This is a genomic window from Enterovirga rhinocerotis, from assembly GCF_004363955.1.
GTDB classification, from domain to species: Bacteria; Pseudomonadota; Alphaproteobacteria; order Rhizobiales; family Beijerinckiaceae; genus Enterovirga; species Enterovirga rhinocerotis.
On the sequence record NZ_SNZR01000013.1, the window covers coordinates 450,527 to 564,557 of the forward strand.

Consider the following 114,031-nt stretch of genomic DNA (forward strand, 5'->3'; position numbering starts at 1 on the left):
GGCCACGCCGCCGAGCGGGGTGAAGTCGCGATGGGCGATCCAGTCCGGCCGCGTCGGCTTGGTGATCGCGTTCGAGAGCGCGGAGAGCGTCAGGTAAACGATCTTGCGCGGATAGGGCGTGATGTTGCCCGAGGAGCCGTGCACCAGGTTGCCGTGGAACATCAGGAGGCCGCCCGCCTTGCCGGTCGGCGCGACGATGCCGCCCTCGTCGACGAGCCGCGCCACCGTGTCGTTGTCGAGCGTCCAGAGCGGATAGGCGGTGGTCTTGGTGTCGTGGCCGGATTCGATGGCGCCGTTGTTCTGCGACCGCGGCACCAGCATCAGCGGCCCGTTGATCGGCAGCACGTCGTCGAGGAAGATCGAGATGTTCATCGCGCGCGGCTCGGGCATGCCGTCGTCGTTATGCCAGGTCACGAAATCCTGGTGCCATTGCCAGACATCGCCCGAGAAGGCTGATTTCGCGTTCACCTTGAACTGGTGGACGTAGCATTGTTCGCCGAAGACCTGCTCGACCGGCTCGACGAGGCGCGGATGCGCGGCGACGATGCGGAAGACGTCGTTGTAGGTGTGGCAGGCGAAGGCGGTGCGCGGCACGCCCGACTTCTCGAGCCAGATTTCCTGCCGGGGCTTGGCGAAGATGTCGAGCGCCGCCTGGCGCATCACCTCGACCTCCTCGGGCGAGAAGGCTTCGGGAATGAAGATGTAGCCTTCCTTCTCGAACTGCTCCATCTGTTCGGCACTGAGTTTCATCGTTTCTCTCCCTGTTTTGGCGGCGATTGTTGGTGATGCCGCCTTCTGCTCAATCGGTCGCAGCCTCCCCCTTGAGGCGGAGCGCGGTCTCTTCGCCCGCGATCTCGGCATGACGGCGCGAGGCTCGGCTCGCCGCCTCGGCGTCGCCGGCAAGGACGAGGCGGGCGATCTCGGCATGTTCCTCCCAGGCCCGCCTGCGATACGAGCCGCCTTCCAGCACGGTCAGCATCGAGCGCCGCAGATGCGGCCATTGCGGATCGAGGATCTCGATCACGACCGGGTTGCTGGACATGGCGTAGAGGCGCTGGTGAAAATCGACATCGGCCTGGACGAGGACCGGAAGCGGGATGTCGGGGTCGAAGGCGCTGCCCTTCGCGACGATGGCGGCGAGGTCGGCCCGCTCGCTCGCGGTGCTGTCCCCGGCGGCGACGCGCTCCGCAGCGTCGCGCGCGGACAGCTCGTCGAGCGCGGAGCGGACGCGGTAGAGATGCCGGATCCGGTCGGGATCCATCGGGGCCACCTCGAGCCCCTGGCGCCCGGATTCCCGGACCAGCCCCTGGTGCTTCAGCAGCTGCAATGCGTGGCTGATGGGCTGGCGGGACACCCCCAGCGATTCGGCGAGTTCGCCCTGGCGGATCCGACGACCGGGGGGGAGGGTGCGATCCGCGATCGCCGTCATCAGCCTCCGATAGACCTGATCGACGAGGATGGGGGCGGAGGGGAGCGGTTGCATCGGCGTGCCGAATTCGGAATTCCGAATTCGTATTCGAATATTTCCGCCGGAGCAAGGCCGCCCTGTTTCTGCTGGGCTCGGTGGTTCAAGACGCCGCGCCTCGGGATCGACGCCGCGGCCAGCCGCTGTCTGAACGGACCCCGTGACCGGCGTCACCGCGATGAATGACGAAGGTGGAACTCGGCGCGCTCCCGACATTCCGTCCGAGGAGCAACCGGATGCCCCGTCAGAACCCGCTCTGCCGGGCTCGCCAGAGGCGCCAGATCGCCTTCCAGGCCGGCCTTTCGGGCGTGACGGCGAGCGGATCGGCGGCCGCGTCCAGTTCGGCGAGGTCGGCGGGCACGAGAGCGAGCGGAAGGAAGGCGGCGCGAAGCGGCTTCGGCAGGGGCTTCAGCAGCGCGCGGGCCTGCCGGTCCTGGTCGCGCGCCACGGCCCGGAGCACCGCGAGGCTCTGGACGACACCGGGGCCGCCCCTTCCGCGGACGATGTCGTCGCGGGTCACGCCATAGCGGTCGAGCACGTCCTTGGGCAGGACGAGACGACCGTCCCGGGCATGCCAGGGGAGGGCCCGCAGCAGCCCCGTCAGGCCGTAGGCGAGGCCGGCATGGCCCGCGGCATCGGCGAAGCCGGGATCCGTCCCGCCCGCGAGGACGAGGCCCGCAAGACGCATGAGGGCCGAGGAGGTCTCGCCGAGATAGCCCTCGAGATCCGGCAGGCTCGGCATCGGATCGTCGTAGAGGTCGAAGACGCGGGCGTCGATCATGTCGAGGAAGGCCTGACGCGGAAGCGAGAAGGCCTCGATCGTGCGGCGGATCGCGAGTGCGACAGGATGCGCGTCCACGTCACCGCGCGCCTCGCCCGCGATGGCGTCCCGCCACCATTGCAGGCGGATCTCGCCCGGCATCGGCGCCGAGACGGCCTCGCGCACCCGCGCGATCTCCACCGAGAAGGCGTAGAGCGCGGCGAGGCCCCCGCGAGCGGAGGCCGGCGCCAGCAGGACGCTCCAGTAGCGGTCGCGATCGTGCTCGCGCAGAAGCGAGAGGCAGTGGGACGTCGCGGCGTCGAGATCGTGGTCCAAGGCCGGAGCCCCTGCGCTGTGCCGTCACATCGTCGATACGACGGCGCGCTCCAAGTCAGTGTGGACGCATGCAGCGACCGGACGAGCGGCTCGGCCCGTCGCCAGCATGCTCTAGTCGACCGCGATCAGAGCGGCCCCGACGCGTCGGTCCTCGGCGAGAAGGACGTTGTAGGTGCGGGCGGCGGCGCCTGTCTGCATCGTGTCGACCGAAATCCCGGCTTCCCGGAAGGGACGCCGGAACGCGTCCGGCAGCCGGACGATGTCGAGCCCCGTCCCGATCAGAAGAAACTCGATCGGCGGCATCTCCCGCAGGACCGGGGCGAGGTCGCCGCGTCCGATGGCCCGGCCATCCGTGACCGGCCAGGCCCGGATGCCGGAGGGCAGGATCAGGATCGAGCCCCGATGCGACATGCCCGCGAAACGGAAGCCGCCCCGGCCATAGGCGTCGATGCCGTGCCGGCCGGGGACGAAGCCGGCCAGCGTCTCGGGCGCGTCCCCGGCCATGCCGGCGCTATTCCGCCGGCTGCGGCACGCCTCGGCCCTCCTGCGCCTGACGGCGCTGAGCGACCCTGACCCCGATATAGATGAGCGTCGGCGTCGAGATGAAGATGGCCGAATAGGTGCAGATGAAGACGCCGGCCAGCATGACCTGAGCGAAGCCTTCGATCGCGCGTCCGCCGAACCAGACGAGTGCGACCAGCGACAGGATCGTCGTCATCGAGGTGATGGCCGTGCGCGACATCGTGGTGTTGATCGAGAGGTTCAGCAGCTCGATGGTCGGCATGGTCTTGTATCGCCGCAGGAGCTCGCGCGTGCGGTCGAAGACCACGACCGTCTCGTTCAGCGAATAGCCGACGATGGTCAGGATCGCGGCGATCGAGGTCATGTTGAACTCGTGCCGCGTGATCACGAAGAAGCCGATCGTCAGGACGATGTCGTGCAGCGTGCCGATGATGGCGGCGATGGCGAGTTCGCGCTCGAAACGGAACCAGAGGTAGACCAGAACCGCGAGGACGGCGAGGATGACCCCGATCGTGCCCGACTGGACGAGTTCGCCCGAGACGCGCGGCCCGACGGTCTCGACGCGCTCGAACGAATAGCCCGCGCCGAATTCCGCCCGCGCCTTTTCGACGACGACGCCCTGCGCCGCCTCGCCGCCCGGCTGGATCGGAAAGCGCAGCGACACGCCGCCGTCATTGCCGAATTCCTGCACCTCGACTTCGCCGTAGCCGAAGGAATTGGCCTTGTCGCGCACGGTCGCCACCGGCACGCGCTGCTCGGCGCTCTGCGGCTGCATCTCGATGAGCGTGCCGCCCTTGAAATCGACCCCGTAATTCAGGCCGAAGATCAGGAAGATGGCGATGACCGCGACCGAGATCGCGGCCGAGAACGGCAGCGAGATGTGTCGCAGCCGCATGAAGTCGAAATGACTTTCATCAGGCCAGAGGCGCAGGGGGTAGAGACGGGGGAGGCGCAACGTCCGATCCTCAGAACGGGATGACCTTGGGACGGGTCCAGGCGTACCAGAGCGCGATCATCATTCGCGTCATGGTGACGGCGGTGATGACCGTCGTCATGATGCCCAGGATGAAGACCACGGCAAAGCCGCGGACGGGACCCGATCCCATGAAGAACAGGATCAGGGCGGCGATCGCCATGGTCGAGTTCGAATCGATGATGGTGGCGAAGGCGCGGTCGAAACCGGCCTGGATGGCGGACACGACGGAGCGTCCTGCGCGCGCCTCCTCGCGGATGCGCTCGTAGATCAGCACGTTCGAATCGACCGCGGTGCCGATCGTCAGCACGATGCCGGCGATGCCAGGCAGCGTCATGGTCGCCTCGAGAAGCGACATGAGCCCGATGATCAGCCCGACATGGACGATGAGGGCGATGTTGGCGATGAAGCCGAACACGCCGTAGGTCGCGAACATGTAGAGGACGACGAAGATCGCCGCGTAGATCGTCGCCTTCACGCCCGCGTCGATCGAATCCTTGCCGAGGCCCGGGCCGACCGTGCGCTGCTCGACGATCACGAGCTTGGCCGGCAGGGCGCCGGAGCGGAGCTGGATGGAGAGGTTGTTCACCTCCTCCACCGTGAAGCGGCCGGAGATCTGGCCGGAGCCGCCGGTGATCGGCTGCAGGATGCGCGGGGCCGAGATCACGACGTTGTCGAGCACGATGGCGAGGGGGCGGCCGACATTCTGCGTCGTCGCCTCGGCGAAGGCCTGCGCGCCCTTGAGGGTGAAGCGGAAATTGACGATCGGCTCGTTCGTGCGCTGGTCGAAGCCCGGCTGGGCGTCGGTCAGTTCGCTGCCGCTCACGATCACCCGCCGCTCCACGGGCACCCGCTGGCCGCCGGCCTCCTTGGAGGGCATGAGTTCGGTGTCGGTCGAGCCGGCATCGCCCAGCAGGCGGAATTCGAGCTTGGCCGGGTTGAGGTTCTTGGCGACGTCCGACGCGTCCTGGAGGCCCGGGATCTGGACGAGGACCCGGTCGAGGCCCTGACGCTGGATCGAGGGCTCGAGCGTGCCGGTCGGGTCGATTCGCTTGCGGACGACCTCGATCGACTGGTCGACGGCGCGCCGGATGCGGTCGGTGATGCCGGCTTCGGAGAAGTTGAGCTGGATCAGGCCATCGGCGCCCTCGACGATGTCCAGCGTCCGCGCGCCGGTCGGGCCGAGGATCGCGTTGTTGATCGGCTGGGCGAGTTCCCGGAGCTTCGGCATGACCCGAGCCCGCGCCGCTGCGTCGGAGATCCGGACCTGAACGCCGCGCGGGCTGAGCTGGATGCCGCCCTCGGGCTGGACGTTCCCCTCGCGCAGGGTCCGACGCACGTCGTCGCGCAACTGCGTGCCCTGGCCGCGGACGAGATCAGTCCTGTCGACCTCGAGGAGGATATGCGAGCCGCCCTGCAGGTCGAGACCGAGGATCATGGCCCGCTGCGGGACGAGCCAGGATGGAACCCAGCTCGGCACGGCTTTCAGATACGCTTCCCGCTCCTGCTTCGTGAGCATGCTCGGCACGGCCAGGATCAATCCCAGCAGCACGAAGCCCAGCGTCAGGGCGATCTTGGTTCTCGAGAAGCGCAGCATGGTCTTTTATCCGGCAGCCGTCAGCTCTTGACCGGCTCGCCCTTGGTGCGGACTTCCGAGATCATCGTGCGGATGAGCTTGACCCGCACGCCCTCCGCGATCTCGACCTCGATCTCCGGATCGTCCGTCACCTTCGTAACCCGGCCGACGATGCCTCCGGAAGAGACCACGGTGTCGCCCCGGCGCACGGCCTTGATCATATTCTGATGCTCGCGCGCGCGCCGCTGCTGCGGGCGGATGATCAGGAACCACATGATGACGAAGATGAGGACGAACGGGACGAACTGGATGAGCGTCTCGGTCGCCGGCACACCTGCGGCCTGAGCGTAGGCGGGGGTAATCAACGGAAGCTCCATGACGTGGCGCGCGCCCGGGCCGGGCACGGCGGCTCGCGGCCGAACGGGGTGCTTATAGTGACGGTGCGCCCGGTTTCAAAGGAGGGTCGGCGGCTTTCCCGTCACGGGCGTGTCATGCGGGCGACGGCCGCCTCGCGTCGAGGCGGCCGCGAACGCGTTCGTTCAGACGAATTGCGACAGGCCGGGGATCGAGCCGACGATCGGCCCCATCACGTCCTCGCCGGCCGTCTCGCGGCCATAGGCGAAGAGTTCGCGCCCGAGCGTCTTGATCTGGTCCATCGACAGCCCTTCGGACATCAGCTTCTGGCCCAGCGCCATGATGCCGCCGCCCGCGCCGAAGGCGCCCATGAGAGAGCCGAGCATCCCGCCCGCCGCGCCGTCGCCGGCCGAGGCGATCGCCTCCTGCGCGCCGGGAATCGCGGCCAGAAGCTGGTCGATCTGCTCCTTCGGGCCTTCCTTGGCCAGGAATCCGAGGATGAGGCCGGTCGCCTTCTGCGCGAGCTCCGGCTCGAGGCCGGTCGCGGCCGTGATCTTTGCGAGAAGCTCTTCCATGTCGTCATCCTTTCGGTGGGCTGCCGGGCGGCCGTCCGATATGGCGGGCCTCACCTCGATTGCGTATGACAAGGGCGACGAGGCTGCAAATCGCGAGGGATTCGGTCATGGCGCAGGATGGCGGGCGCCCGCGTGGAATGCCGCGGATCACGCTGAATCCGGGCGAGGGGCCGTGGGGCAAGGCACCCGAATCCCCGCCCGAGGCTGCTCCGGCTCCGACCCTTCGGCACGCCGCGGCGCCTGCCGATGGGCGGCTCGTCATGGGCAAGAGCAAGGGCAAGGGCGGCACGGTCGATGACGGCGCGCTGCAATACCTGACGCTCAAGCTCGCCAACCGCCACGGCCTCGTCACGGGCGCCACGGGAACGGGCAAGACCGTCTCGCTTCAGGTCCTCGCGGAAGGCCTCTCGCGGGCCGGCGTCTCGGTCTTCGCGGCCGATATCAAGGGCGACCTGTCGGGCATCGCGGCCCCGGGCGAATCGAAGCCGCCTTTCGTCAAGCGGGCGGCCGAGATCGGCGTCGACTACGCGCCCGACGCCTTTCCGGTCGTGTTCTGGGACGTGTTCGGCGAGCAGGGCCATCCGATCCGGGCCACGGTCACGGAGATGGGCCCGCTCCTGCTCGCGCGCCTGCTCGAGCTGAACGACACCCAGGAGGGCGTGCTCAACATCGCCTTCCGGATGGCGGACGACCACAATCTGCCGATCCTCGACCTGAAGGACCTGCGCGCGCTCCTGCAATTCGTCACGGAACATGCCGCCGAGGTGCAGACCAAGTACGGCAACCTCTCGAAGGCCTCGATCGGCGCGATCCAACGCTCGCTGCTGACGCTGGAGAATCAGGGCGCCGACAAGTTCCTCGGCGAGCCGGCCCTCGAACTCTCCGACTTCCTGCGCACGGATCGGGACGGCCGCGGCATCGTCAACATCCTCGCGGCCGACAAGCTGATGGCCTCGCCGCGGCTCTATGCCTCGTTCCTCGTCTGGATGCTCTCGGAGCTGTTCGAGACGCTGCCGGAGGTGGGCGACCCGGAGAAGCCGAAGCTCGTCTTCTTCTTCGACGAGGCGCATCTCCTCTTCAACGACGCGCCGAAGGCGCTGCTCGACGCCGTCCAGCAGGTCGTGCGGTTGATCCGCTCGAAGGGTGTCGGCGTCTATTTCGTGACCCAGAACCCGCTCGACGTGCCGGACCAGGTGCTCGGTCAGCTCGGCAACAAGGTCCAGCACGCGCTGCGCGCCTTCACGCCGCGCGACCAGAAGGCGGTGCGGGCGGCCGCCGAGACCTTCCGCCAGAATCCGGATTTCGACACCTCGAAGGTGATCCTGGAACTCGGGGTCGGCGAGGCCCTGGTCTCGATGCTGGAGGGGAACGGCACGCCGTCCATCGTCCAGAGGACGCTGATGGCGCCGCCGATGGCACGCGTCGGGCCGCTCACTGCAGAGGAGCGCAAGCGCGTGATCGCCGCGAGCCCGCTCGCCGGAAAATACGACAAGCCGATCGACCGCGAGAGCGCCTACGAGATGCTGGCGGCGCGCAAGGACCTGCCCGCCGACACCGCCCAGGGAACGCAGGATTCGGGCGGTCTCGGCGGACTTCTGGGGCAGATCGGCACGGTCCTTGGCGGAGGCTCCGGCGGGGCGACGCCCGGCAAGGGCCGGCAGAGGATGACCGTGACCGAGCAGGTCATCCGGTCGGCGGCGCAATCCTTCGCGCGCTCGGCCTCGACCCAGATCGCGCGGGAGGCCGGCCGCATCCTGCGCAACGTCCTCGGCGGCGTCTCGGGCAAGTCGTGAGGCCGGCTGCGCCCGACGGAACGACACCTGCCCTTCCCCGTTCTCGCTTCGGTTCGGACATCATCATGCGCATCGCCTCCACCTCGGCTCTGCTTCTCGCGGCCCTGATCCTCCCCGCCTCGGTCGCTCCCGCCTCGGCCGATGCCGGCGTCCGCCCGGTCTGGGAGGATTTCCAGCCGGCGGTCTCGACACAATACCGCGCGCCGGATGGCGGGCGGCGCTACCCGCCGCCGAACAACCGCCTGCTCATCATGAACCGAGACCGGCAGGCCCTTCCGACGAGCATGCCCGACCTCGATCGGACGGTTCCGCGCCGGACGACGCGCGATCCCTTGCTGCCGCCGCTGACGCGGCCGGGCGCGCCGCTGCCGCCCGCCGGCAGCACGCTGCCGCCGCCCGCTCCGACCATTCGGTAGACCGGCCGGCATGCTTCCTCAGCCGGCGCAACGGCGTTAGATGGCTGCAGACTGGAAGGGCCCGGCATGATCGACAAGGTTCTCGGCGATATCGACGCCGATCTCGACAATTCCCTCTCGCGGCTGTTCGATTGGCTGCGCATCCCCTCGATCTCGACCGATCCGGCCCATGCCGGCGATTGCCGGCGGGCCGCGGAATGGATCCGCGGCGATCTCGAGGCGATGGGCTTCGAAGCGTCGGTCCGCGAGACCTCGTTCCATCCCGTGGTGCTCGGCCATCTGCCGAAGCCCGGCGCGCCGCACGTCCTCTTCTACGGCCATTACGACGTCCAGCCGGTCGATCCGCTGGACCAGTGGGACGCGCCTCCCTTCGAGCCGAGCCTCGACGAGGTCGAGCCCGGCCGCAAGGTGATCCGCGCCCGCGGCGCCTGCGACGACAAGGGCCAGGTTATGACCTTCCTCGAAGCCTGCCGTGCCTGGAAGGCGACGGAAGGCGGCATCCCGGTCGGGATCACGGTCCTGATCGAGGGCGCGGAGGAGAACGGCTCGAAGGGCCTTCCCGAATGGCTCGCGGCGAACAAGGACGCGCTGAAGGCCGATTACGCCCTCGTCTGCGACACCGGCATGTGGGACCGCGAGACGCCGCTGGTCACGACCTCGCTGCGCGGCCTCGTCTATCGCGAGATCAAGGTTCGCTGCGCCGATCGCGACCTCCATTCCGGCTCGTTCGGAGGCGGTGCGCGCAACCCGATCCACGTCGTCGCCAAGATCATCGCCGACCTGCATGACGAGACCGGCCGCGTCACGATCCCCGGCTTCTACGAGGGCGTCCGCGAGACCCCGGCCGACATTCTGGAGCAATGGCGCTCCCTCGATCTGTCGCCCGAAAAATTCCTGGGGCAGGTCGGCCTGAACCAGCCGGCCGGCGAGAGCGACCGCATGCTGATCGAGCAGATCCAGTCGCGCCCGACCTGCGACGCGAACGGCATCGTCGGCGGCTATACCGGAATCGGCTCGAAGACGGTGATCGCCGGCGAAGCCTCGGCCAAGATCTCCTTCCGCCTCGTCGGCGACCAGGACCCGCAGAAGATCTCTGACGCCTTCGACGCCTTCGTCGCGGCGCGCATCCCGGCCGATTGCTCGGTCGAGATCACGCGCTACGGGACGTCCCGTGCCATCCAGCTCCCCTTCGACATGCCGGCCCTCGCCACGGCCAAGGCGGCTCTCACGGAGGAATGGGGACGCGAGGCGGTCATGATCGGAGCGGGTGGTTCGATCCCGATCGTCGGCGACTTCAAGTCGACCCTCGGCCTCGACACGGTGCTGATCGGCTTCGGCCTCGACGACGACCGCGTGCACTCGCCGAACGAGAAATACGACCTGTCGAGCTTCCTCAAGGGCACCCGGAGCTGGGCCCGGATCCTCGGCGCGCTCGGCGGCAAGACGGCCTGACGATGCGACGGGCGCTCGCGACGACGCTTCTCCTGGCGGCTGCCCTCGCCGCCGGGAGCGCCTCGGCGAAGGAGCGCCTGCGCCCGGTGCAGCACGAGGCCATGTCCGAATGCCCCGAATACGGGCGCGGCTTCGTGAAGGTGCCCGGCACCTCGACCTGCATCAAGATCAGCGGCCGGGTCCGCATGGACCAGACGATCGCCTCGGGACGCGCACGGCGCGCCTATCAGAGCCTCGGCCCCGCCGGCAGCGTCGCCGCCGATGTCAGGGCGCAGACGGGAGCGGGGCCGATCCGCGGCTATGTCCGCATGCGGGCTGGCGGCGGGCCGTACGGGCGATAGCCATCACGCCGTCCGGGCAGGCGCCCGGTCGAAGGCCGGGGCGAGGCCGAATGCGGCCGCGTGCACGTCCGGCGAATAGTATCGGGTCTGCGCGCCGATGGCCGCGAGGCGCGCGCGCAGCACCTCGGGCGGCGGGCGGAGCCGGGCCTCCGTGGACGTCGCGGCGATGAGCGCCAGCATGCCTCCGGCATAGGTCGGGACGGGAGCGAGATAGGGTCGTGCGGCGCCGAAGGCGCGCTCGAGCCGCGCGCGCAGGATCTCGAGTTCGACGCCTTGGAAGAAGGCCGTGCCGCTCTGCACGGCGACGATGCCGTCCGGCTTCAGCAGGGCCTTGCAGCGGGCATAGAAGCGCTCGTCGAACAGCCGCTCGCCCGGCCCGACGGGATCGGTCGAATCGACGACGATCACGTCGAAGGCTGCCCGCGCCTCGTCGACGTATTCGCTCGCATCGCCGAGCACCACCGTCACCCGAGCGTCGTCGAACGACCCCCCGGAGACCTCCGGCAGGAATTCGCGGCAGAGATCGATCACCTCGCCGTCCAATTCCGCGAGGACGACCTCCGAGACCGGATGCTTCAGGATTTCCTTCAGCACGCCGCCATCCCCGCCGCCCACGACGAGGACGCGTTCGGCCGCCCCATGCGCGACGAGCGGCAGGTGGGCGATCATCTCGTGATAGATTTGGTTGTCGAGTTCCGTGGTCTGGATGACGCCGTCGAGAGCCAGCACCTTGCCGAAGACCCGGTTGCGGAAGACGAGAACCTCCTGAAACCGTGTCCGGGAGCGGTGGAGCACCTCGTCGACGGTGAGAGCTTGTCCGAAATGCCCGGCGAGCTGCTCCTGGAACACCTTCACGGCACGACCCCGCGCCTGTGCTCGGCCACGGTCATCATGCCGGGCGTGAAGGCCCCTTTCAGTACCTCGATGGCCCGGTGGGGCTCCGCCTCGCCGCACATGAAGACGTCCACGGCCGCATAGGCGCGTTCCGGCCATGTATGGATCGAGATATGGCTTTCGGCGAGCACGGCGACCCCCGTGATCCCGCCATTCGGGGTGAAGCGGTGCAGGTCCATGTTGAGCAGGGTCGCGCCGGCCGCCTCCGCCGCGTCGCGCAGGGCCTCCTCGACCGCGCCGATGTCGTCGAGCTGGCTCGCCTGCCAAAGGTCCACGATCAGATGGGTTCCGGCGAACCGCATGCCGTCGCGTTCCACGAAATGGTCGAGGTCGGCATCGGAGACGGCGATCTTGGCCGGCGGGATCGCGGGACGCGTCTTTGTCGAGGCGGGCAGGCGGGCTTCGTCCAGCCGGCTGGGGCGTGAGTTTTTGACAGCGCGCAGACCGGCCTGGGACGCATTGATCATTCAGTCCTCCACGTGGATGGCGAGAAGTTCGGTCAGGCCGCGCTCGGGCCGGGATCGTCGTCCTCGTCGTCCGACGAGGGGCGCTGGGGTGTCCGCAGCAGCCTCCGCAATCCCTCGTCGGGACGCTCGATCTCGGTGTCGCCCTCGCGCGAACTCACGACCCTGAGGTGCGGGCGGGAGGCGGGGCGGATGCCATCCTCGTCTGCCGGGTCATCGCTGGTCATGGACATGGTCTCCCTCGTGCTGCGGAGCCGAGCGAAGGCGATCACGCAGGGGCGTTGGTCGATGGGGATGGAATGCGCCGAGCCGGGGGCAGACCGCCCGTCGGGGCGGATCAGGGTCCGGCGATGGTCCTGCGCCCCGAGCTCGGGCTACGGCGGCGCGCGCTGAGCCCGGGGCTACTGGCCGGCGACCAGTCGTCCTGCGCGTTGCAGGGCGCGGAGGAATGTCCCGAGACCCGTCATCCGCCGAGGCTCGGCCAAACCACCCCGAATGTCAAACCGCGGACCGACGGGCGGTGACCGGGCCGACGGAAGGAAAACAGTCGCACGCCGTGCGGTGGACGGCACCTTCGGCGGCCTGCTAGAGCGGGTCAGCCTTGGCCGGACGTGCTCGCGCGACGGGCCGCCGCCAGGCCAGCGACGAGGGGCGATGCCGCCGCAGGCGGGTCGATTTTCGTCGGAATCGATAAAGTACGTTGGAGAAACGCCCGATGCGACGCCTCGCCCGCCTGAGCGCATTTGCGCTCGTCTTGGCCCTTGCGGCTCCGGCCTCGGCCGATGAGACGATCAGGATCGGTGTCCTGACCGATATGGCCGGCCCGAATGGCGACCTTGCCGGGCAGGGCTCCGTCCTCGCCGCCCAGCTCGCCGCCGAGGATGCGGCCAAGCTCCTGCCCGGCCGGAAGATCGAGATCCTCCAGGGCGACCACCAGAACAAGGCCGATATCGGAGCGGGGATCGCGGCGCGCTGGTTCGATGAACAGGGCGTGGATGCCGTCGCCGACATGCCGTTCTCGTCGGTCGCGCTCGCCGTTCAGGAAGTCGCCCGGCGCCGCAACAAGATCACGCTGTTCTCGGGACCGGGCTCGTCCGATCTCACCGGCAAGGCCTGCTCGCTGACCGGCTTCCACTTCACCTTCGACACGAAGGCGCTCGGCGCGGGCACGGCTGCGGCCATCACCAAGGCCGGCGGCGACAGCTGGTTCTTCATCACGTCCGACTATGCCTTCGGCCACGCGCTCGAGCGCGATTCCAGCGCCGTCGTGGTCGAGAACGGCGGCAAGGTCGTCGGCGCCGTCCGCCATCCGCCCTTCGCCCCGGACCTCTCGTCGTTCCTCCTCCAGGCCCAGGCCTCGAAGGCCAAGGTGATCGGCGCGGCCAATGCGGCGACCGACATCATCAACACCATCCGGCAGGCGCAGGAATTCGGCATCGTCCAGGGCGGCCAGAAGATCGCGGGCCTGCTCGTCTTCATCTCCGAGATCCACGCGCTCGGCCTCAAGACCGCCAAGGGCCTGCAGCTGACGGAGAGCTTCTACTGGGACATGGACGACAAGACGCGCGAATGGTCGGCGCGGTTCGCGGCCCGTCACGGCGGCAAGAAGCCGACCATGGTCCATGCCGGCGTCTATAGCGGCGTCTTTCACTTCCTGAAGGGCGTCGCAGCCGCGGGCACGAAGGACGGGCTCAAGGTGGGCGAGGCGATGCGCGCCACCCCGGTCAACGACTTCATGAGCCGGGACGTCAAGATCCTCGCCAATGGCTGGGTCCAGCGCGACTTCCACCTCTTCGAGGTCAAGGGTCCTGAGGATTCGAAGGGTCCGTGGGATTACTACAAGCTCGTCACGACGATCCCGGGCAAGGAAATCCGGCCGGAATCGGCAGTCTCGGCCTGCCCGCTGGTCGCCCAGAAATAGGCGCCTGCCGAACCCGGCGCCTCCGGCGCGCCGGGTTCGCTCTCAATCGAGGCCGAACGCGTCGGGGACGTGGCGCGGCCAGGAATCCGGGGCGACGAAGACGGCGTCGGCCCGGAAGGTGGAACGAGCCGCCCAGGGGTTGCGCGCCATCCAGGCGCGGGCCGCGCGGCGGATCCGTCGGCGCTTGCCCTCGTCCAACGAGGTCAGGGCGAGGTCCATCTCCCCGCGCGCCTTCACCTCCACGAAGACGATGGTGCCACCGCGGCGCATGACGAGGTCGATCTCGCCCCCGGCTTCGGCATAGCGGCGGGCGAGCGGGCGATAGCCCTTCGCCATCAGCCAGAGGAGCGCGATCCGCTCCGCGCTCAGCCCGCGCAGGAAGGTGAAGCGACGTCGGCCGGAGGCCGTCCTCACGGCGTCTCGTCGCCCCCGCGCGCCAGGGACAGGGCCCGCGCGTAGATGTCCCGGCGCGGCAATCCGGTCTCACCCGCGACGAGCGCGGCCGCGTCCTTGACCGTGTGGCGCGCGAGCGCGGCCTTCAGCTTGTCGTCGAGCCCGATCTCGGCCTCGGCCTGGCGCTCCTCCTCCGTCGCGGGGGCGATCAGGAGCACGATCTCGCCTTTCGGCGCGCCCTCCTGCGCATAGCGCGCCGCGAGCTCGTCGAGCCGTCCGCGACGGACGGTCTCGTGGAGCTTCGTCAGTTCGCGCGCGACCGCCGCCGGCCTCGGGCCCAGCACCGCGGCCGCGTCGGCGAGCGATTCGGCGATCCGGTGGGGCGCCTCGTATAGGACGAGCGTGCCGGGGATCGACGCCAACGCCTCGAGCCGGCTGCGCCGCGGGCCGGATTTCGCCGGAAGGAAGCCTTCGAAGAAGAAGCGATCGGTCGGCAGGCCGGCGACGACGAGGGCGGCGAGCGCCGCCGAGGCGCCGGGGATGGGGATGACCGGCAGCCCTTCGGCGATGGCGGCCTCGACGAGGCGGTAGCCGGGATCGGAGACGAGCGGGGTGCCGGCATCCGAGACGAGCGCCAGCGACTGCCCCTCGCGCAGGCGGGCGATCATCCGGTCCCGCACCGCCTCGCCGGTATGCTCGTGATAGGCGACGAGGGGTGTCGTGATGCCGTAATGGGCCAGCAGCGTCTTCGTGACCCGCGTATCCTCGGCGAGGACGGCGTTCGCCGCGGCCAAGGTCTTGAGGGCGCGCAAGGTGACGTCGCCGAGATTGCCGATGGGCGTCGCGACGAGATAGAGGCCCGGCGCGATGGGCTGCGCCTCGGCGGCGAGGCCGAAGGCCGTGAAGGTGGCGGCCCGGCCGCCCTCGACCGAGGCTGCAGCGGAGGAACGGCGGGTGCGATTGTCGATCCGGTGCATCGTCGTTCTTTCGCACGAACTCTTTGTTCTGAAAAGCGATCGACGGGAGCGTCCGGCCCAGGTTAGGGCGCCTGTCGCCGCGGCGCTACGGCCTGCCGGCTTCGAGACGCCTCGCCGCGGCCGGACCGTCGGGGCCGAATCGGCGGATGTCCTTCACGGCTCCAGGCCGCGTTCCGCCCGTTCCGCGGCCTGGAACACCTTCCGCGCCGCGGCATAGTCCTCGGCGAGTTGGCGCGTGGCGGAGCCGGCCGGCCCGATCGCCTGCCAGATGCCGTGCAAAGCCTCGATCGCCTCGACGCGGCCCGACACGCCCGGCGCCTGCGAGGCCTCGAGGATCAGGTTGATCACACGCCGCTTGGCGGCCGCATGTCGCTCGAAATTCCCGTCCCGTTCCGCGAGGGCCGCCGCCCGATCGGCGAGCCGGCGTTCGCGCTCGCGCTCGGCGGCCTCGCGCCGGGCCTGCGAGGCCTCGATCCGCGCCTGCCGCTCCTCCTGCCGCGCGGCATGGAGCGCCTCCCGCTGCGCCGCGATCTCGGCACGCGCACGTTCCCGATCGGCTTGGACGACCGCCGTGAGCGCCGCCTCGACGCGCGTCTTGAGCCGGGGATAGGCCCCGCCCGATCCGAGGGCTCCGAACGCGATCCGAAGCGCGCGCGCCGCGTCGACGGCACCGGCCCGAGGCGTCGTCGCCAGGGCTTCCATCTCCGCGACGATCCTCTCGCGCTCCGGATCGGCGGCTGCGCCGCGCGGCGCGGGCTCAGCCGGAGCGGGCGCAGGATCGGCCGCGTCGACATCTGCCGTCGTCGCAGGATGGCTCGGCCGGAACGGAGCGTCGAGGGTCTCGGCAGGCTCGCGCGGCGGGTGCCATGATGTCGCCGGTCCGAACGATGAGCGTTCCATCTCCTCGGCCGTCCCGAACGTGTCGGCCGGCCTGGCGGGCTGGCCCGACACGCGCCAGCCGTCTGAATCGTCAGTCATCCGTCGTCGCTCTTTACCGCTCGCCGATCCCAGAACCCGAGGCCCTTCCGGGCCATGTCGCGCAAGATGCGGGCGCGTTCAAGGCGCGATGGCGCGCTCGGAGCTCGAATGCGGCTTCGATTTTCCGATGGACAGATCGCGCCGCGGGGCGAAATGTTCTCTCTCCGGCTTGCCGCCGGAGGTCCGGCCAGGGTCGATGCTCTTCAACTCCCTCGCCTTTCTCCTTCTCGCCCTGCCGGCTGCGGTCGCGCTCACGGCGATCGTGGAGAGGATCGCCCCGCGCTGGCGGGTCGCCTGGCTCGTGGCCCTGTCCTTCGCCTTCTACGCCACGTTCGACCTCCGCTTCGTGCCGCTCCTTGCGGCGTCGGTCGTTCTCAACTGGCTCGTCGCCCGCGCCTTCATCCGCAGCGGCCGGGCGGCCCTCGTCTCGCTCGCGATCGCCGCGAATCTGGCGCTGCTCGGCCTCTACAAATACCTCGATTTCGCGGTCGGCATCCTGGACGCCCTTCCCGGCGTCGCGCTCGAAGCGCCCGGATGGGCCTTTCCGCTCGGCATCTCGTTCTTCACCTTCCAGCACATCAGCTATCTCGCCGATCTGCGGGCGGGAAAGGCCGAGCCCGTCCCGCTTCTGCGCTACGCCCTCTATGTCGCGTTCTTCCCGCGCATCGTCGCGGGGCCGCTGGTGCGCGCGCACGAGCTGTTCCCGCAGCTCGACGCCGTGCCCGGCGGGGACCGGGCCGAGCGCCTCGCGCGAGGGCTGCTGCTCCTGATCGCCGGCCTCGCCAAGAAGGTGCTGATCGGCGATGCCCTCGCCGGGCTCGTCGACCCGGTCCATGCCGGGATCGCCGCGGGCCGCGTGCCGACCGTGATCGAGGCCTGGCAGGCGGCCTTGGGCTATGCCTTCCAGCTCTATTTCGACTTCGCCGGCTATACCGACATGGCGCTCGGCATCGCGCTGATGCTCGGCATCGTCCTGCCGGAGAACTTCTGCGCCCCCTACCGCGCAACCTCGATCCAGGATTTCTGGCGGCGCTGGCACATCACGCTGTCGCTCTTCCTGCGCGACTATCTCTACATCCCCTTCGGCGGGAACCGTCACGGCCTGCCGCTCCAGGTTCTCGCGCTCTTCGCGACGATGGCGCTCGGCGGGCTCTGGCACGGTGCGGGCTGGACCTTCGTCGCCTGGGGCGCCGCGCATGGGATCGCGCTCGGCCTGCATCTCCTCTGGCGCAAGGCCGGATTCGCCATGCCCTCGGCTCTCGGCTGGCTGCTGACCTTCGGCTTCGTCGTCCTCGCCTGGGTGCCGTTCCGGGCGGAGAGCTTCGAGGCCGCCTTCGTGCTTCTGCGCAGCCTGGTCGGCTTCGCTCCCCTCGGCCGGTTCGCCGACTGGTCGATGATCCTCGTCGCGGCCGCGCTCGCCGTCATCGGGCCGACGGCCTACGATCTCACCCGGCGCCTGCCGCCCCGCATCTGGGTCGCGGTGGGGGCTGCCCTCCTGTTCGCGGCCGTGCTGGTCGAGGTGGGCAGCGACGCCAATCGGGACTTCATCTATGCCCGGTTCTGATCTCGACGCCCCTGCCTCAAGCGGCTCGCCCTGGCGCGTCGCCCTGCTCGCGGGGCTCGCCGTCCTGCTCGCCTGTCTCGGGCTCGTCGCGGGGCGGGTTCTGTGGTTCGATCCCTATTGGGTCTGGCGGCAGACGCCGCCCTGGCTCGCCGAGACGGGCGGCGCGAACCGGCTGATCGACCGGCAGACGCGCCGCGCGAAGACGTTGCAGGCCCTCTCGCGCGATTACGAGATCGCGCTCGTCGGCAGTTCCACCACCTATCACGGGCTCGACCCGGCGGATGCCGATCCGCCGTTCCGGGGCCGCATCTACAATGCCGGCATCTCGGGGATCCTCGCGGGCGAATTGCCGGCCATCGCTGCGATCGTCGCCTCGCGCCCTCGCGCCCGCCGGGTGATGATCGGCCTCGATTACTACATGGTCTCGCGCACCGACCGCGCGGTGCGGCTCGACCCGGCGCTGGAGACGGTGCTCGGGCGTCTCGGGGCGCGTCTCGGCAGCGTGATCGGCCGGCCCTTCATCGAGGATGCCTGGCCGAGCGAGGTCGCGGCGAAGACCGATCCCGGCTCCTGGACCTATGACGGCTTCCGCGTGACGCCGCCTCTCTCGCCCGATGAGACGCGGCTCAACGCGGCGATCCGGCGGCGCACGACCGTCGGCCTCGTCCCCGCGACCTATGCGGGGCTGGAGCGGGCCCTCGACATCCTCGCGGGGCGCGAGGTCGTCCTCTATCTCGCGCCCGTGAACCCGGCGCAGAGCCGCCTGCTCGACGAACTCGGACTGCTCGGCGATCTCGAGCGCTGGCGAGCCGACATGCGACGGCTCGCCGAAAGCCGGCGCCTTCCCTTCCACGACCTCACCGCGCTCGGGCGCGATGCGCCGTTCGATCCCGACAAGGGCTCGACGGCGGCCTGGCTCGACAACCTCCATTACACGCCCGTGATCGGCCGGCGGGTCCTGGCGGCGCTCGGGCTGCGGGCGGCGCCATGAGCGACGGCGCGGCGCATATCCTCTGCCCCACGGCACCGACCCGCGCGAGCGCCCTGAAGCGCCTCGCCGCGGCGCGCATTCCCGAGGCGGCCGATATCGTTCTTCTCGGGGATTCGCTCGCCGCCGCCTGGCCGTCCGACCTCGTCGCAGCGGCGCGGCCGGGCCGGCGGATCCTCAATCTCGGCCTGCCGGGAGACCGGATCCAGAACACGCTCTGGCGGATCGGACGACCCGACCTCGCCCATCTGCGACCGCGCGAAGTCGTAATCGTCCTCGGGACGAACAACCTGTCCGACGGCGACAGCCCGGCTGCGATCGCGGCCGGCCTCGCGGATCTGGTCCGGGGCCTCGATGCGCTGTGGGAGCGCCCCGCGCTCGTTCTGTCGACCATCCCGCCGCGCGGTTCCGGGCCGGCGGCCTGCGAGGCGGAGCGCCAGGAGGCGAACAGCCTCATCGCCCGGATGGAAACCGGCCGCCTGCGCCTCCTGCGGTCTGAGCCCGCCCTGGCGGCGGCCGGCGACGGCGCCTTCGCACCGGATCGCCTGCATCTCGAGCGCGGCGGCTACGAGGCCCTCACCGCCGCCCTCGCCGGTCTCGCCGATTGACGAGGACGCGCGCGGGGGTCCCGACGCGCGTCCTGCCGAGGCGTTACGAGATCGCGCCGGTGTGCTTCTCGAGAAGCGCCCAGGCTTCGGGGCCGAACTTCTCCTTCCATTCCTTGTAGAAGCCGGCGCTCTGCAGCTTGGCCCGGAACGGCTTGGTGTCGACCTCCGAGATCTCCATGCCGCGCTCCTTGAGCTTGCTCAGCAGGGAGGTGTTCAGCTTGTACATGTCCTCGCGCTGACGCATCGCGGCCTGGTTGACGTGCTTTTCGATCACCTGCTTCACGTCGGACGGGAGCTTGTTCCAGAAGCGCTGCGAGGTCAGGAACCAGAACCCGTCCCACATGTGGTTGGTGACGGAGAGATACTTCTGCACCTCGTAGATCTTGCCGAGATCGATGATCGCGAGGGGGTTCTCCTGCCCGTCCGCGATGCGGGTCTGCAGGGAGGAATAGACCTCGGCCCAGTTGATCGAGAGCGGAGCGGAATCGAAGGCCTTGAACATCGAGGTCCAGAGCGGCGAGACCGGCACGCGGATCTTGAAGCCCTTCAGGTCGTCGGCCGTCTTGATCGGCTTCGTCGAGGAGGTGATCTGCCGGAAGCCGTTGTCGAAGATCTTCTCGAAGGCATAGAGGCCCGATTTCTGGATCTCGCCCCGCACGAAGGCGCCGAGATCGCCGTCCATGGCCGGCCAGACCTTGTCGTAGCTCGACCAGGCGAAGCCGATGCCGTTGATCGAGGCCTTCGGCACGAGGACCGACAGGATCAGCGGCGAGAGCGTGAAGAACTCGAGCGCTCCCGAGCGGAGCTGGGCCAGCATGTCGGTGTCGCCGCCGAGCTGGCTGTTCGGGAAGATCTTGATCTCGACCTTGCCGTTCGTCTCCTTCGCGATCGCCTCGGCCGCCTCGGTCGGCCGGACGGTCAGCGGATGGTTCATCGGCGAGTTGTTCGCGTACTTGAACGAGAATTCGGCGCCATGCGCCTTGGTGATGCGAAGGATCGCCGGCGCAGCAACGAGCGCCGCCGCGCCATGGAGCGCAAAGCGCCGTGAAATCAGGGTCATGGGTTCGTTTCCTCCGGGCCGGTCGGCGAAGTCTGCTCAGGCCCCTGAAACGGGGCTCTCGTCGAGCATGAGTTCGAATGTCATGCAAACAGGATTTTCGCCCCGGAGCAAGCGTCCGCGCGTGGCGAGTCCCGAGAATCCGGAGAAGCCGACATCGATGCTCGCGACCGGCCGGCCCGCCTCGTCCGGCGCGATGCGGCCCTCGGTGATGAGCACTTCGGAGGCCATGTCGTCGCGCCCGGTTCCGTCCGCGAAACGGGCGCCGATCAGGCTGCCGACGCCGCCCCGGACCGTCGCGGCCCGGAAGCCCCGTTCGGCGCAAACCCGTTCGAGCGCGAGGCAGAGATCCTCGTTGGGCTTCACCCGGACGGCGGCCATGCGGCGCTGCCCATCCGCGCTCCGACCTCTAGCCTCGACGGGATGGAACAGCGTGTAGCCGGTCTCCGCATCCGGCTCGGAGAGGATCGCCGCTTCGGGCAGCGCCCAGGCCATCGCCTCGACATCCGCCGCGAGCACCGAGTCGGTCGGCACGACGTGGCCGCCGCGGGGCTCGCCGTCGGCCTCCTCCCAGAGGGCGTGGCAATGGCTGAAGGGCGCGTCGTCGCGGCTGCCGAAGGTCACGGTGGCGATCTCGATCCGGCCGCCGCCTTCGGGCCGGACGGGCGGGCTGTACTGGAAGCGCTGGGCCGCGCCCTCGACCACCGTCGGAATGAAATAGACCAGCGGGTCGAGCAGCGCGTGCCGGAAGGAGAGGGCGGCACTGGCGATCCCGCGTTCCGCCATGGCGCGCGCGATGGCATCGTGCAGCGTCTGCCCCGCCGCGAGCGTGACGGGGAATTCGAGGCCGCGCCCGGCCACGACCTCGACCCGAGGCTCGAGTGCGGGACCGGGATGCGTCAGGCGGCGATGCGTGGAATCCAACGAGGTCCTCCCATATTTTGAGGACCTCCGATCACAGTCGCCGCACGCTGTCGAGTGAACAATCCGGAACCAGCATGCTCCAGCAGCGCGCTACCGCCCCGGATGGAACGGCACCCGGACGAGATCGGACGTGTCGCGCCGCTCGATGGCGATCGTCCGGACGGGCTTGCGCGAGGGCTCCTCCGCCGTCGCGGTGCAGCCCCGATCGAGATAGGGCCAGGCCTGGGCGCGGCAGTCTCCGGCGGCATCGGCAACCGCCGTGCCGGCTTTGGGCTCGGAATGCGGCGCCGTCGTGGCCAGCGGCTCGGCGCGGACCTGCGCGATGCGGCCGGCGCCGAGCGACTCGGCCTTGGAGGCCTCGATCGCGATCACGAACATCGCCGCGAGCACTGCGCTGAGGCCGGCGAGTTTCAGGATGTTCATCATCGTCGCCATTCCCCGAGGGGCGGTCGGCCCCTTTGATGGCGGCGCTTTTACGGCGGGTGCTTTTCAGCCCTGCGCCGTCGGGCGGGGATTTGGTTTCGAGCGGGCCGATTCATGTTTCGCGCTTCGAGTCCGGCGCGAAACACGATGCGTGCCGAGCGGTGGCGTCAGCGCTCGCGCCCGTCGGGCGAGAAGAGGTAGCCCGCCCCTCGGATCGTCTGGATGATCGTCGGCTGGCCAGGATTGGGCTCGATCTTGCGCCGGATGCGCGTGATGCGCACGTCGATGGCGCGGTCGAAGGCCTCGTCGTCCCGCGCGGAGGCGAGGTCGAGCAGGCGCTCGCGCGTCAGGACGCGCTGGGGGTGATCGGCGAAGGCCTTGAGCAGGTTGTATTCGGATGCCGTCAGCGGATGCACGACATCGTTCTCGTCGCGCAGCAGATGCGCGTCGAGGTCGAGCCATTTGGTGCCGAACCTGACCTTGCGGTTCGGCGGATGGGCGGCCGCCGCCTCGGTCGCCGTGCTCCGCCGCAGCACGGACCGGATGCGCGCGACGAGCTCGCGCAACTCGCAGGGTTTGGCGAGATAGTCGTCGGCGCCGAGTTCGAGACCGACCACGCGGTCGATCGGGCTCGCCGTGCCGGTGAGCATGATCACCGGAGTGCCGCTTTTCGCCTTGAGGTCGCGGACGATCGACAGCCCGTCCTCCTCCGGCATGTTGAGGTCGAGGACGACCAGATCGGGCGGGGTCGAGCCGATGGCTTCGCGCAGGCTCCTGCCGCCGTCGCAGAGCGTGACGGCGAAACCGTGCATCTTCAGATAGTCGCCCACCATCTCGCGGGCCGGCGCCTCGTCGTCGACGACGAAGATGCGGGGAAGCGTACTCACGACAGCGTCTTCCTCAAGGACAGACCGAACGTCGCCCCGGGATCGGGGGCGTTGTTCCTGGCCCAGATCGTTCCATTATGCAGTTCGACGATGCGTTTGGCGATCGACAGTCCGAGACCGCTCGAGCTTTCGCCGCCGGTCGGCTTGGCCGAGAGCCGCTGGAAGCGGCCGAAGAGCCGGCCCTCGTCCTCCGGCGACAGGCCCGGACCGTTGTCGCGGACCAGCAGCACCGCCCCGCCGGCCTCCGCCTCCTCCACGCTCACCGCGACGCGCCCCTGGTTCGGCGAGTACTTGATGGCATTCGAGACGAGATTGTCGATCGCCTCCCACAGGCGATCCTGATCGCCGCAGACGAGGAGGGCCTCGGGTCCCTCGACCGTCAGCACCTGCTGCTTGCGGTCGGCGAGGGGGCGGTTCGCCTCGACGACCTCTCCGACGAGCGTGACCAGATTGATGGCGTCCTGCCGGATGGTGATGTCGAGCGCGTCGCTCATGGCATCGCTGATCAGGACGTCGACCATGTCGGTCAGCCGCCGCGCGGCGCCGCGGATCTGGTCGACCTGCTTGCTCATCGACGGCACGGGCGGGGGGGCGACGGCCAGGAGGTCGGAGAGCATCTCCGACCGACCCATGATCACCCCGAGGGGGTTCTTCAGGTCATGGGCGATCGTGCCGAGGATCTCCGTCTTGAACCGGTTGGCGCGGCGGAGCTCGGAGGATTGCGCGGCGAGGCGCCGGTTGGCGCTCTTCAGTTCGGCCGTCCGCTTGGCGACGCGCTCCTCGAGCCGCAGATTGGCGTCCTCGAGCTGCTGGTAGAGGATGACGTTGTCGAAGGCGATGGCGAGGCGCGAGCAGAACACCTCGACCAGCGCGCGGCTGGTATCCGACAGGTTCTTCGCGGTCTCGAGGAGCACCACGATCTCGCGCCCGCTTCCGGTCCGCAGATAGAGCACGGAGCGCTCGCTTCTGAACTCGTGCTGCTGCCGGTCGAGGGCCTGGCGCACGACGGCCATGACCTCGTTCCCCATCGCCACGGCCGAGCCCTGGCACACGGCCTCCCGGTAGCAGCCCGAGCCGGCGAGGATCGAGAGCGGATCGCCGGGGCGGCCATCGTCCCGCAGCACGAGGATGCCGGAGCATTCGGCCTCGATCAGGGAGGCGATCTGGGTCAGCACGCCCTCCGCCAGGCGCTGCATGGAATGCAGGTCGAACAGGGTCGAGGCGGCGTCGATGATGATCTCGAGCCCGCGCCGCGTCTGAACGAGGCGCTGGAGCTGCTGGTAGCTGCGCAGGGCCGCCGTGAGGCTGGTGAAGAGCTTGTCGGCGGTGAGCTCCGTCTTCGCCTTGTAGTCGTTGATGTCGTAATCGACGATGACGCGGCGCTCGGGGGCCTGGCCCGGCTGGCCCGTCCGCAGGATGATCCGGACGGTCTCGTATTTCAGCTCGTTGCGGATGAAATCGACGAGGTCGAGCCCGGCGCTGTCGCTCTCCATGACGACGTCGAGCAGGATGACGGCGATGTCGGGATGCGCGCGCAGCAGATCCCGCCCCTCCGCCGCCGAATGCGCCGACAGCAATTCGAGCCCATGTCCGGCGAGAGCGAAGTCGTAGAGCGCGAACTGGGTGCCGTCGTGCACCGCCGGATCGTCGTCGATGACCGCAACCTTCCAGCGAGGAAGCGATTCCGCAGGCGGGCCGTCATCGTCATCGATCAGCTCGACGAGGTCGTCGTTATCCTGCATGCGCGTCGTCGAGCCTCGTGGGCGGCGTCCGCGCCGCGGATGATCCTCGTCCATCCTCGTCGGGCGCCTGCAGAGGCAACTCGACGAGGAAACTCGTGCCAGCGCCCTCTGCCGAGGAGAGCACGATCCGGCCTCCGAGCCGCTGGGTCACGAGATTATACACGATATGGAGCCCCAGTCCCGTCCCGCCCGAACCGCGCCGCGTCGTGAAGAAGGGATCGAAGGCCTGCCTCTGCACCTCCTCGCTCATGCCGCGGCCGTCGTCGCGGAACACGAGCCGGACCTGATCCGCCCCGCTCAGACGCCCGACGATCGTGATCGAGCCGCCCCGGTGGCCCTCCGGGAAGGCGTGGTGCATCGCGTTCACGAGGAGGTTCGTGACGATCTGCCCGAGCGGCCCCGGGAAGCTGTCCATCACGATCCCGTCGGGGATGTCGACGACGAGCCTGACCTGGGCGCTTCGAAGGACGGGCCTGAGGCTCGCGAGGATCTGGTCGGTCGCGAGCTTGAGGTCGAAGGAGCGCCGCTCGGCTTGGCTGCGGTCCACGGCGACCTGCTTGAAGGATTGGATGAGCTCGGCCGCACGCTGGAGGTTCGAGACGAGCTGCGACGCCGCGAGCTTGGTGCCGAGGATGAACTCCTCGAGCCGCGACTTCCGCAAGGCGCCGGAGGCGACCTCGGACGAGAAGGCCTCGCTGCGCGCCTGGAGGCTGGAGGCCACCGTGAGGCTGATGCCGACGGGATTGTTGACCTCGTGCGCGACGCCCGCGACGAGACCGCCGAGCGCGGCGAGCTTCTCGGCCTCGATGAGCGTCGTCTGCATCGCCCTGATCTCGGCGAGGGAGGCTTCGGCCTTCTCCTTCGCCGCCAGGAGGTCGTCCTCCGCCTGACGCTTGGCGATGGCATTGCCGCGGAACACGTCGACGACCCGCGCCATCTCGCCGATCTCGTCGGTGGCGTCGAGCCCCTTGATGCGGCGGTCGTACTGCCCCGAGGTGATGGCCCTCATGTCGCTCGACAGATCGCCGAGGGGCTCGCTGATGCTGCGCGCGATGGCCATCCCCATGAGGCCGACGAGGACGACGAAGGCGACCGCGAGGACGGCGAGTTTCAGGGCGACATCCTGGAGCGTCTGGTCGAAGCGGTTCTGGGCCGAGCGTTCGAGACCGGCGATGCTCTTCTTCATCGCGTCGATGGCCGAGGACATCGCCTCGGCGCTTCCGTCCACCGCCTCCCGGAGGAGACGGCTCTGCGTCTGGAAGCCCGTGCCGAGGTCCTGGATGCCCCGGTCGAAGATATCCGCCTTCTCGGCCAGCGTCGCCATCGCCTGGCTGCGTGCCGTCTGGGGAAGTCCGGGGAAGAGGTCGGGCGCCGTCCGGCGGATCATCTCCGCCTTGCCGCGCGCCTCCCGGGCCGCCTCGGGCGAGCCGGTGAGGTAGAAGGCATTCGCCGCCAGGACCATGGCGTTGTAGGCCTCGCGCGACTGATCGAGCGGGGCGACCGCCATCGAGCCGAGATCGGGCAGGCCCTCGGCGAGGGAGGCATAGAGATCGGCCATGTCCCGGGCCGTCCCCACGATCTTGTTGGAATAGGACAGGGAGATGCCGGTGCGCACCTGCCGGAGCTCGTCGAACCCGGCGATGAGGCGCTCGGTGATCGCCGTGAGGTTCTGCGCCGGCGCGGAGATCAGGGGATCGAGCCGGGCCTGCACGCGCAAGCGGCTCGTGACGAGGTCGCGGAGATCGACGATCTTTTCGAGGATCGCGGGCTCGCTCTGGGCGAAGTAGCGATGGATGAGGCTCTGCAGCCGCTCGGCATCGCCGTCGAGATTGGTCAGGAAGCGCTCGGATTCCCGGACGCGCTGGACGTCCGCCCAGGCCTTGGCCAGGACCTGGGCCCCGTTCCAGATCAGCATGAGCAGGACGACGGCAAGCGCCGAGTTGATGACCGCGATGGCGATGATGCGCCAGCGGATCGAGGTGCGCCGCACGGCGGCGCGCAAAGGGGCCGAATGGCTTGCCGGAGGCAGCGCGGGTTCCGATATGCCGGTCGCCACGGTCAGGCTTCCGTCACCGTGCGGGCCGTCGCGACGACGCTCGCGCCGCGCTCCCGCTCCTGTCGCGCTTGACCCGGAACGTCCAAGATCTCAACCCGCTGCAGTTTGGCGATCCCGGCGTCGCGCCGATCCGGCAGCGATCCTCGCCATGGCGCCTTTTGAACGATCGTCATTTCCGGCCGATGTCGCGCATGTGTGCGGCCGCGATGGTCGAGCGCCGCATCCCGATCGCCGCCGTCAGACGGACAGAAGGTCGCGCAGGGCGAGCGCGATCACCTTGGTCGCCTTGGCGAGATGGTCGACGGGGATGCGTTCGTCGGCCCGATGGGCATTGGCCTCGAGCAGGGTGCGCGGGCCGCAGCCATACATGATCGTCGGGATTCCGGCCTCGCTGTAATGGCGCGCATCGGCGTAGAGCGGCACGCCGTTCGTCGCCACCGCCGCGCCCATCACCGCGCTCGCGCGCGCCGCGACGATGGAGGCCAGTCGGTCCGATCCCTCCACCGGGCCGAAGGGTCGGGCGAGGAGGATGCGCGTGACTTCGACGGAGATGCCCTCGTGCGAGGCCGCGACCTCGGCGGCGATCGCCCGCAGATCCGCTTCCGCGACGGCGGCATCTTCGTCCGGCACGATGCGCCGGTCGAGGCGCAGTGCGACCTTGTCGGGCACGACATTGGTGTTGATGCCGCCTGAAACGAGCCCGACGACGCAGCTCGGGCCCTTGATCCCGGCGACGCTCGAGCGCCGTCCAGCGAGGTCGTCGGCATGGGCGTAGAGGCGCGTCAGCAGGGCATTGGCCGCCCGGAGCGCGTCGTGTCCCGTCTCGGGCCGCGCGGCATGGGCGGATTTGCCCCGGACCTCCATGCCGAGGTGGAGGCAGCCGTTATGGGCCGTCACGACCTCGTAGGAGAACCCGGCGCAGATCGCGTAATCGGGCTTCGTCAGCCCCTGGGAGAGAAGCAAGGCCGGGCCGATCTCGCCGCCCGCCTCCTCGTCCGCGGTCACGTGAAGCTCGATCGTGCCCTGAAGCGGCAGGCCGCTCGCGGCGAGGGCCTTGAGGGCGAAGGCATAGGTCGCGATGTCCGATTTCGAGACCGCGACGCCGCGGCCGATCATCCAGCCGTCGACGATCTCCGCCCCATAGGGATCGCGGCTCCACCCCTCGCCCGGGGGGACGACGTCGCCATGGGCGTTCAGGGCCACCACCGGCCCGTCGCCGAAGCGGTGACGGACGATCAGATTGGTCGCCGAAACCATCCCGTGAGCCCGGCAGGTCTCGCCGGCGACCGGATGGCGCTCGACCGTGAGACCGAGCCCCTCGAGCGCCCGCGCGGCTGCTTCGCCGAACGGCGCGCAATCGCCCGGAGGATTGTCGGACGGAACCCTCACGAGGTCCGCCAGGAAGGCGAGAGCGGCCTCCGCCTCCCGGTCGATGGCGGCGAGGAGGCGGGATTCGTCGGTGGTCACGGCAGAACTGGTCTCGACAGAGGTCATGGGGCGCCGGATTCCGTCAGGCTTGGCTGCGTCCGAAGCCCATCATGGCCCGAGGGCGCCGGCTCCGGAACTGTCCTCGCTGCATGGCGATGAAGAGGAGGCATGTCGTCACGAGCGAGACCGGCCACCACAGCGCTCCGCCGCCGATCCCGGCCGCTCCCAGCGCGAAGGCGGTCGCGACCGCCGCGGCGAGGCCGGGGAGGAGGGGGCCGAAATGGCGCGATGCGATGCTCAATCCGGCCGCGACCGCGACGGCGAGCGCCGCCACCCCGACGATCCCGAGCTCGTACCAGAGCGCAAGAACCGGGCTGCCCAGCACGTCCGGCAGGTCCGGCCTCGCGCGCAGCGAGCCGAAACCGTGACCGGTCAGGAGCCGGGCCGGCTCGCCGAGCAGCGCCTCCCGCCACCGCGCCATGGCGCCGGACCAGGCCTGATCCGAGACGGCATCGAGATGCGCGACCGCCAGAAGGGCCGGGGCGACGAGGAGCAGGACGCCCAGCAGGAGACCCAGCGCCGCCGCGCCACGTCGAAACAGCTGTGCCGACAGATAGGCCACCGCGCCGAACGCGAATGCCATGACGGCCACGGCAGTCGGGCCAAAGGCCGCGATCACCGCCACCGAAAGGCCCAGCGCCACCGCCTCGACATCGCGCCCGCGCGAGCGCAACCAGGCGATGGCCGGCCAGGCGAGCAGAACCAGGACCGCGAGCGCCCGCTCGATCTGGCGTGCGCCCTCGGTGCCCTCGTCGCCCCAGAGCCCGAGCAGCAATCCGGCAGAGGCGAGGGCGAGAGCGCCGACGCCGATCGGTGCGGGATAGAGGTTGGCGGATCGCATCCGTTCCGGAAGCGCGGCGAAGCCGACGAGGCCGAGTGCGAGGATCACCGTGATGCTGGCCGCCGCGCGCCAGGCGGAGGCCGGCGTCCAGGCGAGGGAGAGGGCCGTCCAGACGGCGGCGACGCCCGCCGCGACGACGGCCGTCGATCCGGTGAGCCGTAGGAGAGTCTGGCGGAGCCGGTTCGGCGGCATGTCGAGGGCGGCCGCGATGGCGATGAGCACGACGCCGATCGCGAAAGCGACGACGGCCCCCGTCCTCGCCATCGCGGCGGCCGGCGGCAGCGCGACGAGCAGAACGAGGATGCCGACCCGGCGCAGCACGGAGGCCGTGTCGCGGGTCGGATCGAGCAGGGACCGTGAAGTTTGCGCCATTCCCTCGCGAGCCGGGAGAGGATCGATGATCGACGCCGCCGACCGTATCGGGCTCTCCCGGCCCTTGCTGTAGGATCGCGGCAACAGTGCCGCGGCGCAGCCGGCTCAGGCCTCGGGAGTCTGTTCGCGCAGATAGGTCACGATCGCCGAGTAATCCTCGGCGCCGTGGCCCTCCTCGCGGAAGCGGGTGTAGAGGGCGGCGGCCTTCGCGCCGAGCGGCGTCGCGGCTCCCGCGCTCTTCGCCGCCTCCTGCGACAGAAGCAGGTCCTTCAGCATGAGTTCGGTCGCGAAGCCCGGCTTGTAGCCGTGATTGGCGGCGCTGGTCGGGACCGGGCCCGGCACGGGGCAATGCGTCACCAGGGACCAGCAGGAGCCGGACGAGGTCGAGGCGACGTCGAAGAGGGCCTGATGGGACAGGCCGAGCTTCTCGCCGAGGACGAAGGCCTCGGAGATGCCGATCATCGAGATGCCGAGGATCATGTTGTTGCAGATCTTGGCGGCCTGGCCGGCGCCCGCACCGCCGCAATGGACGACGCGGCGGCCCATCTTCGCGAGGATCGGCTCGCCGGCCGCGAAGGCCTCCTCGGTGCCGCCGACCATGAGCGTCAGGGTCGCGCCCTTGGCGCCGACCGTGCCGCCTGAGACGGGAGCGTCGAGCGATTTCAGGCCGCGTGCGGCCGCGATCTCGTGGACGGCGCGCGCGCTCTCGACGTCGATGGTCGAGCAGTCGACGATGAGCGCTCCCGCCTTGGCGGCCGGCACGATCTCGGCCCAGACCGCGCGCACATGCTTGCCGGCCGGCAGCATGGTGACGATCGCCTCCGCCCCCTCGACGGCGTCGAGAGCGCTCGCGGCGATCTCGATCCCGTCCGCCTTCGCCTGTTCGAGCGATGCCGGGACCAGATCGAAGCCGCGCACGCGATGGCCGGCCTTGACGAGATTGGCGGCCATCGGCCCGCCCATGTTGCCGAGCCCGATGAAGGCGATGGTTGTCATGCGTTTCTCTCCCTGAAGACCGCTGCGCTGTTGTCTTCAGCCTCTCTCCGATCGTGCGCCGGGGCGCAAGACGGCAGGAGGCATCAGGCCGAGCGTCGCACAGGAACCCCGAGAAGGCGCTTCCAGAGCGTGCCGCCGGTGCGGTTGCCGATCACGAAATAGGCGATGATCAGCACGAAGAGCACGGTGGCGGGGAGGCCGTTGAGCTGAAAGCCCGTCGCCGTCGTCCCACCGCTGACCAGTGCGACGGCATGGCCGAGGACGAAGAAGGCGGTCGTGAAGTCGAGAATGGCGGCCGTCACGATGCGCCACGTCGCGACGGGGGCTGGGGCGGGGGCCGGCACGGGCGAGGCGGATTGATCCTGCATGACTGAGGCTCCAAGGCGCGCCCAGGCGCCGGCGCGGGCATTTGGCGGTTGCGACGCTAGGCAGGCCCGGTTTCCGACGGATGTCGTTGCCGGCGTGGTCGCCTCCCCGCATTCTGGGGCGATTCGCCGTGAGGTCCACGCCGCCGGGGCTCCGGACGCTCGCTCGCCCTGTCGCAGCCAAAGCGATCGATCCGCTTCGGCTCCCGTTAGCCATCCGATGCGTTGCGGGCGTGGGCGTGCGGGATCGCGAGAGACGCAAGCCCATATCGGGTGAGGATCGAGGGAGGAGCATCGCCATGACATGCGCTCAGACCAGCGCTCAGACATGCGCTCAGCGCCACGGCCGCCCCGTCGCGGCCGGGCGATCGACCCTGCGATGGTCGGCGGCCGCCTGTTTGGCATTCGCCTGGCTGGCGTCCCCCGCCTCCGCCGAGACGCGGCCGCGCTATGAGGACGGCGCCGCCGGGACCTTCCTGCCCTTCCTCAATGCGCCCGCGCGGGGCGAGGAGGCCGAGCGTTCGCCGCGCCTCGGCCTTTCCTTCGGCGGCGAGGCGCGCCCCGTCCTGATGGATACCGGCTCGACCGGCATCGTCGTCTCGGCGAGCCGCATCCCCGACGTCGATTCGCTGCCGGCGCGGCCGGGGCGCCTGACCTATACGAGCTCGGGCCGGATTATGATCGGCCGCTGGGTCACGGTGCCCGTCACGCTGTGGGGCCGTGACGAGGCGCGCGTGACGACCCGGCCGATCCCCGTCCTCGCCGTCGACCGGATCGACTGCACGGAGCAGGCCCGCGACTGCACGCCGGAGGAGGCGCCGGCTCACGTCGCCATGATGGGCGTCGGGTTCGGACGCGAGGGGGATGCCCAGTCGCAGAGCACGCCCGACACCAACCCGCTGCTCAATCTCGATCCCGGCGGGAGGCGGCTCCATCGCGGCTATGTCGTGACGAAGGAGGGCGTCCATGTCGGCCTGACGCCCGCCAATACGCGGGGCGAGTTCCGCTTCGTGAAGCTCGACCCGCATCCCGACATCGCCGGCGACTGGCTGGGCGTGCCGGCCTGCATCGCCGTCGATGCCGGCCCCTCCGCCTGCGGACGCGGCCTCGTCGATACCGGCGTCACGGGCATGTTCCTGACGATGCCGCGGGAGGCCGTCGCCGGATCGCTCGAGGACGGCCGCCCGGCCCTGAGCCCGGGTAGCCGGGTCGCGATCCGCTTCCCGCAGGCGAGCGGTGCCGATGCGCCGGCGGCGGCATCCTATGCCTTCGCCGTCGGCGACGACGGGTCCGCGCTCGCCCCGAGCCGGGTCGTCCTGAACACCCGGCGGCCGCAGACCTTCGTCAATACGGGACTGCATCTCCTGAACGGGTTCGACGTGCTCTACGACGCCGATGGCGGCTTCTACGCGTTCCGCCAGCGCCCCGCCCCCTGAGGGCGGGCCGCGCCCCTTTCCGTTAACCCTGTCGGCTGCTATCTGCGGCGCTTCTCTTTCAGCGTATTCGCTTGGGCGCGCGGCTCGCAGGCTCCGCGTCGGATCTCAGATGACCTCCCATCCGATCGACACCATCCGCAACTTCTCGATCGTGGCGCATATCGACCACGGCAAGTCGACGCTCGCGGACCGGCTGATCCAGCAGACCGGCACCCTCACCGCGCGCGAGATGACCGAGCAGGTCCTCGACAACATGGATATCGAGAAGGAGCGCGGCATCACGATCAAGGCGCAGACGGTGCGCCTCGAATACAGGGCGCAGGACGGCAAGGACTACGTCCTCAACCTCATGGACACGCCCGGCCACGTCGATTTCGCCTACGAAGTCTCGCGCTCGCTCGCCGCCTGCGAGGGCTCGCTCCTCGTCGTCGACGCCTCCCAGGGGGTCGAGGCGCAGACGCTCGCGAACGTCTACCAGGCGCTCGATGCGAATCACGAGATCGTCCCCGTCCTCAACAAGATCGACCTGCCGGCGGCCGAGCCCGACCGCGTGAAGGAGCAGATCGAGGAGGTGATCGGCCTCGACGCCTCGGACGCCGTGCCGATCTCGGCCAAGACCGGCATCGGCATCGACCTCGTGCTGGAGGCGATCGTCCAGCGCCTGCCGCCGCCCAAGGGCGACGAGACGGCGCCGCTGAAGGCCCTCCTCGTCGATAGCTGGTACGACGCCTATCTCGGCGTCGTCGTCCTCGTGCGCATCGTCGACGGCGTGCTCAAGAAGGGCATGACCATCAAGATGATGGGCACCGGCGCCGTCTACGGCGTCGACAAGGTCGGCGTCTTCCGGCCGAAGATGACGGATGTCGCCCGGCTCGGCCCGGGCGAGGTCGGCTTTCTCACCGGCTCGATCAAGGAGGTGGCCGACACCGCCGTCGGTGACACCATCACCGAGGACAAGAAGCCGACCGCCGCGATGCTGCCGGGCTTCAAGCCCGTCCAGCCGGTCGTCTTCTGCGGCCTCTTCCCGGTCGATGCGGCCGATTTCGAGGACCTGCGCGCGGCCATGGGGCGGCTGCGCCTGAACGATGCCAGCTTCAGCTACGAGATGGAGACCTCCGCCGCGCTCGGCTTCGGCTTCCGCTGCGGCTTCCTCGGACTGCTGCACCTCGAGATCATCCAGGAGCGGCTCGAGCGCGAGTTCAACCTCGACCTCATCTCGACCGCGCCCTCCGTCGTCTACCATCTCAACATGCGCGACGGCACGATCAAGGAGCTCCACAACCCGGCCGACATGCCGGACGTGATGAAGATCGAGACGATCGAGGAGCCCTGGATCCGCGCCACCATCCTGACGCCGGACGAGTATCTCGGCGGCATCCTCAAGCTCTGCCAGGACCGGCGCGGCGTGCAGATCGACCTCAACTATGTCGGCAAGCGCGCCATGGTCATCTACGACCTGCCGCTGAACGAGGTCGTGTTCGACTTCTACGACCGCCTGAAGTCGATCTCGAAGGGCTACGCCTCCTTCGACTATGCCGTGACGGATTACCGCGAGGGCGACCTCGTGAAGATGTCGATCCTCGTCAATGCCGAGCCCGTCGACGCGCTCTCGATGCTGGTCCACCGCGACCGCGCCGAGAGCCGCGGCCGCGCCATGTGCGAGAAGCTGAAGGACCTGATCCCCCGCCACCTCTTCCAGATCCCGGTCCAGGCCGCGATCGGCGGCAAGATCATCGCCCGCGAGACCATCCGGGCGCTCTCGAAGGACGTGACCGCCAAGTGCTATGGCGGCGACGCCACCCGCAAGCGCAAGCTCCTCGAGAAGCAGAAGGAAGGCAAGAAGCGCATGCGCCAGTTCGGCCGCGTGGAGATCCCGCAGGAGGCCTTCATCGCCGCGCTGAAGATGGATTCGTGAGGGTCATCTCGGCGACGTGCGAGGCTGCTGTGGCGACCCGCTCCGTTTCCTCGAAGCCGTAACGCGTCGCGCTCTCTCGGGGCCGCCGGGTGCCGGCTGGCCTTCCCGGTCAGCACCGCCGGCCCATCCCCGATCGCTTCAGGGCGAGCACAGCGCGATCTCGCCCCGGGGCGAGACGGTGCAGACGATGACCCGTTCATCGGCCCGCATCTGCACCACGCTCCCTGTCGCGCTTCCCGGGGTGCGCATCAGAGCTTCACACAGGCTCTTCGCCGGGCTCCCGAGCGCGGCGCAGCCCGCATGGAGTTCGAAGACCGTGCCGGCGTCCAGGCCCGCGGGGCTTGCCGCCTCACCGGGGACGGGCTTCAGCGTCGCGACCGGCGTGGACCCGAAATGCGCGCAGATACCCTTGTGCGTACGCTGCAGGGATTTCGCCAGTTTGCCGGCATTGCCTGCCGTGAAGCCTTCGGCGGTGAAGTCGGGGCAATCCGGATTCCAAGGGGCGTCCGGGGAGCAGCCGTCCACGTCGAGGCTCGCCAGGGGCGACATGGCCTGTCCTCGCCTCTCGAGAACGGCGACCCGGCATACCGTGCGCTCCTCGCCACGATCCTCGAGCGAGGGGCAGACGGCATAGGCAAGGCGGTCGGCCGACGCGAATAAGGGGAAGCTGGCTATTTCGGTCGTCATGCCGGGATGGCGCTGGAACATGCCGGTCAGGACGAAGTCGCGCTCCTCGATCTGACGGCTGCAGGTCATCTGCGCAGGCGCCGCCACCGGAGCGCACAGCAGAGCGAGGAGCACGCCGACGCGCGTGGTCCTCGGCGCCTTGGTGCCACGAGAGAAGTCCCTACCCGTCATCCGGTCCCTTCCGAACGCCACGGCATCACCGCGCGAGAGGCGGCGCCTTGTCTCTTCTATCGACCTTCCGCAGATAAAACGCGCGACCCTGCGCCGTCGTCATCGGCCTCAGGATCGGACGGGGTGAGGCAAGCAAGCCTCCGCGCCGGGCTGCGCCCGCGACGTCCCCACCATTCCCTTCCAGCCCTCGGCGCATCTGCACTGCGCTTCCGGGCCTTGTCCCCGGCCCCCTCCCGCGGCCACAAGGGCGCGGACAACAAGGCAGAGGGGCGATGGCCGACGACGATTACGTGTATGACGAGGCGACCGGCGAATGGCGGCCGGCCTCCGAGGTGGCGGCGGCCGCCGAGGCCGCGGCGCGGCCTGAGGTGCGCGACGCGGCCGGAAACATCCTGGCCGACGGCGACTCGGTGGCGCTGATCAAGGACCTCAAGGTCAAGGGCGCGGGGCAGACCCTGAAACAGGGCACGGTGATCCGCTCGATCCGCCTCACGGACGATCCCGAGGAGATCGATTGCCGCTACGACGGCATCAAGGGCCTCGTCCTGCGCACGGAATTCGTGCGCAAGCGCTGAGGACGACCGCGGCCGAGCGGCTCAGCGCTTGGGCGCCGGCCGCTTCTTCCCCGCCGGTTTCGCCGCCGCCACCCGCCGCGCATGTTTCGGCGCGCGGGCCGGCCCCGAGACCGGCTCGATGCGGATCCCCTGGACCTCGGTCCCGTGCACCGCGCGGGCGAAGCTGTCGGCGGCGCGGTCGCTGATGAGGACCTTCGTCTCCCGATCGAAGATGCGGATGGGGCCGATGTCGCTGCGGGTGACGCCGCCGCGCTTGCACAGCATCGGCAGCAGCCATTTCGGATCGGCGCCCTTGGCGCGGCCCGTCGTCAGCAGGAACCACGCCCCGCGCGCGAAGGTCGCGTCGCCCGGCGCTTCCGCTCCGGCGCCGTCGCCGAAGCCGCGTTCGGGGCGGATCCGCTCCGGGCGGAGCGGCTTGAAGCCGGGATCGATCACCTCCTCGGCGGCCGGAAGGCGTTCGCGGTAGAGCCGGACGAGGGCGGCGGCGATGGTCTCGGCCGGATGCGCGGCGAGCAGCGCGCGGCCCATCGCGTCCTCGTCCTCGTCGGCTGCCTCCTGGAAGACCGGATGGCGGAGGAGGCGCTCCTCGTCGAGCGTGCGGATCTCGTCGGCCGCGGGCGGCCCTGACCAGGCCGGGACGACGTCGGCCGTCTGGAAGAGCTGCTCGGCCTTGCGCCGCCGCGCGGGCGGGACGAGCAGCACCGAGACGCCTTTGCGCCCGGCCCGGCCCGTGCGGCCGCTCCGGTGCTGCATCGTCTCGGCATTGGTCGGCAGGTCGGCATGGATGACGAGGGCGAGGCCCGGCAGGTCGATGCCGCGGGCGGCGACGTCCGTCGCGACGCAGACCCGCGCCCGGCCGTCCCGCAGCGCCTGGAGCGCGCCGTTGCGCTCGTTCTGGCTGAGTTCGCCCGAGAGCGCGACGACGGAGAAGCCGCGCTCGGAGAGGGTCGCCTGATGGTAGCGCACGGCCTCGCGCGTATTGCAGAAGACGAGCGCCGCCGGGGCCTCGAACTGGCGCAGCACGTTCACGACGACGAGCGGGATCTCGCGCGGGAGCACGCGGAGCGCGCGATATTCGATATCGGCATGGCCGCGCTCGGCCGAGCCGATCTCGAGCCGCTGGGCGTCGCGCTGGAAGGTGCGGGCGAGGGCGACGATGGGCTTCGGCAGGGTGGCGGAGAACAGGAGCGTGCGCCGCTCCGGCCGTGCCGCCGAGAGGATGAATTCCAAGTCTTCGCGGAAGCCGAGATCGAGCATCTCGTCGGCCTCGTCCAGCACCAGGGCGCGCAGGGCCGAAAGGTCGAGGTGCCGCCGTTCGAGATGGTCGCGCAGGCGCCCCGGCGTGCCGACGACGATGTGCACGCCCGCGGCCAGCGCCCGCTGCTCGCGGCGCGGGTCCATGCCGCCGACGCAGGAGGCGATGCGCCCGCCGGCCGGCGCGTAGAGCCAGGTCAGCTCGCGCTGGACCTGGAGGGCGAGTTCGCGGGTCGGCGCGACGACGAGCGCGAGGGGAAGCCCGGCCGGCTCGAAGGCCTCCTGCTCGCCGAGGATCTCGGCGGCCATGGCGAGGCCGAAGGCGACCGTCTTGCCGGAGCCGGTCTGCGCCGAGACGAGGAGGTCGCGGCCCGCGAGGGCGGGGTCGAGCACCGCGGCCTGAACGGGGGTCGGCGCGTCGTAATGGCGGCCCTCCAGCGCCCTGAGGAGAGGCGCGCTGCTGATCGGAAATCCCAACGTCATGTCCTGATCGCGATCCTCACGCCGCCGGGACCGGAATCGGCCGGCCGGATGGATCGTCGTCCGGCTCCCTACACCGGATGGGCTCCCGCGTCTGCGCCCTTCGCGGTCGCATCGCGCGGCGCCGTCCTCACCGCCGGCGGGCGAGGCTGTCGCGCACGTTGTACTTGGCGACGTTGGCGTCGAACCTGTCGTAGGGCATCAGCCGGTTCAGAGCGCCCTCGTCGAAGCAATACTCCTGGAGCTTCGAGGCGTCCTTCGTCCGCATGAACTCCTCGCAGACGTGGCTGACCGCCTTGTAGGCGGCGAAGATCGCCAGCGGCCAGTAGACGGACATGTTCGCGCCGGCCGCGGTCTCGTCGGCGATCGAATCCTGGAAGTCGACGCTGGTCACGATCAGCGGCCCGTCGATGCGCCGCCGGAAGTCGCGCAGCGACTTCACCGATCCCTTGAAGACGATGAAGGCGGCATCGGCCCCCGCCGCGAGATAGGCGTTGGCGCGGGCGACGGCCTCTTCCTCGTCGCCCTTGAGGTAGAGCGCGTCGGTGCGCGCGATGATCATGAAGTTCTTGTCGCGGCGGGCGTCGCAGCAGGCGCGGATGCGCTCGCACATGACGTCCGTATCGACGAACAGCGCCTCCTGTTCGGTATGCTTGCCGAACATCTGGTCCTCGATATGGATCCCGGAGACGCCCGCGGATTCGAATTCGTGGACCGTGCGCCAGATGTTGCCGGCATGGTACCAGCCGCTATCGGCGTCGCAGACGATCGGGATGTCGGTTTCCTTCGCGATCTCGCGCGCGAGCCCGAGCAGGTCGTGGAGCTGGACGAGGCCGACATCGGGCAGCGCCAAGGCGCTCGCCCCCGTGACGAAGCTGCCGGTGTAGAGAACGGGGAAACCCGCCCGCTCGATGATCTTCGCGCTCAGAACGTCGTAGGCGCCCATCAGCGGCGTGCAATCGGGCTCGGCCAGGAGCTCGCGGAGCCGCACCCGCTTTTCATACATGTCCATGCTGGGAGACCTTGCCGAATGAAAAAGACCTGCGCCGACGTCAGCGCATGAACAGGCCGCCGTTCACGTCGAGCGTGGAGCCGGTGACGTATTTCGCGTCGTCGGAGGCGAGGTAGAGCGCCGCCGCGGCGATGTCGTCCGCCTCGCCGTAGCGACCGAGCGGAATGGAGCGCATGACCGAGGCGTCGTATTGCAGGACGTCCGTCATCGCGGTCTCGATCGCGCCGGGCGCGATGGCGTTGACGGTGATGCCGTGCGGCGCGAGCTGGCGGGCGACCGCCTTGGTCAGGCAGAGCACGCCGGCCTTGCTCACCGAATAGGTCATCTCGGCACTGACGCCGCCGACCTCGCCGGCGACGGAGGCCATGTAGATGATCCGACCCGATCCCCTCGCCTTGGCGAGCGGGGCGAAGACCTGGGTCGGGTAGACGCAGCCCATCAGATTGACGCCGAGCACCCGCTCCCACGTCTCGGGCGCGATGTCCTCGATCGGGCTCGCCTGGCGGACGATGCCCGCATTGCAGACGAGGATGTCGAGCGCGCCGAAGCGCTCGACCGCAGCGCCGATCATGCGGGCGCAATCCGGCTGGGACGAGACGTCGACCGCGACGGGGGCGACCCGCCCGGGGGAGGTGGCCTCGAGACGGCTCGCGGTCTCTGCGACGGCTCCCTCGTCGAGGTCCGCCAGCAGGACGCTAGCCCCTTCGCGGAGAAACGCCTCGGCGATGCCGAGGCCGATGCCGCGTGCGGCCCCGGTCACGACCGCTACTTTGCCGTCCAAGCGCATCACGACCCTTTGCTATCCGATCGGGGGAACGTAGAACGCGCGGCGTATCACCCTTCCCAGGCTTCAAGAACCCCTCACGGAGAGATTATGAAACGCGTCAACCTGGCGGCAAGCCTGCTCGCCGGCACCCTGTTGTTTCAAGGACTGCCCGCAAAAGCGGCAGACCAGACGGTGAAGCTTGGTGTCCTGACGGACATGTCGGGCGTCTTTTCGGATGCCAACGGCAAAGGCTCCGTCATCGCGGCGGAGATGGCCAAGGCCGATGTCGGCCCGATCGAGGGGTTCAAGGTCGAAGTCGTCGGAGCGGACCACCAGAACAAGCCCGATATCGGCAGCAGCATCGCCCGCAAATGGTTCGACACGGAGGGGGTCGATGTCGTCCTCGACATCCCGGTGTCGTCGATCGCGCTGGCCGTCCAGCGGATCGCGCAGGAGAAGGACAAAATCGTTCTGCTCTCGAGTTCCGGAGCCTCGGAGATCACGGGCAAGTTCTGCTCCGAGAATACGATCCAGTGGACCTACAACACCTCCGCCCTGTCGAACGTCGCCGGGCGGGCAACGGTGAAGCGGGGTGACGACAGCTGGTTCTTCATCACGACCGATTACGCCTTCGGGCACGCGCTGGAGCGCGATGCCACGGAAGCCGTGACCGCATCCGGCGGCAAGGTGGTCGGGCGCGCCCTCAACCCCATCGGATCTCCCGACTTCTCCTCCTATCTTCTCACGGCGCAGGGATCCGGCGCGAAGGTCGTGGCGCTCGCCAGTTCCGGTGGGGATATGCAGACCGCCGTCAAGCAGGCCGCCGAATTCGGATTGCAGGCGTCCGGCCAGAAGCTTCTCGGCCTGCTCTTCGACGTGACCGACATCAAGGGTCTGGGCCTCGAGGTGACGCAGGGCATGTATCTGTCGACGCCGTTCTATTGGGACCGGAACGCCGAAAGCCGCGCCTTCTCCGAGCGCTTCAAGAAGTTGCACGGCAAGGTTCCCACCATGCACCAGGCCGGCGTCTATTCGGCGACCAGGCACTACCTGAACGCCATCAAGGCGGCAGCGACGAAGGACACCAAGGCCGTGCTCGCCAAGATGCGGGAGACGCCCGTCAACGACGTCTTCGCGCAGAACGGGCGGATCCGCCGCGATGGGCAGATGATCCACGACTTCTTCCTCGTCGAGGTCAAGAAGCCGTCCGAATCGAAGGGCGAGTGGGACTACTACAACGTCATATCGACGGTGCCCGGCGATCAGGCCTTCCAGCCCGAGACCAACTGCCCGCGCCTGGCCGGCCAGTAAAGCGTCACGCTGTCTCGCGGATACGATGGCTCATCGCCGCGGGACGATCGGATCTCCCGGAGACAGGACGTCGAGGACCTGGCCGAGCCCGCGCCAAGCTCCCTCGACGGTTCGAGGCTCCGGCCGATCCGGATAAGGCCTCCCGCTGGCGCCTGGCGGGGCAATGCGGCCGTGAGGCGTGCGTCTCCTGGTGGTGGAAGACCCGAGCGCGAAACGCACGCCGTCCACGGGCAAGCGTCTGCTGCGCCATCTTCCGGGCCTCTTCTTCCGAGAGGAGATCCGATCCTACCTGAGAGGGGGTGGAGTTCTGGACGCCTATCCCGAGATCGCCCGACGCAAGATCATGCCCCGCGACATCGAACGTCGCGTGCTGTCAGCCTTCGAAGGAAAGCCGATCTGCAGGAAGACCTCGTGCGGTGTCGCGTACGCCCACGGTACCGTCGAGTACAACGGTCACTTCGGCATCCGGGGCATCTGCAACGTATGCCCGGCCGATCAGGTCGCCCGTTGTGCTGGTTCCGACCGCACGCCTTCGGCCGAAGCGGTCCTTGAGCTTGCGAGGACGGTATCGCTCGATCCGGGACGGATCGACATCGACGAGCGCCGGATCGAGGTCGAGGGCAGCACCGAACAGCAGCGCTACTTCATCGAGCACTCCCTGAACTATCAGGTCCACGACCGGCGGCATCCTCACCTGCCGAACCGGCACGGCCGGGCGGAGATCGGTTGGTCATGAATTGGGACGGCAGCTTCTGGGTCGTCGACGTCGAAGGCGACGGCGCCCGTCCAAGATGGTCGAACTTGCCCTCGTCGAGGTGCGCGTCGAGTTCTATTCCGAAGGTGAGTGACGGCGGAGCAGGCAGGCCGGACCTCCTCCGCAGATTTGATGTCGGGATGCTCCCGCATCATCGTGGCGACATGGTTCAGCCGCCCAGCACCGACATGTGGCGGGAGAGCGTCGGCCGCCCGCGCTCGATGCTGAAATCGTGCCCGCGCGGCTTCGCTTCGATGGCGGCGGAGATCGCCGCCCGGAGTGCATCGTCGGCCTCGGAACCGCGCAGGGCCTGCCGGAGATCGGCCTGATCCTCCTGGCCGAGGCAAGTATAGAGCGTGCCCGTCGCACTGACGCGCACGCGGTTGCAGCTTTCGCAGAAATTGTGGCTCATCGGCGTGATGAAACCGATCCGGCCGCCGGTTTCGGCGACGCGCGCATAGCGGGCGGGACCTCCCGTCCGCTCGGCCGTATCCTCGAGCGTCCAGCGCGTGCCGATCAGCCGCCGCAACTCCGTCAGAGGCAGATACTGATCGGTGCGATCCGCTCCGATCTCCCCGAGCGGCATGGTCTCGATCAGCGTGAGGTCCATCCCCCGGCCATGCGCGAAGGCGATCAGATCATGGATCTCGTGCTCGGTGACGGACTTCAGCGCGACGGCGTTGAGCTTGATCCGCAGCCCCGCCTCCTGGGCCGCCCGCAGTCCGTCCATGACGACGCCGAGCGTGCCGCGGCGCGTGATGGCGCGGAACCTGACGGGATCGAGCGTGTCGAGCGAAACATTGACCCGGCGCACGCCGAGCCGCGCCAAGGCATCGGCATGCCGCGCGAGAAGCGTTCCGTTGGTCGTCAGCGTCAACTCGCGAAGGGCGCCCGTCCGCAGATGTCGTGACAGCCCTTCGAACAGACTCATGACGCCTTTGCGGACGAGGGGCTCGCCGCCCGTGATCCGGATCTTCGACACGCCCCGATCGACGAAGGCAGAGGCGAGCCGGTCCAGTTCCTCGACACTGAGAAGCTCGCCTCGCGGCACGAAGGTCATGTCCTCCGACATGCAGTAGATGCAGCGCAGATCGCACCGATCCGTGACCGATAGACGGAGATAGGTGATATGGCGGCCGAACCGATCTCGAAGAGCACAGGCCATCAGCTTCCGTTCCCGAACCTGAGAGGGTCGAAGGGAATCGCTTCCACCAGCATTCCGGCGCAAAGCGGCGTCTCCCGACCGGGCAGGATCGCAACCGCGTCGGAATCGACCATGGGCATCAGACGATGGGAGCCCTCCCGGCCGCTTCGACGGGCCGTGAGCCTGTCGCCTGCGATCGAAAGGCGAACGGGGACGAGTTCGGTCCTGTCCGACCTTGGATGGCAATGAAAGGCCGCTTCAGCGGTCAATCGCGATGCCGGGACGCGGCCCTGTAGCGCCGCCATCATCGGCCGCACGAACGCGAGCGCACAGAATGCGGCAGCCTGGGGATTCCCCGGCAGCCCGACGAAACAGGCCGTGCCGATTTGGCCGAGCGAGAGCGGCTTGCCGGGCTTCATCGCGACCTTGTCGATCTCGAGGCGTCCGCCCGCCTGGACGAGAGCCTCCCGGACATGGTCCTTCTCCCCGACCGACATTCCGGCGCTCGTGAGCAGGAGGTCGACCGACCCGGCAAGCGCCTCGATCGACCGCGTGAGCCCGGCGAGGTCATCGCGGCTCCTCGTCGCCACGATCTCGATGCCGGGCGCCGTCAGGAGAGCGGAGAGCATGGGGCTGTTGGAATCGTAGATGGCACCCGGCATCAGCCCCTCGCCGGGCCTGCGAAGCTCGGAGCCCGTCGCGAGAATGCCGATTCGGATCGGAGCCATCACCGACACCCGTTCGACGCCGAGAGCGGTCAGAAGCGCGATGTCGCTCCAGCGAAGTTCCCGCCCCGCCCGCAGGATCTCGACGCCCTGCCTGACATCCTCCCCGGCCCGGCGGATATGGGTGCCGGGCCTAGCGTCGCCTCCGATCCGAACGAGATCGCCGCGTCGCAGCACCTGCTCCTGCATCACCACCGTGTCGGCCCCATCGGGCAGCGCGGCGCCGGTTCTCACGCGATGGGCACTTTGGGGGACGAGAGACGTCGGTGGGTCCCCGCTCTCCGTCAGCCCCGAGACGGGCAGCAGCAAGGGCGATGACGGGGCGCTTGCGCCGAGCGCGACCGCATAACCGTCCATCGCGGCCTGATCGAAGCGCGGCAGGGAGCACGGGGCCTGGATGGACTGCGCCAGGATCCGCCCGCCCGCGGCGGCAACCGGCACGGTCTCGACCCGGCCGGTCGGAGCAGCCAGGGCGAGGGCGACGCGGCACGCCGTGTCGAAGGACGCAAGCTGCCTTGGTCCTTCGAAACAGCGGCCCTTCGGATCGGCCTTCGCCATCAGGCGCTCCCCGCTTCGGGAAGGGCCTTGTGGAGCACGGCGCGGATGGCGGCCAATCCGGGATCCCCGGCGCGGCTCATGATGCCGATGAGCTGCACCCAGTGGTCGTCGGATGCCGTCTCGAGGAAGCCGCGAACGGTCGCGGCGACCTGGCTGGCCTCGCTCTGTCCGGCGGCCGAGGCTGCGGATGAAAGCCGTTCCGCGAGGACCGGATCGTCAAGAGCCGCGATCAGGGCGGCGGCCGCGTTCGGATCGTCGAGAGTCTCGATCAGCCGGCCGAGCGTCAGCGCCGTCATTGCATCAGCGGGGATCGAGCCCCCTCCAGGACGATGCCGCGAATGTCCGCTCGACCGATCAGGATGGTGATGAACTGCTTGGTCGCCTGACGCCGCACATGGTCGTCGAGATGGCCACGAATGCGCTCCCTCACCGCTTCGAAGGGGAGCCCGCGCCCATCGATGCGGCGGTTCATGCGGATGACGTGGACACCGTAGCGCGTCTCGACCGGCTCCGAGATCGCGCCGGCGGCGAGCGAGGCCAGGGCCTCTTCGAATTCGGGCGTCGTGTCGCCAGGACCGATCTGGCCGAGGCTGCCGCCGACCGCGGCGGACGGGCAGTCCGAATGAGTTCGCGCGAGATCGGCGAAGCGCTCGGGCGCTCCGGCAAGAGCCACGGCGAAGTCCGCCGCCCGGGCACGCGCGGCGGCGAAGGCGGCCGGGTCGTCGCGCCTGGCCGCGACGAGGATATGGTCGGCCTCGTAGAGCGGCGGCGTGACGAAGCGGCTGCGGTTGTTGTCGTAGAACCGGCGGAGCGTGTCCTCGTCCGCTTCCGGAAGGCGGACCTCCTGCTCGAGCAGGCTGCGGACGAGGGCATCCTCCTGGGTCTCGATCCGGCCCTCGTCATCGGCCTGCGGCTCGGGGGAGAGATTCAGCCGGCGGGCTTCCTGGAGCAGGAGCTCGCGGATGACGAGGCCGCGCGTCGCCGCCCTCCAGCCTTCGCCCGGATTGGCGGCGGGGAAGTTCTGGACCTCGGCCGCGATCGCCTTGCGGGAGATCGCGACGCCGTTGACCGTGACCGGCGGCATCGCCACCCGCTCGGGCGAGGGCTCGGTCGGCACGGGCGCGGGCCCGTGCTCGTGAGGATGCGCGGCCGGCGCGCGCTTTGCGGCATGATCGACGACGAAGGTGGCCATGGCTCACTCCGCGGGCTGGCGCTTCGGATAGACGGGACGCGGCATGCCGACCGGTCGACGGTCCGCGAAACGCGTGCGCACGACCTGATAGCCAGGCCGGGCCAGATACCAGACCGGCGCACTCCAGACGTGGACGAGGCGCGTGAACGGGAAGACGAGGAAGATCGTCATGCCGAGGAGAAGATGCGCCTTGAAGATCGGATGCACGTCCGCGACATAGGCGGCGGCCAAGGGCTGCAGCGTCAGGATGCCCTGCGCCCAGTTCATGAACTTGACCATCTCGTGGCCGTCCATGTGCCCCAGCGACACGACGATCGTGGAAAGCCCGAGGACAAGCTGCAGCCACAGGATGAGCAGGATGGCCGTGTCGCCGAAGCTCGAGGTCGCGCGGATGCGCGGATCGAGCAGGCGGCGATGGGCGAGCAGCGAGATGCCGACGAAGCAGACGATCCCGGCGACGCCGCCGACGACGATCGCGAGGCCCTGCTTGAAGCCGTGGCCGATGCCGAGCGCGTCGAACACCCAGATCGGCGTCAGGAGGCCGACGCAATGGCCGGCGAAGATCAGGAGGATGCCGACATGGAACAGGTTCGAGCCCCAGCGGAGCTGCCGCCGCCGCAGGAGCTGAGAGGAACCCGTCTTCCAGGTGTATTGCTCGCGGTCGAAGCGCAGGAGGCTCCCGAGCAGGAAGACCGTGAGGCACAGATACGGATACCAGCCGAACAGGACGCTGTTCATTGTCGCTGACATGGTTCGATCTCCTTCTATGCCCTGGCCTGACGGACGTCGCGGCGGCCGGCGCGCACCTGCATCCGCAGGCGATCGATCGAGCACCCGTCCAGGGCCTCGCCGGGGCCGAAGGTCACGGCCGTTTCCTCCCACTCCGCATCGAGCGCCGCGAGGTCCGACAGCTCCGGCTCAGCGACCGGCTCGACGGCCCGGGCCGCCGTCTTGCGCCCGGCGATCCCGATGAGCGCGGTCAGGACCGCGACGTAGGGCGAACGGCGCTGGTCCAGCCGCTCCTCCAGCGCCGTCAGAATGTCGACCGTGTCGCCGAGGAGAGCCTTGGCCTCGTCGAAGGGCCGCGTGGACAGGTATTCGAGGAATAGCGGCAGATAGTCGGGCAGCTCGTTCGCCGACAGCATCAGCCCGCCGCGCTCGTAGAGGGCTGCCAGGTCGACCATGGCCTGGCCCCGGTCGCGGCTCTCGCCGTGAACGTGCTCGAAGAGATGCAGCGACAGGCGCCGCGTCTTGTCGAACAGTTCGACGTAGCGCTCCTGCGCGGCGAACAGATCGTCCTCCTCGAAGGAGGCCAGGAGGCGGTCCATCACCGAGCCTGGCGCGGCGTCGATTATCGCCTCTGCCCGGAACGCGTCCCGGATCTCCCCCGTCGCCGCGAGCAGGTTCTCGTCAGGGTAGGAGAGCAGTGCCGACAGGCCCTTGAAGCTCCGTGCCATCACGCGATCTCCATCGGATTGCTGGGTTTCCGGGCCGGACGGGTCGCAAAGAGGTTCGTATCCGTCTCTCCGCCCGAACAACCGTTGCCGAAGGAGAAGCCGCAGGAACCGCGCAGGTCGTAGGCGTCCTCGGTCCATTCGCGATGCGCCGTCGGGATCACGAAACGGTCCTCGTAATTGGCGATCGCCATGACGTGGTACATGTCCTCGACCGCGGCCCCGCTGAGGCCGACCTTGGCGGCGATGCGCTCGTCGATGCGCCCGTCCACCGTCTTGGCCCTCATGTAGCTCCGCATGGCGAGCATGCGCTCCAGCGCGAGAGCGACGGGCTCCTCCTTGCCCGCGGTCAGAAGGTTCGCGAGATAGCGCAGCGGGATGCGGAGCGAGCGGACGTCCGGCATGTCGCCGTCGACCCCCATCTTGCCCGCCGCGGCGGCCGATTGGATCGGCGAGAGCGGCGGCACGTACCAGACCATCGGCAGGGTGCGGTATTCGGGATGGAGGGGGAAGGCGACCTTCCACTCCATCGCCATCTTCCAGACCGGCGAATGCCGCGCGGCCTCGAGCCACGCCTCGGGCACCCCGTCCGCCCGCGCTTGGGCGATGACGGCCGGATCGTTCGGATCCAGGAAGATGTCGAGCTGGGCCTGATAGAGGTCCTGCTCGTCGGGCGTCGCGGCCGCCGCCTCGATCCGATCGGCGTCATAGAGAAGAACGCCGAGATAGCGGATGCGCCCGACGCAGGTCTCCGAGCAGACCGTGGGCTGGCCGGCCTCGATGCGGGGATAGCAGAAGATGCACTTCTCCGACTTACCCGACGACCAGTTGTAATAGATCTTCTTGTAGGGGCAGCCCGAGACGCACATCCGCCAGCCCCGGCACTTGTCCTGGTCGATGAGAACGATGCCGTCCTCTTCCCGCTTGTAGATCGCGCCCGACGGACAGACGGCGACGCAGGCCGGGTTGAGGCAATGCTCGCACAGCCTCGGAAGATACATCATGAAGGTGTTTTCGAACTGCCCGTAGATGTCCTTCTGGACTCCCTCGAAATTGGCGTCGGCCGAGCGCTTCTCGAACTCTCCGCCCAGGATCTCCTCCCAGTTCGGCCCCCATTCGATCTTCTCGATCCGCTCGCCGCTGACGAGCGAACGCGGGCGCGCCGTCGGAACCGCCTTCGATTCCTTCGCATTGTGCAGATGCTCGTAATCGAAGGTGAACGGCTCGTAATAGTCGTCGATCTCCGGCAAGTCGGGATTGGCGAAGATATTGGCGAGGATGCGCCACTTGGCGCCCATCTTCGGCTCGATCTTCCCGTTTTTCTTGCGCTTCCAGCCGCCATTCCAGCGCTTCTGGTTCTCCCAGTCGCGCGGATAGCCGATGCCGGGCTTCGTCTCGACGTTGTTGAACCAAGCGTATTCGACGCCTTCGCGGTTGGTCCAGACGTTCTTGCAGGTGACGGAGCAGGTGTGGCACCCGATGCATTTATCGAGGTTCAGCACCATGCCGATCTGAGCACGGATCTTCATTCTGCGGCCTCCCTGGGGGCGAAGTCTTTGGCGGGGCCTTCGAGCCAATCGACATGGCTCATCTTGCGAACGACGATGAATTCGTCGCGGTTCGACCCGACGGTTCCGTAGTAGTTGAAGCCGTAGGATTGCTGCGCGTAGCCGCCGATCATGTGCGTCGGCTTCAGAACCGTGCGCGTGACCGAGTTGTGGATGCCGCCGCGATGGCCGGTCATCTCCGAACCCGGCGTGTTCACGATCTTCTCCTGGGCATGATACATGAGCATCATCCCCGGCTTGATCCGCTGCGAGACGACGGCCCGGGCCGTCAGCGCACCGTTGGCGTTGAAGACCTCGACCCAGTCGTTATCGACGATCTCGGCCGATTTCGCGTCCGTTTCCGAAATCCAGACGACCGGGCCGCCGCGATTGAGCGTCAGCATCAGAAGATTGTCCGTATAGGTCGAGTGAATTCCCCACTTCTGGTGGGGTGTGATGAAGTTGAGCACGATCTCCTTGTTGCCGTTGGGCTTGGTGCCCTTGACGACGGGGACCGTCTTCAGGTCGACGGGCGGCTTCCAGGTGACGAAGCCTTCGCCGAAGGCCCGCATCCAGAGGTGGTCCTGGTAGAGCTGCTGGCGCCCCGTGAGCGTCCGCCAGGGGATCAGCTCGTGAACGTTGGTGTAGCAGGCGTTGTAGCAGACCGTCTCGCTTTCGATCCCCGACCAGGTCGGCGAGGAGATGATCTTGCGCGGCTGCGCCTGGATGTCCCGGAAGCGGATCTTCTCGTCCTCCTTGGGAAGCGCGAGGTGGACATGCTCGCGACCCGTGGCCTTGGAGAGCGCCTCCCAGGCCTTGACCGCGACCTCGCCGTTGGTCTCCGGCGCGAGCATGAGGATCACCTCGGTCGCGTCGATGTCGGTCTCGATCTTCGGCAGCCCCTTCGCGGGACCGCTCGGCTGCACGCCGTTCAGGGCGGCGAGCGCGTCGACCTCGTGCTGGGTCTTCCAGGAGATGCCCTTCCCGCCATTGCCGATCTCCGACATCAGCGGCCCGAGCGCGGTGAAGCGCGCATACAGGTTCGGATAGTCGCGCGTGACGGCCGCGACGGCCGGCATCGTCAGGCCAGGGATGGGCTCGGCCTCGCCGCGCTTCCAGTCGACGACGTCGAAGGGCTGCGCGATCTCGCCCGGCGTATCGTGCTGGATCGGCGTCAGGACGACGTCGGTCTCGACGCCCAGCACCTCCGGCGCGACCTCGGAGAAGACGCGGGCGAGGCCCTTGTAGATGTCCCAGTCCGAGCGCGCCTCCCAGGCCGGATCCACCGCCGCGGAGAGCGGGTGGATGAAGGGGTGCATGTCGGATGTATTGAGGTCGTTCTTCTCGTACCACGTCGCCGTCGGCAGCACGATGTCCGAGTAGACGCATGTTGTCGACATGCGGAAATCGAGCGTGACGAGAAGGTCGAGTTTTCCCTGAGGCGCCTCGTCGTGCCAGACGACCTCCTTGTTCAGCACCGCACCTTCGTCGCCGAGATCCTTGCCCATCACGCCATGCGTCGTGCCGAGAAGGTGCTTCAGGAAGTATTCGTGACCCTTGCCCGAGGATCCCAGCAGGTTCGAGCGCCAGACGAACATGTTGCGCGGCCAGTTGGCCGGGTCGTCCGGGTCGTGGCACGAGAGCTCGACCTCCCCGGACTTCAAACCCTTCGCGACATAGTCCTTCGGCGAAAGCCCGGCCGCCTCGGCAAGGCGCGCGATGTCGAGCGGGTTCTGCCTGAGCTGCGGAGCGGATGGCAGCCAACCCATGCGCTCGGCGCGCACGTTGTAATCGATCAGGCTCTGGTTCCAGTCGCCCTCCGGCGCGGTCGGCGAGATGATCTCGGCCGCCGTCAAGGTCTCGTAGCGCCACTGGTCGGTATGGGCGTAGAAGAACGATGTCGAATTCTGATGGCGCGGCGGGCGGGACCAATCGAGCGCGAAGGCGAGCGGCGTCCAGCCGGTCTGGGGTCGCAGCTTCTCCTGACCCACGTAATGGGACCAGCCGCCGCCCGACTGGCCGATCGCGCCGCAGAAGACGAGGAGGTTGATCACCCCTCGATACCCCATATCCATGTGGTACCAGTGGTTCATGCCGGCGCCGATGATGATCATCGAACGGCCGTTGGTCTTTTCGGCATTGGTCGCGAATTCGCGCGCCACGGTGATGGTCGCATCGCGCTTGACGCCGGTCACGCGCTCCGCCCAGGCCGGCGTGAAGGGCACGTCGTCGTCGTAGGACGAGGCGACATTTTCTCCGCCGAAACCGCGGTCGAGGCCGTAATTGGCCATCAGGAGATCGCCGGCCGTCGCGACCTTGATCACCGTGCCGTCGGCCAGTTCCAGGGAGCGGACCGGGACGTTGCGGGTCAGGATCTCGCCGTGCTCGGTCGCGACGAAATGCTCGGTCGCGCGCTGCCCGAAATACGGGAAGTCGACCGCGGCGATCTCCGCGCCCTCCCCCGCGAGCGTCAGCTTCAGGCGGACGTCTCGCCCCTGACCGTCCTTCTCCTCGAGGTTCCACTTGGCGCTCTCGCCCCAGCGGTAGCCGACCGAGCCGAGCGGGGCGACGAGGTCGCCGGTCACTTCGTCGATCGCGACCGTCTTCCATTCCGTGTTGTTGGTCTCGCCGAGGCCTCCCGGCAGTTCCGAGGCCCGCAGCAGCCGCTCGGGGACGAACCGACCATCCCTCTCCGTGAGCCGCACCAGGAAGGGCATGTCGGTGTAGCGCCGCGCATAATCCTCGAAATAGGGCACCTGCCGGTCGAGGTAGTATTCGCGCAGGATGACGTGGCCCATGGCGAGAGCCAGGGCGGCGTCGGTGCCCTGTTTCGGGTTGAGCCAGATGTCGGCGAACTTGGTCGCCTCGGCATAATCGGGGCTGACGACGGCACTCTTCGTGCCCTTGTAGCGGACCTCGGTGTAGAAATGCGCGTCCGGCGTGCGGGTCTGAGGGACGTTCGAGCCCCAGAGGATCAGGAAGCCGGCATTGTACCAATCGGCGCTTTCGGGGACGTCGGTCTGCTCGCCCCAGGTCTGCGGCGAGGCCGGCGGCAGGTCGCAATACCAGTCGTAGAACGACATGCAGACGCCGCCGAGGAGCGACAGGTAGCGCGAGCCTGCCGCATACGAGACCATCGACATGGCGGGGATCGGCGAGAAGCCGATGACGCGGTCGGGACCGTGGGCCTTGACGGTATGGGCGTTCGCCGCCGCGATGATCTCGTAGGCCTCGTCCCAGGTCACGCGGACGAAGCCGCCATGGCCGCGGATCGACGTGTAGGACTTGCGCTTGGTCTCGTCGGAGGCGATCGAGGCCCAGGCGGCGACGGGCGGCAGGACGGCGCGTGCCGCCCGCCAAAGCTTCAGGAGCCGGCCGCGGATCATCGGGTATTTCACCCGTGCGCCCGAATAGAGGTACCAGCTGTAGGAGGCCCCGCGCGAGCATCCGCGGGGCTCGTGGTTCGGCAGGTCCGGGCGCGTGCGGGGATAGTCCGTCTGCTGGGTCTCCCAGGTGACGATGCCGCCCTTGACGTAGATCTTCCAGGAGCACGAGCCGGTGCAGTTCACGCCGTGCGTCGACCGCACGATCTTGTCGTGCTGCCAGCGCTTGCGATAGCCCTCCTCCCAGGAGCGGTCCTCGTTCGTGACGACGCCATGTCCGTCCGAGAAGCTGTCGACGTTCTTCCGGAAGAAGGTCAGGCGGTCGAGAAAATGCGACATGGCTCTCGGTCCTCGATTATTCGGCATGAGCGGGCCGGGCCGGGAGGCCGCGACCGTGCTCGACGTCGTGGAGAAGGCCGCCCTTGCGGGCGTAGACGATCCAGGTGATCGCGAGGCAGCTCACGTAGAAGGCGAGGAAGGCCCACAAGGCCGTCTCGACGCTTCCGGTGAGGGCGATCGAGGAGCCGAAGCTCTTCGGGATGAAGAAGGCGCCAAAGGCGGCGATGGCCGACGTGAAGCCGGTGATGGCGGCCGCTTCCTTTTCCGCCTGCCTGCGGCGGGTCTCCGGATCCGCCTGCGGCATCAGCCGCTCCATTTCTTTCGCGCTGATCGCCGGGATCATCTGGAAGGTCGAGGCGTTGCCGACGCCGGTCGCGAAGAAGAGGAGCAGGAAGGAGCCGAAGAAGCCCCAGAACGCGCCGGGCTGGTCCTTCAGCCCGATGAACCACAGGATGCCGGCGACACCCGCCATCATCAGCACGAAGACGCCGAGCGTGACGCGCGCGCCGCCGTAGCGATCGGCGATCCAGCCCGTGCCCGAGCGTGACAGCGCGCCGACCAGCGGGCCGAGGAACGCGTATTGCAGCGCGTTGACCTCGGGGAACAGCATGGCCGCGAGCAGCGGGAAACCCGCCGAATAGCCGATGAAGGACCCGAAGGTGCCGGTATAGAGCCAGCACATGATCCAGTTGTGCCGGCGCTGGAAGATCACCGCCTGCTCGCGGAACGAGGCCTTGGCATCGGCGATGTCGTTCATGCCGAACCAGGATGCGAAGGCCGAGAGCGCGATGAAGGGCACGAAGAAGAAGCCGGCATTCTGCAGCCAGAGGGGCGCCGGACCGGACGGCGTCTTCACCGCCGCCGGGTCGCCGCCGAGGGCGCCGAAGATGCCGGCCGTGACGACGAGCGGCACCACGAACTGCACGACGCTGACGCCCAGATTGCCGAGACCGGCATTCAGCGCGAGCGCGTTGCCCTTCTCGCGCTTCGGGAAGAAGAACGAGATGTTGGCCATGGAAGAGGCGAAGTTGCCGCCGCCGAAACCGCAGAGCAGTGCCAGGATCAGGAACACGACATAGGGCGTGTCCGGATTCTGGACCGCATAGCCGATGCCGAGCGCCGGGATGATCAGCGACCAGGTCGTCAGCGTCGTCCAGAGACGGCCGCCGAAGATCGGCACCATGAAGGAATAGAAGATCCGGAGCGTCGCGCCCGAGATGCCCGGCAATGCGGCGAGCCAGAAGAGCTGGTCGGTCGTGAACCGGTAGCCGACGAGCGGCAGCTTGGCGACAACCACCGACCAGACTTGCCAGACCGCGAAGGAGAGGAGCAGGGCCGGGATCGAGAGCCAGAGATTGCGGCGCGCGATGGCGCGTCCGGTCCGATCCCAGAAGGTCGCGTCCTCGGGCCGCCAGTCGGCGAGGACGCCGCCCTTCGCGACCGCGGCCGCCTCGACGTCCGGCATGCCCTGCATCTCGGGCAGGGGCGGAAGGGCCGCGAGCGCGGGCCCGGAGGCCTCCTTCTCCATCTGCCGGATGGCGATGTGCATCCAGACCAGCGCCACCGCGGCGATGACGAAGAGCAGCATGAAGCAGCTCGTCCACAGACCCGTCAGATCGGCGAGAACGCCGAAGAGCAGCGGCAGGACGAAGCCGCCGAGTCCGCCGATCATGCCGACGAGCCCACCGACGGAGCCGACATTGTTCGGGTAATAGACGGGGATGTGCTTGTAGACGGCCGCCTTGCCGAGGGCCATGAAGAAGCCGAGGACGAAGACCGCGACCGTGAAGCCGGCGACGCCCATCTCCATGTGGAAGGCGATCGGCCCGTTCGCTCCCCGCACGACGTAGTCGGTCGGCGGATAGGACAGGACGAAGGTCGCCGCGACGGAGACCAGCAGCGTCCAGTACATCACCCGCCGCGCGCCGTAGACGTCCGACAGATGACCGCCATAGGCCCTGAAGATGCTGGCCGGCACCGAAAAGAAGGCGGCGATCATGCCGGCTGCCTGGATGTTCAGGCCATAGACCTTGACGAGGTACTGCGGCAGCCACAGCGCCAGCGCCACGAAGGCCCCGAAGACGAAGAAGTAGTAGAGCGAGAAACGCCAGACCTGAATGTTCTTCAGGGGTTCGAGTTCGAGCCATGCGCTCGCCGGCCGGATGCCGAGGCGCCGCCGCTCGACGAGCACCGGATCGTCGCGCGTCGTCGCGTAGAAGACGACCGCCATGACGACGAGCGCCGCCGCCCAGAGCTGGGCGACCATCTGCCAGCCAGAGGCGACGAGGACGAAGGGCGCGAGAAACTTGGTGACGGCCGAGCCGACATTCCCGGCCCCGAAGATGCCGAGCGCGAGCCCCTGCTTCCGCGGCGGGTACCAGCGCGAAACGTAGGCGACGCCGACCGAGAACGACCCGCCGGCGATGCCGACGCCGAGGGCGGCGAGCAGGAATTGCGGATAGGTACCCGCGAAGGTGAGGAGGTAGGTCGCGAGCGCGGCGGCCAGCATCGTGAGGGTGAGGACGAGGCGGCCGCCATAGAGGTCGGCCCAGACGCCGAGCGCGACGCGGATCAACGATCCCGTCAGGATCGGCGTCCCGACGAGGAGCCCGAACTGGGTGTCCGTCAGGCCGAGATCCTGCCGGATACGGATGCCGATGATCGAGAAGATCGTCCACACCGCGAAGCAGACCGTGAACGCGACCGTGCTCATGCCAAGCATCTGGCTGGCTTTGGGGTTGTCGGTCGTCTGCATCGGTCGCTGCCCTTCGGCGAGGGATCCTGCGAGAGCGAAAGGCTCCGGGACGACGCGGAAGTAGACCGGTTCCAGATTGCGATCGTTGATTTCGATCAAATCAAAATTTGATAATAATCACATCATAGGGTGAGGCCGCAGCGCAGCGAGGAGACGTCGGTTGCCCAAGAGGACGATGCCAGAGAGCGAAGTCGCGAATCTGCCGATTTTCCGGAACCTGTCGGCCAGGCGACGTGCGGACCTGCTCGCGGATGCGGTCCAGCATGGCGTCTCGTCCGGAACGATGCTCTTCGAACAGGGCGAGGTGCCGAATTTCCAGTTGCTGGTGCTGTCGGGATCGGCCCACTTGTTCGGCCGGTCCGCCGAGGGGCGCGAGGTCCTGATCGAGGTTGTGCGTGCCCCCGATCTCATCATTCCCGCCGCCGTGGCGACCGGTGCGCCCTATCTGATGCGGGCGCGCGTGCCGGAGCCCTCGCGGCTGTTGATGATCCGCGCGGCGACCTTCCGCGAAGCCGTCGCGGCCGATCCGGTGCTGGCGCAGGCCGTGATCGGCAGCCTCGCGCAGCAGTTTCGCCGCATGGTGCGGCAGGTCAAGAACCTGAAGCTGCGCTCGTCGACGGAACGCGTCGGCTGCTACATCCTCGCGCTCGCCGCCCGGCAGGGCACGCTGGACAGAGCCGCGTTGCCCTATGAGAAATCGCTGATTGCGTCCGAACTGGGCATGACCCGTGAGTCGTTCTCACGCTCTTTGAGCAACCTCGAGGAGGGAATCGAGGTCCAGGGCTCGACAATTCTCATTCGGGATGCCGCAGCCCTGATCAGAATCTGCCGCCCCGATCAACTCATAGACGGCGACATCTACAACCTTGCGCCTCGAGGAGCGAAAACTCCCGTATCGGGCCTGCCCCGCCCGATCGAGCGACCGCCCGGGCACTGACCCCTGACGTCCTTCAGGCCGCAGTCGTCACGACTGACCTGCCGTGAGTTTGTAAATCGGCGTGCGATTTTTGGACGCCGATCAGGGGTCAATGTTCGACGCCGTTTGACACTGAGTTTCGCTCATCATGAGCCGATCTACGGTGCTCGGCTTCAGAAGATCATGGGTGCGATCACGTTCGTCGGAGCGGTTCGAGACGACGAACCCTGACCCTGACGGTATCCTGGCCAAGATGCTCGCCCCTCACATGCCTGGGCTCCGTAACAGCGCGCAGGCGCTGGACACGATGATCGCCACATTCACCGTTCCTCCCCCGTCTGCCGGATCCGCTTAAGGATCGAGAAGCACGGCTCTCAGTCGAGTCTCGGGCCTCCTCGACTTGCGCTTTCGTCGTCCCGAGTGGCGCGCCCCGACTTTCGCCTCTGCCCGGCAGCGTCTGAAAGAAATCCCGACCATGGACGGCCCGACGAGGCCCCAAGTCGTCGCTTCGTCGTGTGCCCGCTCAAGCCACACAGAGCCTCGGCAGCGGCCATTCCGCCGCCGCTGGGCGGGGAGCGAGGGCGAAAGCCGAAAGGCCGGTCACCTGACCCTGCTCACAGATGCATCGGAACCGAATTCGCGCATGCGCGAAAAAAACCCGCGAATGGAAGCGAGGCCGGTCCGCGGGTTTGGGGCTCCCTGGACTTTCGACCACCCCCCACCCTGTTACGCGCCCGGTAGACCTTGGATTGGACGGCGCTGGACGGCACAGCCACCGGGCTAAGCAGCTGATCTATAAGGGCCGTGGACGGCTTGGACGGCCTTCTCTCTTTTCCTGAATGATAAAAGAGGAATCAGAAGGGGAGCTGCCAGCCCTTGTGCTTACCCGGTGCTTACCGGAGTTGGCGGTACTGGCAGCCGGCGCGAGGCTCTTCTGCCAATTCTTCAACGATTTCAGTAGGATAAATGGCGCGCCCGAAAGGATTCGAACCTCTGACCCCCAGATTCGTAGTCTGGTGCTCTATCCAGCTGAGCTACGGGCGCCTGTCCGCGAGAGGCTGAGCAATCGCGGCGAGGGCGTCGAGATAGAGCCTCGTTCGCCGCTTGGCAAGCCTTTCGATGGGAGATCGCACGCTTCTTTCGAGCCGCGTCGCATTTTCCGGGATGCCGGCCTCTTGGGCACGAAGGCTGCTTGCGCATGCGCGCTGGACCGGCGCGCTGTTCCGCGCCTTATGGTTCCCATCGATCGCAAGGGTTTGGAGAGTCCGTCCGTGAACATGCTGCGCGTGAATGGCGACCGGCTGTGGTCGTCTCTGACCGAGATGGGCGGGATCGGCGGGACGCCCGGAGGCGGCTGCCGGCGCCTGGCGCTGTCGGAGGAGGAGCGGCAGGCGCGCGACCTCTTCTGCCGGTGGGCGCGCGAGGCGGGCTGCGAGGTGACGGTCGACGCCATCGGCAACATCTTCGCGCGGCGCGAGGGGACGGATCCGGACGCTTCGCCCGTCGCCATGGGCAGCCATCTCGACACCGTCCCGACCGGCGGCCGCTTCGACGGCGCCTACGGGGTCCTGGCCGGGCTCGAGGCGCTGCGCCGCCTGGACGACCTGGGCCTTCGGACGCGCCGTCCGATCGAACTGGTCTCGTGGACCAACGAGGAGGGCGCCCGCTTCTCGCCCATGACGATGGGCTCCTCGGTCTTCACGGGCGCCATGACGCTCGATTTCGCGCTGTCGCGGCGGGACCCGGCGGGCCTCGGCGTCGGGGAGGCGCTGCAGCAGATCGGCTATGCCGGCGACGCGCCGGTCGGAGGGCGCTCCTTCGCCTCCTATTTCGAGGTTCATATCGAGCAGGGCCCTCTGCTGAAGGAGGGCGGCGAGCAGATCGGGATCGTCACCGGCTCGTTCAAGGCGCGCTATTTCGTGGCGACGATCAAGGGCGAGCCGGCCCATGTCGGGCCGACGCCGATGACGGATCGCCGCGATGCCATGGTGGGGGCGGCCGCCCTGACGCTCGAGATCGACCGCATCGGCCGGGCGCATGGCCGTGACGGGCGTTCGAACGCGCCCTATCTCGAACTCGACCCCAATGTCCGCGGCGTCATCCCCCAGGAGGTGCGGCTCAGCTGCGACGTGCGCCATTCCGATCCCGACACCGCGCTCGCGATGGAGGAGGAATTGCGCGACGCCTGCCGCCGGATCGCGGGCGAGCGCAACCTGTCGATCGATCTCGACCAATATTTCGAGTTCGGCCCGATCCGCTGCGATCGCGCGACGAGCGCGATCGTCCGCGACGCGGCGAGCGAACTCGGCTTCTCGCATCGCGACATCCTGACGGTGGCAAGCCACGATGCGGTGCCGATGATGGATCACTGCCCGTCGGCGCTGTTCTTCATCCCGAGCGAGACCGGGATCAGCCACAGCGAGAAGGAATACAGCACGCCCGAGCAATGCCGCGACGGCGCCGACGTGCTGCTCAACGCCGTGCTGCGGGCGGCCGCCTGACGCTGCGTGCCGGACGGCCGATCCGCTCCGCTCCCGGTACGGTGTCTTACGTCCGCTGCGTATCCGATCTATCGATGGAGCCGACCTGTCCTGCGCCTTGCTCGAGGAGGAAACGGATCATGCGGGCCTTTATGATCGCGCTGCTCTGCGTGGCGGCATCGGCATCCACGATGGCCCTGGCGCCGGCCTGGGCGGCGGACACGCTCGCCCGCGCCCGGGAGACAGGCACCCTCCGGCTGGGCTTCCGTGCCGATGCGCCTCCCTATTCCTATCGGGGCGTCGACGGCACGCCGTCGGGCTATATCGTGGATCTCTGCCGCGAGGTGGCCTCGGGCGTTGAGAAGTCGCTGAAGGTTCAGCCGCTCAAGATCGAGTACGTCGAGGTCTCGTCCACCACCCGGCTGACGTCGCTGCGGGACGGGAAGATTGACATCCTCTGCGATCCGACATCGATGACGATGTCGCGCCGGACGATGGTCGACTTCTCGTTGCCGACCTTCATCGACGGGGCCGGTGTCCTGCACCGCGTGAACGAGTTCTACAGGCTCGAAGACTTGCGCGGCAAGAAGATCGGCGTGCTTCAGGGGACGACGACCGAGGAAGTGCTCAAAGGCACCTTGGGTCAGTTCGGGATCAAGGCCGAGATCGTCCCGGTCCAGGCGCATCCGGATGGCGTGAGAAGCCTGTCCGCGGGGAGGATCGACGCCTATTTCGCCGATCGCGGCATCCTCAACTACCACCTCCTCAACGGCCGCCACGCGACCGCGCTGAAGCTCTCCGACCAGTACTACACCTTCGAGACCTATGCCCTCGCCCTGCCGCGCGGCGACGACAAGCTGCGCCTGCTCGTCGACGCGACGCTGGCCGAACTCTATCGCACCGACCGCGTGAAGACGATCTATGCGCGGAACTTCGGAAGCTTCCCGCCCGATCAGTTCATCCGGGCGCTCTTCGTGATCAACGGCGTCCCGAAATAGCCGGGACGCCGCAGGCGCAAGCCGTCAGGCCGATCTGCGCTGGCCGTCATGTTGGCCTTCGGCGAATTCCTCGACGAGCTTGGCGCAGAAGGCCGTCAGGTCCTTCGGGGTCCGGCTGGTCACGAGCCCCTCGTCGACGACGACCTCCTTGTCGACCCAGGCCCCGCCCGCATTCTCGATGTCGGTGCGCACGCTCGGGAACGACGTCAGCGTCCGGCCCTCGACGACATCCGCTTCCACGAGCAGCCAGGGGCCGTGGCAGATCGCGCCGACGGGCTTGCCCTGTTCGAAGAAGCTCCTGACGAAGTCGACGACCGGCCCGCTGGCGCGAAGCTTGTCGGATCCGACCGTGCCCCCCGGCACGATCAGCCCGTCGAACGATGCGGCCGAGGCCTGGTCGATCGAAAGGTCCACCCTTTGGCTGGAGCCGGGGTCGAGGTCGCTCGTGTTCGTCTCCGCCTGGCCGGCCTCCAGGCCGATGACCTTGACCGACGCTCCCGCCTTCTCCACGGCCGCCTTGGGCTCGACGAATTCCGATTCCTCGGTGCCGCGCGGGGCGATCAGGATGGCGATCGTCTTGCCTTGCAATGTCATGCGAACACTCCTCGAAAGGATCACGGGGTTGTTCGGCGAACGGCTCGCTCCGGTGCCGAGTTCCGACCCTGTCCCCGCCGAGACGAATCCTCGCAGGGCAAGATCGAGATCGGTCAGACGTTCTCGGGTAGTCCGCCGATGAGCTTGTCGAGCGTGATCGGATAGTGGCGAACGCGGGTCCCGGACGCGTTGTAGATCGCGTTCGCCACCGCCGCTCCGACGCCGCAGATGCCGAGCTCGCCAACCCCCTTCGCCTTCATGGGCGAGGACATCGGGTCGGCCTCGTCGAGGAAGACGACCTCCTGGTGGGGGATGTCGGCATGGACGGGCACCTCGTAGCCGGCAAGGTCGTGATTGACGAAGAAGCCGCGGCGCTTGTCGACCGCAAGCTCTTCCATCAAGGCGGCACCGACGCCCATCGTCATCGCGCCGATCACCTGGCTGCGGGCCGATTTGGGATTGAGGATGCGCCCGGCGGCGCAGACGGCGAGCATCCGCCTGACCCGCACCTCCGCCGTGAAGGCATCGACGCCCACCTCGACGAAATGGGCGGCGAAGGTCGATTGCTGGTGCGTCTTGGCGAGGTCGCCGTATTCGATCGAATCCTCGCCCGTGAGAGCGCCCGAGGCCGCGGCCTGGGCGAGAGGCACGCTGCGGTTGCCGCTCCGGACCTCGCCCTCCGCGAAGACCGTGTCGGACGAGTTGAAGCCGAGCCGCTGGGCGACGGCCTCGCGCAGCTTGACGCAGGCCGCATAGACGCCGGCGGTGGAGTTGTTCGCGCCCCACTGGCCGCCCGAGCCGGCCGAAACCGGGAAGCTCGAATCCCCCAGCCGAACGATCACGCTCTCCAGCGGCACGCCCATCATCTCCGCCGCCGTCTGCGCGACGATCGTGTAGGTGCCGGTGCCGATATCGGTCATGTCGGTCTCGACCGTGACCATGCCGTCCTCGCCCAGCCGGACGCGGGCACCTGATGTCGCCAGGAGATTGTTCCGGAACCCGGCGGCCATGCCCATCCCGACGAGCCAGCGGCCTTCCCGGACCTGCCGCGGATGCGGCCGCCGCCTGTCCCAGCCGAAGCGCTCGGCGCCGATGCGGTAGCATTCGACGAGCTGCCGCTGCGAGAACGGTCGCTTCGGATTCTCGGGGTCGACCTCCGTCTCGTTGAGCGTCCGGAACGCGATGGGATCGAGGCCGAGCGTCTCGGCCATCTCGTCCATCGCGAGTTCCAGCGCCATCATGCCGGGCGCCTCGCCCGGCGCCCGCATGGCGTTGCCCTCCGGCAGGTGGAGCACCGCGAGCCGGGTCGCCGTCATCCGGTTCTCGCCGGCATAGATCAGGCGCGTCTGGTTGACGGCAGTCTCGGGCGCCCCTCCGGGCAGGTCGCCGGACCAACCCTCGTGGCCGATCGCCGTGATCCTGCCCTCCGCCGACGCGCCGATCCGGATCCGCTGGATCGTGGCCGGGCGGTGGGTCGTGTTGTTGAAGGTGTAGGGGCGCGGCAGGGCGACCTTGACCGGGCGCCCCGAGGCCCGCGCGCCGAGGGCCGCGAGCAGGGCATCGGCACGCACGAAGAGCTTGGAGCCGAAGCCGCCGCCGACGAAGGGAGAGATCAGGCGGACCTTGTCCTTCCCGATGCCGAGCGTGCGCGCGACATCCGCCTTGCCCCACGCGATCATCTGGTTCGAGGTCCAGAGGGTGAGCTTGTCGCCCTCCCAGGCCGCAAGGGTCGCATGCGGCTCCATCATCGCATGCGCCTGGTCCGGCGTCGTGTAGGTCTGATCGAGGCGCGCATGCGCCGAGGCGAACGCCCCAGCGAAATCGCCGACGCTCGTATCGGGCGGGCCGCCGAAATCGCTCGCCTCGGGCTTCTCCGCGGAATCCCGGGCGGCAGCGAGATCGAAGCTGCCCGCCTCCTCGGCGTAATCCACGGCGATCAGCGCGGCGGCGGCACGGGCCTGTTCGAAGGTCTCCGCCACCACGACGGCGATCGCCTGGTGGTAATGCTCGATCTCGGGCCCGCCGAGCAGCTTGGCGGTGTTGAAGTTGCCCTTGACCAGCTTGCCCGCATTCTCGGCCGTGACGATCGTGAGGACGCCCGGCGCCCGGCGCGCCGCCGCGAGGTCCATCGCGGTGATGCGGCCTTTCGCGATCGTCGCGCCGACAGGGTAGCCATAGGCCTGGTTCGCGACGACGTCGTGCTGCTCGTAGGCGTAGCGGGCGAGCCCAGTCGTCTTCAGCGGACCGTCGATGCGGTCCGTCGGCTGGCCGATGACCTTGAGCTGGTCGATCGGGTTGGTGGTGGCGGGTGTGTCGAATCGCATCGCTCAGCCCCTCGCCTCGTGCAGCACCGCGCCGAGCGTGCGCTCGACGAGCGACAGCTTGAACGCGTTGTCGTGGGTCGTCTTGGCGCCCGCGAGGAGCGCCGCGGAGGCGGCCTTCGCTCCGCGCGGCAATTCGGCCTCGGCGGCCTGCATCCGCCAGGGCTTCGGCGCGATCCCGCCGACGGCGAAGCGGCCTTCACCATGGCGTCCGATCACGGCGGCGACGGAGACGAGGGCGAAGGCATAGGACGCGCGGTCGCGGACCTTGCGATAGATGTGCCGGCCGCCCGCCGGCTTCGGCAGCGTCACGGCCGTGATCAGCTCGCCCTGCTCGAGGGCGTTCTCGACATGCGGCGTCTCGCCGGGGAGGCGATGGAATTCGGCGATCGGGATGGTCCGCGCCGCGCCGTCCGGCTTCACCGTTTCGATTGCGGCATCGAGGACGCGCATGGCGACGGCCATGTCGGACGGGTTCGTGGCGATGCAGGCCTCGCTCGTGCCCATCACCGCGAGATGGCGGCTGAAGCCTCCGATGGCGGAGCAGCCCGAGCCCGGCTTGCGCTTGTTGCAGGGTTGGGCCGTGTCGTAGAAATACGGGCAGCGGGTGCGCTGCAGGAGATTGCCTGCCGTCGTCGCGCGGTTGCGCAGCTGGCCCGACGCTCCGGCGAGAAGGGCGCGCGACAGCACCCCGTAATCCCGGCGGATGCGGGGATCGGCCGCGAGGTCGGTGTTCCGGACGAGAGCGCCGATGCGAAGGCCGCCTTCGGGCGTCGGCTCGATCGTGTCGAGATTCAATCCGTTCACGTCGATCAGGTGGCCGGGGGTCTCGATCTCGAGCTTCATCAGGTCGAGAAGGTTCGTGCCGCCGGCGATGAATTTTGCCTTCGCCTGGCGCGCGGCGGCGGCAGCGGCCTCGGCGGGGGAGGCGGCGCGTTCGTAGGTGAAGGACCTCATCCCTGCCTCCCCGCAGCATCCGTCATGCCCGCGGCATCCGCCATGGCGTCGACGATGTTGGAATAGGCGCCGCAGCGGCAGATGTTGCCGCTCATGCGTTCGCGGATCTCGTCCGCCGACAGCGCGACGGGCGACGTCAGGTCGGCCGTGACGTGGCTCGGGATGCCGGCCTTGATCTCGTCGAGGACGGCGACGCCGGAACAGATCTGTCCGGGCGTGCAATAGCCGCATTGATAGCCGTCGTGCCGGACGAAGGCGGCCTGCATCGGATGCAGGTTCTCGGGAGTGCCGAGGCCTTCGATGGTGGTGATCGCGGCGCCGTCATGCATCACGGCGAGCGTCAGGCAGGAATTGATCCGACGCCCGTCGAGCAGCACCGTGCAGGCGCCGCATTGGCCGTGGTCGCAACCCTTCTTGGTGCCGGTGAGGTGGAGATGCTCCCGCAAGGCGTCGAGCAGCGTCGTCCGCGTGTCGAGGTCGAGTTCGCGCCGTTGCCCGTTCACCACCAAGGCGACTGGGAAGGCCGCCCCGTTCGGAGTGCCCTTCCGGGCTTCCTGGGCGCGTGCCGGAGGGGCGGCGGTGCCTGCCACGACGCAGGCCCCGCCACCGGCGACGACCTCGCGCCGCGTCGACGCGAGAGAGCCGGGTTCTGGCATGTGCGATCTCCGCTTCGGATACGGTCGGATGCTCGGCGGACACGGCCTCGGCGAGCCACCTCTGCGATGGCGGATCCGGCGACGGCGTCGGCCTCTTTCGATGAGAAGAAGTCTAGAATGGCTCTATTGTTCCTGATGCGCGGCGATGCCGAAGAGCGCGGGCGCACCTGAAATCCGGAGGCTCGGTGGACATCTCCCGCCGGGGGACGGCTTGGCGGCGGTGCGGCTTCGGCCTATGCCCTTCGCCATGAGCACGCCCGCGAGCACGCCCGCCCCCACGATCAGCTTCGACGATTTCCTCAAGGTCGACATCCGGCTCGGCCGCATCGTCTCGGCGGAGGCCTTCCCGGAGGCGCGCAAGCCGGCCTACCGGCTGATGATCGATCTCGGTCCGGAGATCGGCGTGAAGAAATCCTCGGCCCAGATCACGCGGCACTACACGCTCGAGGATCTGCCCGGCCGGCTGGTCCTCTGCGTCGTCAACTTCCCCCCGCGCCAGATCGGCCCGGTGCGGTCCGAGGTGCTGACCCTCGGCGTGCCCGACGAGGACGGCGAGGTCGTGCTCCTCAGCCCCACGCGCGACGCGCCTCTCGGCGGCCGGATGTTCTGATCGCCTCCCGGCCCGCGCTTCGGCGGCGCCGAGTTCGGGGGATCGCGCCGGCCCTCGCTTGCCGGCCCTCGCATCCTGACGGCAGAGGGCTCGGCCGGCCGGTCTTCCGCGCCATGCCGGGCTGCCGTAAGACTCCGAAAAAGGGAGGATGCGGCAGAGATGGCGATCGATCGTGACACCCTGCTCGCCTGGGAATTCCCCGAGGTCGTCCAGAGCTTCGATCACCGCGATTCGATCCTCTATGCGCTCGGGCTCGGCATCGGGAGCGACCCGCTCGACCGCGCACAGCTTCGCTTCGTCTACGAGGACGGCCTGCGGGCGCTGCCCACGATGGGCGTGATCCTGGGCTATCCCGGATTCTGGCTGAGCGATCCGAGGACAGGAGCCGACTGGAAGCGGCTGCTCCATGGCGAACAGGATATCGAGATCGTGAAGCCGCTGCCGGCGCAAGGCAGGGTCGTCGGCCGGACCCGCGTCGTGGACGTGATCGACAAGGGCGCCGGGAAGGGGGCGCTCGTGCTCAGCGAGCGGACGCTTCACGACAAGGACAGCGGCGATCTCTTCTGCCGCATGGCCTCGACGACCTTCCTGCGGGGCGACGGCGGCTTCGGCGGCCCCAGCGGCCCGACCAAGGCTCCGCATCCGATCCCGGACCGGAAGCCGGACCTCGAGGTGGCGACGCCGACCCTGCCGCAGGCGGCGCTGATCTATCGGCTCTCGGGCGACTGGAACCCGCTCCATGCCGATCCGGATGTCGCGAAGGCGGGCGGGTTCGATCGGCCGATCCTGCACGGCCTGTGCACCTTCGGCATCGCCGGCTACGCGGTGCTCACGGGTGCGGCGGATGGAGATCCCGATCGCCTCGCGAGCCTCGCCGTCCGCTTCTCGGCGCCCGTCATGCCCGGCGAGACGATCGTCACGGAGATCTGGCACGAGGATGACGGGGTTCTGGCCTTCCGCTCCCGCGTGCGGGAGCGCGGCCTCGTCGTCCTGAACAACGGCCGCGCCGCGTTGCGGTAGCGCTTTCGGATCTGCGGGAGCGAATGAGAGACGGCCGGTGCAAATCGGTCCGGGGGCGCCGGAGGGCGCCGAAGCGAACGGGAGGACAGCCATGGCAGGATGCCTGGAGGACAAGGTCGTCGTGGTCACGGGGGCGGGGCGCGGCATCGGCCGCGAGATCGCGCTGCTCGCCGCGAGGGAGGGCGCGAAGGTCGTGGTCAACGATCTCGGCGCCGATCTCGAGGGCGAGGGCAAGGACGAGGGGCCGGCCTTCGACGTCGTGCGCGAGATCGAGGCGGCCGGCGGCGAGGCCATCGCCAACACCGCCAGCGTCGCCGAGCCGGGCCCGGCGGAGGGCATCGTCAAGGCGGCGGTCGACAAATGGGGCCGCGTCGACAGCGTCATCAACAACGCCGGCATCCTGCGCGACCGCATCTTCCACAAGATGAGCGTCCACGACTTCGAGACCGTGATCAAGGTCCACCTGCTCGGCAGCTTCTATACCTCGCGCGCTGCGGCGCAGTTCTTCCGCGAGCAGGGCTCGGGCACCTTCGTGCACTTCACCTCGACGTCGGGCCTCGTCGGCAATTTCGGCCAGTCGAACTACGCCGCGGCGAAGCTCGGCATCGTCGGGCTGTCGAAATCCATCGCGCTCGACATGGCCCGGTTCGGCGTTCGCTCGAACTGCGTTTCGCCCTTCGCCTGGAGCCGGCTGATCGGCTCGATCCCGGCCGAGACCGAGGCCGAGCGCGCCCGCGTCGAGCGCATCAAGGCGATGGGGCCGGAGAAGATCGCCCCGCTCGCCGTGTTTCTCGCCTCGGACATCTCGGAGGACGTGACCGGTCAGATCTTCGCCTGCCGCATGAACGAGGTCTTCCTCATGGGCCAGTCGCGGCCGCTGCGGGGCATGCAGCGCGGCGAGGGCTGGACGCCGCAGACGCTCGCCTCCCATATGCTGCCGGCGATGAAGCCGTCATTCTATCCGCTCGACCGCTCGGGCGACATCTTCTCTTGGGACCCGGTCTGATTCTCCCGGGACCCGATCTCAGCGGCTCTCATCCGCCGCTGAGCCTCCGCCGCGCGAGGGCGAACAGCCGGCCGTCGATGGCCGCGAGCCCGAGCGCGATGAGGGCCATGCCGGCCGCGTGCTTCGCCTCGAGCCGCTCGCCGAGGAGGAGCGCGCCGAGGAGCACGGCGCTGACCGGGATGAGGAAGGTCACGAGCATGAGGTTCGTCGCGCCCGCGCTCGCGAGGATGCGGAAGAACAGGATGTAGGCGAAGGCCGTCGAGGCGAGCGCGAGGGCGAGCACCGCAGCGAGCACGCCGGCGCTCGGCAGCGGGGTCGTCCAGGGCGGGTCGACCACGAAGAGGACCGGCAGCAAGAGCGCGGTCGAGGCGGTGAGCTGGCCTGCTGCGGCGACGATCGGCGGCTGGCCGAGCGCCTTGAAGCGCCGCCCGAACACCCCCGAGAAGGCATAGGAGAGTCCGCAGCCGAGCACGGCGAGCTGCGGCAGGAGCGCCGAATCCGCCGAGAACGCGTCGGGCCCGATCATGAGCGCGACGCCGGCGAAGCCGACCACGACGCCGACGAGCTTGGGGGCGGTCGCCTTCTCGTCCTCGGTGAGAGCGTGCGTGACGAGCACCGCGAAGAGCGGCGTCGTCGCGTTGAGGATGGCGGCGAGGCCGCTCGTGATCTGGGTCTGCGCCCAGGCGCTGAGGTTGAACGGGACGACGTTGTTCAACAGGCCCATGCCGAAACAGACGAGCCAGAACCGGTTCGTCACGGGCATGGCGATGCCCATGACCCGCAGGAGCGCCAGAAGCGCGACCGCCGCGATGCCGACGCGGAGCGTGACGATGGTCAGAGGCGGCAATTCCCGGACGGCGATCCCCGTGAACAGGAACGAGCCGCCCCAGAGGACCGACAGGGTGACGAGCAGGAGCCAGTCCGCCGGCCCCATCGGACCCGTTCTCCGCCCGTCCATCCCGTGCTCCGCTGCGGCCTCACGCTTGGACTAGCCGAATTCCGGGGGTGAGCGCAGTCCGATTCGTGCGGCCGTCCGGGCTCAGGCGCGGGGCTCCGCCGCGGCCCATGCGCAGAATGCGGTTGCGCTCCCGTCACGGAGCGCGGCAATGTTGCGCCATAAGACAAGAGGAGGAGACGTCATGCATCCACAATCCCTCATCATGCCTCGCCGGCGGTTCCTGGCGGGAGCGGGTGCCGGTCTGGCGCTCGCCGCATCGGGCGCTCCGGCCCTCGCCCGTGCGCCGATGGCGACGGCCCAGGCCCCCTATTTCTACCGCTTCAAGTTCGGCGACTGGCAGGGCACCGTCGTCTCGGACGGCACGCTCCCGCTCGGCGACCCGAAGACCAACTTCACCGGCCTGACGCCGGCGGAGATGGAGAAGCAGCTCACCGACAACTTCCTGCCGCTGAATAACGCCGTTCTCGAGCAGAACATCCTGATCATGAACACCGGCGACAGGATGGTCCTGTTCGATACCGGGATGGGGTCGCTCAAGCTGTTCGGCCCGACGACCGGCAAGATGATGAGCACCATCAAGCAGGCCGGCATCGATCCGAAGGACATCGATGCGGTGGTGATGAGCCATGCGCATATCGACCATTGCGGCGGCAATATCGGTGACGACGGCAAGCCGAACTTCCCGAATGCCCAGTACTTCATCAGCCAGGCCGATTACGACTTCTGGACGGGCGACCCGAAGGGGCCGGACGGGCTGAAGGTGTTCTTCGAGACGGCGCGCAAGAATCTCGTTCCCGTGCGCGACAAGCTGACCTTCATCAAGGACGATCAGCAGTTCCTGCCCGGCATCACGGCGCTCTCGGCGCCCGGCCACACCATGGGCCACATGATCTTCGTGATGGAGAGTGCCGGAAAGCAGCTCTCGTATATCGGCGACCTGACGCACCACCCCGTGCTGCTGATGGAAAAGCCGCTGACGGAATTCGCCTACGACCACGATCCGAAGCTGTCGGCCCAGAGCCGCGTGAAGATGCTGACGATGCTCGCCGACAAGCGCATCCCCATCCTCGCCTACCACTTCGCCTGGCCGGGCATCGGCCATGTCGCCAAGCAGGGCGAGGGCTTCCGCTACTTCCCCGAAGGGATGAAGATGGAGCTGTGAGGCGGAGTTGGCTCTGACCTCTCTCCTTGCGGGAGAGGTCGAGCGACGCCGCAGGCGTCGGCCGGGTGAGGGGTAGGCCACCTCGGTCGGCGTGTCCGGCGCCCCCTCATCCGGTTGCGCTGACGCGCAACTCGGCTTCTCCCGCAAGGGGAGAAGCCGAGTTGCGGCGTCGGCACTACTTCTTCAGCCGCGGCTTCTCGATGCCGGCCATGTCGCAGAGGACGTCGACGAGGCTGGAGAAATCCTTGCCCCCGCGTCCCTGGGCGCGCGCGAAGCTGAGTGCCTCGCGTGCGGCCGCGCCCATCTGGAGCGGCACGCGCTGGGCATTCGCCGCCTCCAGGATCAGCGTCAGATCCTTGTGCGCGAGGTCGATGGCGAAGCCGGGCTCGGTATCGCCCATCAGGACCTTGGTCTGAAGGTTCAGCTTGAGCTGGCCGTTCGTGGCCGTCGTGCCGTGCAGGACCTCCAGCGTCTTTTCGAGGTCGAGGCCGAAGCGCTGGGCGAGGGCCAGAGCCTCGCCGTTGAGCTGGGCGAGGCAGACGGCGAGGAAGTTGTTGACGAGCTTGGTCCGCGTGCCGGTCCCGACCGGGCCGCAATGATGGATCGTCGTGCCCATCGCCTCCAGCATCGGCTTCACGCGGGCGAAATCGGCCTCGGACCCGCCCACCATGAACAGGCTCTGCCCGGCATCGGCGTGGCTGGCGAGGCGTCCGATCGGCGCGTCGACGAAGCCGAGCCCGGCCGCCTTCGCCGCCGCAGCCATGGCGTCGGTGGTCTCGGGCGAGATCGTGCTCATGTCCATCACGAGGCCGCCGCTCTTGAGGTTCGGGACGACGGCGCCGCCGACGACACCGCTCACGATGGCGGAATTCGGCAGGCAGGTGATGACGACGTCGGAGGCCTTCGCCACCTCCGCCGCGTCGGCGGCCCCGCGGGCCTGATGCTTCTCGAGTTCGTCGACCGCGGCCCGGTTGACGTCGTGCACGACGAGCCGGAAGCCCTTGCGGGTCATGTTGATGGCCATGGACTTGCCCATCCGGCCGAGCCCGATGAAGCCGACGACGTCGCTCATGCTGATCCTCCCGCGGGCGGCTTCGAGCCGCGCCGTGGGGCGTGTTTAAGGCCGTTTCCTCGTCGGCGGAAACACCGCGTGCCGGTCGGAGGAAACGGATCGCGGCGCCGCGGTCCGGCTCCGCCCGATGGGCTTCTCGCCATGGCGCCGATCGGTGCGACCGCGCACCTGCGCGATGCTTCTCTTGTGGGGGCGTGCGGGAGCGAGTGTTCCTTCTGACGCCGCGCTCAGGAAACAAAACTCGTCTCCAAGGCATGTCTAGGCGGACCCGGGCGATGCTGCCGCCGCGACCACAGGAGCCTGACATGCTGATCGACCAGAACGGCGAAGCGCCGGCCGGCGCCGGCGTCGCCTCGGCTCGCGTTGAAGCGCGGGATGTGGACTGGCTCTCGCGCTATCGCGAGGTCCGCGGCGAGACCGAGCGGCGGGCGAGCTTCCTCTCGCCGGAGGACCAGCAGGTCCAGTCGATGCCGGATGCGAGCCCGACGAAATGGCACCGGGCGCATGTGAGCTGGTTCTTCGAGCAGTTCCTGCTCGGCCCGCGCGTGCCGTCCTACCGGACCTATGACGAGCGCTTCGCCTTCCTGTTCAACTCCTATTACGTCGCGGCAGGCCCCCGCCATGCGCGCTTCGCGCGGGGCCTGGTGACGCGTCCGAACGCGGACGAGGTGACGCGCTATCGCGCCCATGTCGACGCTGCCGTCGACGCGCTGCTGCGGGGGCAATCCGACGATCCCGAGGTCGCCGCGATCATGGAGATCGGCCTCAACCACGAGCAGCAGCATCAGGAGCTGATGCTGACCGATATCCTCCACGCCTTTGCGCAGAACCCGACGCTGCCGGCCTACGATCCGTCCTGGCGGCCGCCGGCCTTCGCGCGAGGCAGCGGCTGGGCCGATCTCGACAAGGGCATCCGCCGCATCGGCCATGACGGGGACGGCTTCTCCTTCGACAACGAGGGGCTGGCCCATGACGCGTTGATCCTGGAGACGAGGATCGCCAAGGCGCTCGTGACCAACCGCGAGTGGCAGGGCTTCATGGAGGATCGCGGCTACGAGCGCGCCGAACTCTGGCTCGTCGACGGGTTCGCGACGGCGCAGAAGGAGGGCTGGGAGGCGCCGGGCTACTGGCGCCGCGTCGACGGCCGCTGGATGGTCATGACGCTCGGGGGCCTGAAAGCCGTCGATCCCGACGCTCCCGTCTGCCACGTCTCCCATTACGAGGCCGACGCCTTCGCGCGCTGGTCGGGCAAGGTGCTGCCGAGCGAGTTCGAATGGGAGGTGGCGGCGCGGGCCGGCGATCTCGACGACGCCTTCGGCACCGTCTGGCAATGGACCCGCAGCCCCTACGTCGCCTATCCCGGCTACCGGCCGCTCGAGGGCACGCTCGGCGAGTACAACGGCAAGTTCATGGCCAACCAGATGGTGCTGCGCGGCTCCTCGCTCGCGACGCCGGACGGCCATAGCCGCCTGACCTACCGCAACTTCTTCTATCCGCAGCAGCGCTGGCAGTTCACGGGCCTGCGTCTCGCCGACGATCGGAGCTGACCATGCAGGCCTTGACGGACGGCTATCTCGCCGGCGCGCCGCGCATCCGCGACCGCGCCTTCCTCCACGACGTCCTGGACGGGCTGTCGCGCCCGCAGAAGACGCTGCCGGCCAAATACTTCTACGACCTCGAAGGATCGCGCCTGTTCGAGGAGATCACCCGCCTGCCGGAATATTACCCGACGCGGACGGAACTCGCGATCCTGCGGGACGAGGCGGCCGCGATCGGCCGCCTGTCGAAGCCCGGCCTCGCCGTGGTCGAGTTCGGCTCGGGCTCGACGGAGAAGATCCGCACCCTGCTGCGCGCGCTCCCGGACGTCGCGCTCTACGTGCCGATCGACGTCTCGGGCGAATATCTGGGCGGCGAGGCGGCGCAGCTTCGCGCCGACCTGCCGGACATCGAGGTCGTGCCCGTCATCGGCGACTTCACGGCCGAGCTGGCCCTGCCGCCCGAGGCCCGCGGCCGCCCGCTCCTCGGCTTCTTCCCCGGCTCGACGATCGGCAATTTCGAGCCGGAGGCAGCCGAGGGGCTGCTCGCGCGGTTCCGCGCGCTGCTCGGGAGCGGTTCGGGGCTGATCGTCGGGGTCGATCTCGTCAAGCCGGACGCGATCCTGAACGCGGCCTATGACGATGCGGCCGGGGTGACGGCCCGGTTCAACCTCAACCTTCTCGCCCGCATCGCCCGCGAACTCGGCGTGGATCTCGATCCCGGCGCCTTCGCGCACCGCGCCCTCTTCAACCGCGCGCGGAGCCGGGTCGAGATGCACCTCGTCAGCCGGCATGCGCAGGAGATCCGCGTCGGCGGCCGGACGATCCGCTTCGCCGAGGCAGAGACGATCCACACCGAGAACAGCTACAAATATCGCCCCGCGGATTTCGAGGCGCTGGCCGCCCGGGCCGGATGGCGCCGCGAGGCGGTCCTGACCGATCCGGAGAGCCTCTTCGCGGTCTTCGTCCTGCGAGCCGAGTAAGCCGGCGGGCGACAGCGGCATGCCGCCGTCCCGCCGCAGGGGGTTGCATCCCTGGGCCGGCTGACGGCATGACGTCCTCATCATGGAAGATGTCCGCGAGGATCTCCGGGACGCATCGGCATCGCGCGCGCGTCGGGCGGGCGGGCTGACGCGACGTGCGCTGGTCGCCGGTCTCGGCTGGGCCTGCGGGGCATCCGCCGTGCAGGCCTCCCCGCCGGACGTGCGCCGCGAACTCGCGCCGACCGGCCGGCTGCGGGCGGCGATCAATTTCGGCAATGCGATGCTGGCCCGGCGCGGCCCCTCGGAGGAGCCGACGGGCCTCTCGATCGATCTCGCGCGCGAACTCGCGAATCGGCTCGACCTGCCTCTCGAACTCGTCCCCTTCGATACGGCCGGGCGGGTCACGGCGGCGGCGGGCCTCGGCCTCTGGGACCTCGCCTTCCTGGCGATCGACCCCGTCCGCGCGAGCGAGATCTCGTTCACCGCGGCCTATGTGATGGTCGAGGGCACCTATGTCGTCGCCGAGGGCGCCAATTACCGCGCGGTCGGCGATCTCGACCAGCTCGGCGCACAGATCGCGGTCGGCCGGGGCAGCCCCTGGGACCTTCACCTCACGCGGCAGCTCAAGCTCGCCTCGCTGCGGCGGGCGGCGACGCCGGACGACGCGATCAAGCTCTTCGTCGAGCAGAAGCTCGACGCCGTCGCCGGCGTGAAGCAGCCCCTGTCGGTCTTCGTGAAGGAGAATGCCGGCTTCCGGCTGATCGAGGGACGCTTCATGGCGATCGAACAGGCCGTGTGCCTGCCGAAATCGCGGCCGGGCGCCTATCGCTACGTGTTCGACTTCGTCGAGGAGATGAAGGCCTCGGGCTTCGTCGCGGAGGCGCTCGCGCGCTACAAGCAGAGCGAGGCGGTGCTGGCTCCCCCCGCCTCCATCCCCTGAGACGCTCGAACGCACCGCCGATCGGTGCGATCGAGGGTTTCGCGATAGGCTGCGGACCGCTAAGGCAGCGGCTCGTCCGTATCGTCAGGTCCTGACAGGTCAGGTTGGTCATGCCCGAAGCAAATCTCGACGACGTCTGCGTCGACACGATCCGCACGCTCGCGATCGACGCGGTCGAGAAGGCCCAGTCCGGCCATCCCGGCGCGCCGATGGCGCTCGCCCCCGTGGCCTATACGCTGTGGCAGGATTTCCTTCGCTACGACCCGGCCGATCCCACCTGGCCGAACCGCGACCGCTTCGTGCTCTCGGCCGGCCATGCCTCGATGCTGCTCTACGGCCTCCTGCATCTCGCGGGCGTGTCGTCGGGCCGTGGCGACAACCGCCCCTCGGTCTCGCTCGACGACATCAAGCAGTTCCGCCAGCTCGACAGCCGCACCCCCGGCCATCCGGAATCGCACATCACCCCCGGCGTCGAGACGACGACCGGCCCGCTCGGGCAGGGCTGCGGCAACTCGGTCGGCATGGCGATGGCGAGCCGCTGGAAGGCCGCGCGCTACAACAAGCCGGGCGCGACGCTGTTCGACTACGACGTCTACGTGATCTGCTCGGACGGCGACCTGATGGAGGGCGTCTCCTGCGAGGCGGCCTCGCTCGCCGGGCACCTCAAGCTCTCGAATCTGTGCTGGATCTACGACGCCAACACGATCACGATCGAGGGCAAGACCGATCTCGCCTTCGACGAGAACGTCGCCAAGCGCTTCGAGAGCTACGGCTGGAACATCCTGAGGGTCGCCGACGCCAACGACCGCCCCGCCATCGCGAAGGCGCTCGAGGCGTTCAAGGCCGAGGTCGACAAGCCCACCCTCATCGTCGTCACCTCCGTCATCGGCTACGGCGCGCCGAAGAAGCAGGGCACCTCGAAGGCCCATAGCGATCCGCTCGGTGCCGAGGAGATCAAGGGCGCGAAGGCGCTCTACGGCTGGCCCGACGAGCCGACCTTCCGCGTTCCGGACGGCGTCTACGGCCATTTCCAGGGCGGCATCGGCAAGCGCGGCGCGGCGCTGAACAAGGCCTGGCAGGAGACGCTGGCCTCGCTCCGCACCTCCGACGCGGCGCATGGCGAGGCGGTCGAATCGTTCCTGTCCGGCAAGCTGCCCGCCGGCTGGGACGCGGACCTGCCCGTCTTCCCGACCGATGCGAAGGGCCTCGCGACGCGCGAATCCTCCGGCAAGGTGCTGAACGCCATCGCCGCCAAGGTGCCGTGGCTCATCGGCGGTTCGGCCGACCTCGCCCCGTCGAACAAGACGAAGCTCGAATTCGAAGGCGCGGGCACGCTGTCGGCCGCCGATCCCGGCGGGCGCAACATCCATTTCGGCGTGCGCGAACACGCGATGGGCGCGATCGTCAACGGGCTCGTCCTGTCGGGCCTGCGCGGCTACGGCGCGACCTTCCTCGTCTTCTCCGACTACATGCGGCCCGCCATCCGCCTCTCGGCTCTCTCGGAGATCCCGGTCTTCCACGTCTTCACGCACGATTCGATCGGCGTCGGCGAGGACGGCCCGACCCATCAGCCGGTCGAGCAGATCCTGGCGCTTCGGGCGATCCCGAACCACGTCACGCTCCGCCCGGCGGATGCGAACGAGGTGACGGAGGCCTATCGCGTCGTGATGGGCCTCACGGACAAGTCCGCGAGCCTGATCCTCAGCCGCCAGGGCCTGCCGACCCTCGACCGCAGCGTCTACGCTCCGGCTTCGGGCGTCGCGAAGGGCGCCTATGTCCTCGCGGATGCCGAGGGCGCGGCGCCGAAGGTGATCCTGATCGGCACGGGCAGCGAGATCCGGCTCTGCGTCGAGGTGTACGAGAAGCTGAAGGCCGAGGGCGTCGCAGCCCGCGTCGTCTCGATGCCGTCCTGGGATCTCTTCGAGGCACAGGACCAGGCCTATCGCGACAGCGTGCTGCCCCCGCGGATCACGGCCCGCGTGGTGGTCGAGCAGGGCACCGCCATCGGCTGGGACCGCTATGCCGGGCCGACCGGAACCATCCTCGCCATGCACGGCTTCGGTGCCTCGGCGCCGCTGAAGGACCTTCTCGTCAAGTTCGGCTTCACGGCCGAGGCGGTCTACAAGGCGGCCCGGGCCCAGTTGGAGCCCAAGGTTTAAGGCGCCCGCTGATCCTCCCCCGCGAAGCGGGGGAGGAGGACCGCCCGAAGGGCGGTGGAGGGGGCGGCCGGTCACACATCGAGGGAGGAGCCACCGCATGAACCCGCTCAAGAGGCTGTTCGCGGACCAGGGGCAGGCGATCTGGCTCGATTTCGTCGCGCGCGGCTTCGTCCGCGACGGCGGCCTCGCCCGCATGGCCGCGGATGACGACATCCGCGGCGTCACCTCGAACCCGGCCATCTTCGAGAAGGCGATCGCCGGCTCGGACGAATATGACGACGCCCTCACCGAGGCCCAGCACGCGCCCGGCCGGACGGTGATGGAGCTGTTCGAGGGCCTCGCGATCGAGGACATCCGGGACGCCGCCGACGTGCTGCGCCCCGTCTTCGACGAGACGCACGGCGACGACGGCTATGTCAGCCTCGAGGTCTCGCCCTATCTCGCCGACGACACCGAGGGCACGGTCGCCGAGGCGCGCCGCCTCTGGAAGGAGGTCGCCCGCGAGAACCTGATGGTGAAGGTGCCGGCGACCGATGCCGGCATCCCCGCCATCCGCACGCTGATCGGCGACGGCATCAACATCAACGTCACGCTGCTCTTCTCGCAGGCCGCCTACGAGGCGGTCGCGAATGCCTATCTCGACGGGCTGGAGGCGCTGGCGAAGGCGGGCGGGGACGTCTCGAAGGTCGCCAGCGTCGCCTCCTTCTTCGTCAGCCGCATCGACAGCGCCGTGGACAAGGCGCTCGACCGCAAGATCGCCGAGGCGAACGATCCGGACGAGAAGGCCGCGCTCGCCGCGCTCCAGGGCAAGGTCGCGATCGCCAACGCGAAACTCGCCTATCGCCGCTCCAAGACGCTCTTCGGCGACGGCCGCTTCGCCGCCCTCGAGGCGAAGGGGGCGCGTGCGCAGCGCCTCCTCTGGGCCTCGACCGGCACCAAGAACAAGGCCTATCCCGACACGCTCTACGTCGAGGAACTGATCGGCCCGAACACGGTCAACACCGTCCCGCCCGCGACGCTCGACGCCTTCCGCGACCACGGCAAGGTCCGCGCCTCGCTGGAGGAGAACGTGGACGAGGCGGCCGCCACGCTCGACCGCCTCGCCCGGGCAGGAATCGATCTCGACGCGATCACGAAGACGCTCGTCGAGGAGGGCGTCGATCTCTTCAAGGATGCCGCCGACAAGCTGCTCGGCGCCGTCGCGACGCGGCGAGCCGGCGTGCTCGGCCCGCTCCTCAACCGCCAGGAACTGGCGCTCGGATCGCTCGCGGGCGAGGTCGAGGCGCTGGCCGAGACCTGGCGGGCCGGCGGTACGATCCGCCGCCTCTGGGCGAAGGACGCCTCGGTCTGGACCGGCGCCGACGAGGCGAAATGGCTCGGCTGGCTGGACATCGTCGTCCGGGAGCAGGCCAACCTCGCCGCCTACAAGGCGCTCGCCGAGGAGGTGCGCCGCGAGGGCTTCACCGACGCGCTCGTTCTCGGGATGGGCGGCTCGAGCCTCGGACCGGAGGTGCTGGCCGAGACCTTCGGTCGGCAGGAGGGCATGCCGCGCCTGCGCATCGTCGATTCGACCGATCCGGCGCAGATCCTGCGGACTGAGCAATCCGTCGAGCTCTCGAAGACGCTCTTCATCGTCGCCTCGAAATCGGGCTCGACGCTCGAGCCGAACGTCTTCCGCGACTATTTCCTCGGTCGGCTGAAGGAGATCGTCGGTCCGGACAAGGCCGGCCGCCACTTCGTCGCCGTCACCGATCCCGGCTCCGCCATGGAGAAGGCGGCGAAGGCGGACGGCTTCCGAGGCATCTTCTACGGCGAGCCCGCGATCGGCGGACGCTTCTCGGTGCTGTCGGCCTTCGGCCTCGTGCCGGCCGCGGTGATGGGGCTCGATCTCGACGCCCTGCTCGGGACGGCGGAGACGATGATGCGGGCCTGCGGCCCCGACGTGCCGCCCGAGGCCAATCCGGGCATCCGGCTCGGCCTCGCGCTCGGCGCGGCGGCCAAGGCGGGCCGGGACAAGGTCACGCTTGTCGCGGACGAGGAGATCCGCGATTTCGGCGCCTGGGCCGAGCAACTCATCGCCGAATCGACCGGCAAGAACGGCCTCGGCCTCATCCCGGTAGACGGCGAGCCTCTCGGGCCGCCGGAGGTCTATGGCGGGGACCGGATCTTCGTCCATCTCCAGCTCGAGGGCCGGGAGGACGATGCGCATGATGAGGCCTTCGCGGCGCTCGAAGCGGCCGGCCATCCGGTCGTGCGGCTCGGCCTCGCCTTGCCGTCGGACCTCGTCCAGGAATTCGTCCGCTTCGAATTCGCGACGGCCGTCGCGGGCGCCGTGATCGGGATCAACCCCTTCGACCAGCCCGATGTCGAGGCCTCGAAGATCAAGACGCGCGAGCTCACCGACGCCTATGACCGCGACGGCGCGCTGCCCGTCGAGACGCCGATCTGGTCCGGGCCGGGGATCGAGCTCTACACCGATCCGCGCAACGCGGACGCGCTCGCCAAGGCCGGCGCCACCGACCTCGCGGGCTGGCTGAAGGCGCATCTCGACCGGGTGGGCGAGGGCGACTACGTCGCGCTCCTCGCCTATCTCGATCGTGACGAGCACAACCTGGACAGGCTGTCGGCGACGCGCCTCGCCATCCGCGACGCGAAACGGGTCGCGACCTGCCTCGGCTTCGGCCCGCGCTTCCTGCATTCGACCGGCCAGGCCTACAAGGGCGGGCCGGATAGCGGCGTCTTCCTGCAGATCACGGCCGAGCCGGCCAAGGACCTCGCCATTCCCGGCCGCAAGGCGACCTTCGGCACGGTCGAAGCGGCCCAGGCGCGCGGCGATTTCGGCGTCCTGTCGGATCGCGGCCGCCGCGCCCTGCGGGTCCATCTGAAGGGCGGCGACGTCGCGGTGGGCCTCGCGCGGCTCGGCGAGTCAGTGCGCCGGGCCCTGGGGTGAACGGGCAGTTCACCCTCCCCTGGAGGGGGAGGGTCGGACCGAAGGTCCGGGGTGGGGTGATGCCGGGGTCCCGCTCCGGAGACGTCGATGATGAGGAGAGGTGGGTTTCACCCCACCCCGCCGGCTTTGCCGGCGACCCTCCCCCTCCAGGGGAGGGTGAAGCGTGCTCCGGCTGCGGCGTGTATCCTTCGCACCTCATCCGGTCATACTGATGGATGACTCGACCTTCGCGCCGAAGCGGGGGGGGGGCCGAACCGACAGGGAGAGCCTTGATGCAGCTTGGGATGATCGGCCTCGGCCGGATGGGCGGGAACATCGTTCGCCGGCTGATGCAGGGGGGGCATTCCTGCGTCGTCTATGACCGCAACGCGCAGGCCGTCGAGGCCCTGGCCTCGGAGGGCGCGACGCCCGCCTCCGGCCTCGCCGATCTCGTGGCGAAGCTCGATGCGCCGCGGGCGGTGTGGGTGATGCTGCCCGCTGGCCGGATCACGGAGGAGACCGTGCTTGAACTCGCCGGGCTGATGGCGCCGGGCGACACGATCATCGACGGCGGCAACTCGATGTACAAGGACGACATCCGGCGCGCCGCGATCCTGCGCGAGAAGGGCCTCCATTATCTCGACGTCGGCACCTCGGGCGGCGTCTGGGGGCTCGAGCGCGGCTATTGCATGATGATCGGCGGCGACAAGGAGGCCGTCGACCGGCTCGATCCGATCTTCGCCTGCCTGGCCCCGGGGATCGGCGAGGTGCCGCGCACCAAGGGCCGCGAGGGCCGCGATCCGCGCGCCGAGCAGGGCTACATCCATGCCGGGCCTAACGGGGCCGGGCATTACGTCAAGATGATCCATAACGGCATCGAATACGGCATGATGCAGGCCTTCGCCGAGGGCTTCGACATCCTGCGCAGCGCCGCCTCGGAGGACTTGCCGGAGGACCAGCGCCTGCCGATCGACGTCGCCGACGTCGCCGAGGTCTGGCGGCGCGGCAGCGTCGTCACCTCCTGGCTGCTCGACCTCACGGCCTCCGCCCTCGCGGAGGATCCGGATCTCGATGCCTTCTCCGGCATCGTCGAGGATTCGGGCGAAGGACGCTGGACCGTCAACGCGGCCGTGGAGCAGGCCGTGCCCGCCGACGTCCTGACCGCGGCGCTCTATGCTCGCTTCCGCTCGCGCGGGAAGGCCGATTACGCCAACAAGGTTCTCTCCGCCATGCGCAAGGGGTTCGGCGGCCACCAGGAGCCGAAGGCGGCGCCGGCAGGAACGCCCGCCAAGGCGCCGCGCGGATGATGGCCCCGCCTGCCTCCGACCGTCCGCGGGCCTCGGCGCGGGGCGCCAAGCCCGCCCCGCCCTGCACGCTCGTGATCTTCGGCGCGACCGGAGACCTCACGAGCCGTCTCCTCGTGCCGGCGCTCTACAACCTCGCGCGCTGGGGATTGCTCGGGGACGGCTTCTCGATCCTCGGCATCGGCCGCTCGGCCCTGTCGGCCGAGGATCTCAAGGACCAGCTCGGCGAGGCCATCCGCAGCTTCGTCTCCGAGCGCGGCTTCGACGAGGCCGCCTGGGACCGCGTCGTCGGCAAGCTCGACTATCTCCAGGGCGACGTCTCCGATCCCGCCCTCTACGCCGAGATCGGACGGCGGCTCGATGGCGGGGCCGCGCTCTTCTACCTCGCCGTCGCGGCGCCCCTGTTCGGGCCGATCGTCCAGAAGCTCGGCGGGGCGGGGCTCGCGGAGGATGCCGGCGGCTTCCGCCGGGTCGTCGTGGAAAAGCCCTTCGGGCACGATCTCGAGTCGGCGCAGGCCCTCAACCGCGAGATCCTCGCCGTCCTGCGGGAGGACCAAGTCTTCCGCATGGACCACTTCCTCGGCAAGGAGACGGTCCAGAACATCCTCGCCTTCCGCTTCGGCAACGGCTTCTTCGAGCCGCTCTGGAACCGCGATCGGATCGACCACGTCCAGATCACCGTCGCGGAGGCCGTGGGCGTCGAGCGCCGGGGCACCTTCTACGATGCGACCGGTGCCATGCGGGACATGATCCCGAACCACCTGTTCCAGCTCTTCACGCTGATCGCGATGGAACCGCCGATCTCCTTCGCGGCCGACGACGTCCGCAACAAGAAGGAGGAGGTGCTGGCGGCCGTCCGCCCGCTCGACCGCTCCTCGGCCCTGCGCAACGCGGTGCGCGCGCAATACGGGGCGGGCGCCGTCGGCGGCAAGCTCGTCGCGGATTACCGCTCGGAGCCGGACGTCGCGCCGGACAGCACGACCGAGACCTATGCGGCGCTCCGGCTCGATATCGACAACTGGCGCTGGGCGGGCGTGCCCTTCTACCTGCGCACCGGCAAGTCGATGATCCGGCGCGACACCGAGATCGCGATCCGGTTCAAGGAGGCGCCGCTCGCGCTCTTCCGCGACACGGCGGTCGCCGCCCCGGTCGCGAACTGGCTCGTGCTGCAGATCCAGCCCGACGAGGGGATCACGCTCGAATTCGGCGCCAAGGTGCCGGGCCCCCAGGTCAAGCTCGACCGCGTCTCGATGGGCTTCAAGTATCGCGACCATTTCCACGTCGATCCGTCGACGGGCTACGAAACGCTGATCTACGACGCGATGACGGGCGACGCGACGCTGTACCAGCGGGCCGACAACATCGAGGCCGGCTGGCGCGTGGTTCAGCCGATCCTCGACGCCTGGAGCGACGGCGCTGCGCCGATGGCGCGCTACAGCGCCGGCAGCCAGGGGCCGGCCGAGGCCGAGGCGCTCCTCGCCCGCGACGGGCGGGCCTGGAGGAGCCTGTGACGGCGGCGGGGGAGGGCGCTCCCACCGGCGCGCCGCATGGCCTCGTCGTCATGGGCGTGTCGAGTTCCGGCAAGTCGACGCTGGCGGAGACCTTCGCCCAGCGCTTCGGCTGGGTCTTCCGCGACGGTGATTCGTTCCACTCGCCGCAGAACATCGCCAAGATGAGCGCCGGCATCGCGCTGACCGACGAGGACCGCTGGCCCTGGCTGCGCTCCATCGCGGCCTGGCTGGTCGAGACCCGGCAGGCCGGAGGCCACGGGGTCGTCGCCTGCTCGGCCCTGAAGCGCGCCTATCGCGACATCCTCGTCGGCGGGGAGCCGGACGAGGTCCGCATCGTCTACCTCGAAGGGAGCCGGGAGGTGATCGGCGCGCGCATGGCGAAGCGGCGCCATCACTACATGCCGGAGAGCCTGCTCGACAGCCAGTTCGCGACGCTCGAGCCGCCGGCGCCCGACGAGCGTCCGATCACCCTTTCGGTCGAGGCGACGCCCGAGGCGATGCTGGACAGGCTCGCCGCGGCGCTCGAGGCCAAGGCCCCTTAGGACCCGCGCTCTCCGCAGCAGCATGGCCGGATCGTGCCGCATTGCGGCAAGATCAACGCGCCACTCGGTTTTCGGCCTGCGAGGGGTTGACCTTCGAGTCCCGGAGAGGCATCTCCTCTGTCAGGTCGGGCGTCTTGCGCGCGGCCCCAATCGGAATTCGCCAACCCCATGCCAAGCGACAGTCATAGTCGACTGACCGCGCCAGTTTTGGCCGCTCCGGGCGCCTGATCGATCCGATCCGGCTCACCCCGCCGGCCTGATGGGCCGGTCGTTCGGAGGTGAGCCATGTACACCGAGATTCGCTCTCTCGTGCAGCACCGGCTGCATGCCGGCGTAACCCTGCTTTCGCAGCGTGATCGCCTCGACGTCTCCTGCAACGACGCCGTCGACGGGACGGGGCTTCGTGCCCCGCGCGTGGCGTGATGGCGGGCCGGACCGGAATGTCGGGAAATTCGACCGCAGCCGTCCTGTGGCTGATGATCCTGTTGGTCTTCCTGCCGATCACGCTCGCCCATGTCCTCGCCCGGCAGGTGGTCGAGCCTCCCCAGCAGAGCGGCGCCGCGCAGCACCACGAGACGCCGCGCGCGGGGTAGGGCTCGACGCCCGGCGCGCGTTCGACTCACCCGTTCACGGCCGTGCTCGTCCCGGCCAGCCACGGAGAGATCCGGCGCGGGATCGCGCCGGATTCCCGGAGCGCCGCATCATCGGCTATGGAGGCGTCCGCCCGGCGCGCCTCCGGGCGATCCGGAGCTTCGGGTGACGGACATCCATTTCTACCACCTTCAGCGGCAGACGCTGGAAGCCGTCCTGCCGACGCTTCTCATGAAGTCGCGCGAACGCGGCTGGCGGGCGCTGGTGAAGATCGACAGCGAGCAGCGGCTCGCCTCGCTCGACGATCATCTCTGGGCCTTCTCGGACGAGAGCTTCCTGCCGCACGGGACGGACCGCGAGCCGGAGCCGGACGAGCAGCCGATCCTCCTGACGCAGGGTGACGAGAACCGGAACGGCGCGGCCATCCTGTTCCTGGCGGAAGGCGCGGACCCGCCGTCCGATCTCGACCGCTACGAACGCGTCGTCCTGATGCTGGACGGGCGCGACGAGGACGCGGTGGCCGCCGCGCGCGAATCGTGGCGCCGCTTCCGGGGCGCCGGCCATGCCGTCACCTATTGGCAGCAGGACGAGGACGGGCGCTGGCAGAAGCGCGGCTGACGGCCACGCCTCCGCCCTCATCGGCCGCTATGCTCGTCGCATGACGTCGCTCCTTCGCCTCGCCGCCGCAGCCCTGCTCCTCCTCTGCCCGACGCTCGCACCGGCGCAGACGCCCGCCGGCGCAGGCCGTCCCCAGCCGGGACAGGAGGCGAGGGCGGAACCGCGCCAGCCGGGCCGCGCGCTCCCTGCCGACGTGACGACGACCCATGTCGTCGAATTGCCCGGCCGCACGCTCCGCGTCCGCGCCACGGCCGGCTCGCTGCCCCTGGTCGATCCGAAGGGCACGGTGCAGGCCGAGATCGCCTATGTGGCCTATCGGCTCGACGGCACGGCGGCCGCGTCGCGACCCGTGACCTTCGCCTTCAACGGCGGCCCCGGCGCCTCCTCCGCCTATCTCCACCTTCTCGTCGCCGGCCCGTGGCGTCTGCCGCTCGACGGCGCCCAGATCAGCCCGTCGGCGCCGCCCGTGACGGTGCCGAATGCCGAGACCTGGCTCGATTTCACCGATCTCGTCTTCATAGATCCGGTCGGCACCGGCTACAGCCGCGCCGCCACGCCGGAGGGCGCGCGCGATTATCATTCCGTCGAGGGCGACATCGCCTCGCTCTCGGCCGTCATCGCGCGCTGGCTGCGCGAGAACGACCGCATGACCTCGCCCAAATTCGTGCTCGGCGAGAGCTATGGCGGCTTCCGCGGCCCCCTCCTCGCCGACAAGCTCGCGGATGATTGGGGCATCGGGCTCTCGGGCCTCGTCCTCGTCTCGCCGGTCTTCGATTTCGGCTGGCTGTCCGAGCCGCGCTGGAAGCCGATGGAGGCCGCGACCAAGCTGCCCTCGATCGTCGCCGGGGCCCGCGAGCGCGCGCGGCCGGTCTCGCGGGCCGACCTCGCCGAGGCCGAGGCCTATGCGGCAGGCGAGTATCTCGTCGATCTCCTGCGCGGGCCGCGAGATGGCGCCGCCCAGGAGCGGATCGTCGCGCGGGTCGCCGCGCTCACCGGCCTCGATCCCGCCTTCGTGCGGCGCCAGGGCGGACGGATCGATATCCGCACCCTCCAGCGCGAACTCGGCCGCGAGACGGGGCGGGTCGCCTCCGCCTACGATACGGGGCTGTTCTCCTACGACCCCGATCCGACCGCGCCCCGCAGCCAGGCCGACGATGGCGGGCTCGACAGCATGCAGGCGCCGCTCTCCAGCGCGGCCGTCGACACCCTCTGGCAGCGGCTCGGCTGGCGCGTGCCCAATGCCCGCTACGAGCTGCTCAACGGCGCCGTGAATCGGGCCTGGCGCTTCGGCAGCGGCCGGCAGCCGCCCGAATCCTTCTCCCAGTTGCGGGCCGCCCTCGCGCGCGACGCGAAGTTCCGCGTCCTCGTCGCCCATGGCCTGACGGATCTCGTGACGCCGTATTTCGCCAGCGACCTTTTGCTGCGCCAGCTTCCCGCCCATGGCGGCGAGCCGAGGGCGGAACTCGCGGTCTATCCCGGCGGGCACATGTTCTACACGCGGGAGGCCTCTCGGCTCGCCTTCCGCGAGGCCGTCCGTTCGCTCTACGCGACGTCGCTGGAGGCACGCGGCAGCGATTGACGTCCTGCCGGGACTTGCCGTCGTCACACAGATCGGAGAGGGGAGGGTCGCGCGGCGCGCGCGCCGACCATGCGATCGTCCGGAGACCCTCTGCGATGCCCGAACCCCTGCCGAACGCCCATGTCCGGGCCGAGGTGCTGGTGCAGGCGCTGCCGCACATGCAGCGCTACGACCAGGAGATCGTCGTCATCAAGTATGGCGGCCACGCCATGGGCGACCGCGAGGCGGCCGAGAACTTCGCCGAGGACATCGTGCTGCTCGAGCAATCGGGCGTGAAGCCGATCGTCGTCCATGGCGGCGGGCCCCAGATCGGACGCATGCTCGACAAGCTCGGCATCAAGTCGACCTTCGAAGGCGGCCTGCGCGTCACCGACGAGGCGACCGTCGAGGTCGTCGAGATGGTGCTCGCGGGCTCGATCAACAAGCAGATCGTCGGCTGGATCGGGGCGGAAGGCGGCCGGGCCGTCGGCCTCACCGGCAAGGACGGCATGATGGTCCGCGCCAAGAAGGCGGCGCGCACGGTCGTCGATCCCGATTCGAAGCTGCCGCGGGAGATCGATCTCGGCCTCGTCGGCGATCCGGAGACGGTCGACCGCTCCGTGCTCGACGCCGTGCTGAAATCGGAGCTGATCCCCGTGCTCGCGCCGCTCGCGACGGGGCCGGACGGGCAGACCTACAACGTCAATGCGGACACCTTCGCCGGGGCGATCGCGGGGGCGATGGGCGCGAAGCGCCTCCTCCTCCTGACCGACGTTCCGGGCGTGCTCGACAAGGACAAGAAGCTCCTGCCCGAGCTCTCGATCGAGCAGTGCCGCGGGCTCATCGCCGACGGCACCATCACCGCCGGCATGATCCCGAAGATCGAGACCTGCATCTACGCGCTGGAGCGCGGCGTCGAGGCCGTCGTCATCCTCGACGGAAAGGTGCCCCACTCGGTGCTGCTCGAACTCTTCACCGATTTCGGCGCCGGAACGCTCATCCGGCGCTGAGGCGGTAAGGTCTCGGCCTCATCCTGAGGTGCTCGGCGAAGCCGAGCCTCGAAGGACGGGGCGGCCCGGCATCGGGTCCGGCGGCTACGAGCCTTTCGATGCGATGAACAGAGGAGCGCAGTATCTCTGGCCGCGCTCCGTCTCGGTCGCCGCGCATCCGATCGGTGAGGCGAGGCTTTCGCTACAGAACGTGTATCCGCTCGGCACCTCCGCGAACAAATATTCGCTGTGCAGATGGTCGTGATCGTGTGTCTTCGAGAGCGAAAGAGCGTCCTTTCCGACGTGGACAATGGTGCTCGTATCGCCGTGCGCGAAGATCAATGAGACGTGGTTGGGTGGAGTGCTGCCGATCGGGTGCTGGTTTCCCAAGCGGGGCAGGCGCACGCTCAACGGCGCCCGCGGCGCGCCTTCGTAAAACGTGACGATGCAGACTTTATCGTAGCGATCGGGAAAGCTCGTTCCGGCCTGCCCGATCGCGACCCATGACGCCCCGATGGCGGCTCCGACGCAGCCAAGAAGCAGCCCGCCGTGTCGCAGTGCCCCACTGTCCCACCGAAAAGCCCACATGGCGCACCGATCGTGGATGCCTCGAAGGGCCGACTCCGGAAGCCATATCACGTGACGCCGGACACGGCCCGCGGTTCCGCGAGCCGGACCGGTGGAGCCGCTCAGTCCTCCGCGATGCGTCGGAGCGTGGCGACGATCGCATCCTCGGCCTCGATCACGCCTTCGCCCCGGCGCCGGTCCCGCTCGGCGCGGGATCGGTCGAACGGCATTCTGACCGGCCCCCCTCCGGGGACGGGCCGGGTCTCGCGGATGGTCTGCGCATAGGCTGCGACGTTGCGGCGGAAGGCATCCTCCGGGCCGAGAAGATCGGGCCGCATCGCGACGATCAGGAAGCCGAACCCTTCGAGGTCGGGCGGCAGCGGCGCCGAGCCCGCCATGATCCCGAGAAGCTGCACCACCATGCCGAGCCCGGAGCCGCGCGGGCCGCCCCAGGTCGCGAAGGCGCCCGAGAGGGCGGCGGCCGGATCGCGGGTCGGCTCGCCCGCGCCGTCATAGGCGACGCCGGGCGGCAGCTCCTTGCCGAGCCGGCCGGCGAGCGTGACTTCGGCATGGATGATCGCCGAGGTGCCGATGTCCCAGATCACCGGCTCGGCCTCGCTCGGAAATCCGAAGCAGATCGGGTTGGTGCCGAGCCGTCCCTCGGTGCCGCCATGCGGCGCGACCCAGGGCGAGGCGTTCGACGCGATCATCGTGACGAGGCCGCGTGCGGCGGCCATCTCGGCATAGACCGAGAGCATCCCGGTGTACCAGGTGTCGCTGGCACCCACGATGGCGATGCCGGCAGCCTCGGCCTTCTGGATCGCGATCTCGGTCGCGCGGTGCCCCACGACGTATCCGATCCGATCGCCGCCATCGAGCCGCGCCGAGACGGGCGTCTCTTGCAGGATCGCCATCGGCCGGCGCCGATCCTCCGTCCTGCCGAGCCTCTCGGCGATCGAGACGGCGCGGGCGAGGCCGCCGTAGCCGATCCCCCGCAATTCGCAATCGATGAGATGCTCGGCGATGATCGACGCCTCGGACGCGTCATGGCCGAGCCGCCGCATGACGCGATGCGCGAGTTCCCGCGCCTCCTCGATGGTGAGTTTCATCAGCCCCTCCCTTACGCCGGCCTCCGCGGTGGCGACGCGCGAGCGCGCCTTCGCACCGGGACCGTTCGGTTTCAGTTCTTCAGGGCTCTCGATACGGCTCTACGCCGGCTTTGTCTCCGCCTCGAAGCGATAGGGATCGAAGCATTCCGCGTCGGGATCGGGGGTGCCGTCGAGGGCGCAGCCGATGATCTCGGCGCCAAGCGCGGCGAAGGTCACGCCGTTGCCGCCGAACCCGGAGGCGAGCCAGACATTCGGAGCGTTGGCCGCGGGGCCGATCGCCGGCAGCCCGTCGGGCGAGGAGCCGAAGGTCGCCGCCCAGGCGCAGTCGAGGTCCACGGCGCGTCCCCCGAGGAGCGCCTCGAGCTTCGCTCGGATCGCGCCGGCCTTCTCGCCGATCAGGGCGTCCCGGGCATCGCCATCGGTGAGGTCCTCGTCCTCGCCCCCCGCGACGACCCGGCCATCGGCCGTCTCCCGCGCATAGAGATACGACGATGCGGCTTCCCAGATGATGGCGTGTTCGCGCCACAGCGGCGTCGAGCCCGGTGGCGTCGCGATCGCGTAGCTCGACAGGACCGAGAAGGCGGATGGCAGGTGCCAGAGCGGACGCTCGTAGCCGCTGGCCAGGATGACCGTGCCCGCCTCGATCCCGGGGGTGCCTTCGACCGCAAGCCGAACGCCGCCGGCGCTTTGCTCGAGGGCCGTCACGTCGACGGGAAAATGCAGCGTCGCGCCCCGCCCTCGCGCACGGTCCAGAAGGCCCAGCGTCAGACGCACGGGATCGACGCAATAGCTGGCTTCGGAGAGGAGCGCGGCGCGCGGGGCGATGCCGAAGCGCCGGCCGACCTCGCCGGCGGAGATGAAGCGGGAGGGAAGGCCCGCGCGGTCGCGCATGGCGGCCTCCTCCCTCAGCCCGTCCTCGTCGAGGAGCGATCCGGCGAGGTAGAGTTCCGGCCGCTCGGTCCGGCTGCGGCCCTGTCCGTCGGCATCGATCCGGCGGGCCAGGGATGCGGCGGCGCGGAAGACCCGGCGCCAGCGGCGTGCGGCCTCGTCCTCGCCGATCTCCCGCGCGAGATGCGTCAGCGGCACGTCGGCCGCCCACAGCACGAGGGCCGTGGAGGCGGCCGTGCTGCCATGCGCGGGCGGCCTCCGGTCGAAGAGCGCGACGCGGCGCCCGGAGCGCGTCAGGCGCTCGGCCAGCATCGCGCCCATGATGCCGGCTCCGACGATCGCGACGTCCAGGGGCTGGGAGGGGAGGGGGTCGGAGGAGCCCGGGTCCGGATCGGCCAGGGTCCAGCAGGGCTGTCCGCCCCGCAGATCGCGATATTCGGTGAGACGCACGTGACGACAGGCCCTGCACCGGCCCGATACGGCCGGCCAGGGCCTCAATTCGCGTCAAGCCTCCCGGTTCCCCGATCGCTGGCGGATGGCGTATCGCCGTTCGGAGGCCGCCTTCAGAGCCCCGGTGCCAGCGCCATCGGCGACATCCAGACGAGTTCGTCCCTCACGCCGCGGACCCCCGGCACGTTCTCGGCGGCGATGCGGATCGCGTTGCGCTCGCGCTCGTCCATGATCGCGCCCGTGAGGCGCACGACGCCCTCGGCGACCCCGATCTCGATCGCGCCGGTGGCGAAGGGCAGCTTCCCCATCTCCGCCTCGACCTCCTTGAGGAGATCCGCATCCGGCTTGCTCACCTGCCTGTTCGGCGCGGGCATGGAGCGCGACAGCGCGCGCAGCAGGTCCGACCGGCTCAGGATGCCGACGACGCGCTGCCCGTCCACGACCGGAAGCCGCTTCACCTTGTTCCGGGTCATGAGGTCGACCGCTTCCGACAGCGGGGCGGAGAGGGGGATGGAGACGACGCGTTCCGTCATCAATTCGGCCACGCGCCGTCCGCGCGCCTGGCTGTACTCCTCCGCGAGCTTGCCGGGGCCGGCGAGGAATTCGAGCCAGCGGGTGCGGCGCTTCTCGGTGCCGAGTTCTGCACGGCGCAGGAGGTCTCCCTCCGTCAGGATGCCGACCAGTTCGCCGGCCTCGCTCACCACCGGCAGCCCGCTCACGCGCTCGCCCAGCATCAGGGCGACTGCGCGCTCCAAGGTGTCGTCGGGCCGTACCGAGACGACACCCCAGGTCAAGACGTCCGCGACCTTCATGTTCCTGCTCCCGATCCCATGTCCGACCCTCGAACCATAACGCCTCTGCTGCCGCATGGGTTGATCGAGATCAACCTCGCGGTTCAGAGGCGGATGGCGCGGTCGCCGGCCTCCTCCGTGCCGCGATGACTGGAGAGTATGACGATCCGGTCGCGGAGATGCTCGAAGAGCCGGTCGAGGATCCGCGCGCCCTGGTCCGGATCGAGATGTTCCGTCGGCTCGTCGAGGAGCACGAGCGGCCGGGTCGACAGCCAGGCGCGGGCGAGGTTGAGCCGCTGGCGCTCGCCGAGCGACAGGGATTCCTGGGTGATCCAGCCGTCGAGGCCGCCTGCCTCATCGATGCGGGCGCCGAGTTCCATCGCCGCGAGCGCCTGCCGGATGGCATCATCGGTGGCCTTCGGCGCGAAGAGGTTGGCGCGCACGGTGTCGGCGAGGATCGCGGCATCGTGCGGACAGAACACGCTCAATTGCCGGCGGGCTCCGGGCAGGAGCACCAGGGCGCGGCTGTCGGCGATGTCGTTGCCGATCCAGCCTGCGATCTGCTTGAGGAGGCTCGTCTTGCCGCAGCCGCTCGGGCCGGTGAGCAGCGTCGGCCGGCCGGCCTCGAAGGTGGCGGCGAAAGGCCGTCCGATCGGGCGGTGGTTCGGGGTCAGGCGCTGCCAGCCGGCGAGCCGGAGCGTGGTCAGCCTCGGGCTCGCGATCTCGGGCCGCGGTTCGGCGGTGGCGTCGCCGGACCACCGCGCGATCTCCCGGGCGGCGGCGCGCCGGCGCAAGGCGGCGACCAGGATCTTTGAGGCCCCGAGCGCCGTCTCCCCCAGCGCCAGCCAGGCGAAGGCCAGGAAGGCGGGAACGAGGAGGCCGTCGAGGCGCTCCCCCGCGAACCAGGCTGCGGCCATCACCGCCATGCCGGCGAGGGGGCCGAACAGGCCGGCGACGGCATCGAGCGCGGCGAAGGAGCGCCGCATCGCGAGGAGGCGATCCTCGGCACGGGCGAGCGGTCCGAAGGCGCTCGACAGCCGCTCGCTCCAGGCGTCCTCGGCCTGGAGGGCGAGCGCCGCCGCGATGGCCGCTCCGATCCGCTGCGAACCCTCTCGCCGCGCCCGCCGGACCTCGTCCCAGGTCGATTGCCCGGCCACGGCCAGCCGGGCGGCGAGGGCCGCGATCGCGGCCGCGAGCGCCGCGATCGGCAGGATCGCGAGCGGGGCGACGAGGAGCGTGGCGACGAGGCAGGCGAGGGCGCCCGCTCCGACGGTGAGGAGCGGCAGATCGACCCGGAGCTTGGCGAAATCCATGTCCTCGACATCGTCGAGGTAATCGGCCAGCCGGTCCTGGTCGCCGAACTGCCAGCCCGCGCGGCGAACGGAGGGCGCGCGCGCCATGGCCGCGAAGAGATTGCCGCGGCGACGGGCCTGATCGAGCAGAGCCGCCTTGTGGCCGACCAGCCGCTCTCCGTATTTCGCCGCCGTCCGTCCGATCGCGAAGAGCCGGACGAGCGCGGCCGGGATATGGACGTTGAAGGTGAGCGCCGCCGAGGAGAGCCCGGCGATCGCCACCGCGCCGAGGAACCAGGCGGACAATCCGGCGAGCAGCACGCCGCAGGCGAGCGCCGCGAGCGCGAGCAGGATGGCGGCCGCCCAGGGGGAGTCCTTCGGAGGTCGGCCGGTCTCGGACGTCTCTTCGGTGGGCGGCGCGGACAGGGTCGTCACGAGGCGCTCTCCCGCGCGGGCTGGTCGGCCGGATCGAGGTGGATCGTCATATCGGCGAGGCGGAGCAGGGCGCCGTCATGCGTCGCGACGAGGACGAGACGGCTTCTCGCCATGTCCCGCAGCGCGTCTCGGACGAGCGCGGCGGTGGCGGGATCGAGCTTGGCCGTCGGCTCGTCCGCGATCACGGGGCGGTCCGTCAGAAGGGCGCGGGCGATGGCGATCCGGAGGCGCTGGCCGCCCGAGAGGTTCCCGCCGCCGTTCTCCACCCGCGCGCCGAGGCCTCCCGGCAGCAGCGTGTCGTCGAGCAGCCCGACCTGCCCGGCCGCGAGAAGGAGCCGCGAGGGCTCGGGCGGGGCGTCGGTGCCCCAGGCGATGGCCGCGCCGAGATCGCCGTCCGGAACGTAGCTGTCGGTCGCGGCCCAGGAGACCGTGGCGAGGCCGGGCGCCGCCTCGATGCCGGGTTCGAGACCGGCGAGACGGCGCAGGAGGGTCGACTTGCCCGAGCCGCTCGCGCCGGACACGGCGACGAGCCCGCCCGGGGGCAGCGCGATCGTTCCCGCGATTCGGTCGAGATGCGGCAGGTCAGCGGCTGGCGGAGGAGCCGGCTCGAGGAGCCTGTCGAGTGCGTCGGCCGCCGCGTCTCCCTCCGCCTTGGCGTGATACTGCTCCGCGTAGCGCCGGAAGGGCGCGAAATACTCGGGCGCGATCATCAGGATGAAGAGGCTCTGCCAGAGCGCGAGATCCGAGAAGCCGGGGATCGAGGCGAGTCCCAGATGCCCGAGGCCGAGGAAGACCGCGAGGATCGCGATCGAGAGCGAGGAGAAGAAGTCGATCACGCCCGCGTTGAGGAAGGCGACGCGCAGCACGCCCATCGTCTCGCCGGCATAGGCGTCGAGACGGATCCTCAGCTTCGCCTCCTCGGCGCCGAGGGCATGATGGGCGAGGATGGTCGGCAGCGTCCGGATGCGGTCGGCGAATTGCCCGGCGAGGCGTCCGAGCGCCTTCTCCTGCGCTTTCGCGCGGCGCCGGATCGCGTCGCCGATGAAGGCGAAGAAGATGATCATCACCGGCGTCAGGCCGAGCACGAGCAGGGCGGCCTGCCACGAGACGCCGAGGATCGCGGCGGCGGCGGCGAGTGGGCCGAGCGCGAGCATGAGCCGGGCGACGCGATGGCCGACGACGAGCGCGGCGATCGATTCGGGATGCCGCTGGAGTCCGACGAGCAATTCGCCGACCGGAACGGCCTGAACCGAGCGCGCGGGCAGAGCCCGGAGCCGCGCCAGCGCCTCCTCCCGCAGACCATTCGCCACCCCGGCTTCCGTCTCGGCCTGGATGCGGTCGGCGACCCAGCCGGCAAGCGCGGCGAGGACCAGGAGGAGCGGCGGGGCCGGGACCATCCAGGCCGCGATCTCGGAGCCCATGATCAGGCGGCCGGCAAGCACGGCCGCCGTGCCCGAGAAGCCGAGCCGGAGCAGCGAGCGGGCCATCTGCCAGGCCAATGCGCGCTTCGTTCCACGCGCGCCGAGCGCGCGGGCTGCAGCGAGTGCCCCCGGAGCCCTGCCATCGGCAGACGGGGGCGGCCTCGATGACGATGGGCCGGAGAGGTTGGTCATGCCGTGCCTCTCTCATGGCGGCAGGAATGCCGGGTTGATCCAGATCAAGTTGGCGGCGGCGGAGGAGGACTAGGTGGACGAGGAGCCCCAACGCCATGCCGGCGGGCGGGGCGATTGCGGCGCCTCCCGCGAGGAAGGCCGCGCCAGGATGATCCTTGATGGTCGATCTGCTTCTCGTCGATCTGTCGCGACTGCAATTCGCGCTGACCGCGTTGTACCACTTCCTTTTCGTGCCTCTGACCCTGGGGCTGTCCATCCTCATCGCCATGATGGAGACGGTCTATGTCATGACGCGCCGGCCGATCTGGCGCGACATGACGAAATTCTGGGGCGTTCTGTTCGGGATCAACTTCGCGCTCGGCGTTGCGACCGGCATCACGATGGAATTCCAGTTCGGAATGAACTGGGCGTTCTACTCGCATTACGTCGGCGACGTCTTCGGGGCGCCGCTCGCCATCGAAGGCCTGATGGCCTTCTTCCTGGAGGCGACCTTCGTCGGCCTGTTCTTCTTCGGCTGGGACAGGCTCTCGGCGCGAGCCCACCTTGTGGTGACGTGGCTCATGGCGCTCGGCACGAACTTCTCGGCGCTCTGGATCCTCGTCGCGAACGGCTGGATGCAGAACCCCGTCGGATCGGCCTTCAACGTCGACACGATGCGGATGGAGGTCACGGACTTCCTGGCGGTGATCATGAATCCGGTCGCCCAGGCGAAGTTCGTGCACACCGTCTCGGCCGGCTATGTCTGCGCGGCGGCCTTCGTGCTCGGCGTCTCGAGCTGGTACATGCTGAAGGGCCGTCACGTCGCGCTCGCCAAGCGCTCCTTCGTCATCGCCTCGGCCTTCGGCCTCGCCTCGACCCTGTCGGTCATCGTGCTCGGCGACGAGAGCGGCTACGCCCTCACCGACAACCAGAAGATGAAGCTCGCCGCCATCGAGGCGATGTGGAAGACGGAGCCGCCGCCGGCCGACTTCACGGCCTTCGGCATCCCCGATCTGAAGGAGCGCGTGACCCGGTATGCGGTCCATATCCCCTGGGCGATGGGCCTCATCGGGACGCGCTCGCTCGACAAGCCGATCGAGGGCATCGAGGAACTCGTCGCCAAGGCGGAGGTCCGCATCCGCAACGGCATCCTCGCCTATGACGCGCTCGAGCGGATCAAGGCCGACCGCACCGACCAGGCTGCCCGCGAGGCCTTCGCCCGCAGCTCGGCCGATCTCGGCTACGCGCTCCTGCTGAAGCGCTTCGTGGCGGATCCCCGGGAGGCGAGCGAGGCGCAGATCAAGGAGGCGTCCTGGACGACCGTCCCGCACGTGCCCTCGCTGTTCTTCACCTTCCGCATCATGGTCCTGTGCGCCTTCGTGCTGCTCGCCGTCTTCGCCGTCGCCTTCTGGCACACGATGCGCGAGGAGGAGGCGCCGCGCTGGCTGTTCCGCATGGCCATCATCGCCATGCCGCTGCCCTGGATCGCGATCGAGTTCGGCTGGTTCGTCGCCGAGGTCGGGCGCCAGCCCTGGATCATCGACGGCGTGTTGCCGACCTTCCTCGCGACCTCGGAACTCGGTGTCTACAACCTCTTCCTGACGATCGCCGGCTTCACGCTGCTCTACGGCGTGCTCGCGGTGATCGAGGTGAAGCTGATGCTCGCCGCGATCCGCAAGGGCCCGGACATCTCGCGGGAGGTCGAGGCCATGTTCGCGACGACGCGGGCACCCGCCCGTCCCCTCGCCGTCCAGCCCGCCGAATGACGCCCCAACGCAAGGATCGAGGACGATGATCGACTTTCTCTTCGACTACGCCACGCTGCGCGTCGTCTGGTGGCTCCTGCTCGGCCTGCTGCTGGTCGGCTTCGCCGTCACCGACGGGTTCGACATGGGCGTCGGGGCGCTCCTGCCCTTCGTCGCCAGGACCGATATCGAGCGGCGCGTCGCCATCAACACGATCGGCCCTGTCTGGGAAGGCAACCAGGTCTGGTTCATTCTCGGGGGAGGGGCGATCTTCGCCGCCTGGCCGGCGCTCTACGCGCTCAGCTTCTCGGGCTTCTATCTCGCGATGTTCCTGGTCCTGGCGGCGCTCATCCTGCGGCCGGTCGGCTTCAAGTACCGCTCGAAGAAGGAGGACCCGGTCTGGCGCGCGCGCTGGGACTGGGCCCTGTTCATCGGCGGCGCGGTGCCGGCCCTGATCTTCGGGGTGGCGGTCGGCAACACCCTGCGCGGGGTGCCCTTCCTCTTCACCGGCGATCTGCGGCCGATCTACGAGGGCAATCTCTTCGGCCTGCTGAACCTAGTGGCGCTGTATTGCGGGCTCGTCTCGCTCGCCATGCTGGTCATGCACGGCGCCGCCTGGCTCGCCATGAAGGCGGACGGCGTGGTCGTCGATCGCTCCCGGGCCATCGGGACGAAGGCCGCGCTCGCGACGGCGGCGCTGTTCGCCGGCGGCGGGGCTCTCGTCTGGCTCGGCGTCCTCGGCGGCTATCGCGTGACCTCGCCGATCGACTGGGTCGGGCCGTCCAACCCGCTCGGCAAGACGGTCGTCGCCGATGCCGGCGCCTGGCTCGCGAATTTCCGGGCCTATCCGCTGCTCTGGCTCGTGCCGGCGCTCGGGATCGCGGCTCCGCTCGCCGCGGCGCTCGGCTTCCTGGCGAACCGGCCCGGCTGGACCTTCGTCGCCTCGAAGCTCGGCGTCGCCATGATCGTCACGACCGTCGGCGTCGCGATGTTCCCGATCCTGCTGCCGTCGAGCACCCATCCGGGCCATTCGCTCGCGGTCTTCGACGCCTCCTCGAGCCGGGCGACCCTGCGCAACATGCTGGTCGCGACGGCGATCTTCATGCCGCTCATCCTCGCCTACACCGCCTGGGTCTACCGGGTGCTCTGGGGGCGGGTCAGCGAGGACAGCGTCAAGGAAGCCGGAAGCTCGGCCTACTGAAACGAACGGAAAGGACGAACCGCCATGTGGTACTTCTCCTGGATCCTCGGCCTCGGGCTCGCCGCGGCCGTCGGCATCCTCAACGCGCTCTGGTACGAATTGCGGACGGTCCGCGAGACGGAGGCCGACGGGACGGTCGACCTTCCGACGCCGTGAGCACCTCCGCGCGACAGGGCGCCGGGTCCGGCGGCGACGGGTCGGGGCCGGCCTGCGAGAATCCGGCCGCCTGTCCGATCGAGACGGGATGCATCGGCGGGCGCTACCTGCCCTGCATCGACGTGGTTCGGGCCCACGAGCATAAGCTCAAGGTCTGTGACGCCCTGGAGGCGATCGCCGACGATCTCCCCTCGAGGGTCGACCGGCTCCAATGCCTCGTCGTCGCGAGCTATCTCGTGCCGCTGCTGCGCGAGTGCCATCGCTTCGAGGAGGAGACGGTCTTTCCGGCCTATGCGCGCAGCCGCGGCACGGGCGCGGTGCTCGATCGCCTCAAGGGAGAGCACCTGATCGACGAAGGCGCCGCGGACGATCTCACGGACCTCCTCCTGCAGACGGGCCGCGGCCGGCCCATCGAGAACCCCGAGGCGTTCGGCTACATGCTGCGGGCCTTCTTCGAATCCGCCCGGCGGCACGTCGCCTTCGAGCGGGACCACGTCCTGCCGGCGATCATCGCCTGCCGCGGGGGGGCCGAGGCGGGATAGGGTGAAGCGGCGTCGTCCTCAGTCCCCGGCTCTGTCGGCGAGCCTGTCCAGATCGCCGATCGTGACGTGCCGGTTGTGCTCGATCCGGATCAGCCCCTCGGCCCGCAGCCGCGTCAGTTGGCGGCTGATGGTCTCGATCGTGAGGCCCAGGAAATCGGCGATGTCGGCCCGCGACAGCGGCAGGTCGAAGGCGGCCGTCCTGCGGTCCGGATCGGCCGTCGGGTCGATGTTCCGGGCGATCATCAGGAGGAAGCTCGCGACCTTCTCCGCCGCCGTCTTGCGGCCGAGCATCACCATCCAGTCGCGGGCCTGATCGAGCTCCTTCAGCGTCTGCTCCAGCAGGCGATGTTCGAGATCGGGCTGCTCGGCCATCATCCGCTCGACGGCGGCGCGGGGGAAGGAGCAGAGCTCGAGCTCGGTCGCGGCCTCCGCCGTCACCGCGCTCTCGCGCCGGAACGGACGTCCCAGGAAGTCGGGCGCGAATTGCAGGCCGACGATCTGCTGGCGGCCGTCCGACAGCGTCTTGCTGAGCTTCACGACGCCCGACAGGATGTTCGAATAGCGCTCGATGCTCTCCGCGTCCCCGACCAGTTCGCGGCTCGGCTCCGCCTTGTGCTTGACGGAGGAGCGGGCGAGCGTGGCCAGCTGGTCCGGCGTCAGCGAGCCGCAGATGCCGCGGTGCCGCGCCTCGCATGAGACGCACAGGACCGGAATGCCGGCGGAGTGGATGTCCTTGCGCACGACCTCTCGCAGGAGGCGTCCCGATCTCGTGCGAGCCTCTCCGCCAAAGAGCGCCTCTCGCTTCGGCCGGCCACGGTATCGCGAAGACCTAGCACCCCGATGGGCCGGCGCCAAACAGGCCGGGCTGGAAAGGCCGCCGCGCGGGCCGGGCGTATCGCCGCGCGGTCAGAGCGCGCCGGTCCTGAACCACACGCAATTGGTCCATGCATTCGCCGGATCCATCGCGCCGCGGCTCCGGGCCTGCATGTTCTGGCGCCCGTCCTCGCCGAGATCGACGGTGATCTTGGCGCCGCCGTCGATCTGCTCCGAATAGTAGCAGTACTGGCGGCCCGGGGCCTTCTGCTCGCTGGATTCGAAGTTCCAGCCGGTCACGACATGCCCGCCGGCATGCGGCACCGTCTTGAAGACCGTGAAGGCGGTGTTCACCGCTCCCTGGGAGGCGGGCTGCTGGCCCTGGCCGAGCTGGCCCTCGGTCGGCCGGGGAACCTCCGCCGGCGGGGAGGCCGCGAGGCGAGATTCGGGATCGAGCTTGACCGTCCCCTCCGTCTTGAGGGTCACGGTGCCGAGGGCGGCGGCGACGGCGCGGGCGACCTTCTCGCTATCCACCGCCTCCGTCCCGCCGCGGCTATAGGTCCAGCCGACGAGGGCCGCGCCCACACCGATGCCGATCATGGCGCAGACGAGCGCCCAGCCGGCGAGCCGCCAGAAGGCGGCCTTGGCGTTGAGGATGCGCGCATCGGCCTTGATGCGCGCATTGACCGCGCCGGCCAGGACGCGGTTCTCGGGCGTGTTGGGGATCTCCATCGCCTATCGTCCCGCTTCGATGATCCGAAGCGGCGCTGCCGCTGAGGCGGGCGCGGCCGCGGGCACCTGATTCGGCGGCGCGGCGGGCTTCGCCCGCTCGATGGCGGCGGCGGCCGTCCGCTCGGCCTCCTCCCGCGCCTCGCGCACGATCTGGGCCGCGAAGGGCTCGAGGATGAAGGCTCCGGCGCGCTCGTCGAGGACGATGTCGTCCTCCTCGCGCACCCGCTCGACGGCCGTCAGGGCGAGCAGCGTCGCCGCGAGCGAGGCGCCGATCGCCGGGAGGAAGACGAAGAAGAACAGGAAGGAGTGGATCTCCTTGTCCGTCACCTCTCCCGGGTCCTTGAAGAAGACCATGCCGGTGAAGCTGTGGAGCTGCGAGCGCATCACCGCATCGCGATAGGCGACCTCGGCCTCGCGAGCCGCCCTGTCGATGGCGGAGCGGTCGAGCGCCGCCCGCTCGGTGCGGGCGGCATCGAGCTGCTTGGAGGCGTCCTGGCGGTCGCGCTGGGCGGAGGCGAGGCTCTCCGTCATCGCATCCGTGCGCGGATCGGTGGTGCAGCGCGTGCCGGTGACCCGGCGGCCGTCACGGGTCGTGCTCGTCGTGCGGAAGCAGCGCTGCGGCGGCAGGGCGCCGAGTTCGGAATTGCCGGCCTTCACCCGCGCCTCGGCCTCGGACAGCTGGCCCGCCCGCTGCTGCACGACGGCATCGGCATCGGTGATCCGGCGGTCCAGCGTGGCCTGGGCGGCCTTGGCCTCGCCGAGCGCGGCCTGGGTCCGGACAGCCTCGGTCAGGCGCGGCCGGAACATGATCTCGCCGAGCTGGGAGATCGACTTGATGGTGACGGCGGCGGCCCCGATCACACCGATCGCGGCGACGACGCGCAGGATCCGCGAAGGCTGGGTGCGGATCGAGACCGCGAGGGGAACGCGGCTGAACTCGATCACCCCATAGGCGATCGGCGCCAGCATCATCATCCAGAAGGCCACCGGATCGGCGCCCGCATACATCGACGCGAACAGCCAGGCGCCGGCGAGCGAGGTCGCGACGATGATCCCCTCGATGGCGAAGGCGAGGACGAGGCGCTTGGTGGAGATCGAATAGCCGCGCTTCAGGTCGCGGGCGCGTCTCTCGGCCGCGCGTGCGGTGCGCGGATCGGGGATGGAGAAGGTGACGGCGTCCGCCATGCGGCCTCATGAATGGGATCAGGCGCCGCTCTCCCCCCGGTCCGGCACGTCCTTGAGACCTAGAAGCTGCAAACCGCGACCACAATGCGGCGGCGCACAGCCGTCGCTCTGCGGCCTACCGCCGCCGGAGCCAGAGGCTCGTCTCGCGCGCGCCGGCGGGAAAGGGCAGGCGTCCGAGGAGGCCCGTTCCCATCCGCTCGCTCCGGCGCGTCGCCACCCAATGGCTCGCGAAGACGAGATCGTAGCCGCCCGAGCCGAGCAGCGCGGCGACCGGGATCGACTCGTTATAGCCGCGCCAGACCCAGTCCTGCGGATAGGGATCGGGCAGGAGGATGTCGTGCCAATGGAGGAGGGCGCCCGGCGCGAGGCGCGGCAGGACGTCGCCGACGATGCGGTCGACATCGGTGCCCGGCATGGCGATGTGGCTCGAATCCACGAACAGGACGTCGCCGGCCCCGAACCCCTCCGCGAGGAGCGGGTCGGCCTCGGCGAGGAGGCGCCGCTCGTGGCGCACCCCGAGACCGGACAGATCGGCCCGCGGGGCCGGGTCGATCGCGATGATCTCGGTCGCGAGGCCGCCGTCCCGGACGGCGCTGGCGAGAAAGCGGGTCGAATGGCCCGAGCCGATCTCGACGATGCGGCGCGGCTGCTCGCGCCGGACGATGGCATAGGCGGCGGCCGCATCGAGCCGGGGGAACCAGTCCTGGTCGAAGCGCGCCGGCCCGGCGCCTTCGCGGATGGCGTCGAGATCGCCCGCATGGGTCTCGATCGCCGCGAGCACCGCCTCGAAGGCGGGCGAGGCGGCCTCGAAGAGAGCGTCCAGAGCGGGGTAGCCGGCCGGCTGGGCCGAGGCCGCGTGCCGATAGGGGATGAAAAAGCCGAGCGGGGTCCCGCCCAGCAGCGTCGACAGACCGAAGGCGAGCCGGCGGAACGGGCGGGCCACGGAACGGCGGGTCTTCAGCCCTGGCTCGGCGGCACCGGCGGCTTCGCATGAGCCGGCGGCACGCCCGCCGGGATCGAATCCGGCACGCGGTCTCGCCAGGCCTGGGCGAGCCGCGCCCGCTCGAACAGCAGCACGACGACCAGCGAGGCGGCGAAGGGCAGCAGAAGATAGAACAGCCGGAAGACGAGGAGGGCCGCGATCACGTCGGCCTTCGGCACGTCCGGCATCATGGCGACGAAGATCAGCTCGAGCACCCCGAGCCCGCCCGGCGCATGGCTCAGGAGCGCGGCCGAGAAGGAGGCGAGGAAGGCGCCGAGCACGATCATGAAGCCCGGATTGGAGGCTTCCGGCAGCGCGAAATAGATGATGCCGGCGGCACCGATCAGTTCGAGCGGCGCGGCGACGAGCTGGCGGCCCATCACGTTGGGGCGCGGATAGGCGAGATGGAAGTTGCGGATCGTCAGCGGCTTGAAGCGCAGCAGCGAGCCGATGACGTAGAGGGCGACGAAGCCGAGGCAGCAGAAGGCGAAGACGCGCGCGGTCGTCGGATTGGCGAGGGCTGCCGGCACGCGGTCCGCGACCCTCATCAGGAGGTCCGGCTCGTAGGCGAAGACGATGCCCGCGAGCAGGATCGTGCCGAGGCCGAAGGTGAAGGAGCACAGGGCGACCAGCACCGCGACCTGGGCGGCCGAAAGGCCCTGCGAGGTATAGGCGCGGTAGCGGACGAGCGCCCCCGAGAAAACCGACGCGCCGATGTTGTGCGACAGGGCGTAGGTCGTGAAGGACGTGATCGAGACGAAAAGCCACGAAATGTGCTTCACGCCCAGATGGATCAGCGCGATCCGATCATACCAGGCGAGGGCCGCATAGGCGACGAAGGTCGCACCGAGCGCCAGGGCGTAGCGGTGCGGCGGGATGCTCGACAGACTCGCCCAGACGTCGGCGAGCGACAGCCCCTGGAGCTCCTTGTACAGCAGCCAGCCCGAGATGACGACCGCACCCAGGCCGATGATCGGCCAGATGAAATCCTTGACGTTCTTCATCCGTCCTCCAGGCCGGGCATCTCGGCCCGCGCGGGCCTTCTGCCCGAGCGTCGTGCGATGGACAAGGGAGGTTAGGTCGCAAGGGCCGCGTATGACGTCGATCGACGCCAGCAGGCCGCCGCGCCGCTTACTGGCAGTCCCGCTTGGCCTGTTCCAGCGCCTGGGTGAAGCCCTGGAGCGAATAGCGGTCGCTGGTCTTGTTGCCGCGAGCCGAGACAGCCTGCAGCGTCATCGTGCCGCCCTTCTGCATCGCGTTGATCGCCGCCGCCTCGTCGGTCGGCGAGCGGATCCAGGCGTTCTGGCCCATCGTGATGATGCCGAAGCTCGCATTCCCGACGACGAGGCTGCCGGCGCCCTTTTCCTTCGTCCTGAAATTGAGGATGGCGGCGAACTCGTTCTGCACCTTCTCGGCGGGACGGAACGACACGAACAGATAGGCCTTCGTGTCCCTGATATTGGCTGGGCTCCGGCTTTTCGGCTCGGACAGCGCGTAGCAGAGCCGCGAGCGGCCGTTCTGCGCGACATAGGCGCCCCAGTCGCCGAAGGTGGCGACCTGCTTGGCGCCGCCGGGCATTCCGGAGGCGGCGGCGTCCTTCGCCCCCCGCTTCGTTTGAGCCTCGGCTGCACCGAGGAGCGGCAGCGAAAGGAGCACGAGAGCTCCGGCGAGCAGACGCGTCGTGGCGAGAAGACGGGCAGACATGGTGAAGGGACTACGATGGCGGGAGTTAAAATTCGCTGTATCGGCCCCGTCGCGTCGTGGCCACGCGGCAGGTCGGCGCGGGCGGTGGGCTTCGGGGGAGACCGGGAGCAGGAGACGTGCGGGAGCCGGGGCCTCGCCGGGCTGGGACAGGTTCACCTCTGCGTTTCCTCACGATACACCACGCGCCGATACAGGGAGGAATCGCGGTGAAGCTCGACAATAGTATGGCGGCGGTCGTGACGGGGGCGGCATCGGGTCTGGGCGAGGCGACGGCGCGCCTTCTCGCCGACCAGGGCGTGCGGGTCGCGGTGTTCGACCTGAATGCCGAGCGCGGCACGCAGGTCGCCGACGAGATCGACGGGATCTTCTGTCAGGTCGACGTCACCAGCGACGAGTCCGTGGCCGCGGCCCTCGCCTCCGCCCGCTCCAAACACGGGACCGAGCGCATCCTCGTCAATTGCGCCGGCATCGCTCCGGGGCGTCGCACCGTCTCGAAGAACCGCGAGACCGGCAAGCCGGTCGGCCACGACATGAAGACCTTCAAGGCGGCGATCGAGATCAACCTCATCGGCACCTTCCGCATGATCGCGGCCTCGGCCGCCGGGATGGCCGAACTCGATCCGGCGACTCCCGATGGCGGGCGCGGCGTCATCGTCAACACGGCCTCGGTCGCGGGCGTCGAGGGCCAGATCGGCCAGGCCGCCTATGCGGCCTCGAAGGGCGGCGTCCTCGGGCTCACCCTGCCGGTCGCACGCGATCTCGCCGGCTACGGCATCCGGGTGATGACGATCATGCCGGGGCTCTTCCACACCCCGATGTTCGACGGCCTGCCGGACGAGGTGCGCACGGCGCTGGAGACGACGATCCCGTTCCCCTCGCGTCTCGGCAAGGCCCAGGAATACGCCAAGCTCGTCCGGGCCATCGTCGAGAACGACATGCTCAACGGCGAAGCGATCCGCCTCGACGGCGCGCTCCGCATGCAGCCGAAATAGCGGCTCGGCTCAGCCCTTCAGCCGCGCGAGAAAAGTCTCGACGCTCGGCAGGATGCGCTCGACGATCGTCTTCACGCCCTCGGCGGACGGGTGCAGCCCGTCCGGCAGCGCGAGGCGCGGATCGGCGCCCTGAACGCCGTCGAGGAAGAAGGGATAGAGGACGAGGTCGTACTCCTTGGCGAGGTCGGCATAGATCGCCTCGAAGCGCTTCTGGTAATCGGGGCCGAGATTGCGGGCCGCGTACATGCCGGCCAGCATGACCGGGATGCCGCGGGCCTTGAGGCGCGAGACGATGCCGTCGAGCGCCTTGCGCGTCACCGCGGGGTCGATGCCGCGCAGCATGTCGTTGGCCCCGAGTTCGAGGATCACCCCGTCCGTCCCGTCCGGCACCGACCAGTCGACGCGGGCGAGCCCGCCCGAGGCCGTGTCGCCCGAAACGCCGGCATTGGCGATCTCGACCTTGTGTCCTTTCGCACGCAGCGCGGCCTGCAGGACGGTGGGGAAGGCGGCGCTCTCCGGCAGCAGGTAGCCCGCCGTCAGGCTGTCGCCGAGCGCGACGAGCTTCAGCACGCGGCCCTCCGCCTTCGCATCCTGAGCGGCCGCCGGCCCAGCCACGCCCAGCAGGAGCAGCATGGCGAGCACAATGCCGCAGATGCGTTGGAGGATCGCGTAATCTGTCCCATATGTCCGCTGCCGCGCCGGCACCATTCTGGCATTCCTCATTCCCATCGGGTCTCCGACAGTTAGGCGTCATTGCATGACGGGCAAGATCATCGCGCTCGAGGCTGTCGAGCTGAGCCTCGGGGATGGCGCCGCCCGCGTCGACGTCCTGAAAGGAATCGACCTCGCCGTCGAGCGTGGCGAGGCGGTCGGGCTGATCGGCCCGTCCGGTTCGGGCAAATCGACGCTGCTGATGGTGATGGCCGGGCTCGAGCGGCCCGACCGGGGCCGGGTCGTCCTCGACGGGGAGGACCTGACGGGCCTCGGCGAGGACGCGCTCGCCCAGGTGCGCGGCCGCCGCATCGGCATCGTCTTCCAGTCCTTCCACCTCGTGCCGACCATGACGGCGCTCGAGAACGTCGCCCTGCCGCTCGAACTCGCCGGCAAGCCCAATCCGTTCCGGCGCGCGCAGGAGGAACTGGCCATCGTCGGCCTCGGCGAACGGCTCCACCACTATCCCGCCCAGCTATCGGGCGGCGAGCAGCAGCGCGTCGCGATCGCGCGGGCTCTCGCGCCCGACCCGGCCCTCGTCGTCGCCGACGAGCCGACCGGCAATCTCGACGAGAAGACCGGACGCATCATTGCCGACATGCTGTTCTCGCTGAAGCGCGAGCGCGGTGCGACCCTCGTCCTCGTCACGCATGATCCGACGCTTGCTGCGCGCTGCGACCGGACGATCCCGCTCCGAGCCGGGCAGATCGTCGCCGAGCCCGTGCCGAGCGCCGCCTGATGCACGGCACGCTTCCGGCCGCCCCGACGCCGCGCCCGCCCGGCTTCGCCCTGGCGGCACGACTCGCCCTGCGCGAATTGCGGGCGGGCCTCTCGGGCTTCGCCGTCTTCATCGCCTGTATCGCGCTCGGCGTCGCCGCCATCGCGGGCGTGAACTCCGTCGCCCATTCGCTCGTCTCGGGCATCACGACGCAGGGGCGGGTGATCCTCGGCGGCGATCTCGCCCTCTCCGTGGTCCAGCGCGAGGCCACGGTGGAAGAGCGGCGTCTCCTCGCCCGCCACGGCAAGGTCTCCGCGATCGCGACCTTGCGCGCGATGGCCAATGCGGGCGATGCCGGTGCGACGCTGGTCGAGCTGAAGGCGGTCAGGCCGGATTACCCGGAGATCGGCGCGGCGGTCCTCGATCCGCCCGCGCGCATCCTGCCGATCGGCGAGATCGACGGCTCCCGGGCGGATTCGCCTCGGTTCGATGCCGTCGCGGACCCGACGCTGTTCGACCGGCTCGGCCTCAAGCCCGGCGCCGAGGTGACGATCGGCCAGGCCCGGTTCCGGCTCGCCGCTCGCCTCCTCTCCGAACCCGACAAGATCGCGGCCGGGATCGGCTTCGGTCCCCGCTTCCTGATCTCGCTCGACGGGCTCAGGGCGACCGGCCTCGTCCAGCCGGGCAGCCTCGTCCGCTGGACCTATCGGATCACGCTCCCCGAGGATCAGGCGGGTTCGGGCCCGGCGCCGAGCCCGGCCGCGATCGCCGATACGCTCCGGGCGGACCTGCCCGACGACGCGGCCGGCTGGGAGATCCGCACCCGCGACAATGCCGATCCGCGCTTCACCCGCAACATCGAGCGCTTCACGCAGTTCCTGACCCTCGTCGGGCTGACGGCGCTCCTCGTCGGCGGGGTTGGGGTCGCCAATGCCGTCGCGGCCTTCGTCGACCGGAAACGGGTCTCGATCGGTATCCTGAAGAGCCTCGGTGCGACGGGCGGGCGGATCGTGACGATCTACCTGCTGCAGGTGATGGCGATCGCCCTCCTCGGCATCGCGATCGGTCTCGCATTCGGTGCGGCGATCCCCTTCGCGGTCGCGGGACTGTTCGGGGCGGTCCTGCCCATCCCGATCGATCCGATCGTGTCGCTCTCCGATCTCGGCGTCGCGCTCCTCTACGGGTTGCTGACGGCGCTCGCCTTCTCCCTCGCGCCCCTCGGGCGTGCCCATGCGGTGCCGGTCTCCGGCCTCTTCCGCGACCGGATCGCGCCCGATCCCCACAAGCCGCCGCTCCTGTTCCGGCTCGGCTCGATCCTCGCGGGCGTGCTTCTCGTCGCGCTCGCCATCGGGGCGGCCTACGACAAGCGCGTGGCGCTGCTCTTCGTCGGGGCGGCGGGCGCCGCCTTCCTTCTCCTGCGCGTCGTCGCGATCGGGCTGATGGCGGGCTTCCGCCGCCTGCCGCCGGCCCCGACGGCCCTCTTGCGCCTCGCCGTCGCCAATCTCTATCGGCCAGGCGCGCTGACCCCGACGCTGGTCCTCTCGCTCGGCCTCGGCATCACGCTCCTCGTCACGATCACCACGATCGACGCGAACCTGCGCCGGGAGATCGGGCAGACCCTGCCCGACCGGGCTCCGAACTTCTTCTTCATCGACATCCCGAGCACCACCTCCGAGGAGTTCCGCGGCTTCCTCCAGCGCGAGGCGCCGGGCGGGACGATCGAGGCGACGCCGATGATGCGCGGCCGCCTCACGGCCATCAACGGCACGCCCGTCGCAGAGGCCAAGGCCGCCCCCAACGCGGCCTGGGTCCTCGATGGCGATCGGGGCATCACCTATTCGGCGACCGTGCCCGAGGGCTCGACCGTCATCGACGGCGAGTGGTGGGCGCCGGACGTCTCCGGGCCGCCGCTCGTGTCGATGGATGCCGAGATCGCCAAGGGGCTCGGCCTCGCGGTCGGGGATTCGATCTCCGTCAACGTCCTCGGCCGCGCCATGACGGCGAAGATCGCCAATATGCGCCGGATCGAATGGCGGCGGATCGGGATCGGCTTCGTTCTCGTCTTCTCCCCGCAGAGCTTCGCGGGCGCGCCTCATTCGGACCTGATGACGCTCACCCTGCCGAAGGACGCGGCCGCCGATTCGGAGGCCCGCATCCTGCGCGAGGCGGCCCGGCGCTATCCGGCCGTCAGCAGCGTGCGGGTGAAGGACGCGCTCGAGGCGGTGAACTCGGTCGTGTCCCAGTTGCTCTTCGCCATCCGGGCCGCGAGTTCGGTCGCGCTCGCCGCGAGCCTGCTGGTCCTCGCCGGAGCGCTCGCCGCCGGTCACAGGGCGCGTCTCTACGACGCGGTCATCCTGAAGACGCTCGGCGCGACGCGGCCCTGGCTTCTCGGCGCCTATCTCGCCGAATACGGCGTCCTCGGCCTCGCGACGGCCCTGTTCGGCATCCTCGCCGGCACCTCCGCCGCGGCTTTGATCGTCTCGCGCGTGATGAATCTGGAGTTCATGCCGGATGCGACGAGCGCGATCATGTCCGCGGGCCTCGCCGTCGTAATCGCCATCGGGCTCGGTCTTGCCGGGACCTGGCGGATTCTGGGGCAGAAACCGGCACCTTACCTTCGCACGCTGTAGGATTCGTCTCCTTGCCGAAACTTTCTCCTTTGCGGAGCGGATTCAGTACTGTCGCGGCACCCCGGCGACCTCTTTGGGGGTTGCCGAGACGTCGGGATACCTCCATATTTCGGTAGGCGCCGGATGTCCGGCGATGGAGGGACGCGTGAATCCTCCTTCCCGACAAACACGCTGAGAGCCATCCAGAGGACGACTCCCATGCAATCGTATCAGAACCCGCCCGGCTACGGCGCGGGCTATGCCCAGACACAGGCGGAGGTCGATCAGGGCCTGCGCTCGTTCATGCTGGGCGTCTACAACAACATGATCCTGGGCCTCGCCATTTCGGCGCTGGTCGCGCTGGGCGTGAACAAGCTCGCTGTGGCGACGGATCCGAGCCAGGCCGTCGCCAAGCTCGGAAACAGCGTTCTGCTGACGCAGTTCGGACGGACGCTGTACGCGACGCCGCTGATGTGGGTGGTGGCGCTTGCGCCGCTGGCCTTCATCTTCCTGTTCTCGTTCACCGCGAACCGGATGTCGGCTGCTGGCGCCCGGGGCCTGTTCTTCGCCTTCGCGGCGGTCATGGGCGCGTCGCTCTCGACGCTGCTCATCCGCTACACGGGCGCCTCGATCACGCAGACCTTCTTCGTGACGGCGGCGGCCTTCGGCGGCCTCAGCCTCTACGGCTACACGACGACCCGCAGCCTCTCGGGCATCGGGACGTTCCTGGTCATGGGCCTGATCGGTCTGATCCTGGCCTCGATCGTGAACATCTTCCTCGCCTCGAGCGCACTTCAGTTCGTGATCTCGGCGGCGGGCGTGGTGATCTTCGCGGGCCTCACGGCCTACGATACCCAGAAGCTCAAGGAGATGTATCTCTTCGGCAATTACACCGCCGAAGAGGCGCAGAAGGCCTCGATCTTCGGCGCGCTGACGCTCTACCTCGACTTCATCAACATGTTCCAGTTCCTGCTGGCCTTCATGGGCAACCGGAACGACTGACGATCCCGCCCACGGGCGAGACGAGGCCTCGGCGAAAGCCGGGGCCTTTTTCGTTTCGGGAATGACGCTTGGCCGAAGAAGCTTGCCCTCGGGCTTGACCCGAGGGTCGAGTTGCGCGTCAGCGCAACCGGATGAGGGGAACGGGATACACGCCGCTGCCGAAGGCGCGCGCCCCTCACCCGGTCGACGCCTGCGGCGTCGCTCGACCTCTCCCGCAAGGGGAGAGGCATCCGCGCCGAGGGCAAAGTCAGTTCGTGACGAGCTTCAGCGGCTTGTCGAGGACCCGCAGCACCTTCGCGAGATCGTGGCCTCTCTTCAGGACCATGCCCTGGCCGGTCACGACCGCGTAGGCGCCCTGGCGCCGCGCGAGTTTCGGCTCCTTGACGACCCGGTAGAGCGGCGTCTCGGAGGTGCGCCGGAAGATCGCGAAGACGGCCTTGTCACGGCTGAAGTCGATGGCGTAGTCGCGCCACTCGCCCTCAGCGACCCGCCGTCCGTAGAGATTGAGGATCTGGCCGAGTTCGTGCCGGTCGAAGGTGACCTGGAGAGGCGCGGCCTGTCCGGGGAAGGGGACGACCTCGCCCGGACGGCCTTGGGGGCCGCCGTCCCGTCCTGCCCGATGGGGCTCGCCAACCTCGCCGTCGCTCATCGGCTCTCCCGGCCGGGCCGCCGCACCCGGTCGATCATGATGCGGGCGTCCCGTGGCTCTGGCAAGGCCTTCGCGGCTCGCGAAGGGGGTTGCCGGCCGAAGGTCAGCCGTGGATGTGCGGACAGGCCGCAGGCGCCTCCGGCGGCGGCTCTGCCGGCACGAGTGCCTCGCGCTGTTCGACATGCATCGGCAGATGGTCGCCGGGTCGCAGCGTCAGCCGGCAGACCGGCTCGACCACGTGGCCCGCCTTGAGCCGGAACCGCAGGCGCTGCGCGAGGACGGCGATGCAGAGCATCGCCTCCGTCACCCCGAACGACATGCCGGCGCAGATCCGCGGGCCGATCGAGAAGGGGATATAGGCGAATTTCGAGACGGGCTCGCCGCTGCCGGGCAGGAACCGCTCCGGCTTGAAATGGTCCGGATCGGTCCAGAGCTGCCGGTGGCGGTGCAGAAGCCAGGGCACCACCATCACGATCGAGCCCTTCGGCACGCGCCGCTCGCGGATCGTTTCCTCCTCGAGCGTCTCCCGCGCGAGGAGCGGGATCGAGGGGTAGAGCCGCAGCGTCTCCTCGAGCACGGCGCGGGTCCAGGCGAGTTTCGGCAGGTCCGCGAGGGCCGGCTCTCGTCCGCCGAGCACGGAATCGATCTCGGCATGGAGCCGGGCCTCGACCTCCGGCGCCTGCGAGAGCAGGAACCAGACGAAGCTCAGCGTGTTCGCGGTGGTCTCGTGGCCGGCGAGGAACATCACCGCCGCCTCGTTGCGGATGGCTTCGCGGCTGAGGGGGCGGCCGGTCTCCTCGTCGCGGGCCTCGAGGAGGCGCCCGACGATCGAGCCGTTCTGCGCGGTGCCGCGCGCGACGAGGCCGTCGATGATGCGGTCGAGCACGGCGTGGATGCGGCGCGTCGCCCGCTTGACGCGCAGGCTGTGCGGGCGGGGAAACCAGTCGGGGACGCCCATCAGCGACAGGACATCCATGCGGCCTACCGCGCGCTGGTAGTCGGAGAAGCCTTCCGCCACCTCGCGCGCATCGGCCGGGCCGAGCTCGCTGCCGAACACGGTGCGCGTGATGATCTCGGCGGTGAGTTCGGCCATCTCGCCGAGCATGTCGAGCTCCGTGCCGGGGGACAGGGACGTCCAGCGCTCTCGGGTCTCGACGGCGGTGCGCGCCATCACGGGCGCGAAGTCGCGCATGCGCGAGACGTGGATGATCGGCGCGACCACCTTGCGCCGCGAGCGCCATGTCGTGCCGTCGGAGATGATGAGGCCGTCGCCGGCGACCGGCTCCAGCGCGTGCCGCATCTGCGGCGACTTGCGCTCGAAGGACGCGTTCTTGGTCGAGAAGGCGTATTGGACGAGTTCGGGATGGTTGCAGATGACGATGCGCCGCCGCAGGAGCTGCGTCACCGAGAGCTGGAAATCGAAGGCCCGCTCGCCGAAGATCTCGAGGAAGTTCCGCCGGGCGCGCCGGATGACCTGCAGCGCGGAGAGCTGCGCGGCCGGCCGGGGCGGGAACGGCGGGATGTAGTCGGTCACGGCGATGGCGTCAGGTTCCGCCTCCGACATCCCAGAGACCGGCGACGAGGGCAAGCCCGATGACGAGGACGAAGGCCGCGGCGATCAGCTCCGCGCCCGCGCCGAGCCGGGCCGTCGTCTCGCCGCGCCCCCCCGCGTATCGGAGCGCAAGGCGCTTGGCATAGACCGAGACCATCGCGATCGCGCTCGTCGTCAGCGCCGTGCCGAGCGCCATGGCGAGGGTCGCCGCGATCCCGAGCGGGAAGATGCCGTAGGAGCGCGCGAGGGTCAGGACCACGATCGCGCCCGCGCAGGGCCGGATGCCGGCACCGAGGGCGACGCCCGCCATCTGGACGAGGGTCCGGCCGGTCCGCGCCGGATCGACCGGCCCGCAGGAGCAGGTGGGATCGAAGGCCGAGGCGCGTCCCGCGCCTTCGCCGCGCAGGAGGATGGCCAGCGCCCCGGCCTTCTTCCAGACGAGATAGGCGCCGAGCGCCGCGACGAGGGAGAAGCCCGCGATCTCGACCGCGTTCGCGGTGCGGCTCATCGTGGCCGCGGTGCCGCCGACGAGCAGGAAGACGATGCCGACGAGCGCGATCGCGACGACGGCCTGGACCAGGGCCGCGGCGACGCTGACGGCGATGCCGCGGGCGAGGGCGCGCTCGCTTGAGACGATATAGGCCGAGATGATCGCCTTGCCGTGGCCGGGGCCGGCGGCATGGAAGACGCCATACGCGAAGCCGATGCCGAGCAGCGCCCAGGCGCCCCCGCCGCCGTCGCGGATCGAGGTCAGCATGGCGCGCAGGGCGTTGAAGAAGGCCGATTGCCACGACAGCAGCAGCGCGGCGACGCCGCTTGTCGCCGGTGCCGCCTCGCGCAGGCCCATCCCGAAGGGATGCGGCGCCTTCGGCGGGGGCGCGGCGGCGGAGAGCCACCAGCCGGCGAGCGCGACGAGACCCGCCACGAGCGCGACCGCGAGAGCAGCGAGCATCAGGCGGAGCGGCCAGGATCGGGCCGTCCCGACCTCCCTCGCGCCATCCCTGGCGAGCGCGTCTACGGACATACCGCCATGGAGCGGCTCGAGAACTGGGCCGCGTAGGTCGAGGTGGAGGTGAGGCTCTGGAAGAAATTCTCGTCGAGCTGCTTGCCCTGCTCGACGGCGGGCTTGGGACGGGTGATCCGCAGGGTGCAACCCGACGGAGCACCGGCGAGCTTGACCGCGTCGTCGCCCTGCGCGGTGCGGAAATCGACGAAGAAGGTCGGATCGTAGACGTCGAGCACCACCGTTCGGCCCGACACCGCCTGATCCAGCGGCAGTTCGAAACTGAGCGTGAGGAGGCCGTTCTCGTAGGACATGCGCTCCGCGCGGGGAGCGGCGAAGCCCTGTTTCTTTCCGTTCGCCCTGAGCGAGGTGAAATAGCCGAAATCGACGAGCGAGGTCGTGTTGGTCTTGGCGAGTTCGGCCAGTTCGTCGGACGAGATCGTGCCGTCGCCGTTGGCGTCCAGCCCCTGTACCGCGACCGCCGAATAGCCTTCGTCGAAGGTCCAGTGATGGCGCACGGAGGCGACCCGGCCCTCCGGCTCGTAGATCAGCTCGGCCTTGGCCTGCACCCAGACATGGGGATGGGCGAGCGCGCCGCCGGACGCGAGACTCATGCAGGCCGAGGCGATGATGGCGAGGGCGGGACGAATCTGCACGGGATTGACCGGTGACGCTGGTTCGACGGTGGTGCCGCAGGGTTAACCGAACGTGAAGACGAACGGCGCGTCGCCGCAGCCGACCTCTCTATATGCCGTTTCGAATGGGGCGGATTGACGACGCCTCTCCCGGACATGTCCGGGAGAGGACGCGCCGGTCATCCGAGGCTCGGGGGCGTCCTCATCTCCCCGATCCGCTCGAAACCCGGCCGCGAATCCCCATATCGACGGAAGCTTCGAAAAGCTCCAAGCTGCGTTGACCCCTGACGGGCGATATGTCAGCATTACTGACCCTTTGAGAGACCGACAATCGGCCGGGGTCGAGGCGAGGAGGATCGGGTCATGGCGGATCGCGATGGGCTCGAGGGCACTGCGCTGCGATCGGTATCGCTCGCCGACAAGTACGATCTCACCAAGGACCGGGTGTTCATCTCGGGCACGCAGGCGATCATCCGCCTGCTCATGATGCAGCGCGAGCGCGACAGGCTCGCGGGCCTGAACACGGCCGGCTTCGTCTCGGGCTACCGTGGCTCCCCCATCGGCGGCCTCGATCTCAACCTCTACCGGGTGAAGAAGCAGCTCGCCGAGCACCACATCGTCTTCCAGCCGGGCCTCAACGAGGAACTCGCCGCGACCGCGAACTGGGGCGCGCAGCAGGCGGCGATCCGCGGCGAGGGCAAGTACGACGGCGTCTTCGGCGTCTGGTACGGCAAGGGCCCCGGCGTCGACCGGACGGGCGACGTCTTCCGGCATGCGAATCAGGCGGGAACCGCCCAGTACGGCGGGGTGCTCGCGCTCATGGGCGACGACCATACGGCCGAATCCTCGACCGTCGCCCACCAGTCCGAATTCGCCTTCGTCGACGTGATGAGCCCGATCCTGAACCCGGCCGGGGTGCAGGAGATCCTCGATTACGGCCTGCACGGCTTCGCGCTGTCGCGCTTCGCGGGCGTCTGGACCGCCTTCAAATGCGTGAAGGACAACATCGAATCGACCGCCTCCGTCGACGGCTCGATCGACCGGGTGAAGATCGTCATCCCGGACGATTTCGCGATGCCGCCCGGCGGCCTCAACATCCGCACGCGCGACCCCTTCCTCGAACTCGAGGCGCGCCTCCACGACTACAAGCGCGACGCGATGCTCGCCTATGTGCGGGCGAACAACCTCAACCAGATGGTCCTGACCGGCGGGCGCAACCCGAAGGTCGGCATCATCACGGTCGGCAAGTCCTATCTCGATGTCCGCGAGGCGATGGAGGAGCTCGGCCTCGACGAGGTGAAGGCCTCCGATATGGGGCTCCGCCTGTTCAAGGTCGCCTGCCCCTGGCCGCTGCCGCAATCGGAGCTGATCGACTTCGCCCGCGGCCTCGACCTCGTCATCGTCGTCGAGGAGAAGCGCTCGCTGATCGAGGTCCAGGTCAAGGAGGAGCTGTACGGGACGGCGAACCAGCCGCTCGTCATCGGCAAGAAGAACGAGGGCGGCGACTGGCTGTTCCCGGTCAAGGGCGCGCTCGACGCCAACGAGATCGCCATTGCGATCGGCGACCGGCTCCTGCGCTACCACAACAACGACGACCTCGCGCAGCGCGTTTCGCGCCTCAAGCAGGCGCAGGAGATGCTGGCCCAGGCCTCCGACGTCGCCGTGCGCACGCCGGGCTTCTGCTCGGGCTGCCCGCACAACACCTCGACGAAGGTTCCGGAGGGGCACCGCGCCTATGCCGGCATCGGCTGTCATTTCATGGCGCAGTGGATGGACCGCTCGACCGAGGGCTACACCCAGATGGGAGGCGAGGGCGCCAACTGGATCGGCGAGGCCCCGTTCTCGACCCGCCGCCACATGTTCCAGAACCTCGGCGACGGCACCTACAACCATTCGGGCTCGCTCGCCCTGCGCTGGGCGGTCGATACGAAGACCGACATCACCTACAAGATCCTGTTCAACGACGCGGTCGCCATGACCGGCGGGCAGCCGCACGAGGGCTCGCTCACGGTCGACCAGATCGCGCGTCAGGTCGCGGCCGAGGGCGTCGAGACGATCCGCCTCGTGACCGACGAGCCGGACAAGTACCCTGCGAATTATCGCTGGCCGGCCGGCCTCACCATCCATCACCGGGACGAGCTCGAGACCATCCAGCGCGAGCTTGCGGAGATCCCTGGCGTCACCGTCCTCCTCTACGACCAGACCTGCGCGACGGAGAAGCGGCGTCGCCGCAAGCGCGGCGCCTTTCCCGATCCCGACAAGCGCGTGATCATCAACGACCTCGTCTGCGAGGGCTGCGGCGATTGCTCGGTCCAGTCGAACTGCGTCTCGGTGCAGCCGCTGGAGACCGAGTTCGGGCGCAAGCGCCAGATCGATCAGTCGAACTGCAACAAGGACTTCTCCTGCGTGAAGGGCTTCTGCCCGTCCTTCGTGACGGTGCATGGAGGCAAGCCGAAGAAGCCGAAGCCCGTCGCGCTCGCCTCGAGCGACGGGATGGCGGAGCTTCCCGAGCCGGTGCTGCCGGAGATGGGGACGACCTTCAACGTGCTCGTCCTCGGCATCGGCGGGACGGGCGTGCTGACGGTCGGCTCCATCATGGGGATGGCGGCGCATCTGGAGGGCAAGGGGCTCGGCCTCATCGACATGGCCGGTCTCGCCCAGAAGGGCGGCGCGGTCGTGAGCAACCTTAAGCTCGCCCAGCGCCAGGAGGACATCACCTCCATCCGCGTCACGGCCGGCCAGGCCGATCTCGTCCTCGGCTGCGACCTCGTCGTGACGGGGTCCAAGAAGGTGCTCGGCTCGATCCGCGTCGGCCGCACGGGCCTCGTCGTGAACACCGCCGAGGTGATGCCGGGCGATTTTGCCCGCAACGCCGATTTCTCGCTTCCCGCCGAACGCCTGAAGCGCGTCATCGCCCAGACGGCCGGAGGCCGGAGCGAGACCGGACCCGGCGTCTCCTTCGTCGACGCGACGGCGGCGGCGACGGCGCTTCTCGGCAATGCCATCGGGGCGAACATGTTCATGCTCGGCTATGCGTGGCAGACGGGCCGCGTGCCGCTCACCCGAGAATCGATCCGCCAGGCGATCGAGCTGAACGGCGAAGCCGTGCCGATGAATCTCGACGCGTTCGAATGGGGCCGGCGCGCTGCCGTCGAGCCGGAGGCGGTGGCGAAGCTCGTCGCCTCGGCCAAGGCCTCGGGCGACACGGCCGATCTGTCCGAAAGCCTCGACGAGGTGATCGCGCGGCGCGTCGCCTTCCTCGCGGATTACCAGGATGCCGCCTATGCCGCCCGCTATAAGGGGCTGGTCGAGAAGACCCGCGCCGCCGAAGCGCGCGTCGTTCCGGGCGGGACCGGCTTCACCGAGGCGGTCGCCCGCTACCTCTTCAAGCTGATGGCCTACAAGGACGAGTACGAGGTCGCGCGCCTCTACACGAACGGCCATTTCCAGAAGCAGATCGAGGCGACCTTCGAGGCGGGGACCTTGCGCTACGAGTTCCACCTCGCGCCGCCCCTCCTCGCCCGTCCCGATCCCGAGACCGGCGTGCCGAGGAAGATGAGCTTCGGCCCCTGGATGATGAAGGCCTTCGGCCTTCTCGCGAAGCTGAA

At 69.1% G+C, this 114,031-nt stretch carries 102 protein-coding genes and 1 tRNA gene (2 of these 103 cut by a window edge); 42 read left to right on the forward strand and 61 right to left on the reverse strand.

The genetic code is table 11. The features are described from left to right. The 8 genes from EV668_RS13800 to EV668_RS13835 all read right to left on the reverse strand — a co-directional run. Positions 1-750 carry the 5' portion of a phytanoyl-CoA dioxygenase family protein gene (locus tag EV668_RS13800; RefSeq protein ID WP_133770958.1) on the reverse strand. Its footprint begins 51 nt before the window's first position, so 750 of the gene's 801 nt are visible here — the first part of the coding sequence; it begins with the start codon at positions 748-750; the stop codon falls past the left edge of the window. A 49-nt stretch (positions 751-799) separates the two neighbouring features. Beyond that, complete coding sequence (locus EV668_RS13805) at positions 800-1,483, reverse strand: GntR family transcriptional regulator (protein ID WP_133770960.1); 684 nt, start codon at positions 1,481-1,483, stop codon at positions 800-802. 226 nt (positions 1,484-1,709) lie between these two features. Beyond that, positions 1,710-2,561 (reverse strand): phytoene/squalene synthase family protein, encoded by an 852-nt coding sequence (locus tag EV668_RS13810; protein ID WP_133770962.1) that lies wholly within the window; start codon positions 2,559-2,561, stop codon positions 1,710-1,712. A gap of 111 nt (positions 2,562-2,672) precedes the next feature. After that, positions 2,673-3,065 (reverse strand): Mth938-like domain-containing protein, encoded by a 393-nt coding sequence (locus EV668_RS13815; protein ID WP_133770964.1) that lies wholly within the window; start codon positions 3,063-3,065, stop codon positions 2,673-2,675. A gap of 7 nt (positions 3,066-3,072) precedes the next feature. Further along, positions 3,073-3,978, reverse strand: a complete 906-nt coding sequence (secF, locus tag EV668_RS13820; protein WP_133772027.1) for a protein translocase subunit SecF — start codon at positions 3,976-3,978, stop codon at positions 3,073-3,075. Between the two features lie 70 nt (positions 3,979-4,048). Further along, a complete protein-coding gene (gene secD / locus EV668_RS13825; protein WP_133770966.1) occupies positions 4,049-5,653 on the reverse strand; it encodes a protein translocase subunit SecD in 1,605 nt (534 codons plus the stop codon). Positions 5,654-5,673: 20 nt separating this feature from the next. After that, on the reverse strand, positions 5,674-5,997 hold the full coding sequence (yajC, locus tag EV668_RS13830) for a preprotein translocase subunit YajC (RefSeq protein ID WP_133770968.1): 324 nt from the start codon (positions 5,995-5,997) through the stop codon (positions 5,674-5,676). A gap of 174 nt (positions 5,998-6,171) precedes the next feature. Next, positions 6,172-6,561 carry a DUF2267 domain-containing protein gene (locus EV668_RS13835; RefSeq protein ID WP_133770970.1) on the reverse strand — a complete coding sequence of 130 codons (390 nt, stop codon included), beginning with the start codon at positions 6,559-6,561 and terminating at the stop codon, positions 6,172-6,174. Between the two features lie 260 nt (positions 6,562-6,821). Here EV668_RS13835 and EV668_RS13840 point away from each other — a divergent pair, with 260 nt between their 5' ends. The 4 genes from EV668_RS13840 to EV668_RS13855 all read left to right on the forward strand — a co-directional run bounded on the left by EV668_RS13840 (position 6,822) and on the right by EV668_RS13855 (position 10,563). Continuing rightward, positions 6,822-8,354 carry a helicase HerA-like domain-containing protein gene (locus tag EV668_RS13840; RefSeq protein ID WP_245513256.1) on the forward strand — a complete coding sequence of 511 codons (1,533 nt, stop codon included), beginning with the start codon at positions 6,822-6,824 and terminating at the stop codon, positions 8,352-8,354. Positions 8,355-8,419: 65 nt separating this feature from the next. Then, complete coding sequence (locus tag EV668_RS13845) at positions 8,420-8,770, forward strand: hypothetical protein (RefSeq protein ID WP_133770972.1); 351 nt, start codon at positions 8,420-8,422, stop codon at positions 8,768-8,770. Positions 8,771-8,836: 66 nt separating this feature from the next. Next, a complete protein-coding gene (locus EV668_RS13850) occupies positions 8,837-10,222 on the forward strand; it encodes a M20/M25/M40 family metallo-hydrolase (RefSeq protein WP_133770974.1) in 1,386 nt (461 codons plus the stop codon). 2 nt (positions 10,223-10,224) lie between these two features. After that, positions 10,225-10,563, forward strand: a complete 339-nt coding sequence (locus EV668_RS13855) for a porin (protein ID WP_133770976.1) — start codon at positions 10,225-10,227, stop codon at positions 10,561-10,563. Between the two features lie 3 nt (positions 10,564-10,566). Here EV668_RS13855 and speE read toward each other — a convergent pair whose 3' ends face one another. From speE to EV668_RS13870, 3 genes are read right to left on the reverse strand one after another with little or no spacing between them, the layout of a single operon-like run. Further along, positions 10,567-11,418 carry a polyamine aminopropyltransferase gene (gene speE, locus EV668_RS13860; RefSeq protein ID WP_133770978.1) on the reverse strand — a complete coding sequence of 284 codons (852 nt, stop codon included), beginning with the start codon at positions 11,416-11,418 and terminating at the stop codon, positions 10,567-10,569. Further along, positions 11,415-11,924, reverse strand: coding sequence for an adenosylmethionine decarboxylase (gene speD / locus EV668_RS13865; RefSeq protein WP_133770980.1), 510 nt, complete (start codon positions 11,922-11,924; stop codon positions 11,415-11,417). Before speD ends, speE begins: the two co-directional genes overlap by 4 nt. A 32-nt stretch (positions 11,925-11,956) precedes the next feature. Continuing rightward, positions 11,957-12,148, reverse strand: a complete 192-nt coding sequence (locus EV668_RS13870) for a hypothetical protein (protein WP_133770982.1) — start codon at positions 12,146-12,148, stop codon at positions 11,957-11,959. Between the two features lie 488 nt (positions 12,149-12,636). Here EV668_RS13870 and EV668_RS13875 point away from each other — a divergent pair, with 488 nt between their 5' ends. After that, positions 12,637-13,842 (forward strand): ABC transporter substrate-binding protein, encoded by a 1,206-nt coding sequence (locus tag EV668_RS13875; RefSeq protein WP_133770984.1) that lies wholly within the window; start codon positions 12,637-12,639, stop codon positions 13,840-13,842. A 42-nt stretch (positions 13,843-13,884) separates the two neighbouring features. Here EV668_RS13875 and EV668_RS13880 read toward each other — a convergent pair whose 3' ends face one another. From EV668_RS13880 to EV668_RS13890, 3 genes are all read right to left on the reverse strand, one after another. Continuing rightward, entirely contained in the window at positions 13,885-14,256 is a 372-nt protein-coding gene (locus EV668_RS13880) for a YraN family protein (RefSeq protein WP_133770986.1), read from the reverse strand. Continuing rightward, positions 14,253-15,212: a 16S rRNA (cytidine(1402)-2'-O)-methyltransferase gene (gene rsmI, locus EV668_RS13885; RefSeq protein ID WP_133770988.1), complete on the reverse strand. Its 960-nt coding sequence runs from the start codon at positions 15,210-15,212 to the stop codon at positions 14,253-14,255. The genes EV668_RS13880 and rsmI overlap by 4 nt, the downstream gene beginning before the upstream one ends. 153 nt (positions 15,213-15,365) lie before the next feature. Beyond that, positions 15,366-16,190 carry a hypothetical protein gene (locus EV668_RS13890; RefSeq protein WP_133770990.1) on the reverse strand — a complete coding sequence of 275 codons (825 nt, stop codon included), beginning with the start codon at positions 16,188-16,190 and terminating at the stop codon, positions 15,366-15,368. A 196-nt stretch (positions 16,191-16,386) separates the two neighbouring features. Here EV668_RS13890 and EV668_RS13895 point away from each other — a divergent pair, with 196 nt between their 5' ends. The 3 genes from EV668_RS13895 to EV668_RS13905 are packed head-to-tail and all read left to right on the forward strand — an operon-like array spanning position 16,387 to position 19,350. Further along, complete coding sequence (locus tag EV668_RS13895) at positions 16,387-17,754, forward strand: MBOAT family O-acyltransferase (protein ID WP_133770993.1); 1,368 nt, start codon at positions 16,387-16,389, stop codon at positions 17,752-17,754. After that, complete coding sequence (locus tag EV668_RS13900; RefSeq protein WP_133770995.1) at positions 17,741-18,745, forward strand: hypothetical protein; 1,005 nt, start codon at positions 17,741-17,743, stop codon at positions 18,743-18,745. Before EV668_RS13895 ends, EV668_RS13900 begins: the two co-directional genes overlap by 14 nt. Then, a complete protein-coding gene (locus tag EV668_RS13905) occupies positions 18,742-19,350 on the forward strand; it encodes an SGNH/GDSL hydrolase family protein (protein WP_133770997.1) in 609 nt (202 codons plus the stop codon). The genes EV668_RS13900 and EV668_RS13905 overlap by 4 nt, the downstream gene beginning before the upstream one ends. A gap of 43 nt (positions 19,351-19,393) precedes the next feature. On the opposite strand, the gene EV668_RS13910 is transcribed toward EV668_RS13905, so the two are convergent. The 10 genes from EV668_RS13910 to EV668_RS13955 all read right to left on the reverse strand — a co-directional run bounded on the left by EV668_RS13910 (position 19,394) and on the right by EV668_RS13955 (position 30,504). Further along, positions 19,394-20,410: a TRAP transporter substrate-binding protein gene (locus tag EV668_RS13910; protein WP_133770999.1), complete on the reverse strand. Its 1,017-nt coding sequence runs from the start codon at positions 20,408-20,410 to the stop codon at positions 19,394-19,396. Positions 20,411-20,446: 36 nt separating this feature from the next. Next, the gene (locus tag EV668_RS13915) at positions 20,447-21,331 is read right to left on the reverse strand and encodes a PCC domain-containing protein (RefSeq protein WP_133771001.1); all 885 of its coding nucleotides are present in this window, start codon (positions 21,329-21,331) and stop codon (positions 20,447-20,449) included. Positions 21,332-21,421: 90 nt separating this feature from the next. Then, a complete protein-coding gene (locus EV668_RS13920; protein WP_133771003.1) occupies positions 21,422-21,754 on the reverse strand; it encodes a hypothetical protein in 333 nt (110 codons plus the stop codon). A 167-nt stretch (positions 21,755-21,921) separates the two neighbouring features. Then, positions 21,922-22,641: a response regulator gene (locus EV668_RS13925; RefSeq protein WP_133771009.1), complete on the reverse strand. Its 720-nt coding sequence runs from the start codon at positions 22,639-22,641 to the stop codon at positions 21,922-21,924. After that, positions 22,638-24,383 carry an ATP-binding response regulator gene (locus EV668_RS13930; protein WP_133771011.1) on the reverse strand — a complete coding sequence of 582 codons (1,746 nt, stop codon included), beginning with the start codon at positions 24,381-24,383 and terminating at the stop codon, positions 22,638-22,640. The genes EV668_RS13925 and EV668_RS13930 overlap by 4 nt, the downstream gene beginning before the upstream one ends. Beyond that, the gene (locus EV668_RS13935; RefSeq protein WP_245513169.1) at positions 24,373-26,439 is read right to left on the reverse strand and encodes a sensor histidine kinase; all 2,067 of its coding nucleotides are present in this window, start codon (positions 26,437-26,439) and stop codon (positions 24,373-24,375) included. The genes EV668_RS13930 and EV668_RS13935 overlap by 11 nt, the downstream gene beginning before the upstream one ends. Positions 26,440-26,676: 237 nt before the next feature. Next, entirely contained in the window at positions 26,677-27,933 is a 1,257-nt protein-coding gene (locus EV668_RS13940) for a M20/M25/M40 family metallo-hydrolase (protein ID WP_133771013.1), read from the reverse strand. A 16-nt stretch (positions 27,934-27,949) separates the two neighbouring features. Continuing rightward, positions 27,950-29,140: a peptide ABC transporter permease gene (locus tag EV668_RS13945; protein WP_133771015.1), complete on the reverse strand. Its 1,191-nt coding sequence runs from the start codon at positions 29,138-29,140 to the stop codon at positions 27,950-27,952. Between the two features lie 105 nt (positions 29,141-29,245). Further along, complete coding sequence (gene mmsB, locus EV668_RS13950) at positions 29,246-30,136, reverse strand: 3-hydroxyisobutyrate dehydrogenase (protein ID WP_133771017.1); 891 nt, start codon at positions 30,134-30,136, stop codon at positions 29,246-29,248. Between the two features lie 83 nt (positions 30,137-30,219). Then, positions 30,220-30,504 (reverse strand): hypothetical protein, encoded by a 285-nt coding sequence (locus EV668_RS13955; protein WP_133771019.1) that lies wholly within the window; start codon positions 30,502-30,504, stop codon positions 30,220-30,222. Between the two features lie 395 nt (positions 30,505-30,899). Between EV668_RS13955 and EV668_RS25040 the strand changes: the two genes are divergently transcribed. Together EV668_RS25040 and lepA are read left to right on the forward strand one after the other, a co-directional pair. Beyond that, complete coding sequence (locus EV668_RS25040; RefSeq protein ID WP_342636833.1) at positions 30,900-31,937, forward strand: hypothetical protein; 1,038 nt, start codon at positions 30,900-30,902, stop codon at positions 31,935-31,937. Positions 31,938-32,046: 109 nt separating this feature from the next. Beyond that, positions 32,047-33,852, forward strand: a complete 1,806-nt coding sequence (lepA, locus tag EV668_RS13965; protein ID WP_133771020.1) for a translation elongation factor 4 — start codon at positions 32,047-32,049, stop codon at positions 33,850-33,852. 138 nt (positions 33,853-33,990) lie between these two features. Here lepA and EV668_RS13970 read toward each other — a convergent pair whose 3' ends face one another. Beyond that, complete coding sequence (locus EV668_RS13970) at positions 33,991-34,710, reverse strand: hypothetical protein (RefSeq protein WP_133771022.1); 720 nt, start codon at positions 34,708-34,710, stop codon at positions 33,991-33,993. A 272-nt stretch (positions 34,711-34,982) separates the two neighbouring features. On the opposite strand from EV668_RS13970, the gene EV668_RS13975 reads away from it, so the two are divergent. Then, positions 34,983-35,285, forward strand: coding sequence for an alkylphosphonate utilization protein (locus EV668_RS13975; RefSeq protein WP_133771024.1), 303 nt, complete (start codon positions 34,983-34,985; stop codon positions 35,283-35,285). Between the two features lie 21 nt (positions 35,286-35,306). Here EV668_RS13975 and EV668_RS13980 read toward each other — a convergent pair whose 3' ends face one another. The 3 genes from EV668_RS13980 to EV668_RS13990 all read right to left on the reverse strand — a co-directional run bounded on the left by EV668_RS13980 (position 35,307) and on the right by EV668_RS13990 (position 38,818). After that, a complete protein-coding gene (locus EV668_RS13980; protein ID WP_425359630.1) occupies positions 35,307-37,016 on the reverse strand; it encodes a DEAD/DEAH box helicase in 1,710 nt (569 codons plus the stop codon). Positions 37,017-37,149: 133 nt separating this feature from the next. Continuing rightward, entirely contained in the window at positions 37,150-38,031 is an 882-nt protein-coding gene (locus EV668_RS13985; RefSeq protein WP_133771028.1) for an isocitrate lyase/PEP mutase family protein, read from the reverse strand. A 40-nt stretch (positions 38,032-38,071) separates the two neighbouring features. Then, complete coding sequence (locus EV668_RS13990) at positions 38,072-38,818, reverse strand: SDR family NAD(P)-dependent oxidoreductase (protein ID WP_245513259.1); 747 nt, start codon at positions 38,816-38,818, stop codon at positions 38,072-38,074. A gap of 87 nt (positions 38,819-38,905) precedes the next feature. On the opposite strand from EV668_RS13990, the gene EV668_RS13995 reads away from it, so the two are divergent. Further along, positions 38,906-40,108 carry an ABC transporter substrate-binding protein gene (locus EV668_RS13995; RefSeq protein ID WP_133771032.1) on the forward strand — a complete coding sequence of 401 codons (1,203 nt, stop codon included), beginning with the start codon at positions 38,906-38,908 and terminating at the stop codon, positions 40,106-40,108. A 178-nt stretch (positions 40,109-40,286) separates the two neighbouring features. Then, positions 40,287-40,844 (forward strand): hypothetical protein, encoded by a 558-nt coding sequence (locus EV668_RS14000; RefSeq protein ID WP_133771034.1) that lies wholly within the window; start codon positions 40,287-40,289, stop codon positions 40,842-40,844. Positions 40,845-41,031: 187 nt separating this feature from the next. On the opposite strand, the gene moaA is transcribed toward EV668_RS14000, so the two are convergent. From moaA to EV668_RS14045, 9 genes are read right to left on the reverse strand one after another with little or no spacing between them, the layout of a single operon-like run. Beyond that, positions 41,032-42,027 carry a GTP 3',8-cyclase MoaA gene (gene moaA / locus EV668_RS14005; RefSeq protein ID WP_133771036.1) on the reverse strand — a complete coding sequence of 332 codons (996 nt, stop codon included), beginning with the start codon at positions 42,025-42,027 and terminating at the stop codon, positions 41,032-41,034. Continuing rightward, complete coding sequence (locus EV668_RS14010; protein WP_133771038.1) at positions 42,027-43,289, reverse strand: molybdopterin molybdotransferase MoeA; 1,263 nt, start codon at positions 43,287-43,289, stop codon at positions 42,027-42,029. Before EV668_RS14010 ends, moaA begins: the two co-directional genes overlap by 1 nt. After that, positions 43,289-43,585, reverse strand: coding sequence for a hypothetical protein (locus tag EV668_RS14015; protein WP_133771040.1), 297 nt, complete (start codon positions 43,583-43,585; stop codon positions 43,289-43,291). Before EV668_RS14015 ends, EV668_RS14010 begins: the two co-directional genes overlap by 1 nt. Continuing rightward, positions 43,582-44,481, reverse strand: coding sequence for a peptidylprolyl isomerase (locus EV668_RS14020; RefSeq protein WP_133771041.1), 900 nt, complete (start codon positions 44,479-44,481; stop codon positions 43,582-43,584). The genes EV668_RS14015 and EV668_RS14020 overlap by 4 nt, the downstream gene beginning before the upstream one ends. Positions 44,482-44,484: 3 nt before the next feature. Beyond that, positions 44,485-45,231 carry a respiratory nitrate reductase subunit gamma gene (gene narI / locus EV668_RS14025; protein ID WP_133771043.1) on the reverse strand — a complete coding sequence of 249 codons (747 nt, stop codon included), beginning with the start codon at positions 45,229-45,231 and terminating at the stop codon, positions 44,485-44,487. 14 nt (positions 45,232-45,245) lie between these two features. Beyond that, positions 45,246-45,938, reverse strand: a complete 693-nt coding sequence (gene narJ, locus EV668_RS14030) for a nitrate reductase molybdenum cofactor assembly chaperone (protein ID WP_133771045.1) — start codon at positions 45,936-45,938, stop codon at positions 45,246-45,248. Beyond that, on the reverse strand, positions 45,938-47,464 hold the full coding sequence (narH, locus tag EV668_RS14035) for a nitrate reductase subunit beta (protein WP_133771047.1): 1,527 nt from the start codon (positions 47,462-47,464) through the stop codon (positions 45,938-45,940). Before narH ends, narJ begins: the two co-directional genes overlap by 1 nt. Next, positions 47,461-51,204 carry a nitrate reductase subunit alpha gene (locus EV668_RS14040; protein ID WP_133771049.1) on the reverse strand — a complete coding sequence of 1,248 codons (3,744 nt, stop codon included), beginning with the start codon at positions 51,202-51,204 and terminating at the stop codon, positions 47,461-47,463. The genes narH and EV668_RS14040 overlap by 4 nt, the downstream gene beginning before the upstream one ends. A 16-nt stretch (positions 51,205-51,220) precedes the next feature. Next, positions 51,221-53,926, reverse strand: a complete 2,706-nt coding sequence (locus EV668_RS14045; protein WP_425359631.1) for a nitrate/nitrite transporter — start codon at positions 53,924-53,926, stop codon at positions 51,221-51,223. Between the two features lie 208 nt (positions 53,927-54,134). Between EV668_RS14045 and EV668_RS14050 the strand changes: the two genes are divergently transcribed. After that, a complete protein-coding gene (locus tag EV668_RS14050) occupies positions 54,135-54,896 on the forward strand; it encodes a cyclic nucleotide-binding domain-containing protein (protein ID WP_133772035.1) in 762 nt (253 codons plus the stop codon). A gap of 946 nt (positions 54,897-55,842) precedes the next feature. Here EV668_RS14050 and EV668_RS14055 read toward each other — a convergent pair. Then, positions 55,843-55,919: transfer RNA gene (locus tag EV668_RS14055), tRNA-Arg, on the reverse strand. A gap of 233 nt (positions 55,920-56,152) precedes the next feature. On the opposite strand from EV668_RS14055, the gene EV668_RS14060 reads away from it, so the two are divergent. Next, the gene (locus EV668_RS14060) at positions 56,153-57,376 is read left to right on the forward strand and encodes a Zn-dependent hydrolase (protein ID WP_245513260.1); all 1,224 of its coding nucleotides are present in this window, start codon (positions 56,153-56,155) and stop codon (positions 57,374-57,376) included. Positions 57,377-57,495: 119 nt separating this feature from the next. After that, a complete protein-coding gene (locus EV668_RS14065; RefSeq protein ID WP_166652466.1) occupies positions 57,496-58,353 on the forward strand; it encodes an amino acid ABC transporter substrate-binding protein in 858 nt (285 codons plus the stop codon). 24 nt (positions 58,354-58,377) lie between these two features. On the opposite strand, the gene EV668_RS14070 is transcribed toward EV668_RS14065, so the two are convergent. The 4 genes from EV668_RS14070 to paoA form a co-directional block, all read right to left on the reverse strand. Then, positions 58,378-58,947 carry a type 1 glutamine amidotransferase domain-containing protein gene (locus tag EV668_RS14070; protein WP_133771057.1) on the reverse strand — a complete coding sequence of 190 codons (570 nt, stop codon included), beginning with the start codon at positions 58,945-58,947 and terminating at the stop codon, positions 58,378-58,380. Positions 58,948-59,060: 113 nt separating this feature from the next. After that, a complete protein-coding gene (gene paoC, locus EV668_RS14075) occupies positions 59,061-61,271 on the reverse strand; it encodes an aldehyde oxidoreductase molybdenum-binding subunit PaoC (RefSeq protein ID WP_133771059.1) in 2,211 nt (736 codons plus the stop codon). Positions 61,272-61,274: 3 nt separating this feature from the next. Next, complete coding sequence (locus EV668_RS14080; RefSeq protein WP_133771061.1) at positions 61,275-62,225, reverse strand: FAD binding domain-containing protein; 951 nt, start codon at positions 62,223-62,225, stop codon at positions 61,275-61,277. Continuing rightward, positions 62,222-62,881: an aldehyde dehydrogenase iron-sulfur subunit PaoA gene (gene paoA, locus EV668_RS14085; RefSeq protein ID WP_133771063.1), complete on the reverse strand. Its 660-nt coding sequence runs from the start codon at positions 62,879-62,881 to the stop codon at positions 62,222-62,224. Before paoA ends, EV668_RS14080 begins: the two co-directional genes overlap by 4 nt. 247 nt (positions 62,882-63,128) lie before the next feature. Between paoA and EV668_RS14090 the strand changes: the two genes are divergently transcribed. From EV668_RS14090 to EV668_RS14100, 3 genes are all read left to right on the forward strand, one after another. Continuing rightward, positions 63,129-63,491 (forward strand): tRNA-binding protein, encoded by a 363-nt coding sequence (locus tag EV668_RS14090; protein WP_208111541.1) that lies wholly within the window; start codon positions 63,129-63,131, stop codon positions 63,489-63,491. Between the two features lie 159 nt (positions 63,492-63,650). Beyond that, positions 63,651-64,511 (forward strand): MaoC/PaaZ C-terminal domain-containing protein, encoded by an 861-nt coding sequence (locus tag EV668_RS14095; protein WP_133771065.1) that lies wholly within the window; start codon positions 63,651-63,653, stop codon positions 64,509-64,511. 91 nt (positions 64,512-64,602) lie between these two features. Next, positions 64,603-65,517, forward strand: coding sequence for an SDR family NAD(P)-dependent oxidoreductase (locus tag EV668_RS14100; protein WP_133771067.1), 915 nt, complete (start codon positions 64,603-64,605; stop codon positions 65,515-65,517). A 28-nt stretch (positions 65,518-65,545) separates the two neighbouring features. Here EV668_RS14100 and EV668_RS14105 read toward each other — a convergent pair whose 3' ends face one another. Next, positions 65,546-66,475, reverse strand: coding sequence for a DMT family transporter (locus tag EV668_RS14105; RefSeq protein WP_166652467.1), 930 nt, complete (start codon positions 66,473-66,475; stop codon positions 65,546-65,548). A 181-nt stretch (positions 66,476-66,656) separates the two neighbouring features. Between EV668_RS14105 and EV668_RS14110 the strand changes: the two genes are divergently transcribed. Further along, the gene (locus tag EV668_RS14110; protein ID WP_133771069.1) at positions 66,657-67,637 is read left to right on the forward strand and encodes an MBL fold metallo-hydrolase; all 981 of its coding nucleotides are present in this window, start codon (positions 66,657-66,659) and stop codon (positions 67,635-67,637) included. Positions 67,638-67,812: 175 nt separating this feature from the next. On the opposite strand, the gene EV668_RS14115 is transcribed toward EV668_RS14110, so the two are convergent. After that, positions 67,813-68,709: an NAD(P)-dependent oxidoreductase gene (locus tag EV668_RS14115; protein WP_133771071.1), complete on the reverse strand. Its 897-nt coding sequence runs from the start codon at positions 68,707-68,709 to the stop codon at positions 67,813-67,815. Between the two features lie 305 nt (positions 68,710-69,014). Here EV668_RS14115 and egtB point away from each other — a divergent pair, with 305 nt between their 5' ends. The 13 genes from egtB (at position 69,015) to argB (ending at position 84,389) form a co-directional block, all read left to right on the forward strand. Then, positions 69,015-70,256: an ergothioneine biosynthesis protein EgtB gene (gene egtB, locus EV668_RS14120; RefSeq protein ID WP_208111542.1), complete on the forward strand. Its 1,242-nt coding sequence runs from the start codon at positions 69,015-69,017 to the stop codon at positions 70,254-70,256. 2 nt (positions 70,257-70,258) lie between these two features. After that, positions 70,259-71,227: an L-histidine N(alpha)-methyltransferase gene (egtD, locus tag EV668_RS14125; protein ID WP_133771075.1), complete on the forward strand. Its 969-nt coding sequence runs from the start codon at positions 70,259-70,261 to the stop codon at positions 71,225-71,227. A gap of 82 nt (positions 71,228-71,309) precedes the next feature. Then, a complete protein-coding gene (locus EV668_RS14130; RefSeq protein ID WP_133771077.1) occupies positions 71,310-72,167 on the forward strand; it encodes a transporter substrate-binding domain-containing protein in 858 nt (285 codons plus the stop codon). Positions 72,168-72,277: 110 nt separating this feature from the next. Beyond that, a complete protein-coding gene (gene tkt, locus EV668_RS14135; RefSeq protein ID WP_133771079.1) occupies positions 72,278-74,326 on the forward strand; it encodes a transketolase in 2,049 nt (682 codons plus the stop codon). 97 nt (positions 74,327-74,423) lie between these two features. Further along, complete coding sequence (locus EV668_RS14140) at positions 74,424-77,276, forward strand: bifunctional transaldolase/phosoglucose isomerase (RefSeq protein ID WP_133771081.1); 2,853 nt, start codon at positions 74,424-74,426, stop codon at positions 77,274-77,276. Positions 77,277-77,548: 272 nt separating this feature from the next. After that, on the forward strand, positions 77,549-78,562 hold the full coding sequence (gene gnd / locus EV668_RS14145) for a phosphogluconate dehydrogenase (NAD(+)-dependent, decarboxylating) (protein WP_133771083.1): 1,014 nt from the start codon (positions 77,549-77,551) through the stop codon (positions 78,560-78,562). Beyond that, entirely contained in the window at positions 78,562-80,070 is a 1,509-nt protein-coding gene (gene zwf / locus EV668_RS14150) for a glucose-6-phosphate dehydrogenase (RefSeq protein ID WP_425359632.1), read from the forward strand. Before gnd ends, zwf begins: the two co-directional genes overlap by 1 nt. Then, entirely contained in the window at positions 80,067-80,612 is a 546-nt protein-coding gene (locus EV668_RS14155) for a gluconokinase (protein ID WP_245513172.1), read from the forward strand. Before zwf ends, EV668_RS14155 begins: the two co-directional genes overlap by 4 nt. Before the next feature lie 285 nt (positions 80,613-80,897). Further along, complete coding sequence (locus EV668_RS24820; protein WP_166652468.1) at positions 80,898-81,035, forward strand: hypothetical protein; 138 nt, start codon at positions 80,898-80,900, stop codon at positions 81,033-81,035. Between the two features lie 17 nt (positions 81,036-81,052). After that, complete coding sequence (locus tag EV668_RS24825) at positions 81,053-81,205, forward strand: hypothetical protein (protein WP_166652469.1); 153 nt, start codon at positions 81,053-81,055, stop codon at positions 81,203-81,205. Positions 81,206-81,368: 163 nt separating this feature from the next. After that, positions 81,369-81,821: a DNA polymerase III subunit chi gene (locus EV668_RS14160; protein ID WP_133771087.1), complete on the forward strand. Its 453-nt coding sequence runs from the start codon at positions 81,369-81,371 to the stop codon at positions 81,819-81,821. 40 nt (positions 81,822-81,861) lie between these two features. Further along, positions 81,862-83,400 carry a S10 family peptidase gene (locus EV668_RS14165; protein ID WP_133771089.1) on the forward strand — a complete coding sequence of 513 codons (1,539 nt, stop codon included), beginning with the start codon at positions 81,862-81,864 and terminating at the stop codon, positions 83,398-83,400. Between the two features lie 95 nt (positions 83,401-83,495). Continuing rightward, entirely contained in the window at positions 83,496-84,389 is an 894-nt protein-coding gene (gene argB / locus EV668_RS14170; protein WP_133771091.1) for an acetylglutamate kinase, read from the forward strand. 84 nt (positions 84,390-84,473) lie between these two features. Here the strand turns inward: argB and EV668_RS14175 are convergent, their stop codons facing one another. The 6 genes from EV668_RS14175 to EV668_RS14200 all read right to left on the reverse strand — a co-directional run bounded on the left by EV668_RS14175 (position 84,474) and on the right by EV668_RS14200 (position 91,399). Further along, on the reverse strand, positions 84,474-84,956 hold the full coding sequence (locus EV668_RS14175) for a hypothetical protein (protein ID WP_133771093.1): 483 nt from the start codon (positions 84,954-84,956) through the stop codon (positions 84,474-84,476). 101 nt (positions 84,957-85,057) lie between these two features. After that, the gene (locus tag EV668_RS14180; protein ID WP_133771095.1) at positions 85,058-86,044 is read right to left on the reverse strand and encodes an Ldh family oxidoreductase; all 987 of its coding nucleotides are present in this window, start codon (positions 86,042-86,044) and stop codon (positions 85,058-85,060) included. Positions 86,045-86,143: 99 nt separating this feature from the next. Then, entirely contained in the window at positions 86,144-87,382 is a 1,239-nt protein-coding gene (locus tag EV668_RS14185) for an NAD(P)/FAD-dependent oxidoreductase (RefSeq protein ID WP_133771097.1), read from the reverse strand. Between the two features lie 113 nt (positions 87,383-87,495). Beyond that, on the reverse strand, positions 87,496-88,194 hold the full coding sequence (locus EV668_RS14190) for a CBS domain-containing protein (RefSeq protein ID WP_133771099.1): 699 nt from the start codon (positions 88,192-88,194) through the stop codon (positions 87,496-87,498). Between the two features lie 83 nt (positions 88,195-88,277). Then, positions 88,278-89,900 (reverse strand): ATP-binding cassette domain-containing protein, encoded by a 1,623-nt coding sequence (locus EV668_RS14195; protein WP_133771101.1) that lies wholly within the window; start codon positions 89,898-89,900, stop codon positions 88,278-88,280. Further along, on the reverse strand, positions 89,897-91,399 hold the full coding sequence (locus tag EV668_RS14200; RefSeq protein WP_342636834.1) for an ABC transporter transmembrane domain-containing protein: 1,503 nt from the start codon (positions 91,397-91,399) through the stop codon (positions 89,897-89,899). The genes EV668_RS14195 and EV668_RS14200 overlap by 4 nt, the downstream gene beginning before the upstream one ends. Positions 91,400-91,671: 272 nt before the next feature. On the opposite strand from EV668_RS14200, the gene EV668_RS14205 reads away from it, so the two are divergent. Genes EV668_RS14205 through EV668_RS14220 form a run of 4 tightly spaced genes read left to right on the forward strand, consistent with a single transcriptional unit; the run spans position 91,672 to position 95,136 of the window. Then, on the forward strand, positions 91,672-93,258 hold the full coding sequence (locus EV668_RS14205) for a cytochrome ubiquinol oxidase subunit I (RefSeq protein WP_133771105.1): 1,587 nt from the start codon (positions 91,672-91,674) through the stop codon (positions 93,256-93,258). 25 nt (positions 93,259-93,283) lie between these two features. After that, positions 93,284-94,438: a cytochrome d ubiquinol oxidase subunit II gene (cydB, locus tag EV668_RS14210; protein WP_133771107.1), complete on the forward strand. Its 1,155-nt coding sequence runs from the start codon at positions 93,284-93,286 to the stop codon at positions 94,436-94,438. 24 nt (positions 94,439-94,462) lie between these two features. Next, positions 94,463-94,594 carry a cytochrome bd-I oxidase subunit CydX gene (cydX, locus tag EV668_RS14215; protein WP_133771109.1) on the forward strand — a complete coding sequence of 44 codons (132 nt, stop codon included), beginning with the start codon at positions 94,463-94,465 and terminating at the stop codon, positions 94,592-94,594. Beyond that, positions 94,591-95,136, forward strand: a complete 546-nt coding sequence (locus EV668_RS14220; RefSeq protein ID WP_342636835.1) for a hemerythrin domain-containing protein — start codon at positions 94,591-94,593, stop codon at positions 95,134-95,136. Before cydX ends, EV668_RS14220 begins: the two co-directional genes overlap by 4 nt. A gap of 18 nt (positions 95,137-95,154) precedes the next feature. Here the strand turns inward: EV668_RS14220 and EV668_RS14225 are convergent, their stop codons facing one another. From EV668_RS14225 to EV668_RS14250, 6 genes are all read right to left on the reverse strand, one after another. Continuing rightward, the gene (locus EV668_RS14225; RefSeq protein ID WP_166652470.1) at positions 95,155-95,877 is read right to left on the reverse strand and encodes a Crp/Fnr family transcriptional regulator; all 723 of its coding nucleotides are present in this window, start codon (positions 95,875-95,877) and stop codon (positions 95,155-95,157) included. 165 nt (positions 95,878-96,042) lie between these two features. Continuing rightward, positions 96,043-96,681 carry a hypothetical protein gene (locus EV668_RS14230; protein WP_133771112.1) on the reverse strand — a complete coding sequence of 213 codons (639 nt, stop codon included), beginning with the start codon at positions 96,679-96,681 and terminating at the stop codon, positions 96,043-96,045. A gap of 3 nt (positions 96,682-96,684) precedes the next feature. Beyond that, positions 96,685-97,866, reverse strand: a complete 1,182-nt coding sequence (locus EV668_RS14235; RefSeq protein ID WP_133771114.1) for an ATPase — start codon at positions 97,864-97,866, stop codon at positions 96,685-96,687. Positions 97,867-97,981: 115 nt separating this feature from the next. Continuing rightward, on the reverse strand, positions 97,982-98,809 hold the full coding sequence (locus tag EV668_RS14240) for a class I SAM-dependent methyltransferase (RefSeq protein ID WP_133771116.1): 828 nt from the start codon (positions 98,807-98,809) through the stop codon (positions 97,982-97,984). Between the two features lie 14 nt (positions 98,810-98,823). Then, positions 98,824-99,852 (reverse strand): lysylphosphatidylglycerol synthase domain-containing protein, encoded by a 1,029-nt coding sequence (locus tag EV668_RS14245; RefSeq protein ID WP_133771118.1) that lies wholly within the window; start codon positions 99,850-99,852, stop codon positions 98,824-98,826. Positions 99,853-99,979: 127 nt separating this feature from the next. Next, the gene (locus tag EV668_RS14250) at positions 99,980-100,504 is read right to left on the reverse strand and encodes an invasion associated locus B family protein (protein WP_133771119.1); all 525 of its coding nucleotides are present in this window, start codon (positions 100,502-100,504) and stop codon (positions 99,980-99,982) included. Between the two features lie 254 nt (positions 100,505-100,758). Between EV668_RS14250 and EV668_RS14255 the strand changes: the two genes are divergently transcribed. After that, entirely contained in the window at positions 100,759-101,544 is a 786-nt protein-coding gene (locus tag EV668_RS14255; RefSeq protein ID WP_133771121.1) for an SDR family NAD(P)-dependent oxidoreductase, read from the forward strand. A gap of 9 nt (positions 101,545-101,553) precedes the next feature. Here the strand turns inward: EV668_RS14255 and EV668_RS14260 are convergent, their stop codons facing one another. After that, entirely contained in the window at positions 101,554-102,177 is a 624-nt protein-coding gene (locus EV668_RS14260) for an arylesterase (protein WP_133772047.1), read from the reverse strand. Positions 102,178-102,301: 124 nt separating this feature from the next. Here EV668_RS14260 and EV668_RS14265 point away from each other — a divergent pair, with 124 nt between their 5' ends. From EV668_RS14265 to EV668_RS14275, 3 genes are all read left to right on the forward strand, one after another. Beyond that, positions 102,302-102,994 carry an ABC transporter ATP-binding protein gene (locus EV668_RS14265; RefSeq protein ID WP_133771123.1) on the forward strand — a complete coding sequence of 231 codons (693 nt, stop codon included), beginning with the start codon at positions 102,302-102,304 and terminating at the stop codon, positions 102,992-102,994. Further along, a complete protein-coding gene (locus EV668_RS14270) occupies positions 102,994-105,603 on the forward strand; it encodes an ABC transporter permease (RefSeq protein WP_133771125.1) in 2,610 nt (869 codons plus the stop codon). The genes EV668_RS14265 and EV668_RS14270 overlap by 1 nt, the downstream gene beginning before the upstream one ends. Before the next feature lie 198 nt (positions 105,604-105,801). After that, a complete protein-coding gene (locus EV668_RS14275) occupies positions 105,802-106,584 on the forward strand; it encodes a Bax inhibitor-1/YccA family protein (RefSeq protein ID WP_133771127.1) in 783 nt (260 codons plus the stop codon). Positions 106,585-106,831: 247 nt separating this feature from the next. Here the strand turns inward: EV668_RS14275 and EV668_RS14280 are convergent, their stop codons facing one another. The 4 genes from EV668_RS14280 to EV668_RS14295 all read right to left on the reverse strand — a co-directional run bounded on the left by EV668_RS14280 (position 106,832) and on the right by EV668_RS14295 (position 110,444). After that, on the reverse strand, positions 106,832-107,233 hold the full coding sequence (locus tag EV668_RS14280) for a DUF2794 domain-containing protein (protein WP_133771129.1): 402 nt from the start codon (positions 107,231-107,233) through the stop codon (positions 106,832-106,834). Between the two features lie 103 nt (positions 107,234-107,336). Then, positions 107,337-108,767 carry a cytochrome P450 gene (locus EV668_RS14285; RefSeq protein ID WP_208111543.1) on the reverse strand — a complete coding sequence of 477 codons (1,431 nt, stop codon included), beginning with the start codon at positions 108,765-108,767 and terminating at the stop codon, positions 107,337-107,339. 10 nt (positions 108,768-108,777) lie between these two features. Beyond that, entirely contained in the window at positions 108,778-109,737 is a 960-nt protein-coding gene (locus EV668_RS14290) for a nickel/cobalt transporter (RefSeq protein WP_245513174.1), read from the reverse strand. Positions 109,738-109,799: 62 nt separating this feature from the next. Beyond that, entirely contained in the window at positions 109,800-110,444 is a 645-nt protein-coding gene (locus EV668_RS14295) for a DUF1007 family protein (protein ID WP_245513176.1), read from the reverse strand. 342 nt (positions 110,445-110,786) lie between these two features. Between EV668_RS14295 and EV668_RS14300 the strand changes: the two genes are divergently transcribed. Continuing rightward, positions 110,787-114,031 carry the 5' portion of an indolepyruvate ferredoxin oxidoreductase family protein gene (locus EV668_RS14300; protein WP_133771134.1) on the forward strand. The gene runs 280 nt beyond the window's last position, so only the first 3,245 of its 3,525 coding nucleotides appear in the window; it begins with the start codon at positions 110,787-110,789; its stop codon lies off the right edge, out of view.

What these genes read in the sequence shown, in the direction of transcription:
- EV668_RS14140 (WP_133771081.1), top strand. Translation starts at nt 74,424, where the DNA reads ATGAACCCGCTCAAGAGGCTGTTCGCGGACCAGGGGCAGGCGATCTGG.
- paoA (WP_133771063.1), bottom strand. Translation starts at nt 62,881, where the DNA reads ATGCCAGAACCCGGCTCTCTCGCGTCGACGCGGCGCGAGGTCGTCGCC.
- rsmI (WP_133770988.1), bottom strand. Translation starts at nt 15,212, where the DNA reads ATGCACCGGATCGACAATCGCACCCGCCGTTCCTCCGCTGCAGCCTCG.
- EV668_RS14015 (WP_133771040.1), bottom strand. Translation starts at nt 43,585, where the DNA reads ATGACGGCGCTGACGCTCGGCCGGCTGATCGAGACTCTCGACGATCCG.
- EV668_RS14270 (WP_133771125.1), top strand. Translation starts at nt 102,994, where the DNA reads ATGCACGGCACGCTTCCGGCCGCCCCGACGCCGCGCCCGCCCGGCTTC.
- EV668_RS14040 (WP_133771049.1), bottom strand. Translation starts at nt 51,204, where the DNA reads ATGTCGCATTTTCTCGACCGCCTGACCTTCTTCCGGAAGAACGTCGAC.
- EV668_RS13990 (WP_245513259.1), bottom strand. Translation starts at nt 38,818, where the DNA reads ATGCGCTTGGACGGCAAAGTAGCGGTCGTGACCGGGGCCGCACGCGGC.
- narJ (WP_133771045.1), bottom strand. Translation starts at nt 45,938, where the DNA reads ATGGCACGGAGCTTCAAGGGCCTGTCGGCACTGCTCTCCTACCCTGAC.
- EV668_RS13910 (WP_133770999.1), bottom strand. Translation starts at nt 20,410, where the DNA reads ATGACCCTGATTTCACGGCGCTTTGCGCTCCATGGCGCGGCGGCGCTC.
- EV668_RS14070 (WP_133771057.1), bottom strand. Translation starts at nt 58,947, where the DNA reads ATGACATTGCAAGGCAAGACGATCGCCATCCTGATCGCCCCGCGCGGC.
- EV668_RS13930 (WP_133771011.1), bottom strand. Translation starts at nt 24,383, where the DNA reads ATGCAGGATAACGACGACCTCGTCGAGCTGATCGATGACGATGACGGC.
- narI (WP_133771043.1), bottom strand. Translation starts at nt 45,231, where the DNA reads ATGTCAGCGACAATGAACAGCGTCCTGTTCGGCTGGTATCCGTATCTG.
- EV668_RS24825 (WP_166652469.1), top strand. Translation starts at nt 81,053, where the DNA reads ATGTCGGGAAATTCGACCGCAGCCGTCCTGTGGCTGATGATCCTGTTG.
- EV668_RS13945 (WP_133771015.1), bottom strand. Translation starts at nt 29,140, where the DNA reads ATGGCGCAAACTTCACGGTCCCTGCTCGATCCGACCCGCGACACGGCC.
- EV668_RS13850 (WP_133770974.1), top strand. Translation starts at nt 8,837, where the DNA reads ATGATCGACAAGGTTCTCGGCGATATCGACGCCGATCTCGACAATTCC.
- EV668_RS14065 (WP_166652466.1), top strand. Translation starts at nt 57,496, where the DNA reads ATGCGGGCCTTTATGATCGCGCTGCTCTGCGTGGCGGCATCGGCATCC.
- EV668_RS13845 (WP_133770972.1), top strand. Translation starts at nt 8,420, where the DNA reads ATGCGCATCGCCTCCACCTCGGCTCTGCTTCTCGCGGCCCTGATCCTC.
- lepA (WP_133771020.1), top strand. Translation starts at nt 32,047, where the DNA reads ATGACCTCCCATCCGATCGACACCATCCGCAACTTCTCGATCGTGGCG.
- EV668_RS14260 (WP_133772047.1), bottom strand. Translation starts at nt 102,177, where the DNA reads ATGCTGCTCCTGCTGGGCGTGGCTGGGCCGGCGGCCGCTCAGGATGCG.
- EV668_RS14165 (WP_133771089.1), top strand. Translation starts at nt 81,862, where the DNA reads ATGACGTCGCTCCTTCGCCTCGCCGCCGCAGCCCTGCTCCTCCTCTGC.
- EV668_RS13855 (WP_133770976.1), top strand. Translation starts at nt 10,225, where the DNA reads ATGCGACGGGCGCTCGCGACGACGCTTCTCCTGGCGGCTGCCCTCGCC.
- EV668_RS14205 (WP_133771105.1), top strand. Translation starts at nt 91,672, where the DNA reads ATGGTCGATCTGCTTCTCGTCGATCTGTCGCGACTGCAATTCGCGCTG.
- EV668_RS14180 (WP_133771095.1), bottom strand. Translation starts at nt 86,044, where the DNA reads ATGAAACTCACCATCGAGGAGGCGCGGGAACTCGCGCATCGCGTCATG.
- EV668_RS13895 (WP_133770993.1), top strand. Translation starts at nt 16,387, where the DNA reads ATGCTCTTCAACTCCCTCGCCTTTCTCCTTCTCGCCCTGCCGGCTGCG.
- moaA (WP_133771036.1), bottom strand. Translation starts at nt 42,027, where the DNA reads ATGGCCTGTGCTCTTCGAGATCGGTTCGGCCGCCATATCACCTATCTC.
- EV668_RS14050 (WP_133772035.1), top strand. Translation starts at nt 54,135, where the DNA reads ATGCCAGAGAGCGAAGTCGCGAATCTGCCGATTTTCCGGAACCTGTCG.
- gnd (WP_133771083.1), top strand. Translation starts at nt 77,549, where the DNA reads ATGCAGCTTGGGATGATCGGCCTCGGCCGGATGGGCGGGAACATCGTT.
- EV668_RS13875 (WP_133770984.1), top strand. Translation starts at nt 12,637, where the DNA reads ATGCGACGCCTCGCCCGCCTGAGCGCATTTGCGCTCGTCTTGGCCCTT.
- EV668_RS13975 (WP_133771024.1), top strand. Translation starts at nt 34,983, where the DNA reads ATGGCCGACGACGATTACGTGTATGACGAGGCGACCGGCGAATGGCGG.
- EV668_RS14110 (WP_133771069.1), top strand. Translation starts at nt 66,657, where the DNA reads ATGCATCCACAATCCCTCATCATGCCTCGCCGGCGGTTCCTGGCGGGA.
- EV668_RS13840 (WP_245513256.1), top strand. Translation starts at nt 6,822, where the DNA reads ATGGGCAAGAGCAAGGGCAAGGGCGGCACGGTCGATGACGGCGCGCTG.
- EV668_RS14080 (WP_133771061.1), bottom strand. Translation starts at nt 62,225, where the DNA reads ATGAGGTCCTTCACCTACGAACGCGCCGCCTCCCCCGCCGAGGCCGCT.
- secD (WP_133770966.1), bottom strand. Translation starts at nt 5,653, where the DNA reads ATGCTGCGCTTCTCGAGAACCAAGATCGCCCTGACGCTGGGCTTCGTG.
- tkt (WP_133771079.1), top strand. Translation starts at nt 72,278, where the DNA reads ATGCCCGAAGCAAATCTCGACGACGTCTGCGTCGACACGATCCGCACG.
- EV668_RS13920 (WP_133771003.1), bottom strand. Translation starts at nt 21,754, where the DNA reads ATGAACATCCTGAAACTCGCCGGCCTCAGCGCAGTGCTCGCGGCGATG.
- EV668_RS14275 (WP_133771127.1), top strand. Translation starts at nt 105,802, where the DNA reads ATGCAATCGTATCAGAACCCGCCCGGCTACGGCGCGGGCTATGCCCAG.
- speD (WP_133770980.1), bottom strand. Translation starts at nt 11,924, where the DNA reads ATGATCAATGCGTCCCAGGCCGGTCTGCGCGCTGTCAAAAACTCACGC.
- EV668_RS14130 (WP_133771077.1), top strand. Translation starts at nt 71,310, where the DNA reads ATGGAAGATGTCCGCGAGGATCTCCGGGACGCATCGGCATCGCGCGCG.
- EV668_RS14190 (WP_133771099.1), bottom strand. Translation starts at nt 88,194, where the DNA reads ATGAAGGTCGCGGACGTCTTGACCTGGGGTGTCGTCTCGGTACGGCCC.
- EV668_RS13900 (WP_133770995.1), top strand. Translation starts at nt 17,741, where the DNA reads ATGCCCGGTTCTGATCTCGACGCCCCTGCCTCAAGCGGCTCGCCCTGG.
- EV668_RS14115 (WP_133771071.1), bottom strand. Translation starts at nt 68,709, where the DNA reads ATGAGCGACGTCGTCGGCTTCATCGGGCTCGGCCGGATGGGCAAGTCC.
- EV668_RS13955 (WP_133771019.1), bottom strand. Translation starts at nt 30,504, where the DNA reads ATGCAGGATCAATCCGCCTCGCCCGTGCCGGCCCCCGCCCCAGCCCCC.
- EV668_RS13870 (WP_133770982.1), bottom strand. Translation starts at nt 12,148, where the DNA reads ATGACCAGCGATGACCCGGCAGACGAGGATGGCATCCGCCCCGCCTCC.
- EV668_RS14280 (WP_133771129.1), bottom strand. Translation starts at nt 107,233, where the DNA reads ATGAGCGACGGCGAGGTTGGCGAGCCCCATCGGGCAGGACGGGACGGC.
- EV668_RS14090 (WP_208111541.1), top strand. Translation starts at nt 63,129, where the DNA reads ATGAGCACGCCCGCGAGCACGCCCGCCCCCACGATCAGCTTCGACGAT.
- egtB (WP_208111542.1), top strand. Translation starts at nt 69,015, where the DNA reads ATGCTGATCGACCAGAACGGCGAAGCGCCGGCCGGCGCCGGCGTCGCC.
- narH (WP_133771047.1), bottom strand. Translation starts at nt 47,464, where the DNA reads ATGAAGATCCGTGCTCAGATCGGCATGGTGCTGAACCTCGATAAATGC.
- argB (WP_133771091.1), top strand. Translation starts at nt 83,496, where the DNA reads ATGCCCGAACCCCTGCCGAACGCCCATGTCCGGGCCGAGGTGCTGGTG.
- EV668_RS14060 (WP_245513260.1), top strand. Translation starts at nt 56,153, where the DNA reads ATGCTGCGCGTGAATGGCGACCGGCTGTGGTCGTCTCTGACCGAGATG.
- EV668_RS14100 (WP_133771067.1), top strand. Translation starts at nt 64,603, where the DNA reads ATGGCAGGATGCCTGGAGGACAAGGTCGTCGTGGTCACGGGGGCGGGG.
- EV668_RS13940 (WP_133771013.1), bottom strand. Translation starts at nt 27,933, where the DNA reads ATGACCTCTGTCGAGACCAGTTCTGCCGTGACCACCGACGAATCCCGC.
- EV668_RS14105 (WP_166652467.1), bottom strand. Translation starts at nt 66,475, where the DNA reads ATGGACGGGCGGAGAACGGGTCCGATGGGGCCGGCGGACTGGCTCCTG.
- EV668_RS13835 (WP_133770970.1), bottom strand. Translation starts at nt 6,561, where the DNA reads ATGGAAGAGCTTCTCGCAAAGATCACGGCCGCGACCGGCCTCGAGCCG.
- EV668_RS14290 (WP_245513174.1), bottom strand. Translation starts at nt 109,737, where the DNA reads ATGCTCGCTGCTCTCGCGGTCGCGCTCGTGGCGGGTCTCGTCGCGCTC.
- egtD (WP_133771075.1), top strand. Translation starts at nt 70,259, where the DNA reads ATGCAGGCCTTGACGGACGGCTATCTCGCCGGCGCGCCGCGCATCCGC.
- EV668_RS14095 (WP_133771065.1), top strand. Translation starts at nt 63,651, where the DNA reads ATGGCGATCGATCGTGACACCCTGCTCGCCTGGGAATTCCCCGAGGTC.
- EV668_RS13995 (WP_133771032.1), top strand. Translation starts at nt 38,906, where the DNA reads ATGAAACGCGTCAACCTGGCGGCAAGCCTGCTCGCCGGCACCCTGTTG.
- EV668_RS13985 (WP_133771028.1), bottom strand. Translation starts at nt 38,031, where the DNA reads ATGGACATGTATGAAAAGCGGGTGCGGCTCCGCGAGCTCCTGGCCGAG.
- secF (WP_133772027.1), bottom strand. Translation starts at nt 3,978, where the DNA reads ATGCGGCTGCGACACATCTCGCTGCCGTTCTCGGCCGCGATCTCGGTC.
- EV668_RS14245 (WP_133771118.1), bottom strand. Translation starts at nt 99,852, where the DNA reads ATGAAGAACGTCAAGGATTTCATCTGGCCGATCATCGGCCTGGGTGCG.
- EV668_RS14230 (WP_133771112.1), bottom strand. Translation starts at nt 96,681, where the DNA reads ATGGAGATCCCCAACACGCCCGAGAACCGCGTCCTGGCCGGCGCGGTC.
- EV668_RS13815 (WP_133770964.1), bottom strand. Translation starts at nt 3,065, where the DNA reads ATGGCCGGGGACGCGCCCGAGACGCTGGCCGGCTTCGTCCCCGGCCGG.
- EV668_RS14175 (WP_133771093.1), bottom strand. Translation starts at nt 84,956, where the DNA reads ATGTGGGCTTTTCGGTGGGACAGTGGGGCACTGCGACACGGCGGGCTG.
- EV668_RS13805 (WP_133770960.1), bottom strand. Translation starts at nt 1,483, where the DNA reads ATGCAACCGCTCCCCTCCGCCCCCATCCTCGTCGATCAGGTCTATCGG.
- mmsB (WP_133771017.1), bottom strand. Translation starts at nt 30,136, where the DNA reads ATGACAACCATCGCCTTCATCGGGCTCGGCAACATGGGCGGGCCGATG.
- EV668_RS14045 (WP_425359631.1), bottom strand. Translation starts at nt 53,926, where the DNA reads ATGCTTGGCATGAGCACGGTCGCGTTCACGGTCTGCTTCGCGGTGTGG.
- EV668_RS14020 (WP_133771041.1), bottom strand. Translation starts at nt 44,481, where the DNA reads ATGGCCACCTTCGTCGTCGATCATGCCGCAAAGCGCGCGCCGGCCGCG.
- EV668_RS13905 (WP_133770997.1), top strand. Translation starts at nt 18,742, where the DNA reads ATGAGCGACGGCGCGGCGCATATCCTCTGCCCCACGGCACCGACCCGC.
- EV668_RS14235 (WP_133771114.1), bottom strand. Translation starts at nt 97,866, where the DNA reads ATGGCGGACGCCGTCACCTTCTCCATCCCCGATCCGCGCACCGCACGC.
- EV668_RS13970 (WP_133771022.1), bottom strand. Translation starts at nt 34,710, where the DNA reads ATGACGGGTAGGGACTTCTCTCGTGGCACCAAGGCGCCGAGGACCACG.
- paoC (WP_133771059.1), bottom strand. Translation starts at nt 61,271, where the DNA reads ATGCGATTCGACACACCCGCCACCACCAACCCGATCGACCAGCTCAAG.
- EV668_RS14265 (WP_133771123.1), top strand. Translation starts at nt 102,302, where the DNA reads ATGACGGGCAAGATCATCGCGCTCGAGGCTGTCGAGCTGAGCCTCGGG.
- EV668_RS14010 (WP_133771038.1), bottom strand. Translation starts at nt 43,289, where the DNA reads ATGGCGAAGGCCGATCCGAAGGGCCGCTGTTTCGAAGGACCAAGGCAG.
- cydB (WP_133771107.1), top strand. Translation starts at nt 93,284, where the DNA reads ATGATCGACTTTCTCTTCGACTACGCCACGCTGCGCGTCGTCTGGTGG.
- zwf (WP_425359632.1), top strand. Translation starts at nt 78,562, where the DNA reads ATGGCCCCGCCTGCCTCCGACCGTCCGCGGGCCTCGGCGCGGGGCGCC.
- EV668_RS24820 (WP_166652468.1), top strand. Translation starts at nt 80,898, where the DNA reads ATGTACACCGAGATTCGCTCTCTCGTGCAGCACCGGCTGCATGCCGGC.
- cydX (WP_133771109.1), top strand. Translation starts at nt 94,463, where the DNA reads ATGTGGTACTTCTCCTGGATCCTCGGCCTCGGGCTCGCCGCGGCCGTC.
- EV668_RS13890 (WP_133770990.1), bottom strand. Translation starts at nt 16,190, where the DNA reads ATGACTGACGATTCAGACGGCTGGCGCGTGTCGGGCCAGCCCGCCAGG.